The sequence below is a fragment of the Levilactobacillus tujiorum genome (genome assembly GCF_012641185.1).
GTDB classification, from domain to species: domain Bacteria; phylum Bacillota; class Bacilli; order Lactobacillales; family Lactobacillaceae; genus Levilactobacillus; species Levilactobacillus tujiorum.
In genome coordinates this window covers 1-115,343 of sequence record NZ_JAAXLK010000007.1, presented here as the reverse complement: position 1 = coordinate 115,343, position 115,343 = coordinate 1, and the positions used below count along the sequence as shown (strand labels likewise).

Sequence of the window (115,343 nt, the reverse complement as noted above, 5' to 3'; positions counted from 1 at the left end):
GCTAAGTCCGCCGCTAACTTCAATTGACCGATCGTCAGCAATTGGGCCACGCTTTCTGGATAGTCACCGAAGCGATCAATCAGATCTGCTTCAATTTCACTGACTTCATCGTCACTTTCCAGTTGGCGAATCCGCTTGTACATTTCAATCTTTTGTTGCTCATCTTCAATGTAATCGCTAGGCAAGTACGCTTCCACACCCAGTTCAACCGTGGTATCCGTCTTCAGTTGCGACTTCTTTCCTCGCTTCTTAGCAACGGCATCACTCAGCATTTGGGTGTACAGGTCATACCCCACGGAATTAATGAAGCCGTGTTGCTGCTTACCCAAAAGATTACCGGCACCCCGAATAGACAGGTCGCGCATCGCAATCTTGAAGCCGGACCCTAACTCGGTAAAGTCCTTGATGGCTTCCAATCGTTTCTCACTGACCTCGGTCAGCACCTTATTCGGCTTATACGTGAAGTAGGCGTACGCCACCCGATTACTCCGGCCAATGCGTCCCCGCAATTGGTAAAGCTGCGAGAGGCCCATTCGATCAGCATTTTCCACAAACAGCGTGTTGGCATTCGGAATATCAATTCCCGTTTCAATAATGGTCGTCGTGACCAGGACGTCGTAGTCCCCCCGTAGGAAGTCAAACAGCACCCCTTCCAGTTGGGCTTCGGTCATCTTCCCGTGAATGTAGCCGACCCGTGCTTCGGGAACCAACGCCTGAATCTGACTGACCGTCTTTTCGATGTCATCCACCCGATTGTGCAGATAGAAGACTTGCCCGCCCCGCTGCATTTCACGCCGAATCCCATCTTGAATGGCCCCTGCATTCTGTTCCATGACGTAAGTCTGAATGGGGAACCGGTTGGCTGGTGGCGTTTCAATCACTGACAAATCCCGCACCCCCAGCATGGACATGTGAAGCGTCCGGGGGATTGGCGTCGCGGTCAGCGTTAACACGTCGACATTGGCCTTCAGTTGCTTCAACCGTTCCTTGTGTTTAACGCCAAACCGTTGTTCCTCATCGACTAAGACCAAGCCTAAATTCTTAAACTTCACATCCTGTGAAAGTAGCCGGTGGGTCCCCACCACGATATCTAGTTGACCGCTCTCCAGATCGTCAATTGACTGGTGAATTTGCTTCGTCGTTCGGAACCGGGAGAACATTTCGACGTTGATGGGATACCCCTCAAACCGATTGACCATCGTATCGTAGTGTTGTTGCGCCAGAATCGTCGTCGGGACTAAGAAGGCCACTTGTTTTCCGGCTTCGACCGCTTTAAAGGCCGCCCGCAACGCAACTTCCGTCTTACCGTAACCCACATCCCCGACTAGGAGCCGATCCATGGGACGGGGCTTTTCCATATCGTGTTTAACTTCTTCGATCGTCCGCAATTGGTCCGGTGTTTCAGCGTAAGGGAAATCATTCTCGAAGTCCGTCTGCAGACTATCATCCTTAGGAAAAGCAAAGCCCTTTTCGGCAGCCCGCTTCGCGTAAAGGTCGACCAACTCATCGGCAATATCCTCGATCTTGGCCGCCACTTTACTCTTCGTCTTAGCCCACTCCGAGCCCCCCAGTTTATTAATCCGGGGCTTCTTATCTTCAGAAGATACGTATTTTTGAATCAAATTCAACTGGGTCACGGGAATGAAGAGCTGCGCATTATCCTGGTAGTCAATGGTCATGTAGTCTTGGTGAACGCCATCGACCGTCAGTGTCTGCATCCCAATGAACTTCCCAATCCCGTGGTTCACGTGAACAACATAGTCGCCCGGCTTCAAGTCGGTATAACTCTTCAACCGTTCCGCGTTAGCCATAGTCTGCCGCCGCGGCCGCTTCTTCGTCACCTTCTGGAACATTTCCGCTTCAGTAATGATGACTAAGTTCGCCTCAGGTAATTCGAAACCGGTTCGTAGTCGTTCTGGGACGAGTTGCGTCAAGCCAGCTTGTAGATTTGCTTCCTTCGTCAAGACCGCCTGAATCTCAAAATCATCCAAGGTCTCTTCGATTTTAGCCAACCGTTCCTCGTCCTGCACCAGCAAGACAATCGTCTGCTTTTGCTTCCGCCAGCGATCAATCTCCGTCTTCATCACGGGCAGCTGACCAAAGAACTGCTGCATCGCCCGCGTGGCAATATTGGTTACCGCTTGGAACCGCAGATTTCCCATACCCTTCTGGAACAAGGCCAGCATAATTTGAGCATGCCGATCGTGCTTAAGAATTGGTCGGAGTTCGCCACCAAACGTCTGCTGCGCAAAGATTTGGTGATGGGTCAGCTTGTCCGTCGCCCAGTTGGCCTCATCCTCCAAGAGTTGCCGTTCGCTGTCCTGTAAACGCGAATAATCCCCGAACAGCGCCAAGCCATCTTCTGGTAAATAATCCAACAGCTGGTGATGTTCTGGGAATAAATAATCGGCAAACTCCATCAATTGGGGATCCACTGACCCCTTACGTAAGCCGTCAATCAATGGTTTCACTTGATTGGTCAGGGTGGTTGCGGCATCATCGTCTAACTTCGCCACCTGTTTCGCCAGCTCAGCCGTCAGCGTATCCGCTCCAGCAGCCCGTTCGTCGGCCGTCAGAATGAAGTCTGTCGCTGGTAAGATCTCAACTTCATCGACGTTTTCAACACTCCGTTGGGTCGCCGGATCGAAGTACCGCAGTGAATCAATCTCGGTATCAAAGAAGTCCAACCGTACCGGATAATCCGCAGCTAGCGGATAGATATCCACGATCGACCCTCTGACCGCGAAGTCGCCAGGCCCCGCCACCAACTTTTGGTGAGTATAGCCCATGCCAAATAAACGCTGTTGCAGCGCCTCGAGGTCAAACTCTGCTCCGATCTTGACGCTAAACCGCGCCGCCGCAAAGTTTGCCGGTGCCGGTAGAAAGCGTCGTAGCCCTGACAGCGCAGTCACGATGACCACTGGTCGATCACTCTGCAAAGCCCGCAGAGCGTCAATCCGCGAAGACCGATACTCGGGCGAACTCGTCGCAACTTCTGCCGCGAGTAATTCTTCCACGGGGAAATCAAACAGTTCATCTTCGTTCAATAAATTAGCCAGGTCGTCTACCAGTTGCCCGGCGTGATACAGCGTATCCGTCACGTAGACGATTGACCGTTGCTGATCGTGCAGCAGACTCGCAATGAATAGCGTCTCAGCGGAACCGTTGAGGCCGGTCACTAATTGGCGCTGACCGATCCCCAACGTTTGACGGATCGTCGTGTACGCTGAGGTCTGCGTCATAAATGCTTCTAAATTCACGAGATAACTTCCTCTTCTTAGTTGTACTTATTCATCAACTGAGTAAATGCGGTACCCTCTAACCAATCATCCAATGCGGCCACAGCCTTATCCGCAGATTGATTGAATAATGGTTGTTGGTCCGCCGTAAATTTGGTCAAGACGTAATCCACGACTGACATCTTTTGCGGATGCCCTGTCCCCACTCGCAAGCGCTTAAAGTCCTTACTTGAGACGTGGGCGATAATACTCTTGATGCCGTTATGACCACCGGCTGACCCGTGATCACGTAGCCGAATGTGCCCAACCGGCAGATCCATGTCATCGTGCACTACAAAGATATCATCCAGATCAATCTTAAAGTAGTTCATGAGGGGATGAACGGCGCGGCCGGATTCGTTCATGAACGTCGTGGGTTTCACAACTAAGACCTTTTCACCATTCACCACACCAGTGCCATAGCGCGCGTCCATCTTACGCGTAGTTAACTCGATACCGTGTTGCTTGGCAAATTCGTCAACCACCATGAATCCCGTGTTATGCCGTGTGCCATCATACTGTGGTCCAATATTACCCAAACCAACGATCATTTTCATAATTATCAATTTCTCCCTTTGTATTTAATCACTGACTATTCGGGAACACGATTATGATTCCCGTCTATATAATGATGTTTATCTCAACTTGCTGGTAGCGCCGTGCTAATCGTTCCTATCATAGCGGAAGACTGCCCGCACTCACAAGACCTTTTACCCAATATTACGAAAGGTTAAGGCTCTCGAAAGGACCACGGACTAGTATTCCCCATTACGAAAAAGGTCAACGGGCAAATTGGTGGTTCCCCTTAAAGGGTAAGTGAGATACAAAATAGCTGAACGGAAGCCTAGCACTCCGTTCAGCTGGTTCTAATTATCTTCATTATTCTAAATTAACACCTCTGAGTATAGCATATTCCCCCCATCACTGCACCGATTCTGACCCCGGTAAACCGTTTCACTAAAAGAAAGCGCTGTTATCCGAAGTTTTCCAGTCGGGGCGTGGTCGCCGGGTGGTTAACATGTTATACTTACGAGTGGGTATTTCTGCGTACCTTGATGTCAAAAATTTATTAGGAGATGAATGGATTTGACTACTAAAAACCATCAAAAAGTTGTTCTCGTTGGTGACGGGGCCGTTGGCTCTTCATACGCTTACTCAATGATGAACCAAGGTTTAGCTGAAGAATTCGTGATTGTGGATGTTATTAAAGACAGAACTGAAGGAGACGCTTTAGACCTTGAAGATGCTCAAGTCTTCACTGCTCCTAAGAAAGTCTACTCTGGTGACTACTCTGATTGTGCCGACGCTGATGTCGTTGTCATCACTGCTGGTGCCCCACAAAAGCCAGGCGAGACGCGTTTGGACTTGGTTAACAAGAACTTAAAGATCTTGTCTTCAATCGTTAAGCCCGTTGTTGATTCTGGTTTCGATGGTATCTTCGTGGTTGCTGCTAACCCAGTTGACATCTTAACTTACGCTACTTGGAAGTTCTCAGGCTTCCCAAAGGAAAAGGTTATCGGCTCAGGGACTTCTCTGGACACGGCACGTTTACGCGTTGCTTTGGCTAAGAAGTTCAACGTTGACCCACGGAACGTGGACGCCTACATCATGGGTGAACACGGTGACTCCGAATTCGCCGCTTACGACGAAGCTACAATCGGTTCCAAGCCATTGAAGACGATCGCCAAGGAACAAGGCGTGACTGACGATGACTTAGCTAAGATCGAAGACGACACGCGGAACAAGGCTTACGAAATCATCAACAAGAAGGGTGCCACTTTCTACGGTGTTGCCACCTGCTTGATGCGGATTACCAAGGCTATCTTGCGTGACGAAAACGCCGTACTACCTATCGGCGCTGCTTTGAACGGTGAATACGGTTTGGACGATGTCTTCATCGGTACACCAGCCGTTATCAACGGTAGTGGTTTGGCTAGCGTCATTGAAGTTCCATTATCCGATAAGGAAAAGGACTTAATGGCTAAGTCAGCTGCAACTTTGAAGCAAGTTACCAAGGACGGTTTAGCTGCCCTCAAGTAATTCAATCGTTTAAAAATAAAGTCGTCGTTCCTGCGGGAGCGGCGACTTTTTTTGCATAACGAAAATGGAGCCAACGGATTTCTCCATCGACACCAAAAACAGACCATAGAACCCTATTTATGTTGAATATTCTATTGAGAAGGAATGACTCAACTGACAACCAAGTTAAACGTTGCTTCTGCCCGAAATGTACCTCCAGGTAAACAGCTTGACCAACGATATTTGCCACTCTTTTCCTTCACTAGGCTAAAGGCAAGTGATTCGACCTCTAACCAATCTGGCGTTAGATAATACATCGATGCATCTTCCTCATCAGTTCCTGAAAAATCAACCACTAAGCAATCTCTCAGAGTGTCTCCCAACGCACTGGCAAGATCCCAATAGGCATCGAAGCCCTCTTCTGTAACACCTAGTGAGTGAAAGCTACGGACCCGCCCACGATCCTCAATTCTAATTGAGACATCTGACACACTTACTTTATAGCCACTCTGCCGAAAAAAAGCATCACTTATCGTTAGCCAGACATGATAGGTCGTCGTCATTTTTTTATCCATGCACGTCATTAAATATTGACTCTTATCTGTCTGCTCTGACAACATTGTAATACATGCTGGTAGCATCTCAACTTCCGAAATGAAATCCCCCTGCCCCTCGCTTGCTTCTCTGCGTTTCAACTCTTTAGGGATAACTTTCTTAGATAGTATCTGCCAAAAAAAAATCCGATAATCTGCGGTATGGTCTAAACTCACCTTCTACTTGATAATCTGAACAGGGTAATTCTACAACATCTCCCAGTATCCCCCTCGTTCTTCGAACAGTGATGTTACTAATTGTCCCTGTAATAAACACACCCATCCCCCCATTTTTGTTTTTTCTCTATCATACGCCTACTCGCAACCACAGTATCCGACAAAAATCAAAAGATTGACCAAAATTTTTGATTCGTACTTTTTAGCCATCGACCGTCTCCTGTTGCAGCTTTTCTATCCGGATAATTCCCCGTATTGTGGCATGTTTACTGCCACATTTCACGGCATTCTGCCTGCTTACACGCCACCAAGTGGTAGCTTAAATCACCTAAAAATCGCTACTTATCGCCCTTCTTCCTAGCATGCCTCGTCACTGTGCAACCGATTGAACAAGGCTAAATCCTTTTATTGCAACAACCATCGACACCAATAATCTTAAATATTAACATCAGAAAATTTATTTATTAGGAAAGCGCTAACATGTGGGCAACTAGATTGTCATTTAAGGTTGTTTGAAGTAAGCTAGGTTTATGCTAGTACGTGATCGTTAAGGATAACGACTTTCCTTCCACTGGCTTATTTTAGGAGGTCACTACCAATGAAAAAGAAAACCGGCTTCATAATCGGCATCGTGACCGCAATCGTCGCGGTCGGTGCGATTTACGTGGGCCAAGCGTATCATTATTCCTCAGCCAAAGTCTTCTTTAAAGACACGGAAATTGCTGGGGTCAACGTCGGGGGTAGCACCGCCGATCAAGCAGCAACGAAGTTAAAGTCTGCGCTGAAGAATCAACAATTGACGTTGCGCGACGGCAATAAGACCGTTGCCACGTTTAATACGCAAAAAGTTAATTTAAAGGTCACGTCTAAGACGGCCTTAAAGCAACTCATTGCCAAACAAAACGTCTGGTCTTGGCCAGCGCATGTGACGACGGCCACGGCTGACAGCATTGAACTCAATGCCAGCGACGCCAACCAATAAAGCATTAAGACCCTAGCAGCCACTATCGCTGCCAAGGCCAACCAGACCCGGGCTGCGGCCAAGAGCGCCACGTTTACCTACAAGGATGGGCAATACGAGGTCATCAAGGAACAGACCGGGAATCAATTGGATGCTGCCAAGGTGGCTAAGTCCATTACCAACGCCATTGAGAAGGGCGAAACAACGGTCAACGTTTCAAAGGATTATCTTAAACCGGCTGTTACCGTCAAGAGTGCTAGTTTTAAAGCAGCAAAAACCAAAGCTATTGCCATTACGAAGGAAAGTTACGTCTACAAGTTAAGTGGTCACAAGATCACGATTCCCGCCGCCACTTTAGCCAGTTGGTTGACGATGAAAGATGGTAAGCTGACCACTGATAACACGGCCATCAAGCAGTATCTGACGAAGCTCAGCAGTAAGTATGGCACGATCAACAAGACGCGAACCTTTAAGTCAACCAAGCGTGGCACGGTCAAAGTTAAGGCCGGCCTCTATGGTTGGAGCATTAAGGTTAAGTCTGAGACCCCTGCTCTCAGCAAGCTCGTCTTGGCCGGTAAAGGAATGTCGCGGACACCCGTCATTCACGGGAGTGGCTATCACAATAACGGCACCGACATCGGCAAGTCCTACGTGGAAGTCGATAAGGTCAATCAACACATGTGGGTCTACAAGAACGGCAAGTTAGTCGTCTCCACAGCTGTTGTCACCGGCTTACCAACGACAGCTCACCACACGCCAGATGGTGTCTGGGTAATCTGGAGTAAGGAACGGAACACAACTTTACGTGGTAAGAATGACAATGGTTCTAACTACGCTTCCAAAGTTAAGTACTGGATGCCCGTCGATGATACGGGCGTCGGGATTCATGATTCCCCATGGCAACCAGAGTACGGTGGCACGTGGTACAAGAAGCACGGCTCACACGGCTGTGTCAACACGCCACCTTCCAAGATTAAATCAGTTTATGATAATGTCAGCGTTGGAACTCCCGTCATTGTCTTCTAATGAATTTCTAAAAAAGTGCTGTGCCTTCAATTCTTGAAGGTCGGCACTTTTTATTATTTCTTTCATAATCCCTTTCACTTCTCGTTTTGCTTACGAAAAGTTTCTGCAGTTTTCACTAAAAAGAGCTACCAATTTTGAGGGAAACTATGGTATTATTAAAGGAGATTATTAGAAGTTTCTAATTTTTAGGAGGTCACTGTTATGCTGCTAAAATCCCTAGTGAAACCGAAAGAACGTCTCGTTACGGTTCGCGAGGACGTCACCCTGGAACAAGCCCTTAAAGTCTTAGAAGACTCGGGCTATCGGTGTGTGCCGATCCTGGATGAAACCGGACAGATCTTCCGGGGAAATATCTATAAGATGCACATCTATCGCCATAAATCCCGGGGCGGCGACATGCAGCTCCCGGTGACATCACTACTGAAAAATGCCACCAAGTTCATTTCAGTTAACGCCGCCTTCTTTAACGTCTTCTTCTCAATTAAGGATTTACCTTACATTGCCGTGTTAGATGACAAGAACGCCTTCTACGGTATTCTGACGCATACCCGTCTGATGGACATGCTGTCTCAATCCTGGAACGTTAACATCGGCAGTTACGTGATCACGGTGGTTTCTGCCGGTGAACGTGGTGACCTAGCTGGCATGGCGAAGATCATCACCAAGTATACGTCCATCGCCAGTGTTATCAGCCTGGATGCACAGGAAGGTGAATTGGTTCACCGGACCATGTTCACCCTGCCCGCCGAAGTTGATGAAGAAAAGTTGGATCGCATCGTTAAAGCCCTCGAACGCAAGGAATTCCATGTTCCTGAAATCGAAGACCTGCGTCACGAAAGCTAAATCTACCAAAAAGTATCGGCTCACCAGTTCAAGTGGGCCGATTTTTTTATTCGCTAACTGAAGGTTGAAAATCCCAAACTTAACAACCATTGTGGCGGCAAAACCAGGCAACACAGTAATCTCCTCGCCTTACCGGTCGGCAGATATGGGCTGGATCGGTGCGAACACAACTTGAAGCCTCGAAAGAACCGAGTCTACAAGCTTGGTTTTCTACTAAGCCAGTAAGAAGTTCGCTTACTGACTAAGTAGAACGACGCGCCTGAGCCCATATCTGCCGACCTCACGGCTTACACAGCACTCTTAGGCAACTGAGGTAATGGTTGCCACGGTCGTTACCAATAGATAATGAAAATACCAAGTAGCCACGTTTTCTCACATGCTGTTTTGGTAAACCGCAATCGGATTCGAAGGCAGCAATCCCCATCCAGTCCCCCTAACATTGTCATTCAAGAAAAAAGCGCAACAAAAAAGTCCAGAACAAAATTGTCCTGAACTTCACCGCCACTAAGGGCGCTATGTAGTGCGGGTGTTGCTTCGATTCCGCTTTCTCTTCGACTTATCCACCAATCCCACGCTGGTTGCTAACGCAGCATCAACTGCTGCCATCGTTTTGACATCCAAGTGGGTGACCTGATCCTTTAACCGCTGTTTATCGATCGTCCGGATCTGTTCAAGCAAAATGACGGAATCCCGCTCAATACCGGTATGAGCTGCCGAAATCCCTACGTGTGTAGGCATCTTCGGCTTCTCAATCCGCGCAGTGATTGCCGCCACAATTACGGTTGGACTGTAATGGTTTCCCACGTTGTTCTGGATGATCAAGACGGGACGCATGCCGCCTTGCTCCGAACCAACGACTGGTGATAGGTCGGCGAAAAAAACATCACCGCGTTTGACTTCAACACGGGCCATGGGCCGCCATCCCCTATCTACTGTTCATTTTATTTTTTAAGATTGTGTTCTTCGAAACTTTGTAAGCCGCCGTTCAGCTTCCTCTTCACACGGCGTAAATATCCGCGCAATTTCCTGATTAATCCGGGCCATCGCTTGGTATCCGGCAATTAATGCAAGTTTGTCAGCTGCAGATGACCGCAACGGCACCAACGCTTGTCGTTGGACCCGTTTGGAAATGTGTAACCGCAAGTTGGGGCTATTTAATTGCTGTGTACGGGTCATAATTTCCTCCTAGGCTTCTGTATTCATCTCGACTCATATAGTTTACCACGAATATCGGAAGCTGGACACTATAAACCCATACAATTAATTGAGATACCGTCGTGGCAGCCGACTGGTAAAGCCACAAGCAATCTCGTAGTGGATGGTTTCGCAGTACGTCGCAACATCTTGTAGCGTGATTTCAGCGCCGTGGTCTTGCCCCACCAAAGTCACCGTTGTCCCCCGCGAATAGTCATGGGGTAAACGCACCATGATCTGATCCATGCAAACGCGGCCGATAATTTCACAGGCGTGACCATCGACCAACACGTGGAAGCCCTGTAACCGCCGTTCGTAGCCGTCTGCGTAACCAATCGGCACCGTGCCAACCCATTCAGCCTGCTGGGCCGTGTAGGTTGCGCCGTACCCCACAGAGTCTCCCGCCGCAATCTGCTTAGTAAAGACCAACTCACTGGTCAGGCTCATGGCGGGCTGTAAAGCATATGGTGGCTTGATCGCCGTGCCAGACGGATTTAAACCGTAGCCGGAGACTCCGAACCGGACCATATTGTCATTGCACTCAGCATGCCACAGACTAGTCGCGGAATTAGACACGTGAACGTAGCGCGGTCGACGCGGCAAATGATCGGTTAATTCGTGCCACTTAGCCACTTGTTGTTTGAAGTAGTGTTCATCCGGGCTATCAGCGGTTGAAAAATGCGTAAAGATCCCTTCAAAATCTAAACTCTCCTGGTGGGCGTCTACGTATTCAATGGCCGTCGTTAACTCCGGTACCGTACGGAAGCCGATCCGTCCCATCCCCGTATCCAGGGCCAAATGGACGTGTAAGGGCGCCGTAAGGTCCTTTTCCAGGGCCAAATAAGCTTGCGCATCCGCCAACCAATCCGTAGCCGCAACCGTTGCGGAAATATCCTCCGCAGCCATTAATGGCGCATCGGCTGGTGACGTCACCCCTAAAATCAAGATTGGCTCATTGAATCCCGCCGCACGTAATTCCAACGCTTCATCTAAGATTGCCACGCAAAAGCCAGTGGCTCCGGCGTCCTTGGCTGCTTGGGCGACCTGAATGGCCCCATGACCATACCCATTCGCTTTCACAACCATAAATAACTCACAATTCTTATCTAACCGTTCCACTTCTGCATGAATGTTGTGCCGTAACGCAGCGCGATCAATCACCAGTCGCGTAGGACGATGTACCCCAACTACCATGACGCTTACCCTCTTTCTAAAATAACCTGAGTCATGACGACCGTCGCCGTATGTGAAATTGATACGTGCGCGATTCCCGCGAAGGGTTGCTGCAACACGACCGGTTGGCCCGCCGCATTATCCCGAATCTCAATATCTTGAAAACCAACTGCACGACCAATCCCCGTACCCATGGCCTTGCTGTAAGATTCCTTAGCTGACCAGCGCCCGGCAATAAATTCAATCGCCCGCGACCCACTCAACTGTCGATAATCCGTCAGTTCCCCAGGGGTGAGCACCCGCTGTAAGAACTGCGGCTGCTTCGCCACCACGTCGGCAACCCGCGCCAAGTCCGTAATATCAATGCCAGTTCCATAGATCATGACGTCACCTCTCTATAATGTCTAGGTTATATTTTAGCACAGGGTTACCAAATTAACCCCTCCCACTTAATCGGTTAGGGAAAACATAAACTAATCTCAATTTATTTACACCCGCCACAAAAAATCGGTGGTCCCCACCACGACTGGGTAACCACCGATTTCTCAACTTTTCCGCCAAACCAGGCCTACAGTTGAACGGACTCTCTGATCCGTAACTGCGCCGCAATTGGACTACGCGTTGGCATCGCGTCTGCTGGCAAAACTTCGACTTGCCCACCGCGTTGCGACACCACCAACGCAAGATCGTTATACAGATTGTTCTGCCGACTCAGGGCCGTGGCCGTCATCACGTCACCACTCTCCGTTAAGTGCCCCGCTTGAAAAGCATCGTCTTGAATCCACAGCTTCGCGATTTGCCCCTGAACGGCGGCCGTCGCTAAGGCGCCCAAGTCCAGGACGACTTGCTTTTGCTGACGCGCTTTATCATAGGCATCTTGGCGAATCTGGGCCGCCTGCACGTGACGTTGGTCGTTCACGCCGACCATTAACGCCACGAGGGTCTGGTTAGCCGCCGCTAAGTTTGGCGCCTGCACCACCCGTACGTTGGCATCCAAATAAGCATTTTGGGACAGCTTGCGGAAATTCCCCTGATTCTTCGCACTCGCCACCAGAATTAAGGGCACTTGATCCACGTTAGAAAATTGCTGGCTGACGTAAGCATCTACCGCCATAAAATAGTTCCGTTGATCCGCCGATTTGCTGGCATCTAACGTCCCCGTCCCACTGTAATGGGTACTGTCACCAGCGGAGCGTTGCCACCGTCCCCGGTCCCGCAGCTCACTGCCCAAGGCCTTTTCCAACGTATTCGGCGCATCCACGGGGAGGTTCACCAATTCCGGCCGGCCGCTCCGCACTTGCGCAACCTCAAATCCTTGGCTGTCCAGCAACAGCAGATCGTAGTCACTGATCGTATCTCGTGACCGTAAGATGGGCAGGACATTAGGCTGATACGTCACGGTAATTGTGGGGCCGACCGCAGTGTGGAGCCAGTAGTGGTAACTCTCCGTGGCACCAGCCATAATCAATAGGCCACGGGCACTCCCGTTGGTCAACGGGCCGTGCTCATACGGGGCAAATGATTCTTCATAAACTGCCCAGTTACGGTTAGGCGCCACCTCTGCCAGTCGGCGTTTGCCCGCCTTTAACAGGCTATTGAACTGGGTCCGATCAGTTGCAGGGACCCCGGTAATGGGCAGCGTCATGGTCACAAAAGGACCTGGCTTAGTGGCAAGTGCGGCTGCGGCGTGTAAGTCAAAGTAATTGGCCATAATGGTAACCTCCGTGGTTGGTTGACTGAGGGATAATTTTATTCAATAAGTTTTTACATATCGTTTCGATAAGGAGATAATATCATATTCCAAAATATCATGCAACCTAAAATATCTATCCACAAATAAGTTTATGTGACAATTCATTTTGTGAGGTGGTTAAAATGCCCCTCCATCCAGGGTTAGTCGCGATCTATAATTTTAATTCAACCCATGATTTTGCGGTAAGACCGCGCTAGCTCATCGTTTTCACCCAATAAGATCATTCATCAGTTGGTTAGCAAGACTGGCCACTACTTAAGCGTACCCGTCGCCGTCATGGGTTAAAGTCTTTTACACTTTAGACGATTAGCAGCCCGTGTTGCCACCCCATCTGCGCATTTAAAAAAATCAAACCATAAGAAAAAGCAACCCCTGGTCTGCCTAACCAAGCGTTGCTTCCTTCTAATCAATTAACTTATTTTAGTCTTTTTTCCGAATGGTGAAACCGCGGCCACCTTCGGAACGCCGACCACCGTTGTTGCTCCGCCGATTACGATCGTTACCATGACCACGTGAGTCATGACCATGACCGTGACGGTCGCCGCCATTACTACGACGGTCTTGACGATGACGGTATCCGCCACCATTGCCACGACGATTGCCGCCACCATGATGGTAACCGCCACCGCCATGACGCTTACCACCACGCTTAGGCAATGGCCGTTCTGGCGTAATCTTAACGGGTACTTGGTTACTGTTGTCCTTAGTCAAGTCGTTCAAGAGAACGGCAACTAAGTCTTCAGCATCGTATTGGGCCAATAGGCTTTCCGCCGTCTTGGCATACTTTTCAGTATCCGTCTTGTTAATCAGGTCAGCGATCGTTTCCTTAGCTGCGCCTAATTGACTAACCAGTGCTTCTTCATCCGAAGGTGGCTTCAGAGGAAGCATCCGCACCTTGGTCAGCTTTTCGATTTCACGCAAGTAATCCATTTCGTTAGGCGTCACGAAAGTCATGGAAACCCCATGCTTCCCGGCACGGCCAGTCCGGCCGACACGGTGAACATAACTGTCTGGATCTTGTGGAATATCGTAGTTGTACACGTGCGTCACATCATTGATGTCGATCCCACGCGCAGCCACGTCAGTTGCGACCAAGATGTCCAACTTGCCGTGACGGAATTCGTTCATGATTTGTGTCCGGCGCTTCTGCGTCAAGTCACCGTGAATCCCAGCAGCGTTGTAACCACGTGCTTGTAACCCACTGGAGATTTCATCAACCCGGCGTTTCGTCCGAGTGAAGACGATGGTCAAATCAGGGTCTTGAACATCGAAGAACCGCGTCATGATATCGAATTTTTCGAAATCACGAGAACGGACGTAGAATTGATCGATCAGGTCGGTCGTTAATTCCTTCGCTTTAATCTTAACGTGCTTAGGGTCTTGCATGAACTGAACCCCAACCCGCTTGATTTCAGGTGGCATCGTTGCTGAGAAGAGCATCGTTTGACGCTTCTCAGGCAATTGCTTGATGATATCTTCAATGTCATCCAAGAAACCCATGTTTAACATTTCATCGGCTTCATCAAGGACTAACATCTGAACGTGATCCAACTTCAGCGTGTGACGACGGATGTGGTCAAGTAACCGACCAGGCGTCCCCACAACAACTTGTGGATGATTCTTTAAGGATTTGATTTGCCGACGGATGTCAGCACCACCATAAACGACTTGGACGTTTGCCCGTTCGTTACGGCCTAATTTATAAATTTCTTCTTGGGTTTGAATCGCCAGTTCCCGAGTTGGGGAAACAACCAGCGCTTGGACGTTCTCATTGTGCTTATCAATCTTTTCAAGAATTGGTAAGGCAAATGCCGCAGTCTTCCCAGTACCGGTTTGAGCTTGTCCAATCACATCTTGACCAGCCAAAACCATGGGGATTGTCTCGGCTTGAATTGGGGTCGCTTCTTCGTAACCTGCTGTCGTAACAGCCTTCAGTAGGTCTTCAGAAAGACCCAGTTCTTTAAACTTCAAAAATAATTTCCTCCTAATAGGTGCATCGCGCCAGTGCCTCATAAATCTTGAAAAAAATCCGTTTTCCGTGGAACGACTTATGATTGGCTAACGCGGGGTATGTTTGTTTCTCTAAATAAGCAACTAAGCCATCATACAACGGTGAAACAAAATAAGCAACTCCCACGACTTGTGGAAATTGCTTATCTTTTTCATTATTTTTCATTAGAATCCTGTAACGCCGCTAATACTTGCTCCAAATGAATCCCGTGAGATCCCTTTAATAAAATCTGATCCGCACTGGTTAGCTGATCTTGAAGCGCTGATGTAAGCGCTGGCAAGGCATCCGCGGCAAAATGTGTCACTGGCAAATCTGGCTTTTCTTGTGCCAGTCGCTGCTGTAAGGCAACCATGTGCGGCCCCACCAAGTAAACGTGACTGATCTTAGCGGGATCAATCGCGGTGGCCAGCTCCGCGTGCATGGTATCCGCCTGCGCCCCTAATTCCAGCATATCTCCTAACACGACGTACCGCTTACCAGTAACGGGCGTCTGCGAGAAGGCCGCCAGCACTTGTTTAACGGCCGTGGGGTTGGAGTTGTAGACATCGCTTAGAATATCCTCACCCGCGGTGCCCTTAACCCATTCAGCGCGGTTCTCAGTCAAGGTAACCGTACTGAGTGCGCGCTGTGAATTCTCTGGGCGAATCCGGTAAACATTCGCCACTGACAGGGCAGCCAACGCGTTATTCACATTGTACGTGCCAATCATTGGAATGGTAAATGTCTTATCTGGCCAAAGGTTCGTCTTAAAACTCGTGGCCGTGGACGTTCCCGAGATCTCGGTCGCATAGAGATCATCGGTCGCCGCCTGACCAAAGGTATGCTGCCGGAGCTGTAAATCAGCCGTCCGGTCGCGTAACAACGGTTCGTCTCCATTGTAAACCAGGATACCATCTTCACTGAGCCCATGGGTAATCTCCATCTTCGCATCTGCAATCTTATCTCTGGTGCCAAAGAATTCAATGTGGGCTTCCCCAATCATCGTAATCACGGCGATATCCGGTGCAACCAAGTTACTCAAGAAATCAAGCTGACCCGGTCGGTCCATCCCCATTTCAACCACTAACATCTCCGTATTAGGTTCCATGGAAAGAACCGTCATCGGCACCCCAATCTCGTTATTGAAGTTAGCGTGCGTCTTGGTCACATTAAATTGCGTGGCCAAAATGCTGGCGATCATGTCCTTAGTCGTCGTCTTCCCGTTACTCCCGGTGACCGCGACCACCCGCGGATTGATCTTCGTCAGATAATACTGGGCCAACGTTTGCAAAGCCTTCAGTGAATCAGCGACCTGAATCACCGGAAAATCGGCCGGGGCCGTCGCTAAATCGCGGGCCCAGAGTGTCGCAACCGCACCGTGATCGATGGCTGACTGAATAAATTGGTGCCCGTCCTGTTCACCCGTTAGCGGAATAAAGAGTCCTCCCGGCTGGAGGTGCCGACTATCGAAAGCCACACTCGTGACACTGACACTACTCCATTGTTCGAAATCATTGATTGCTCCAACTGCATGAGCAATTTCAGCAAGCTGCATCTTCATGTTTTATACTCCTATGTAACGGGCCGGACGTAACGCCTTGCACCCTAAGTTGATTTCTGAAGAGTCGTCAGCTCCTCAGTTAATGTCGAAAATAAATACTGACCATCATTATACCATGAAATCTGATGGTAAACCTAAAAGTCACCAGAAATTACCAGCCAGGCGCCCGCTCGCACGACGTCCCACAGCCAAACACGTAAAAGTAAGAGAGGTCTGAGACCAGCGTCTCAGACCTCTCTTTGCTCCGGATGTGCTTAGCCGGAAGCACGGACCAAAACCAATCACTCATCGTTGGCCCGCTCTTTTTAAATTCTTTCAGATTAAGTCCTTCACATCGCTGAATACCTGATTATCGTGAATCTGCAATGCCCATTCACGCGTGGTGAGGTCATAGCTTAGACTCGCCACCTCACGCGAATCAGCATAAACTTCTTCCTGTGAGTACCAGGTGTTCTGCCGCTCTGGATGCGTAATTGCCCGCACCGGGATCACATAAATCCGGTGCCGCTCTACTAATTGATCAAACGCAATAATCAATCCATCCAACAAGCCTTGGATGAGTTGGATTAAAATCTCATGGGGGATATCACTGATCGCTAACGGCCGGGCAAAAACCCACCGATTGTTGTGCATCGCCCGTAAATGACGTTTAATGCTCACTTCCAAGACGTGATCGAAGTCCGGTAAATGACGATAATACGTCTTAAAGAAGCCGTCACGTAGCGTTAAGTAAGCATACTCATTTTGTAATTTAGCATAAAACGGCGTCCGAATATGCGTCTCCATGTGGGCCAGATACAGTAGCTCTGCAATTTCGCCAGGTAAGAGGTAGTCCAGATCATCACCGTGCACGTAATCCAACCACTTCACGGCATGCTCATGCTTAGCCAGTAAGTAGCGCCGGATTTGGGTCTGCCCCGTGATGGTCTGCAAGCGCGTGTGGGGATTAATCTCCACGTCACTGCCCGATTCATCATTCAACAAAAGCAACTGATTGGGTATCGCTGGGATACCGTTTAAAAAATCAGCTGGTGATATTCCCAACGAATAAATCATATTCGTCACGGGCTCTAAACTTAAATACACAAAATTTCCGCGCATATTCTTACACTCTTTCCCCTAGTCTCATCGTTAATTGTACTACGAAACTGGTGTGAAAACCGCTACTTATTTCACATTTTTTCGAGGCGGGCAATTCGGTCAGCGATTGGGGGATGCGTCGCAAATAAATCCCCTAGTCGATGTTTGTTTTTAAAGGGATCGCCAATATACAAGGCCGAACTGTTGGGGTCCGCAGCTTCCATCGGTTCACTGTCATCAATCTTACGCAACGCATTAATCAACCCTTGCGGATTACGCGTCAGCTCAACGCTAGAGGCATCCGCCAAATATTCGCGATTACGCGACAATGCCATTTGGGCAATGCTAGCAGCTAGCGGGGCCAGAATGATCAAGACGATCGAAATAACTAAGGCAATGGCATTGCCCGCAGAATCACGGTCGTCATCACGCCGGCGACCTCCACCCCACCATAACCAGTTGCTGGCAAAGTTCACCAGCATCCCGATGGCAGCGGAAAGAGCCAACGCGATCGTCTGTAGTCGAATATCATAATTGCGAACGTGCGAGATCTCATGGCCAATGACGCCCTCGAGTTCTTCACGGTTTAGTCGTTGTAAGATGCCGGTTGTCACTGCTACCGCCGACTTTTCGGGACTGTTGCCCGTGGCGAAAGCGTTAGGACTGGGATCATCAATAATGAAGACCCGCGGCATCGGCACCTTGCCGACTAATGCCATATCTTCAATCATGTGCCAGAGCTGTGGTGCCTGACTGACATCCGTGATTTCCCTGGCGTGGTTCATACTCATGACCACGTTCGTCGACTGACTAATCATAATCAACATATAAACCAGGGCCACGACAAAGGCGATCACCGCGCCCGACTGCCAGTTACTCCAGAAAAGATAGCCTAATGCTGCACCAATGACTAAGACGAGCAGGCCAAAGCCAAACATGACGTAACCCGTTCGCCGTTTGTTCATGGCTATTTGGTCATATAACATCTGATCGCCTACTTATCGGATTGATTAAAATCATCAAAATTAACTTTAGGAGTCGTCTTCTCCTCTTCAGGAACTTGCAAGTACTCGTTTTCCTGAAAATGATGGATTTTGGCGACAATGTTACTTGGGAAAGACTGAATCTTAACCGTCAAGTTAGCAACAGAACTGTTATACAACTGCCGTGAATAAGCAATCTTGTTCTCCGTATTGGTCAGTTCTTCCATTAACTCTTTGAACTGGGTGTTGGCTTTCAGATCTGGATAATTTTCGGACAACGCGAACAACGACCGTAACGTCGTCGACAATTCGTTGGACACCGCCATCGTTTGTTGATGGTCATCGGCTGGGATTGCGGTCAACTGATTACGCAATTCCACAACCTTTTTCAACGTTCCTTGCTCGTAGTTAGCGTACCCTTTCGTCGTAGAGACCAGGTTAGGAATCAAATCATTTCGCCGCTTGAGCTGAACGTCAATCTGACTCCAAGATTCTTGGACGTACGTCCGGGTTTTAATCAGGCCGTTGTACGCACTCACGTACCAAATGACCAAGATTGCTAACACGATAATCAAGATAATCCAAGGCATTACTATCACTCCTTCTCAATTTTTCTGGTACACTCATCATAACAAAAGGTAAAACCAGACTCCAATAAGTAACCCTGGCTTAACCAATAATTAGGAGGTTTCCCATGCAACACGTGCTCTTTGTTTGCCTAGGTAACATTTGTCGATCGCCAATGGCTGAGGCTATCTTTAACGACCTACTGGAACAACGCCACCTAACGGATCAGTTCGCCGTTGCCTCAGTTGCCACTAGCCCCGAAGAAGAGGGCAATCATCCCCATCCCGGCGCGCTTAAAGCCATGCGTGCCCACGGATTAGATGCGAGCCAACATCGTTCACGGCCAATCACTGCGGAAGATTTCGACTGGGCCGATACCATTATCACGATGGATCACGCTAACGTCGCCAACCTACAACGTATGGCGCCTAGCGCGGCAGATGCGGCTAAGGTCAAGCTGTGCCTCGACATTCTGCCTGGTCGCGAGGGCGAGGCCATCGACGATCCTTGGTACACTCACAAATTTGAATTGACTTACCAGGAACTGGCAGCCGCTCTGCCCGCCTGGTTAGATCAGCTAGCTTAACGTACATCTCACGTTGCCGGCCACGAAATTAACGTTTCGTGGCGGTGACGTGTTTTTTATTAGGGGGCATCATGCAAGGTCCACGTAATGCTGCCAGCATAGTCACCGGCGATTGCGCTCGCCCCGACTTGGAGAAACAGGTCGTTAATGGTGGCGCTATAATTACTCGTCCTGACCCAGCCACTCTTATGGCTAACCAACGTTTGCGCCTCATCCGGCATCAGGTATTTAGTCTCTCTTCCCTTCGCATAAACGAGCTGGCCAATCAATGGGCGTTGATCTGCTCGGACCATTGGCGTTGCCATAGCGGTAACGTGCCAGCCAGCCCCATTTCTTCTGGTGTCGTCAACGGTAAGCCTAATCGGTCGTTGAGCCGGCAAACGCTGCAGATGCCCCCGTAACTGACCCTTAAATTTAACCTGATCGGTCACCGACTTCAATAAGAGATGGCCGCGATAAACCATGATGGCGACCTTATTAGACATATGTTGCCGCGTATCCGTTACCCAAACCGTCAACTCGCTGGCATCGGCCGTAAAGAGCTGGGCCTCTAGTTGCTCATTAACCACTCCCAATGGTCGTTGAACGTCTAAGGTGCGTGTACGGACTTCTCGACCATTTACGGCGGCATGCACCATCAAATCATCATTCGTCGTGTCTTCGTTTTCAAGGACCGCAACTTGACCAGCAATGTTGACCTGCCCATCCCGCTCAATCATTTGGGTCAATGGGTTGGTCAGGTGTAGCGTTAAGAACTTAAGGGCCTCCACCTGGAATCCTGGTGCGGTGGCCTCAGCGACTGCCTCGGTCCCATTGAAGCTACTAGTGGTTGCTGGAACCTGGGCGTTCCCCGCAGCCACCTTACCGATCAGTGAAATTTTCACCTGATTGTAGGATTTAGAAAATGTCTGATTAAGCTTCTTAACCAGCCTGGTCGTCGTCAATTCCTGACGCGTTAAGGTTTCCGATGCCTGAGCACCACCGCCATAGGCAATCGTGCCACTCTGATACTGAATGTGCTGTGGGAGCTTTAAATTGGCAATCACTTCATGCCAATCGGCCTTACCGTCCCGATAGTCCACGGTATACGTTAGCTTCACTTGGTCACGCTCTCTCACCGTATCGCCTTCATGAACGACCTTTTGTTGCGATAAGTTGACCAACTCTGCTTGTGCAGAAACGTCTACCAAATCCGGAATCTGATCAAACACAACTAAATTGTTTTCGTAGTTTGCCCCCGTCGCACCAGTAAATCCCCAGCGCGTCGTATGGGGATGATCAGCATCCGTCAGTCTACGCTTATCCAAGATGACGTGGCGCACCGTTCCGCGCTGGGGCACTCCTGTGACTGCGTTGCGATCATTGAAGCCATAAGTCAAATCTCCCAATCGCTTGTTGCCATTATGTTCCGGTCTATAACGAATCGTCAGATGGTGCCAATTTCCATCTGATAGGAAGTTAAAGTTCTCCCCAACGATGAGCCCACTATGTTCCAACGAAATATAAGAGCGCTTCTCACCCGATGTTTTGGAACTATAGGACCAACTTCTCTTATACGAATCCGGCTCTCCCGGGTAGTTGGCAGCAATGTGCGGGAAGCGAATGGACCCGCTCCCACCAATCCGGTCAAAGGAATCCCCCCAGCCCTTCAAGTCTTCAAATAGATGACTCGTGTTCAGATGCGTATCGAACTCTAATGCCCAGCTGCGCTGAATGGCGCTGCTGGCGACGGTCTCCAAGACCTTCTTATCACTAAGTAAATTATCGTGCTCGTAATTGTAGCCCCGATCAAACCCCCATGTGCCCAAATTCTCACCTTGATGGACCCAAGCCGGCATTGACGTTACCGCTTGAATTCCCCGTGGATCATTTTGCAAGACAAATGCCATCCCATCACCAGCGGTATTGTTGTGTTGATTTTCCTCGTCGGTAGCGTCACTGCCACGATTGCCAAAGTATAACCACATGGAGATCACTTGCTCATGATCGAGATCAAACGGATTGTTTTCCGTCGACCAGATACTCCCCATTTGGTGACTATTGTCCGTTAATTTGACGACTTGAGTCGCCGCGGTCTGAGCATTCGTCGCATCCACAACCTGCGCATGATTATTTTCGGCAGTTCCCGCTTCAAAATATTTAGCTAGGGTAATTCCCTGTGGCGCCTTACTCAAGGCCACATTTAAATCAGTATCAGCTTGAACCGTTAGTACCCGATCAAGTAGCATAACTCCCAGCATTAGTCCACTCAGCCACAGTAAGATGACTTTTCCAATCACGCGCTTTCTCTCCCCCAGATTAGATAGCTGCCAATTACAAAGCATCGTCAGCTATCTAATCAACCCTTTTCATAACATCACTTATAGTAGTGAATGTTTAATAATAACAGTATCGACTATACGATTAGATTAGTATACCACATCAACCACCTAATTGGGCGATAAAACTTGATATAATAGTATTTGTAGGGAGATATGCCTCATATTTATATCACACTTTTAGCGGATAAATGTATCTTTCTTCCGTCCTTTTTGCTAAAATAATGAGTAAGCGAAAAGCCAGCCGACCCACCTGATCGACTGGCTTTAAAATTTTATTCAGTTGCTGGTGCATTCGTGAAGCTCCACGTGATTGTTCCCCCGTAGAGCGCCGGCAAATCATGACTACCACCGATGGCATTTCCTTGAACATCTAGTAGGAGCCCCGTGTTAGCACTCCAATTCTTAGAGATATCCGTCACCGCACTATCACCAGTCGTTGTCGCTGACTCTATTTTGGCAAATCCTGCTGTCAAATTAGCGACACCATCGTCGTTTTTATAGATCAGCGATGCCGGTAAGATACTTCTAAACCGTGAGGCAAATGTCGTTGATTTGGCATAAAGGGTCCAATCGTGACCACTGCCCCGCGTATCACTGACCGAAACCTTAAAATCATCGCTAGGTTGAATGAGCTGTTCATGCCCCGTCAACGTGGTTGGCCTAAAGGTAGCCCCCGTCGGAACGGACAAATCCAACGATCCAGATTTTACCGTAATCGTATAAGTTAATTTATCAGAAATCCGTCCAGCACCATCTTCAGCATACAATTGTAGCGTATTCGTCTGTCCCGACTGTAGCTTTTCTTGAGGGACACTGTACGAAACTGCACCGGCCGGGTCCGTGGTCTTTAACGGTATGATTGGCTGTGGATCACCGTTGATCACGGGATGAAGGACTGTCTGACTATTGTCAACGGTACTCTTATCGTCATAGCTGAGCTGCGCCGTGACCGGCACGTCATCTTTAGCACCCACAGTTGCCTCACCGGTCTGACTGTCACCCGTCCAAGTCATGTGAAATGCACTCGATTTAGACGGTGCGGTCACCGTAAAGTCTGGCGTTCTGGCATCCGTAATGGCATTGGCACCAATGAATTTATTGGTTAATTGCCCGGTACTGCCGACTTTAGCATCCCCATTCAGCGTAATCGTTGCGGTCGGATTCTCCTTCGACAAGGCCTCAACTGGCAGGGTAACCTCGCCAGACTGAAGGTCCGTTTTGCTCAACTGCGTCACCGGCAAACTGTGGTCACCATACGTGATAGTTCCACCGGTATAATCGATATTGGCGGGTAAGTTCAAATGAGCCTGAATATCTTTCCAATTCTGGCTACCACCCGTATAAGCTAAATTATAATTTAAGCGCAGGCTATGACCAGCGCCCACCGACGTACCACTCGTGACGGCACGCTGCGTCGTTTCATCCTTGATATCAGCGGTTGCTGTCGCGTTCACGATACCGGGAACTTGTTCGAAAACAACGGCGTTAGGTTCATATCTAGTTCCAGTAGATCCAGTGAACCCCCAGCGCACCTTGCCCGTATTCCCAGGATCAATCGCTTTCTTAGGAACGCTAACTGTTCGTGACTGTGGATTCGGTAATGGATCGCCGGTTTTAGGATCCTTATCGTCATAAATATAAGTCATTGTCTGATCAGCCGCATGCCATTTTAGCGTAACATGATGCCATTTCCCATCAACCATCCAACCGGCAGAACCCGCGTAGATCGGCTGGGTATGGTTCATCGTTGCATAGTAGCCGTTCGAAGTCGCGTGCATCGTGTAGGTTGCTGGATTGCTGGGAAATCCTGACGCAATGTGGGCATAGGGTGCCGCCAAGTTAGGGTCATCATCAAAAGAACTACTTAGGCCCGGTGCGGCGCTACCTGAAATTTTATTAGAATACGTATCAAATTCCAACGCCCAACTGTTCTGAATGGCTCGCTCCGCTACATCACTGGCTTGGCCCTTAGTCTTATCCTGATCCGATCCCCAAACGCCAAGTGTCTCACCACCCAACGGTTTCCCCGCGCTGTTCGTTGAACTAGCGCCAAGGTTGCGACCGTCATTTTGAAGAACAAAGGCCATCCCGTCTCCAGAACTACTATTGCGGTCACCAAAGTTCATCCACATGGAAGCCGTTGCGTCAGAGTCCAAACTCATCGCTGACGAATCATTGGTCCAAACCGTCCCCAATTGACTCGCTTTATCCGTTAACTGAACCGCCTGATTTTCCCCAAATGGCGTATTCGCCAAAACTGCCGAATTATTAGCAACTGTTCCCAACGAAAAGTAGTCGTTCACCGACACTCCCTGTGGTGCTGCATCTAAGGCTTGCTTAATTGGCGGATCAAAAATGCTCGCCTGTGCCGTTAGACTTTTTCCCCAAATCATTAATCCTAACCCAATGACCATCACACTAAAAAATAGCGTTCTTATCTTCAAAATCTACCCACTCCTTCGCAAACCAAAGGACCTATCACCTAGTCGTGATCGTCCTCTGTACTTAGTCTGAACAACGTTCCCCAACGCTATCCTCTATGTAAACCACAAGAAAGTTAACTTTACTAACAATGCTAAGTATATGATCTGCACGGTTATTTCCCAGCACGCTACCGGTCCTTGCCAAGATACCGACTCCCCTATACTGGTTCCCCTATTAATCAAATTCATTATATTCGGTTAGCCCATCAAATTCAATACCATTGCTAAAATTGATTTATTACAATAATTCGAGGCGGCAATCAATTGCACGAATACTTTATATAACTGGTATTGGCTAATTTTATCTCAGCGCTCTCCCACCATTGTTTATCAGGCTATAACTTTGTAACCAATCATGAATTCTTATGAATAAGTATGCACAAGGACGTATATCATCGTCACACAATTATTATTCAGTAACGTCCATTTACCGGGCAATATATTAAGCACAAAAAAAGTCGGACCCCTAGTTTCTGAGTCCGACCACGTATCTTCTTCAATTATTGCGGTGCGTTGTTCAGCGTCCAGGTCACCTTACCTGAGTAAGTGCCCTCGACGGCGCCACCATTAACCTGTAAATGCAACCCGGAATTGGCATTCCAGCCGTTAGCAACATCGACTGTCGACCCGTCTCCCGTAGTCGAATGTGTGACCACGTTGATCGCATCAGCCGATAAGGTTTCATCCCCATTGCCCGTCCGATACTGTAACTGTCCGTCCAATTTCTGACCATCCTCGGTCGTAAACGGGGTCGTGCTGGCTTGCAGCGTCCACTGATGGCCGGCAGACCGCGTATCGTTAATATCGATTTGCCAATCATCGGCTGGTAAGACATCTTGTGTCGTCCCAATCAACGCTGTGGGCTTAAAGGTACTTTCTGCCGAAACCTTACCAAAATCCAGCGTCCCAACAGTAATCTGAAAGGTAATATCGTTAGACACATCGCCATATTTATTAGTAGCATACATCGTTAGTGTATTTTCCCCTGGCTTCAAATCACTTGCCGCAACTGTATAAGTAAAGCTCCCGCCATTATCATTAACCGTATCCAAGTCCTGACCATTTAACGTAGGATGTAATACAACGTTTTTATCTGGAAAGAGGCTAGTAGTGATTAACGATGTCAGCCCTGAGACCTCGACATCCTCATTTTGATCAGCCGTAAGGATCTGATTAGAAGTTGACAACAACAGCGATGTCTTTAACTTGTTAACTGCAAATCCATTGAGGCTCGCCGAGGCAATCGCGTTGCTTCCATAGAAATTCCCTTCTGAACTAGGCACCGTCGTCTCCGTACTGCTTGCGGTCGCGTATATCGAAACCGTCGCAACTGGTTTGCTGATAGTCAGCGACTGTGCAAGCTTTGCGTCAATCGTTTGATTCGTCATGCCACTCACATCAAAGGTCGAACTGGTCCCATCACTATACGTAATGGTCCCTTTAGTTGGTGTTACACCCGTTGGTACCTTTACGTGAGCACGAATATTTGTCCAAGGGGCACTCCCAGAATTGTAATTAAGTTTGTAATCTAGGCGCAACCGATCATTCGTATTAGCGCTGCCGTCACTTGCAATCACTTTATTCTGGGTAAGATCATTCACTGTCCCCGTAGCACTACTATCAACCAGTCCTGGAATCTGCTCAAAGGTGACCAGGTTATCTTCTGAATTTTGTCCAGTTGAACCGGTAAAGCCCCACAACGCGGTAGTCTTACCGCCAAGATCACTGGTTGAAATTTTTTGTGACTTCGTCTTACCAGTCTGTGGCGCACCAGTCGCTGGATCCTTATCATCAAAAGTGTACGTCATTGTGCTCGTGGTAGCGTCCCAATTCAAACTCAGGTGATGCCAAGCACCATTAGATAAGAAGCTAGAGTCATCACCTGATATAGCATTACCCACATTCTGCATGGTCGTCGCATAGTAATATTGGATAGCATTATTAACTATGACTCCGGCTGGCTTCCGGCCATAGGTATCCTTTTTTGCCGGAAAATCCGCCATAACGTGAGGGTGAGAAAGCCCTAAATCAAAGTCAGATTCCTGATCATAAAACGTGGTGTAATCTTGTTTGTTGACAAATGTATCGAATTCTAGCGCCCAACTATTTTGAATCGCCTGGCTCGCGATCTTGGAAGAACCACCAGTTTCCGAAGTATAATCGTCAGGATATCCCCAGACCCCCATGGTTTCACCACTAGCTGGGTTCCCGTTCTTATCTACCGCAATCGCTTTAGTCCCCCGCTCATCATTCTGTAGAACAAAGGCCATGCCGTCACCGGCTTTATCGCCCTTATCGCCAAAATACATCCACATGGAAGCCTTCTCATTTTTGGATAGATCAAACGCCATGGCATCTTTGGCCCAAATTGATCCCTTTTGATTAGTCCCATTAGTCAGTTGAACCGCTTGAGTCCCTAAAGTATTCGGATTCGTAGAGTCTTGAATCTTCGCTGAATTAACACCCTTAAAATCACCGATTTTAAAGTAATCACTCAACGGCAATCCCTGTGGCATGCTCTGTTGAGCCGAAGCGAGGTTGTCGGCGTCAATTTTGGCATTTGCATCAGAAGCAGCATCGGCATGGCCGATCAACCCAGTGCCCATAAACAGGGTGCCAATCGCAACAAGTATCCCTAGTAAACTTGTTTTAAATTTCATGAATCACCCGGCTCCTTTCCTAAAAGTCTAAAATATGCTCCACTTCTAGTATAGGTTACCAGTGTGACATACCAATGATTTAAGCTCGCCATAGTTAAGTGAGCTACATAACCGGCTGCACCTTTTATTACTAGGGTTACTCGTTCTTATGTACATCCTTGTACACCACATTCATCTAACTGGGCAATCAGTATTTTGCCTAACACTAAAACAAGCAGGTGGCAGCCATTTTCACGACCACTACCTGCTTGTCTCTTCTACTTCACTAAGCTTAATCGGGGGAAACGGAATTGACGACCGACCAGTCGATCGTTCCCTCATAATTTCCTTCAACTGCATTATCATTAATTTTCAAGCGAATACCCGTATCAGCCGTCCAATCCTGAGCGACATTGGTTGTTGTCGCTGTTTCATCGCTTGGCGAGGTCCCACTTGCAATCAATTCAGAGGCCGAATTGTTCAGCTCCGTCGTTTTTCCAGCCGCATCGGTATAAGTCAGCGACCCGTCCAGCGGCGTTTTAACCGCTACGTTATCGCCATCGGCAAACATCCCGGTTGTTTTCGCCGTGACCTGCCACTCGCTTCCCTTAACCAGCGAATCATCAACATCCAATTCCCAATCATTATCTCGCTTAATCATATGACTCTGCCCATCACCAGTCAGAACCGTGGGTTTAAAGGTCATATTCCCACTGGTGTGACCAAAGCCAACCGTGCCAGCAGTCACGGTCCGGTTAACCGTGGTGGACGTCACTTCATCTGAACCAGACCCATAGGTGGCATAGAAGCTGATGGTATTGGCTCCCGGATGTAATTTGTCATTAGGAATCTCATAACTGAAGTAATCCAAACTAGGCGACATTTCCGTCGCGTAAATGTCCATTAGATTTTCCGGACTCTGCGCCACGCCATTAATCGACGGATGAATCGTAATAGCCTCCATCGACACGCTTAGCGGATTTTGTGGGACTGCGACGCCGACTACCCGAGCCGCTTCTTTACTGCCATAATTGACCTTCAGTCGACCCTTATCGCCAAAAGTGTCCACGGCTAGTTTGGCGTTAACCTTAGGCGTAATTGAAAAGGCGGGCGTTTTCGCTGACGAAGCCGCATTAATTCCTGTGAAGTAACTCGTCTGTTCTAACTGCGGGGTCCCTTTTAAGTCTGAGGTCAGATCCTTGGCCTTGCCGTATAACGTAATGGTTGCGTGCTGGGTGCCACTCATGGTCAAGCCACCATTAGCCAGTGAGACTGGCAGTGACTGCGACGTACCATCCGCATTCGTGGTCAGTTTTGAGAGATCAACTTTGTTATCATTACTATCGGTATAGCTCGCATCTGGATACGTGATCGTCCCTGATGAGAGCGCCAACCCACTGGGAATATTCAGATTAGCATTAACTGACTTCCAGTCTTCATCCCCGTCGGTCCGGCCAAAGGTATAAGTCAACTTGACATCGGTTCCACCAGGAATTGAGTCGGCTTGCTTGGACCCACTCCCTACCGTCACGTACTCATCAGGATGATTCATATCAATCTTAGCCATTAAACTAGCGGTAGCTTCGGTCTGCGCTTGACCGGGAAGCTGGTCAAAGATCACATAGTTATTTTCGGTAGCATCACCAGTGGAGCCCGTGAAGCCCCAGCGAACTTTGGATTGGCCGTCTGCTAAGTTAAATTTAGCGGGATCAATCGGTACCGTAGCATAGTCGGTCGATGGTTGTGGCAGGCCTGTGTTAGGATTCTTGTCATTGTACGTATACGTCATCGACCCCTTATCGCCAGCAGTAGTTGGTGGCGTATATTGAATCGTAATATGATGCCAATTTCGATCGGAGAGCTTGCTACTGCCAGTGGGGCCTTCATCCAAGAAGCCTTCGTGTTTCATGGTGTAGTAATAGTACGGACCATACCCATTTTTCCCATACGCATAGGGCACCTTGGTCTCTGAGTAAGTACTACTCTCCCCCGGATAATTCGACGCAATGTGCGTATCCTTGATGGGCGTCTGGTTAGCCGGTGAATTCCCATCACCATTGACATCAAAGGAAGTGGGACTTCCGGCAAACGACCACTCTGAGATCGGATTGTTGTCAAAAATGCCGTACGCCGGTTGATCAGGAATCGTGACGTTCGGGAAAGTATCAAATTCAAGCGCCCAACTGTTCTTAATCGCCGTATCGGCCAGATTAGTCTTTGAAAAGTCTGAGTTTTGTACCCCCCAGACCCCCATTGACTCTCCAGGCCCTGAGTAAACGTTGGTTCCACCATTTTGTAAAACAAAGGCCATCCCATCACCAACGCTGGTACTGCCTTCACCGCTGGCATAGATCCACATTGACGCCGTTTCACTTTGATTTAGGTCAAATGACTGTTGCTTGGACCAGATGGACCCCCAGCTTTGCTTCGATCCCGCTTTAGAAATCTGAATAGCACTATTCTTCGAGCCACCCGGACTCCCGGCATCTACCAAATGTGCTGAGTTAGTCCCACTCGCCGTAGAGACCGAATTATCAATCGTGAAATAATTTGAGGCCGTGCCACTCCCTAAATAAACTCCTTGTGGCGCCCCCTTCAGTGCAGCCGCACCAGTATCAAAAGCGGCATGCGCATTAATTTCCGCACTGCTCCATAGGCCTAGTCCTGCTATGGCCAGTGCTACCGTTGTTTTTAGTAACCCTTTCTTTGTGATTCGCAATCTCATAACCCCCAAACTGGTTTCCGCCAGGTTTTACTCGATTCTCAACTTTAGTGACTAATACCAATGACACGATGGTCTAAGTGAGAAATTATCACCAGTTACGCGGCCATCAAGACTCGCTGCAAAAAAGGCAGCATTGCATTTTCATCGCGCTGCGGTGAGGTGATCAAGGTCATCTGTAACTACTATTAGCCATTTTAATTAATTAAGTTAACTTTTTATCTTCACTTATAGTATATCACGTACGTTAACTAATTAAAGGTGTAATATTCGTAGGCGTCGTCATTTCCCGCCACCTCATCCTCGGGACTTTACCGCGTATAACACCGGGCAATTGGGAGAACAAAAAAGCCGATGAAAAACTCGTAAAATTACGAATCTTTCATCGGCTATATCTAGCATGATTGACTATTTATGAAGTTGAGACTGAATTAACAAAGGACCAATCAATAGTGCCCTCATAATTACCCTCAACGGCATTCCCATTAATTCTCAAGCGAATACCCGTATCGTCTTTCCAGTCGGCCGCAATATTAGTAGACGTATCCTCACCAGTCGACGTTCCACTCGCAATTACCGGCGAGTCCGAATCATTTAGCGTGGTTTCGTTGCCTGCCGCATCCGTGTAAATCAGTGAACCATCAAGCGGCGTGTTTACGGCTACATTATCCGTATCAGCAAACATTCCGGCTGTCTTAGCCGTAACCTGCCAGGGACTATCCTTAGTTAACGAGTCATCAACATCTAGGCTCCAGTCATCAGCCCGATTAATCACTTGGCTCTGCCCATTACCAGTCAGGAGTGTCGGTTCAAACGTGATATTCCCGCTAGTATGACCAAAACCGACCGTGCCGGCAGTAACTGTGGCATTGACCGTGGTTGATGTGAGCTTCCCCGAAGTGGAGTCACAGGTGGCATAAAAACTGATTGTGTTGTCCCCTGGCTGCAGCTTGTCATTATCAATCTTATAATCGAAATAGTATTGGCTTGCATAGAATAGAGGGTTAGTCGAGTGGATATCGCTTTCCTTCACTGGATCCTGTGAAACACCGTTAATGGAAGGGTGAATCGTAATTTCACTAGCAGGTATACGAACACCAGCAGAATTAACTGTATCTTCACTAGAAATTGCCGTTCCAGTGACCACAGCCTGATCAGATCCACCATAGTTCACTTTTAAGACCCCATAGTCTTTAGCAACATCCATAGCCAATTTATCATTAACCTTAGGCGTAATCGTGAAATTAGGCGTCTTCGCAGAGGATGTCGCATTGCTCCCCGTGAAGTAGCTGGTTTCAGCATTCTGGGAAACCCCCGTCGAATCAGTCGCTATATTCTTAGCGGTCCCAGTCAACGTGATAGTAGCATGCTGCGTGCCACTCATGGTCAAACCATCACCCGCTAGAGACACCGGCAGTGATTGAGATGACCCGTCTGAACTAGTAGTCAACTTCGATAAATCAACCTTATTGTCATTGCTATCCTTGTAACTGGCGTCTGGATAATCGATGGTCCCCGAGGTGATATCTAAACCACTAGGAATCGTTAAATTGGCATTGACCGACTTCCAGTCTTCATCCCCGTCTGTCCGACCAAAAGTGTAAGTTAACTTAACTGCTTTTCCACCAGAAACGGCGTCACCATCCTTCACTTCAGTATAGTCACCGCCATCTTGTGCTTCCAACTTGGCTGATGCTTCCGTCTGCGCTTGACCAGGAAGTTGGTCGAAGACAACTAAATTGTTTTCACTAGCTGCTTTACCAGTAGATCCTGTGAAGCCCCAGCGAACCTTGGACTGGCCTGAGGACAGGTTAAATTTACTGAGATCAATCGGTACCGTTGCGTAATCATTCGAGTCAATCGGTAATCCTGTATCCGGGTCCTTGTCGTTGTAGGTGTAAGTCATGGAACCCTCACCACCCACCGTTGTTGGCGGTGTATAGTCAATTGTAATATGATGCCAACGATGATCTGACAAATTACCACTCCCAGTGGCCCCCTCATCTAAGAAGCCCTCATGTTTCATAGTGTAGTAATAGTAATTTCCCACCCAAGGCTGAACCGAGTAATTCAACTTTTTATTTCCGTTTGCATAGTCAGAAGTTTCCGTGTAAGTTCCACTATCGCCTGGATAATTAGAGGCAATGTGTGTGTCATCAATTGCCGTCTGCGTACTTGCCGTATCTCCATTCACATCGAAGGTACTAGGATTTTGATCTGAAAAATCCCAAGTCGGTATCGGCGACAAATGCAACGGATCAATTAAACTATACCTAGGCTGTGTCGGGATCCCACCCTTACCATTTGCATACGTATCAAACTCCAATGCCCAACTATTTTGAATAGCGGTGCTAGCCACATCTGTCTTCGCAAACAGGCTGTCTGGGACACCCCAGACCCCCATGGATTCACCAGGACCAGAATAGACATCCGTGCCACCATTCTGAAGAACAAAGGCCATTCCGTCTCCCACGTCGGCCGTGTTTTCACCACTGGCATAGATCCACATGGAGGCCGTTTCTGGCTTATTTAGATCAAATGACTGTTGTTTTGACCAGATGGACCCCCAAGAATCCATTTCCCCAGCCTTAGAGATTTGAATCGCACTGTTATTAGTTCCGGCTGGACTACCGGCATCCACTAAACTAGCTGCATTGGTTCCGGAAGCCGTAGAAACCGTGTTATCAATTGTAAAATAATCGGAGTTCGTGCCACTACCGAGATAGATCCCTTGAGGCGCACCCTCCAAAGCCTTAGCCCCTGTATTAAAGACGGTTGACTTAGCACTAGCCAGATCACCACCTTCCCATAGTCCTAGCCCGACCACGGTAAGTGCCGTTACCACACTTAATAATCCCTTCTTAACAGTTTTCAACCTCATAACCCCCTCATCCGGTTTACGCCGGATTTCTGTAGATCCTCAACTTTTTAAATTTACTGATGCGAAAGTCCCACTGTACGAATATAAGTTGAACTTACTTATAACGCCCGACAATCGGTAGTTTTCTAAATATTTAACTACCCTAATAAATATAGTATACCATCACCCGATTGAAATGATAAGAGAAATTATATAATAATAACATTGTGGTACAAGCATTCTGTAATTGCTGATATGACAGTCATCAAGTCCATTATTCATTTGCTGATTTGCTGGTCTTGCCATTAGATTGGAATTATCTTTCAATTACAAAATCACCCACAAGAGAATCCATGTGCAATAAATTTATACGTAGGGAGCCAACCCCATTATCCAACCTCCTTTCGAGTTCTGAAAATAGATTTTATCAGCACCCCGTTACTTGAGCCGTAACTATTTAGTGGATTAGTTCTAACCGACCGTCTCACAAAAAGCAGCCAGACCAAGGCCACTCGGAACAAACATCTTTCAACTCATCAACATTTCCACTGGCACGACGCCAAAAAATCACCCCGTTTTTTCATCAGGGTGATTTTTTGCCAGAACTATTTAACTGAATTAACAAAAGACCAATTGATCGTCCCAGAGTATGTTCCCTCAACCGCACCGCTATTGACCTTCAGCCGAATGCCGCTGTTAGTCGTCCAATCACTGGCAATATTGGTGGTGGTATCCGTCCCGTCAGAGGTTCCGCTTGCAATGATGGGCGAATCGCTACTGTTCAACGTGGTCACGTTCCCGGTCGAATCCGTATAGATCAACGCACCGTCCAACGGTGTTCCAGTTGCTACACCGTTCAAATACATCCCAGTCGTATTGGCAGTGACCTGCCAAGTACTGTCTTTGGTTTGACTATCGTCCACATCCAAGCGCCAATCGCCCGAGCGATTAATGATCGTGCTACCACTTCCTGACAAGGTCGTCGGCTCAAATGTCAGATCCCCACTGGTATCCCCAAAGCCAACGGTACCAGCAGTAACTGTTGTCGAAACCGTTGACGATCTTGCCCCCGCCGAATCGGTCGCATAGAAACTAACCGTGTTATCACCCGCTGTCAATTTATCATTAGCAATCGGATAGTTAAAACCATATTTGACGCCAGTCGTAATGTCGTCAAGATTGACAGCATCCTGCTCAACGCCATTGATTGTCGGATGAATGGTAATATCCGAGTTGCTAACGGTACTGTCTGAGGCTACCGCAACACCAACTACGCTTGCAGCCTGTGTTCCCCCTGCATTAACCTTCAGCGTACTGCTATCTTCATCCAGCGCCACTGATAAGTCCGGTTTCGTAATCGTAAAGCTAGGTGTCTTAGCCGCAGAGGTCGCATTACTCCCAACAAAGTAGCTTGTTTGGGCGGCCTCACTCACACTACCGCTAGACGCTACATTCTTCACTTTTCCATACAAAGTAACCGTTGCTTTCTGCGTGCCACTTAAGGTTAAGCCATCATCCGCAAGGGGAACTGCAAGTGTTTGTCCATCTCCGGAGGAACTCGGTGCCACAATTTTAGAGACATCCACCTTATTGTCATTACTATCAGTATAACTTGAATCTGGATAGCTAATCGATCCTGAAGTGATATCAATATCATCAGGTATTTTCAGCTCTCCATTGACCGCCTTCCAGTTGCTATCCCCACCGGTCCGTTCAAGCTGATAAGTCAGCTTCACATCGGTATCTCCAGAGACAGAATCACCATCATTTAAAGTGTTCGTGTACTCTCCTGAGCTGTCCTTTGCCGTAATCGTGGCAGACGCCTTAGTCTGCGCCTCACCTGGGATCTGATCAAATATGACTAAATTATTTTCGGAGTAAGTCCCGGTTGATCCGGTAAAACCCCAGCGAACCTTAGTCTGTCCCGAAGATAAATTAAACTGACTTAAATCAATCGGTACCGTTGCAGAATCAGATGATGACTGAGGCAAGCCCGTATCAGGATTTTTATCATTGTAAGTATAGGTCATCGACCCCTTACCACCTGAAGTTGTCGGTGGCGTGTACGTTACCGTAATGTGGTGCCACCGATGATCAGATAGATTTCCACTGCCGCCAGTAGGCCCTTCATCTAGCAGCCCTTCATGCTGTAAGTTGTAGTAATAAAAAGTGCCACTTCCACTAATCATATTTCCTGTTAAAGGACTCTTGATCTTCCCGTTCCCAACCACACTTGTTCCGGTGTAAGTATCCGTAGCCCCGGGATAATTTGAGGCAATATGGGTGTCCGTAATTTGCGATTGACTAGACGGCGTATCCGCTGGGCCATTGACATCAAACGATGATGGATTGTTATTCGCAAAATCATAAGAACTGTTAGTCCACCCAATCAATGTGCCTAAATATGTTCCACGTTTGAAAATATCATCGTTAGGAAAAGTATCAAATTCTAGTGCCCAACTATTTTGAATCGCGGAACTAGCTGGATTGGTGTTATTAAAGTACTGATTGGCAATGCCCCAAACACCCATCGACTCACCTGAGCCAGAATAGGCATCCGTTCCGCCATTTTGAAGAACAAAAGCCATCCCATCTCCGACGTTACTAGCATTTTCACCGCTAGCATAGATCCACATCGAGGCTGTCTCGCTCTTGTCCAAATCGAAAGACTCATCGGTCGACCAGATGGCTCCCCAACTGTCCGACACGCCTGCCTTAGAAATCTGAATCGCAGAATTTCCAACGCCTGTTGGGCTTCCCGCACTAACCAGTGAAGCCGAATTATCACCGGTAGCTGAATCCACATTTTTATCAATTGTAAAGTAGTTTGAAGCGAGTCCATTCTGAAGATCAACGCCTTGTGGTGCACCTGCCAAAGCCTTGTCCCCCGTCGAAAAAACGGTTGAATTTGCCTGAGCTGGCTCAGTCGACCAAACGCCTAATCCAGCTATAGACAACGCTAAAACACCCAACAAATTCTTCTTAATATGCATCAACATCCCCCCTAGTCTGGATGTCAGTCAAATCTTTCGCTTTGCCTCAACCTTACCGTTCCTTTTTGAACAATTTTTCTATCATATATGGCCAATACTCACTAAAAAAAGGCTTCACGACCGAGTTCGTATTGTTTTAGTAAATAGAGTATATCATTATATTATCAATATGATAGGGGCCGTGCAATACACTTCCCATTAATTTTAAGATTGCTTTAAGTTTCATAAATCAAAGGTATTAAGGGGTATTATAATCATGATTTCATCACTTAGTTTCGATTGATTTCGATTGGTAAGCCCAGGAAAACTGTTACACTTCTTAAAACGTGTAACTTCGTAGTTTTAGCGACCATTAGCTGTTCATTTTACAACTAACATTTGACTATCCCTTATGTCAGTTAATGAGAATGTCAATCGGAACAATAACTTTCAACGCCTAAATCGTCAGCCCCTAATAGCTAATCGTATTCAAACATGGCTATTTTTTGGAAGAGCTTACCAATATCTTGCTTCTCCACAATAAAAACCTCACCAATCTATTTGATGAGGTCACCATACCGTGAATTTACCGCTGAATAGAGACGGTTAGTGATTAGCTGCTTGTCTATAGCACGGCAAAAAGTCCCTCCGTCATTGCCAGATGAATGATACTATTTCATCCGACAACCACGAAGGGATCATAATGCCCAAAAGGTTGACACTGAAATTCTATTCAGTTACAGGGGCATTTTCAAACGTCCAATACACATACGTCGAATAGGAGCCACTGATAGCACCCGCGTTGGTCTCAAGCTGAATACCATGCGTGCTATCCCAGCCACTCGTCACATTGACTTCATCACTATCAGAATCATCGGTATGCGTGGCGATTACCGCCGCTCCTGCCGTCAGGCTCTGCTGATCACCGTTAGCTCCTTCATACACAATGTCACCATCCAGCAAGCCAGCAGTCGAGCTGGAAACAGGATCGGCTTTAGCAGTCAAAGTCCACGTACTACCAGCCCCTCGAGTATCCTTAACCCGAACATCCCAGTTACTGTCAGCTGGAAAACTCATGGCAGAACCTGTTAAATTCTTAGGATGGTCAACGTTGAATGTCCCCGTTGGATTAACCATTAGGTCTAGGGTTCCATCTTTTAACGTAATCGTATATCCGACATCATTAGCTGAATTAATGCCATTTTTATCCGTCGCATACATCACGAACTGATTCCCATCAGTCAGACCAGAGATGATGCTGGAAGCAGGAATCGTGTAGCTGAACTTACCAGCGGCGTCACTATCACTCAAGGTCTTCGTTGGCAAATTGACCCCGTTCATTTGCGGGTGCAACGTAATATCGCTGTTTGCCGCAGCCGTGCTGCCTGGTCCATACGTAATCTGACCGGTCAAGGTAACATCTTTAGCCTCAGTTAACTTTTGACTTCCTGTGAGTCCATCGGCGGCAATATTATCACCGGTAAGCGCCATCGTCATTGACCCATTAACTTTCTTCACATTGAACGCACTCACAGTCGTGTGCATCAGCGCATTCGAGCCTTCAAACGAACTGTGAGTTTCATTGACAGTCGTCGTATCGTTGTCACCCGCAACAGCCACACCATTAAGCGTAATATCAGCAGTCGCATTCGGTGCGGTGCTGCCATCCTGCTCATTATTAAGGTTCTCAAGAGATTTACTCAAAGTTTGCCCTGTCGAACTACTCGTATCCAAATCACTAATGGTGTCGGTATCCCCATTAGCATACTTGATGGTGGCGTTCTTAAACACAATATTCGTCGGCAAATTCAATTTGGCAACAATGTCTTTCCAAGATTCGCGACCACTAGTGTATTTCAAATTGTAATTCAGTGACAGCCGATCCCCACTGTTTACAGTGTCCGAGGGATCATCAATAACTTTGTCAGACTGAGAAGTATCGGTCAAAGTGGCCGTCGCGTTCCCATTTACCAGACCAGGCACTTGATCAAAGACCACAATGTTATTTTCAATTGCGGTCGTCGAACTTCCAGTGGAACCCACGAATCCCCATCTAACTAAACCATCGGCGCCAACGTCCAAATCATCGGCAGGGTTAATCTTCACAGTTTCGGTATATGTCTTCGACGCGGAATCCGTTGATGACGTTGCCGTTGTCGCTTCTTCACCGGACCGGGGAACCTGGTCATTGTAGCTGTAAGTCATCTCATCCTTTGAACTGTCCCAGTGCATGGTCACGTGTCGCCACCAACCAGCATCTAAGAACGTAAACATACTCGTACCCGTACCAGGCGTAATTTTTCCAAGATGATTCATTGAAGGATAATAATAATTCGTGGTCGTTGTCGTCGTGGTTGGATTATACCAGGGACCGCTGGTGGTAGACGTTGTTTCTGAGGCTTTGTGACTCTTATAGGTCTCAGATTTCCCAGGAAAATTCGATGCAATATGCTGCTGCCCTTCCGTATCCCAGTCAAAGGCCGAAACTGGCCCCTGTTTCAACCGACTCACCGCATTAGCGTCCGTAGTCTTTGATGAGATGTCTTGGTTGGCAACCGTATCAAATTCCACTGCCCAACTATTTTGAATGGCAAGCTTGGCGATGGCAGTCGTATCCAATGGCTGGGTCATATCCGTCCGAGCGTCGGTTCCCCAGACTCCCATTGACTGACCACCAGCCGGCGTCCCATCCGCATTCTTGGCGATGGCATTCACACCATTGGAATCATTCTGCAGGACAAAGGCCATTCCATCACCAGCGCTACCTGTTTTTCGGCCATCCCCAAAATACATCCACATTGAGGCGGTCTGATCCTCATTCAAATTCATGCGTGCATCATCACTAGCCCAGATTACGCCGGTTTGATTGGCCCCCGTGGTGAGGTTAACTGCCTGACCATCGCCGAAATCCGTTGAACTAATCTTAGCGGCGCTTCCACTGACACTATTCGTACTAAAATAATCGCCGATTGTAACTCCCTTGGGTGCGGTTTGCAGGATTTTATCGTTTGTCATCTTGGCTTGTACCGTCAATGACTGTCCTCCCCATACCAGTCCAGTCACAACTGTCAATATGCCCAATAAAATTGATCTCGTCTTCACGTTGATTTCTCCTCCTTCATCGGGAAGTCCGCAACTAATAGTCATTGTTGCTTTGTTAGCGATGCCTGACATTTATAATTTTATACAACCGGTCGTTACAATCTACATCGATAATTAACTGAACAATCGATGTCAAACACAAGAATCTCCCCCACTGCGCAACCGATTGAAATCATATTTTGTTCACAATGAATATCATTATTAAAAAAAGCCGACGCCCATTGATTAATTTTACTATGAATTAAATTCATTATAATCTGTTTACGATTAAAACTCAACCGTAAAGTCGCCTTTGTGGGCAAGTTAATCGTTTTACATGCAGGGTCATAAGCCTGTACTTTTCTTTACCCATTCTTTGAATTCTGTCCCAAATTCATGCAAAGCTAAGTGCCATTCAGAACGTCTTATTGAAGAGAAGTACAATTTCTATCTTCAAATTCATTTAAAAAAATAAAACCGGCACTACCATCAATTGAACGAGAATGTTCAATCGACTGTAGTGCCGGTTTTTGAATTTATTTATTCACCTTGTTCCTCATCGTCGTTCTTCTTCCGGTTCTTCATCAACAAGTAGATGATGATTGCCAGTAACAGCACAATAATGATTCCGCCGGCAACGAACCACCAGAAGTAATTCTTCTGCGGCGTATTGATCCGGTTCTTCAAGGAGTTAATGTCCTTTTGACTAATCGTGAAGTTCTTGGTGAACTGCCAGTGGTAGCCACCCTTGGCGTAAGCGTCCAGCTTCAACGTGTAGTCGCCAGCCTCTAACTGCTTATCACCCCAAGGAATGGAATAGTTAAAGTTCGTGTTAGGCGCCATCGCCATATTTTCCTTAGTCTGTGACAAGACTGTCTTGGAACTGCCCTGCTTCGTGACTTTGGAAACCACCTTCAACGCCTTCATCAAACCTGGTCGTGGATTTTGCAAGTTCGCTTGAATCTGATTCAAACCACTAATCTGACCAGCCTTAACTGTGTGCAGGCGCATGTCGGGGGCAACGTCAACGCCACTCTCGCGGAGACGAATCCCCACAACATAAGCGAAGGCATTGCTAATCGTGACCCCGTTCTTCTTACTGTTTCCTTGATCCTTCTTCAGTTCCTTGACGTAAATTCCGCCGAGGATCATGCCGTCAATCTTCTTGGCTGGCATCTTGTAGTCAACGGAGACCTTCTTACCGCTCCGGGCCTTGACCGTCACCTTCTGCGTGTCGTTCTTGCCGAAGACGTCCTTGATCCCAACTTTTAAGGAGCTATCTAGTTTAGGATTGGCCTGACTATAATCAATCACCCCATTGGTGTTGGTCATCGCCTGATTGACCCCTACTTGAAATTGTTTGTCCGACTTGCTTGAGTTATGAATAACAATCGTGAGTTTTTGTTGTTGATTAGGCTTCACACGCAATGCAAAATACGTGACCTGCTTATCATCCTGGTTCTTCGGAGTAATCGTACTGACCGAGTACCCAACGCTTTCTGCCTTCGCAGTCTTAGTCTGCTGCATCCAGCCAAACGCCACTAGTAACGTCCCTAGCGTTACCAACACTTTCAACCAACGTTTCATGATTAATCCAGCCTCCATCATGTTTTGTAAACCGTTTTCTTCATTGTAACAAAGAATGCGGTAGCTGTCGCTACCGCATTCTTAATTTAATATTTAAGGTATTTTCGCTACTTCAATAAAATTATTCGGTTGAATTAAGCTTGCGTTGAAGGGGTGTTAGCAATCGTCCAAGTTAAGTTAGACGTGTAAGTCCCTTGAGTGTTACCGGCGGCAATGTCTAAGTTCGTATCTTTCGTCAACCGGTTCATCCAAGTCCCAACACCGTTACCATTAGTGGCAGACAGAATTGTGGCAGAAGGACCGCCGGCCGTCACTGAAGGCGTAGCTGCAACAGCTGGTTTAGTCGTAGCATCACTGTTACCAGAAGCAACAGCACCCTTAAAGTTAATCACTGCACCTAACAAATCAGCTTTGTCACCAGTCGTCTTAGTGAAGTTAGCAGCTTGCACTGAAACAGTCCAACCGTCATCAGTACCAGGGTTGTTAACAGCAACGTCACCGTCTTTAACAGCTGCCTTGACTGTTGAATCCAGATTTGTGGAGGTTAAACTCGTTGAAGTAGCATTAGTCGTCAATGAAGTAGCAGCAATTGATTGAGCACCACCAGTGATCGTAGTCCCCTTAGTTGCATCACCAAATACCAAATCAGGCGCAGCGATCAATTGAACAGCACCGGCATGAGGACCATCTGGATCAGTAGTCCCTGCAGTCAACCCAACAGTAGCCGTCGTGCTTTGACTATCCGTATCTGCGGCATTAGCCGTTACGCCAGAAACTCCAATGAAACCAGCAGCAAGTGCAACAGTAGCAATTAATTGTAAAGCAGTTTTCTTAGTCATGATATTATCTCCCTCAACTTTGTTTGATTAGTTACTCTTCTAAAACTTCTTGCTCAAATCCGCGACTCTATTTATGAACCTGCCCCAACTAGAGGCGTTTCGTTGAACCATCTGATGAACTCATCTGATTACATAAGTTATAGTAGCACGTTTTTTGAGTTCTGTCCACAATTAACCATGTGTGAGGACGATTGTTTTTCGGATGACCATTTAATAGGCTATTTTTATTTTTATAGGTTAGACTAATTACAGTTAAAAATCCTATTATATAGGCGTTTGTGGCAACGCTTTTTGTCATGAACAGTTTGTAATTTTAGTTTCCATCCACAACTTTCCCTCTAAATAATCGCAATTTCAGTTTTAGTTCATACCTTGTTTGCTCACTCCCCGTTTTAGTTGATCTTTTGAACTAACTTTTCAGATGCCTAGTCTACCGGCATTCTCCGGCAACTCGCCACTGATTGCCCTTACAAAATTTCACAAGCCAAAAAAATTGCAAAAAAAATAACATTTTTTGTTTTTACGCAAAAAATGTCGAAATTTCTTTAATTTTTGTTGTTAAACCCACTGTGGAACCCTTTTTGCACCGCCAGCGGGGCATCCTTGTAGGCCATCTGCTTGTCATACGTCCCACGAATCATCAGTCGATTGGCGCCAGTGGCATCACAGGTAATCAACGTCACCAGTTTCTGCTTGGTCTGATCCACAACTTTAACATCCGTTGCTGGAATGAACTTACGCACGCTCACCGTATAGACGAAAACGGTCTTGGCATTCGTCAGGTAAATCTTCTGACCCACCCGCGTCTTCCAATACAGCGGACTAAATAAAATCGTCTGCGACGTCATATGGTGGCCAGCCAGTGGATAATTGCCTTGTCCCATCTTTTGATCCGGTCGCATCGTCCCCGCGGTCAACGCCAGCACCTCGTTGCTGACGCCTTTGGCAATCGGCAAATGAATCTTGGACTGCGGCATGTAGATTTCTCCCACCACGTGAATATTCGCCGTGTTCCAGCGGGCATTAGCCACCGTTGAGAAATCCAACGACTTGACCTTGCTAAAATCATACGATGCCTTTTTCTTCTCATTCTTCTGAACCGACTTCTTCGAGATCTGCGGTTGATAGGAAGAAATCAGCCAATTCTTGATCTGTTCGTTGAAGATTAACCCTAGCGAAATAATGATCAGGATCACAAAAATCGTGGACCAAAACCATCGCCACCGACGCTTGGGTTGCTTTTTATCTGCCATACTTATCTCACTCCCCCTGTCGCTCGTCCTCTGCAAGCAAATTTTACCCCAATTACTGATAAAAACAAAGTAAAGGCCACTTATTGGGCCACCTGCCCGCTCAAAATGACGATGCCCACCAGTCATTTAGCGTACAGAAAGGGCCTGAGACTTTTGCCTCAGGCCCTGCTAGTTCACAATTTAAAGAATGATGGCACGAAAATCGCTATCAGCGCTTAGTGGTAAAGATCATCAATTAGCCAGTAATAGTTGCTAGCCCTACGTAGCCGCGAGTGAGTCAAATTTGAGCTCAGCCGCGGGATTTACCAAGTGATTTGCTTGGTAACTGGCGTCTTTGAGACGTGTTTTTCGGCTCAAAGCGAGGTTCGAGACCGTTCTGTGGCTCGAGCCGTCCTCCCCACAGCGTTCCAGCTCAAAGCTTGACGAACGGTAAGGTGGCAGTCTGATCCACGTTGCTACTCTGCAAACATCAAAGCGCGAAACACCGCGCTATATCAGTTAATTTCTGCTTTCAACTACTAGTTAATCCTCATCTGGATCAAAACCAGCGGTCAAGCGGCGTTTCGTGTTCCCGCGCTTAATTTCTTGCGTTACCGCCATTTGTGCTGCCAGATTAAGGAAATTAAACGTATCGTCAAAGTTAGGATTAAAGAGCATATCCACAAAGGCCAGGTCATCAATCGTATTGCGATTCTGAATCGCAATCGACACGGCATTGGCCGACTGGGCAACTTCGTGTTTACTAAAGAGCTGAATCCCTAACACCCGCCGATCGTCCCGATCATAGACCAGGTTAATCAGCAGTTTATCCGTCGTTGGCATATACGCTGGCCGCCAAGTGCCTTCAAAAGTCACGCTGTCAGCATTTAAGCCGGACTTCTTGGCATGCCGCAACGTGAGCCCGGAAGACGCCAGCGTCCGTCCAAAAATGTTGATGGCCGAGGTCGCCTGCGTTCCCAAGTACCGTTGAATATTACCGAAGACATTAATGCCGGCGAGCAGCCCCTGCCGCACCGCATTGGTGGCTAGCGGTGTATAGGCTGGTTCCCCAGTCGGGTTAAAGTTCACGACGCTGGCATCCCCGCACGCGAAGATATCCGGATCGGAAGACTGGATGTAATCATTAATGATAATTGCGCCATGACGGTCCATCTTGACCTGTCCTCGCAGCAATTCCGTGTTCGGAACGAATCCCGTGCTGACGATTGCGACATCTGCCCGGTACGTCTGATCGTTCGTCTCAATAGCCAGTCCTTTTTCATCCTGAGCAAACGACGTCACCCGACTGTTGAGCACGACCTCAACGCCCTGATCACGAAGAATGTTGACAACCTTGTCAGACAAGTTCTGGTCGATGTAGTGATCCATTAAGATATCCTGCGATTGAATCAGTACGACATCGTGACCGGTTCGGGCGTAGCTTTCGGCTAGCTCCGTCCCGATATAACCCCCACCAATAATCGCGATACGGTTGTGATCCTTAGCCGCCTGATACACCGCCTTGGCTTGTTCATAGTTCTTACACAGCAAGACCATGTCCTCATCAATTCCAAAAATCGGTGGCACATTGACCGTCGAGCCGGTCGCCATGATGAGCTTGTCATAACTATCCGTGATCAATGCACCTGAATCCATATCAACCACGTCAACCGTCTTGGCCTTTGCATCAATTTTAATGACGTTGTGCCGCGTCAAAACGTTGGCGCCCAGCTGGGTCAGCTCTTCCGGCGACGAGTAAAACATATCTTCCAAATGCTTCACTTGACCATCTAAGAATAATGAAATTCCCGTCGATAAGAACGAGACATTCGTGTGCCGCTCATAAATCGTGACCTCCGTCTCTGGATGATCCCGTAAAATTTGAATCGCGGCATTGGTCCCCGCATGAGTGCTGCCAACAATAATGACCTTCATCATAGTTCCCCCTTGTAGTCTGTCACACATAAAGTTTTCGTCAGGTGCCTTCTGAAGAATACACCCAAGCTGGGCAACGATTCCGGCCCATTGTTGAATTCAGTTAATCTCAAAAGACCTGTCCCGACCATAACTAACCAGTAGCTGATCGACCGTCCAATGGTTGGAAGACCAGTTAAATATTAACAGGCAAGTTAACCCTCACCCGCGGCATATCGGTCTCGAGACAGGTTATTAGTTCTGCTAATGTATTTTCTACCAATTAACCGAATTTGTCAAAGCAAATACCCCATTAATTGTTTAAAACCTAAAGCTAGCCGGTTCACTCGTCGGGAGACTGCCACCGAAACATCGGCGAGATTCACCCAACTGCTAGCTTGTGTGCACCCTCACTCGCCTGTTTGAGGCGCTGAGCCGCCATCCGAGTCAAAACCACACCCCGTGGTCATCAGTGGATCCTGACAAATTTTAAGCAAACAAAAACCGGCGACAGTTAACAACTGCCACCGGCGACAAATCATATTTATTATAATTAGTCGTTGGATAAACCGTATTTCTTGTTGAACCGGTCCACAGCACCATCGGCTTGAGTAAACTTTTGCTTACCAGTGTAGAATGGGTGTGAATCTGAAGAAATTTCGACACGGATCAATGGGTAAGTGTTGCCATCTTCCCATTCGACCGTTTCGTCTGAGGTTGCCGTTGAACCAGACAAGAACTGGAAGCCAGTACTTGAGTCTTGGAAGACAACTTCATGGTAATCTGGATGAATTCCTTGCTTCATAATGTAATACGCTCCTTTGCCCTGGTCCATTGACTGGGCCAGAGATTGATTTAATCGTCAACCGTTGAATTATACCATGAAACCCGTATACGAGCAATGCCTAATCTTGGCCGTTTTCTACCAAGCTTTCCTTACTCACGATTTCCACGTCGGCATTCAGCGCCGTCAACTTGTCAACGATGCGGTCATAACCCCGCAAAATATTATCTGCTGCTTCAATTTCGGTGTCGCCATCAGCCATTAACCCAGCAATCACCAGCGCGGCCCCGGCCCGAATTTCACCGGCCTGAACCTGATTGCCACTGAGGTCATCACTCGGATCAACCACAATCATGTCGTCCTCTGACCGAATGTTGGCGCCCATCTTCCGCAGTTCTGCAATGTGCATAATCCGTTTGGGATAGATGGTATCAATCACGACGCTGCTACCATTTGCCCGGAACAATAACGGCGTTAACGGCTGTTGTAGGTCCGTCGCAAACCCGGGAAACGGCATCGTCTTAATCCGAATTGGCTTCAGGTTCTCCGCATGAGGCACGTAAATGCTGTCCTCGTTAATTTCCAGCGGAACGCCCATCTCAATCATCTTCGCCGTGAAGGCCTCCAGATGTTCTGGAATGACGTTTTTAATGACAACGCCATCACCCATCGCCGCTGCCATTGACAGGTAGGTCCCGGCTTCAATCCGATCAGGAATAATGGTATGCGTGTTCATCGCCCGCAACGTTGGCACCCCTTCGATCCGAATCACGTCGGTCCCGGCACCCCGGATGTGTGCCCCCATGTTATTCAGGAAAGTCGCCACATCAATGATTTCAGGCTCCTTAGCGGCATTTTCAATCACCGTCGTGCCCGTGGCCTTAACTGCGGCCAAGATTGAATTGATCGTTGCACCCACCGAAACGACATCTAAAAAGACCCGTGCGCCGTGTAAGCCTTCCGGACCAGTCGTGATCCGCACGGTCCCATTATCTTCTTCAACCGCTGCGCCCAGGGCTTCAAATGCCTTAATGTGCTGATCGATCGGCCGGGGACCAATGTTATCGCCACCTGGAAAGCTCAGCGTGGCCCGTTGGAACCGCCCCAACAAGGACCCCATAAAATAGTAAGATGCGCGCAAACTCTTAATTGCCTTACTAGGTAACGGTGCTTCGACAATTTCGGTAGGATCAATCGTTAAGACCCCGTCCTCAAACGTCGAATGCACGTTCATTGATTTTAGAATTAACATTAAATTGTGCACGTCAAGGATATCCGGAACCATATCAAAACGAACCGGAGTATCGGCTAAAATTGCTGCCGGAATTAAAGCTACTGTGCTGTTTTTGGCGCCACCGATCGTCACTTCTCCAGAAAGACGACGGCCACCGTGAATTATCATTTTTTTCATTATGAAGCTATCCTCACTTAATAATCTTCCATATTAATTCCATACAGTCAGATACCATGATAAATAATGCCGGGCAAAAAGACAACACTTTCCCGGGATTCTGGCTAAAATGTAATATTAGCCCACTACCAGACCTCGTCACGTAGGCTATCAAGGTTCTTCGCTAGAATGGTATCGATAATGATTTGTGTCAGTTGTCGTGGTGTCTCGGGCATGCCGTCCTTGACCCACTTCTTTAAAATGTTCTGTAACCCAGCGCCAATATAGGCCCCTTGATAATCTTCAATCATTGGTGGTTGGGGTCGCACGTTAGCCATTAACGCCTGAGTGCGTTCTAACAGCTGCGTTTTCCCCTCAACAAATACCAAATTACTTAACTTCTTATCTTCATAAAATGCCGTTAACAGATGTTCTAAGGCCTGTCGCGGTGTTGCCCCCTGCAACGGATGCAACGACTGGACAAAGGCCTTCTCGATGCTCTCGACGCAATCGTACACGTCCGTATAATACCGATAGAACGTGGTTCGATTGACATCTGCCTGTGCACAGACCGCCGTTACTGAAATTTCGTTAATCGGTTTACTCTCCAATAGTGATAACACGGTTTCCTGGATCACTCGCTGCGTATACTGAGCCCGTCGATTATTTTTCACACCAACCATAGATTTCACTCCTAGTACTCGCCAAGCAGTGGTCGCGGCCGTCGATAGCCTGACTAACAAACAATTTATAAGCGACTTTACGTGCGCTCGGGCCTAACTTCCTGTAAAGTTAAAACCGGTCAACACGCACCTTGAATTAAGTAGTGTCCCTAATTTCCGTTGCCACAAGTCATTTTATCAAGACTATTTTCTAACCAAACCGTTTACCCGTCACGCACTTCCCTCGGGTTTGGTCAGTGATGTGGCTTAACTAACTTTGGTTATTTAAGGCCCACTTAGCGTCATCACCCAGAGATTTGCGCAACAATTATCGAAAAACTGTTGTTTTCACAACAGTTCAGCTTACATTGGCGGTTGCTAATTAAATAATTTATTTTTATGATGTAAGACACGGTGTTGCATTAATGTCTAGTTTATCAGAAAAACACCGCGAACAACAGCCAAATCCAAAAAATGAAAGGATTATTTTCAATGCTGGAACTTAAACATATCAAAAAATACTATTACGTGGGAGACTCCGTAACCAAGGCGCTAGATGACGTTTCCGTTGCCTTCCGTTCCCAAGAGTTTGTCGCAATTCTGGGGCCTAGTGGCTCTGGTAAGACGACGATGCTCAACGGGATCGGTGGCTTAGACATCTACGATTCTGGTGACCTGGCAATCGAAGGCCGTTCCACGAAGGACTTCTCCGCCGCTGACTGGGATGCCTACCGGAATAACTCGGTTGGCTTCATTTTCCAAAGTTACAACATCATCAGCCACCTCAGCATTCTCGACAACGTTGAAATGGGGATGACCCTGAGTGGGGTCTCCGGCGCCGAAAAGAAGGAAAAGGCCCTCAAAGCCTTGGACCGCGTCGGCTTGACCGATCACATCAATAAGAAGCCTAACCAACTGTCCGGTGGGCAATTGCAACGGGTCGCCATCGCCCGGGCCATCGCCAACGAACCCGAAATTCTGCTGTGTGACGAGCCAACTGGGGCCTTGGATACCGGGACCAGCGAGGAAATCATGCAGCTGATCAAGGAGCTTTCCGCTGAACGACTCGTCATCATGGTGACGCATAACCCGGATTTGGCCCACGAATACGCTGACCGCATCATTGAATTTGCCGACGGAAGAATTCAGCACGACTCCGACCCTTACGATGGGCACACCGATGCCGCTCAGTTCCAACTCAAGAAGACCAAGATGACCTTCTGGACTGCGTTGAAGTTATCCTTTAACAACATCCGGACTAAGAAGGGCCGCACCGCGTTGACGGCTTTTGCCTCCAGTATCGGGATCATCGGGATTGCGATCGTCTTAGCCCTCTCCAACGGTTTTCAAACTCAGATCAACAAGACGCAGGCCAATACGTTGGCGCAGTTTCCGATTACCATTTCACAAACGGCCCAGGACACGTCGACTACCGGTCCGCGAAACAATAAGAAGACGACTAAGTCAACCAAAGTTGTCGCCAAGGTCAGCGATGCCGATAAGTCGGTTCACCAGAACAAGATTACCAAGAGTTACTTAAAATATGTTAAAAACATTAACGGTAACTTAAGCAAGAACATCACCTACACTTACGCCACGGGAATGAACCTCTTACGGCAAACTAACGGCAAGACCAAGACGGTCTCCTTCTCTAACGCCGACAGCAATGCTAACAGCGGCAGTGCGATGTCCGCAGCAATGGCCAGTTCAACTGGTGTTGGCGGTTCCGTCTACCCAAGCGTGAGTGACGGCGGCAGTGATTTCTTGAAGAAACACTACAAGGTAATTGCCGGGAGCTACCCTAAGAGCGCCAACGACGTGATCTTATTGGTCGATCGTGATAATTCGACTAACATCAACGCTCTGAAGAACCTCAACTTTGACGTTAAGAACAATCAGAAGTTGAATTACAACCAGATTGTCGGTACAAAACTTAAAGTGGTCAACAACAATGACTACTACCAAAGCCTACCTACTGGTAATTACGTGCCTAACAAGGCCACTAACAGCCTCTACAACAATCGGCACAATACGACAATCAAAATCGCTGGTATCTTACGGGTCAAGTCCAAGTCCTCTGAAAATGTACTGTCACCCGGTATTATTTACAGCGACAAACTGACTCAAAATGTGATTAAAGCTAACCAAAACTCTGACATTGTGAAGGCCCAAAAGAAAGCCGACAGCAATGTGATGACTGGTCAAACAGTTAATAAGGATACCAAGACTAGCTTAGTCAGCTACCTCGGGGGTTCGACGACACCATCCGGTATTCTGATCTACCCTAACACCTTTAAGAACAAGGATAAGGTGCTGCACTACTTGGATAAGTACAACCATGGTAAGAAGAAAGCCGACAAGGTGATCTACACCGATATGGCCGGAACGGTCTCCGATTTGACCGGTGGGTTGATGAGTGCCATCACCTACGTTCTGGTCGCCTTTGCCGGTATCTCCTTAGTCACGAGTATGATTATGATTGCGATTATCACTTACACGTCCGTCCTCGAACGGACCAAGGAAATTGGGATTTTGAAGGCCTTAGGTGCCCGGAAGAAAGATATCACCCGGGTGTTTGATGCCGAAACCTTTATCCTCGGTGTAGGTTCTGGGGTCTTAGGAGTTGTCATTGCTTGGCTCCTGACGTTCCCAATCAACGTCGTTCTCAAGAGCATCACCGATCTGAGCAATGTGGCCCACCTGAATCCTGTCCACGGGATCGTCCTGATTATCATCAGTACCGTCCTGACGATGCTGGGTGGTCACGTTCCAGCCCGGATGGCGGCTAAGAAGGACGCCGCTACGGCACTGCGTTCAGAATAGTTCACGGCACTCTTCTCTAAGGCTAAATAAAACGTCGCGCAAATCGAAATTGATTTGCGCGACGTTTTTAATTTACAGTAAAACATTGAAAGGTAGGCGAAACCATCCTCTGCAGCAGGCAGACATTCCGCCTGCCCTCCTCCGATTACGCTAGTCTTTGAACAGCAAATTACTAAAAAGATGACGCATTCGGATCTAATCAAGGATAATTGACATCCACAATGTAGCCGTAAGTGAGTCAAATTTGAGCTCAGCCGTGGGATTTACCAAGTGATTCTCTTGGTAAATGGCGTCTTTGAGACGTGTTTTTCGGCTCAAAGCGAGGTTCGAGACCGCTCTGTGGCTCGAGCCGTCCTCCCCACAGCGATCCAGCTCAAATTTGACGAACGGTAAGGCAGCAGCTTCCTGCTATTCAGCTTGGTTAATGGCGCCTGCGATGTCATCTTGCGAAAAATCATGTTCGCGATAAGCCGCATCGTCGACGGGCAAGTGCTGTTCTAACGTTGAGAACGTCTGCACTTGAACTTCCCCCGTGACAGTACCGAAACCAAGGAGATGCCCCCCAAAGTCATGTTCCACTGACAAGAAGTGATCGTGGTAACCGCCCACTGCGGCCCCATTAAATAGCTGCGGTGAGTAGTACCCCAACAGAGTTCCCTCCACTTCTTGACGATCGAAGACACTTTGTTGCTTGGCAGTCTCAGCTAAGGACTTGAACGGCCGGCCCGACTTGGCCACTGCCCGCGTCTTAACGGCCGTAAAGGTTCCCTTCACTAAGATAGAAAAGAACGTGTTTGCATCGTGAGTCAACCCCAAGACCTGAGCATGAAGCTCCTCCTGCGTTGCATTTTCCACCGTCATCAGTGGCCGGTACGCCGCAAAATGACTGTTGGCAAATGGCAACGTGAAATCATCCGGCACCACGTTAACCTCACCACGACTGTTCACCTGATACGGTTTGCCATCCAGAATAATTAATTCACCATCGAGGCCTTCGCCCGTTCCGATACCGGTATCGCCGTGGGCTAACAATTCCTTCATGGTTAACGTACCCGTCAACAAGCCCGGAACCAGTAAGGCCAAGGTTCCGTGTTGATACAAGGTTGTTTCGTTCATATCATTACTCCCTTTAGCTTAAAACATCTTTCAACAATAATGATTTTAGTTTTAAATTGTCGCGATAGTCAACCGGAATCTGAACCACCACTGGGCCTTCAGTCTGGAAGGCCTGATCCAGCGTGCTAGCCAAATCAGCCGCATGATCAACGCGTAAGCCCGTGGCGCCAAAGCTTTCGGCATACTTAACGTAGTCAACGGGACCAAAACTAACCCCGGCTTCGCGCCCATACTTAGCGATTTCTTGGAACTTCACCATGTCGTAGGCCCCATCGTCCCAGATTAATTGGACAATTGGCAATTTCAACCGCACCGCCGTTTCCAACTCTTGACTGGAGAACAGGAAGCCGCCATCACCGGCAACCGAGACAATCGGCTGACCAGGACGTTCTAACGCGGCCGCAATAGCCCACGGAAAGGCGACACCCAAAGTCTGCATCCCATTACTGAACAGCAAGTGGCGTGGCTGGTAGCTTCGGAAATACCGGGCCATCCAGATGTAAAAACTACCGACGTCCACGCTGACAGTTGTCTCATCGTTAACCTTGTTCTGTAAAGCTTGGATGATTGCCAACGGATGGATACCGTGCTCGTCATCGGCAGCTGGCGCTTCGGCTTGCGCAGCTAAAGTCTTACCCGACTTGGCGAGTTCGGCCTGAACGTCTTCGGCGAGTGACCAGTCAGCCGGTAATTTCTGCACAATTGCCCGCAGCGTCTTCGCGATATCGGCATGCACGACCATTTCTGGTTGATAATCCGTCGTAATTTCGGGAACCACGCTGTCCAAACTGATAACGTCTCCCGCCCGATCCGCATTCCAAATCCGTGCTTCGTATTCCACGGGATCATAGCCGACGGTGATGACCAGGTCACTTTGCTTCAGCAGATTATCGCCAACTTGGTTTCGGAACAAGCCCACGCGGCCAAAGTAATTGCTGACCAAGTCGCGTGACACCACCCCGGCTCCCTGGAAAGTCTCAACGACAGGAATTGCCGCGTGTTGTAAGAGTTCACGGATGGCCGCCGTCACATCGCTGGCAGAGGCCCGCATGCCGGCTAAAATCACCGGTAACTTAGCGTGTTGAATCTTCTCCACAATGGCGTCAATCGTGGCGGCATCCGCCACGCCTTGGTCAACCGTTGGCACCGCTTGGATTTCTGGCCGATCCACATCACCGTTTAACACATTTTGTGGCAAGGAAATGAAGGTGGCCCCAGCCTTAGGCGCAACCGCCGTCTGATAGGCGTTAGCAAAGGCTTCGGACAGGCTATTGGCGTTTTGTACTTCAACGCTCGACTTAGTCGCCGAACTCAGTAGCTCTTTACTGGGAATACTCTGATGGGTCAACCGACCAATATCATCTTGGGGAACCTGTCCCCCCAAGGCAACGACGGGATCGCCCTCGGCTGTGGCGGTGATCAAACTCGTCGTCAAATTCGAGACTCCGGGGCCAGAAGTCGTGGCCACAACGCCCGGTTTACCAGTGATCCGGCCAATCCCCGAAGCAATCAGCGCCGCGTTCTGTTCGTGCCGCGTCACAATCAGCTTAGGTGCGCGCGGATCTTTGCTGTACTCGATCCCCTCAAATAGTTGATCGACCTTAGCTCCTGGAATACCAAAAACATATTTAATGCCTTGATTAATCATGCTTTGAATCAGTGCTTGCGCACCAGTTTTCGTATCTGTCACCGTTATCCCGCCTTTAAAATGAATTTTGTCGTGTTGACAAGTCAACTTAGATTCATCATAATGGCATTAAGTTGTTTTGTCAACATAGAACGTTTCGGGGAAAGGAGTCACCCATGAAAGATCTCGGTTATCTCGCGCAGGACATTTCCATCCTGCATCGAAAATACTATAAGGATACGCGTGATCAGTTCGCCAAACTAGGGCTAAACCCTACGGCCGCCTGCGTTTTGCTGACGGTTCACGAACATCCCGCCATTAACCAGAATCAGGTCGCGAAGACGCTGGTCATCGACAAGGGACTGACCACGCGCGAAGTCAACAAGATTCTCGGCCTCGGTTACCTGACTAAGACGGCCGGCACCGGTAAGACCCAGCTACTCACGCTGACAACTGCCGGGGAAGATGTGGTCAATCAGGTGCAGACGATTCGGCGGAGTTGGTGGCAGGCCCGGTTCGATCAGACGGGTATCAATGCTGATAGTCCCCTGATTCCAGCGATTGAAGCGGCGGTAGCGAACATCATTGACATGGACTAATCACGACCGTCAGGCAAGGTAATTCGATCAGCACCACCCAACGACAAAAAAGTCATATCGGTAGCTCTGCAAAGGGAGCGCTACTGATATGACTTTTACTTTTTTATTTATTTGAAAGTCGAAAAACCAAAAATCTTTGCCAGAACTTCAGCAGTATCGTTCCAGCCCATATCTGCTGACCGGTAAGGCGCAATGAGCCACCAAGTTGCCTAGTCCTTAACTTCCTTGCTGGCTGCCGCGATAAAGTCACGGAACAAGCCTTCTGGACGGTTAGGACGTGACAGGAATTCTGGGTGGTATTGTGAGGCCACGAAGAACTTCTTTTCTGGCAATTCAATCACTTCGACCAGATGATCGTCAGGAGAAGTCCCAGAGAAGACCAGCCCCTTAGCCGCCATTTCTGCCCGGTATTGGTTATTGAATTCGTAACGGTGACGGTGACGTTCTTGAACCATCGCCTGGTTATCGTATGCCGCAGCGGCCTTACTACCTGGCTTCAGCTTGCAAGGGTATAGCCCTAGTCGTTGCGTGCCACCCATTTCATGGACATCCGTTTGATCGGCCATCAAGTCAATAATCTTGTGGCTCGTCTCAGGATCCATTTCCGTTGAGTTAGCATCCTTGTAGCCCAAGATATCCCGAGCAAATTCGATGCTGGCAACCTGCATCCCCAGGCAAATCCCCAGGAATGGGACGTCTTGTTCCCGCGCATACTTGATGGCCGTGATCATGCCTTCGATCCCCCGATCACCGAAACCACCAGGAACGATGATCCCGTCGGCGGCACCTAATACATCTGCCACATTATCTTCCGTGATCTTCTCGGCATCAATCATATCCAAATCAATCTTAGCATCTACGGGGTAGCCGGCGTGTTGTAAGGCTTCCGCCACGGAAATGTAGGCATCGTGTAAGCCCACGTATTTACCAACCAAGGCAATCTTGATGGTCCGCTTCAAGTTCTGCATGTGATCGACCATCTTCGACCACTTCGCCATGTCTGCCTTAGGTGCGTTAACCTTGAAATGATCCAGCACGATCTGGTCTAAGCCCTGTTCTTGTAATCGTAATGGAATGGAATAAATCGTCGGCACGTCCATCGATTCAATGACCGCGGATGGTTGCACGTCACAGAATAACGCAATCTTTTGCCGCATGTCATCGGTAATGTGATTTTCTGTCCGCACCACCAAAATGTTCGGTTGAATCCCAATGCTCCGCAGTTCACGTACAGAGTGTTGCGTAGGCTTGGTCTTCATTTCGTGGGCCGCATGGAGCGTAGGAACCAACGTCGTGTGAATGTATACGACATTTTCGTCGCCCACTTCCGACTTCATCTGCCGAATGGCTTCCAGGAATGGTTGCGATTCAATATCCCCAACGGTCCCGCCGATTTCGGTAATGACAAAATCAGCACCTAACGTCTTGCCGGCGCGCATGATTTTTTCTTTAATCATGCCGGTAATATGTGGGATCACTTGCACAGTTGCTCCCAGATAATCGCCACGCCGTTCTTTTTCCAAAACTTCTGAATAAATCTTACCAGTCGTCACGTTTGAGTACTTGTTCAGATTGTTATCGATGAAACGTTCGTAATGACCTAAGTCCAAATCCGTTTCGGTCCCGTCGTCGGTCACGAACACTTCCCCGTGTTGATACGGGTTCATCGTGCCGGGATCCACGTTAATGTACGGATCGAATTTCTGAATGGTTACGTTTAAACCACGGTTCTTTAACAGCCGTCCTAGGGAAGCAGCAACGATTCCCTTACCTAGTGATGAAACTACGCCGCCAGTCACAAAAATATATTTGGTCATGTGCAAACTCCTTGTAAGATTATTTAGGGTTTTAAAACTATAAAAAAGCTCCCTATTCATTCGAATAGGGAGCGACTTCACCGTTCAGTTGTCCTCACTACAAGTAGTAAGGAGCCCAAAAAATATAGTACCTGTTTTTTGACTGAAGGTCAAGCGAACGTTAGAAATTTATTTCTGATCGCTGTCGTCATCTTCATCATCGTCTTCTTCGTCGTCATCGGCGGAAAAGTCGAGATTGTCAGTATCATCATCGGGTGCTTCCATTTGTGAAAGCTGATCTTCGATACCTTCTGGGATGTCTTCTGTATCGTCTTCTTCATCATCGTTGTCGATGCCCAGCCCGGTCTGTAACTTACCGAGATCTGGACCTGACCCAGTCGCACTATCGTCATCGTCGTCATCATTGGCAGCGTAGGCGGTCGTGTCATCATCATCTTCTGGATCATCGTCATCGTAATCGATCACGTCATCGTCATCGGTCGTGTCAGCCAAGAAGGCATTAACCTTCTTGCGCTTCTTACGCTTAGGTTGATCTTCATCTTCCTCAGCGTGAACCGTTGCTTCATCGATGGATTCAAACGGATACCAAGTTCGCAGTCCCCAAAGGTTATCACCCAGAGAAATGAAACTACCATCGACATTTAAATCCGTATAGAATTGGGACAGCCGGTCACGAACTTCAGCATCGCTGTCGCCTAAATAAGCTTGGACGGCGTTCGCTAAGTCAGCAAATGCCATGACATCGCCGTGTTGCGACAAGATAGCATGCGCAACTTCGATCATTGATAATTCCTTTTTATTCTGGCCCTCAAAGACTTTTAATTCCAAACTGGTGCACGTCCTTTCCACAGTCTACGAAATATGATACTCGCTTATGCCGTAAATTGCAATCTAATCTTATAGTTCCCGACTAATTCTTCACCAGCATAGAGCAAATAATCAATCTTAACGTTTCCACTAAACGGCCGTTCCTTGAAACTGGTCTCCAAATATGGCGTGACCGTTTCAATCGGCATAATCCCGTAAGGCGTGTTATACCGGGCCGTTACGCGTTTTCCACTGATGAAGTGCAACCGCAATTCCGCTTCGGCGTTGCGCGTCAGGTGAACTTCACCCTCCGGTGTAAACTTCATCGTCACTGGCGTCTTTTCTCCCGTGTCATCATCAGGTTCTAGGTAACGTAAATATAAGTTATCGCCCATTTGGACAAGCTGACCATCAACATCTAATTGGTAATCAGAAACATCATCATTTTGTTTGATATGGGTCTCTAGGTGAATCATGACGGGCACCCCCGCTGATAATTGATCCATCTGCACACTTCCCTTCCGTGAATTGTCTGGATTAATTATAGTTCATTTTTCGGGGAAAACCTACCTTTTGTGTTTCAAGGATAAGCTTACGTGGACAATTTACCCGGTCTATCTAAACCCTGCGAGCACGGCCAAGGACGATTAGTGCTATTAGTCCGGGGCTGAAGGCAAATTGTGGCTTTGATCTCGACTCCTTTTCAAATTGAAAACCACGCCAAGCCCAAATTACCACGGGATAATTGGTCCAGACCATGACGCCGCCCCAGTTTTCTAGTATAATGGTGACATTGAAACCATTACACGAAAGCAGGTGAGGTAATGGACTCGTTAACATTACCAACCGATAGTATTCAGGTGGTGAGCACGCCCATCCCAAGCGACCAGAAAAATCAGGCATTTGGTTATACCAATGCGCTACTGGATCTAGTTCCGGTTCTCAAACAACCGATCTTACATTTCTGGACGATGGCCCCCACCGTGATTATGGGGTTAAAGGATAAACGACTGCCGCAGCTATCGGCGGCTATCAGGGCCGTCAGCCATGCTGGCTATGACGTTGTCTTGCGCAATTCCGGGGGACTCGCCGTTGTCGCTGACGGGGGCGTCCTTAACGTCTCGCTCTTTGCGCCACTGGCGACGCCCGCCCTCAGCGTTGAAGCGGCCTATGCGCAAATGACCCAATTAGTCACTGCCGCCTGGCCCGAGCTCGACCTCAAACACTACGAAATTACCCGGTCCTATTGCCCCGGCGATTATGACCTCAGCGTCGATGGCTTGAAGATTGCGGGCATTGCACAACGCCGGAGTCCCCAAGCGTTAGTGACGATGCTGTACCTCAGCGTCACCGGCGACCAAGCACTACGGGGAAATCTTGTCCGTGACTTCTACCGGGCAGGACTGGGCGATCACACCAACGACTGGCAATTCCCCGACGTTGATCCGGCGGTCATGACGACTACGGCTGCTCTCCTCAATCAGCCGCTCACCGTTGCCGACGCAGAGCAACGTTTCCTGACGGCCTGTTCTACAGCTGGGCTACGCATTGGTCGGGGAAAATTGGCCGCCATGATGGCCGCCCCCCGATTTAAAACGAGTTTAGAGCGCGCCACTGCGCAGATGGCCAAGCGCCAACCCCGCTTAACCACCCACTAGTCTTTGTTAAAAATATTCTGTAAGGAGGAATCACTGTGAGCTATGCAACCGCACGACTGCCCCGGGAAAAAGTCTTTCGGGACCCCGTCCACAACTATATTTACGTTCAGCACCAGGTTATTTTAGATCTGATCAACACCCGCGAGTTTCAGCGGCTTCGACGCATTAAACAGCTAGGCACCGCCTCACTGATCTTCCACGGCGCGGAACACTCCCGGTTCACCCATTCACTAGGAGTCTACGAAGTCACCCGCCGAATTTGCGACAATTTCCAGCGCAACTATCCGACTAAAATACCTGGCGATGGCGGTTGGGATGACCATGAGCGGTTGACTGCCCTGTGTGCCGCCCTCCTCCATGACATCGGCCACGGTCCTTACTCCCACACCTTTGAACACATCTTTCACACGGATCACGAGGCCATCACCGCCGAAATCCTGACATCGCCCAAAACAGAGGTCAATCAGATCTTGCGGCGTGTCAGCCCGACCTTCCCCCAGGAGGTTGCCAGCGTGATTCAAAAGACCTACCCGAATCCTCAAGTGGTGCAGATGATCTCCAGTCAAATTGACGCCGACCGCATGGACTATCTCCTCCGGGACGCCTACTTCACTGGAACCGAGTACGGCACATTTGATCTGACCCGGATTCTGCGGGTTATGCGGCCTTATAAAGACGGCATTGCCTTTGCGATGAACGGGATGCATGCCGTTGAGGACTACATCGTCAGTCGCTTCCAGATGTATCAACAGGTCTACTTCCATCCGGTATCCCGAGCTATGGAAGTCATTCTGGACCATTTACTCGGTCGCGCCAACGAACTGTATCAGGCCGGTAAGAGTGACGAAAGTTTCATTCCCCACCTGTTACTGCCCTTCTTTAACCATCAATTTGACTTAGAAGACTACCTGAATCTCGATGACGGGGTGCTGACCACCTACTTCACCCACTGGCGGCAATCCCCCGACGAAATCTTGGCGGATCTGGCCCACCGCTTCTTGGACCGCAAGCCTCTCAAGAGTGTGATCTTTGACGAAACAACGCAGGACCAACTGCCACATCTGCGGGACATGATCAGCTCGGTCGGCTTTAACACCGACTACTACACGGCCACCGATAACAGTTACGATTTGCCCTACGATGACGCCTACGATCCTAAAGTCACCCATCCCCTCACCCAGATCGAGCTCCAAGAACCCGATGGCAGTCTCCGGGAGCTCTCAACGGTGTCTGATCTCGTCAACGCCATTCGCGGCAAATTCACGGGTGACCAACGCTTCTTCTTTCCTAAGGAAATGTTGAATCCGGGCGACGATACCCCCGAGATCTTCCAACCGATTTTCGATGAATTCAGCAGCTACATTCACAACGACCAGTTGGTTGACCTAAAGGACACTGATTAAATTGACTATCAAGGTAATCGCGGTGGATATTGACGGCACCTTGCTCAATCCCCGCAATGAATTAACCGCCGCCACCATCACCGCTATTCACGCAGCCCAAGCGGCCGGGATCAAAATCGTCTTGTGTACCGGTCGCCCGCTATCCGGGGTGCAACCCTACCTGGAGGCCCTCGGACTAGCCGCTGATCCACAGCAATACGTCATCACCTACAATGGCTCCTTAGCGCAGACGACGACTGGCCGCATTTTAGCCCAGCAAACGTTGACTTACGCGGACTACGTGGATCTTGAGGCTTTTGCCCGTCAGGCTCAGGTTCACTTTCACGTCGTCACCCCTAAGCATTTGTACACGGCTAACCGCGATATTAGCCGTTACACGGTCAAAGAAAGCCAACTGGTCCATTTACCGCTCCGCTTCTGTGAAGCCACGGAGATGCCCTCTCAGCTGGTGATGCCGACCGCTGTTTTCATCGACGAGGTGGCTAAAATTGATGCCCTGCATTTGCCCACCAGATTGGCGCAACGCTTTTACGTCGTAAGAACTGATCCTCACTTTATCGAGGTCATGCATCCCCAGACCAACAAAGGTCACGCACTCCGTCAACTGGCGCAGTATCTACACGTCCCACTCACCGCTGTGATGGCACTGGGCGACCAGGACAACGATTTACCAATGATCACGACCGCCGGACTGGGTGTCGCCATGGGAAACGCTAACGACCGCGTCAAAGCGATTGCCGACGTGACGACGCTCACCAATGCCGCTGATGGCGTGGCGGCGGCCATTTATAAATACGCATTGAACCCAGATTTAGCATAACAAAGGAGAATTGATAACAACATGACAATTAAGATGATTGCGATTGATATTGACGGTACCCTACTTAACGAGAAGAATGAATTGGCCCAGGCGACGATCGACGCTGTCCAAGCAGCCAAAGCTCAAGGCATCAAGGTTGTCCTATGTACTGGCCGCCCATTAACTGGGGTTCAGCCTTACTTGGACGCCCTCGGCATCAGTGGTGACGAGCAATACGCCATCACCTACAACGGCTCGGTCTCGCAAACGGTATCCGGCAAAATGATGACCAACCACTCCCTGAGCTTCGACGATTACATCGACCTTGAAGCCCTATCCCGGAAGTTACAAATTCACTTCCAAATCGAAACGCCGGATTACATCTACACGGCCAACAAGGATATCAGCGGTTACACCATCTTTGAAAGCAACTTAGTCCGGATGTTGATCCGCTACCGCGAAGTTGGCGAAATGGACCGCAACCTGACGATTTCGAAGGCTATGTTCGTGGATGATCCTGACATTATCAACCGCGTCAACAAGGAGATCCCCCAAGAGATCCGTGACCGTTACTACGTCGTTCAAAGCACGCCATTCTTCATCGAAGTCATGAACAAGAAGGCCAGCAAAGGAAACACGCTGGGCGAACTGGCTGCCAAACTAGGCTTCACTGCCGATGAAGTCATGGCTCTGGGTGACCAAGGTAACGACCTAACCATGATCCAATACGCTGGTCTGGGTGTGGCCATGGGCAATGCCATTGACGAAATCAAGGACGCCGCCCAAGCGGTAACGCTGACGAACGCCGAAGATGGTGTGGCCGCGGCTATTCGTAAGTACGCTTTAAAGTAAGTTCAATATAGCTATTTGTTGGAGTCCGGGGGATAGTTCCCGGGCTTTTTTCATACTCAATTGACACCACTTATAGAACTAACTGCCCACTGGCGTATATTTGATTACGTCCCTCCGACGATACAAAAAGGGTCTGAGAACGACATCTCAGACCCTTTGACCATACTTGTTTAATTCTTGACAGCCCACAACTCATAGCTCGCCATCCACGGGCCGGTCCACCAACCGTTAATCCCTAGCCGGCGCACCCTAACGATTCGACAATCCAATTGCTCTAGCGTCTGCTGGTACTCGTGGCGGTGATGGCCGGTATCGACAATGAGCAAGGCACCCTGTGACTTCAATACCCGCGTTGCTTCCCGCAATGCCTGCTTTCGTTGTGCCGCTGGCTTAATATTGTGCAGGGCAAAGCTGGTGGTCACCAAATCATACTTCTCTGCCGTCAATGGCAGGTCGGTCATGTCCGCCGTCACCAGGCTAGTGCGATCAGACACGCCCCAGACTTTTAAATTAGCCCGCGTGACCGCTAGCGAGTTCTTTGACTGGTCGCGCGAACGCCACAGATCAACGCCTGTCACGGTTCCCGGCAACGTCAATCGTTGGGCCACTTGGTTCAAAACCGCCCCGTGGCCGCACCCTAAATCCAAGGCTTGGCTGTCGGGGTCCACCCCAACATCATCCAATAGTTTCTGCCAAATGTGTTGCTTACCAATCAACGACGTGCGCAGAAATACCAATCCCGCGATGATACACAGGAGTCCGACTAAAATAATCCCCATCCGTCCTTGATCTGGTTTGGTAAATGCCGCATTGACCAGAAATACCAATCCGACCAATTCATAACTGATGGGTACCGCTGGTGCATCAATCCCCGTTTTCACTTTTGCCATCATGTCCACTCCCCCTAAACTGCTAAAATAGCGTCAAAATAACCCCTGCCACGATATAAATTGCGCCAGCCAACAGGCCAAAGCGCGCGCCCCCATTCACCACAATCGGCGAATTCTTCACGCTGGCAACGTGCCGCACGCCAACCTTCTCACCAGGCAAAGGATCTTGCCCTTTCTTCCGGCGGTGCCGCCACCCCGTGAATAGATGCCCTTTGGCTAACACGCAGATTAAGCCAAAAACGATCAGGGCCAACCCGACCATAAACAGCAAATTACCGATGACCATCAGCGGCTGTCCCAGGATGCGCATGGCTAATCCGACCAGTAGACCACCAGCTACCCAGCCTGTGGTCCATCTCTGCCAACTCTTCATTGTCTAAACTCCCTTCACTTCTCGCTGGTTAGTCTACTCAGTCGACCGGCAGTCTACACTTGCTCTAATCGTAACCACATCCACTAGATTAGGCCACAAACACTACCGAGTTCATCTGTTATCCTGACTTAACAACCACCGATGAAAAATTTTCGCTTACTTGATCAAATTATTATTTAAAACTAAAGGTTGGATGATACATCCCGCCTTACCGTTCGCCAAATTTGGGCTGGAACGCTGTGGGCAGGACGGTCAGAGCCACAAACCGGTCTCTGACCTCGCTTTGAGCCGAGAAACACGTCTCAAAGACGCCATTTACCAAGAAAATCACTTGGTAAATCCCACGGCTGAGCCCAAATTTGACTCACTCACGGCTACCTAGAAGCTATCAATACCATTGCCTAAGCACTGACGCTCATACGGCTTAAGCCATTTTACCATTCCAAGACTACCTTAACCGGAGGAGGGCAGAAATGGAGCCAGCTGTGTCGACGGTGTTAGCCGATTCTCGGCTTACAGTGTGGGACGCGTTTGGAAACTGACGATTCTGTCAGGTTTCAAACCGAGCCGGAGGACCGCTCCCCAGGCCGCAGGCGGTCCCCACAGCAGGTGGAATCTCTGCCAGCCGCAGGTGAGTGGTTAGCAGACCTTTCAGGCTGTGGTCCTATCTGATAAGCGTATTGGTTCTTCCAACCTTTGTGGAGAAAAGAAAAACTTGAGCCAACGCCCTGCGCCGCTCAAGTTTTTTTGATCTCAATTTATTGTTCGTGACTCCGGAAACGGTTCTTGAACAATGGGCTGACCGGCCGGTTTTCATTGATCCGCTTGATGGCTTGACCAATCAGGGGACCAACTGAAATTTGTTGAACCTTTTCAATCTGCTTATCAGCAGTCAATTGAATGGAATCCGTTACCACTAACTTCTTAATTGGTGACTTCTTAATCCGTTCAATCGCTGGACCAGACAGCACCGGATGCGTACAGCTAGCGTAGACTTCCTTGGCACCAGCGTCCATCAACGCTTGTGACCCCAAGGTGATCGTTCCTGCCGTATCAATCATGTCATCAATCATGATGCAGCGCTTGCCCTTAACGTCCCCGATAATATTCATGATCTCGGCCACGTTAGCCCGTGGGCGACGCTTGTCGATAATTGCGATCGGTGCTTTCAAGAATTCAGCCAAGGCCCGCGCACGGGTCACCCCACCATGGTCAGGTGAAACCACCACAGCATCTTCATCCAAATGATTGGTCAAGAAGTAGTCGGCCAACAGTGGTGCCCCCATTAAGTGATCAACGGGCACATCAAAGAATCCTTGGATCTGAGCAGCATGCAGGTCTAAGGCCAGTACCCGGGTAACCCCAGCCGTTTGGAGCATGTTTGCTACCAACTTGGCTGTAATTGGTTCCCGTGACCGCGCCTTGCGATCTTGTCGTGCATAACCGTAGTACGGAATGACCACGTTGATGGTGGCCGCACTCGCACGCCGTAAGGCATCAATCATGATCAACAATTCCATTAAATTGTCGTTGACGGGAGCCGACGTTGATTGAATCACGTAAACGTGGCTTCCCCGGACACTCTGTTCGATGTTAATGCGAATTTCGCCGTCACTGAACCGGTCCACCGAAGTTTTCCCTAATTCAACACCAACCTCGTTAGCAATTTTTTGTGCCAACGGCTTGTTGGAGTTTAACGCAAAAATCTTTAGTTTAGGGTCAAAATATTGCGTAGCCATAATTTCCTCCAATAGCAGATAGTCTGCCAGAATTTACTACAATAATTTTATGCTATCGGGTCTCGAAACACAAGACCTTCACCTTAATCTTCACCACGATAAGGGAGTTTCTGGTAATAATTGGGTTTGTTAGTCTGACGTTGCCGCGCAATGGCCATATCAAACTTGTTGACAGCGTCGGTAATCGTTGAGCCGGCCGCAATAAAGCTGTGATCCGCTACCGTCAACGGCGCCACTAAGTTCGAGTTAGAGCCGATAAAGGCATCGTCACCAACCGTCGTCTCGTGCTTGTTTTTGCCGTCGTAATTCACAAAGACCACACCACAGCCAACGTTAATATTCTTGCCTAACTTGGCATTGCCCACATACGTCAAATGACCGACCTTGGTGCCTTCACCAATCGTGGCCTTCTTGACTTCCACAAAGTTACCCAAGTGTACCTTAGGCCCAATGTGAGATTCTGGCCGCAGATGACTGTTAGGGCCAATGTTAGATCCACTAGCCATATCGGAATCTTCCAATAATGAAGACGTCACCGTGACGTGATCTGCCAGCGTGGCATTCCGCAATTCGGAGTGCGCGCCAATGTAGCAGTCATCACCAATTACCGTGTGGCTTTTCAACAGAACACCTGGTTCAATGATTGTGTCGGCCCCAATCTTCACGTCAGCATCAATGTACGTGGTTTCGGGATCAACTAATGTCACCCCGTCACGCATGTGCTGTTCGTTAATCCGTTGGCGCATAATCTTCGTGGCATTCGCCAAGGCGACCCGGTCGTTAACGCCCATGGATTCGTCGAAATCAGCCATCTTGTAGGCCGCTACGATGTCTCCTTGGTGCTTCAAGATTTCAATCACGTCGGTCAGGTAGTATTCCCCCTGCGCATTGTCATTGGAGGTCTGGTGCAGCGCTGCGAACAACTTTTTATTGTCGAAGACGTAAACCCCAGTATTGATTTCATGAATTTCTTGTTCTTCGGAGCTGGCATCCTTTTGTTCCACAATCTTCTCCACGATACCAATATTGTTCCGCACAATCCGTCCGTAACCGGTTGGGTCTGGCGCCACGGAAGTTAAAATGGTGGCTGCAGCATGCTTGGCTTCGTGGTAGGCGAACAGATCATCAAAGGTTTCCGCCTGAAATAACGGCGTATCCCCACTCACAATCAGGGTCGTGCCTTCTTCATCTTTCAGGATAGGTTCCGCTTGTAAGACCGCATCCCCAGTCCCCAATTGCTTCGCTTGCAGAGCATATTGGGTCCGATCACCCAACGTTGCTTTGACCTCATCGGCACCATAACCCACGATGGTAACCACTTTATCCATGTTGGTCTTTTCCACTTGCGTTAAGACGTGGTCTACCATGGCCTTGCCACAAACGCGATGTAAAACTTTGTACAACTTTGACTTCATCCGCGTGCCCTTGCCGGCTGCGAGGATAATCGTATTTCTAGTGCTCATACCGATATCTCCTAATTTAATGAATTGTGGTCATCGCCAAAGATTTGGGTCAGGTAATTGCCTGGGGCCACTCGAATTTGTTCATCCGAGGTTTGGATCTTCAGTAATGACGTGTACTTGCTGACCGTGCGTTGCCCATCAAAGTCACCTTCGGCAAAGACCGCTACGCCGGCAAGTTGTGAATCGAATTCGTCCACGAGTGAGCGCAGACCACCAACGGTGCCGCCACCCTTCATGTAATCATCCACGATCAGAACTCGTGAATTAGGCTTAACACTTCGTTTGGACAGCGCCATCCGTTCGATTCGTTTAGTCGATCCAGAGACGTAGTTCACACTAACCGTCGAGCCTTCCGTAATCTGTGAATCGTGCCGGACAATCACAAACGGCACATTCAGGTAGTTGGCCACGCTCTGCGCCAACGGAATCCCTTTCGTCGCCACCGTTACGACCACATCAACGGATTGATTCAAATACTGGGTTGCCAGAATCCGGCCAATTTGGCGTAACGCTGCTGGCCGGCCTAAAATATCTGACATGTAGACGTAGCCTCCGGGGAGATACCGGTCGGCTTCAGACAATTCAGTAATCATTTCATCTACAAATTGTTCGGCTTCTTCTCTTAAAATGTAAGGGATAAAGCGGGCCCCACCAGCGGCGCCAGGTACGGTCTCCAGCAGACCGGTACCGCGTGCTTGGAAGGTCCGTTTCAGAATCGTCAAATCTTCACTGATGGACGACTTGGCCGACTCATACCGCGCAGCAAAAAATGTCAAAGACACTAATTGGTGCGGCCGTTCTAATAAATACCGGGTCATGTCGACTAACCGGTCACTTCTTCTGACTTTCAACCTCTTCACCTCAACTATTTCTTTAGAGTTAATTGTAAGCCCAATTTTAGCATAAATGTTCGTGTTTTTCGTTACATTTCGGTTAGAATTAAGATTTTTTTGGCATTTTTCGCAAAATGAAAGCGGGCAGCGAGTACAACTCGTTCTGAAAACTAGTAGTTGTGGGCCTCAACTATCGTTTTCCCGGTTATTCGCCACTACACGGCAACTGCCATCCAACCCGCTCTTAGCCTACCGTTTTCACCAGCCGGACTCAACTCATAACCCTCCATACAGCACAAAAAGGTCGTGAATCATCAACGATCCACGACCTTATGATTATCTATGGTAATGACGGTCCGCCTTACCGTTCGCCAACTTTGGGCTGGAACGCTGTGGGGAGGACGGCCAGAGCCATAGGACGGTCTCTGACCTCGCTTTGAGCCGAGAAACCCGTCTCAAAGACGCCATTTACCAAGAAAGTCACTTGGTAAATCCCACGGCTGAGCCCAAATTTGACTCACTCACGGCTACATTGATCGTCTAACTAAATGTCGTCAGAACAGCCATCACAAGTCTAATTGCTTGGAACAGTAATGGCACAACCGGAGGAGGCCAATGATGGAGGCAGCTGTGTCGACGCTGTAGCCCGAGGTTTCTCACTCGGGTTACAGCGTGGGACGTGTTTGGAGACTGACGATTCTTGTCAGGCTTCAAACCGAGCCGGAGGACCGCTTCTCAGGCCGCAGGCGGTCCCCACAGCAGCCGGAATCGTTGGCAGCCGCAGGTTGTACGAAGCGCTACCGATGATTTTCACCACAACTTATTCGGCTGTTTGTAGGCGTTGCCAGCCTAGGGCGATGAAGTAGAACACCGCCTCGATGGCTGCGATGAAGAAGGATACCGGGAAGTTTGAGATGTAACTCATCACGAGGCCGCTCCAGACACCGATGAGGGCCAACGCAATCGCTAAGATCATCATGCCCCCAACCGTGTGGGCGAAGTACTTCGCCGTGGCCGCCGGTAAGGTCAATAGGATGAAAATCAATAATGACCCGACAATCTGTGCAGCGACACTCACACTTAAAGCGAGTAATACCAAGAAAGTAATCGAAAGAACGTTGGTCCACAGTCCCTTAACCCGGGCGCCGGTGTGGTCGAATGAGTCAAACTTCAAGAACCGGTAAATCGCAAAGATCACGACGAGGACCAGTAACGACAGCCACAGCATCTGCTGGACGTCGCTCGCACTGATACCAATCACACTCCCAAATAGAATGCTCGTGGCATAACTGGCATTCTTATTGGCCAATGACAGGAACAGAATCCCTAGTCCAATGAACAGTGCTGAGATCGCACTCGTCGCAGCTTCACGACGCTCAGAACGGGCCGACAGTTGACCGACAATGACCGAACTCACGACCGTAAATAAGAGCATCCCGTTCAAGGGCGCCCAGCCAGCAAACACCCCAAAGGCCGCACCGGAAAATCCGATTTCGGAGAGCGTATGGGTGAGAAAAGACATGTTTCTGGCAATCACGAAAACGCCCATAATGCCGCAAATAATGGCGATGATCGTGCCGGCCGCAAAGGCGTTGCGCATAAATTCATAACTAAACATTTTCGCCCTCCCACACCTTTTCTGTTGTTAACTTTTCAATTGGTCCTTGCTCGACCTTTCCCGGCGTCAGCATGAGATAGTGTTGCGTATATTTCTGCGCCATGGGAATATCATGCGTGACGAACAGAACGGTCAGTTGTAGGCGCTGATTCAGCTCCGCGACCAAGTCTAGCAATTCCGTCTTCGTCACAGGGTCCAGACTCGCCGTGGATTCATCCAAGATCAGCAAATTGGGAGCCTCCACTAAGGCTTGCGCCAAGTAGGCCTTCTGTTTTTCACCACCAGACGCCTGACCAATCGGCCGTTGCGCCAACTGCTTAAGACCCGTTTGTGCCAAAATTTTAGTGACCTTAGCCCGTTCTTTAGCCGACAGCCACGGTAACTTCCAGCCCGTCAAATTCAGGCCCACAAAGTCCTTAATCGTCAGTGGGTAATCCGCATCAATATTTCTAAATTGAGGAACGTAGCCAATGGTTACCTCGTTTTGATTCGGCAAATACGTGATCTTCCCGTGAGTGGGCCGCAACTGATGAAGGATTGTCCGCATCAGCGTCGTCTTACCTACCCCGTTCTTCCCGATGACGCTCCAGACTTCTCCCTGACGAATCGTCAGATTGAGGTCCTCGAACACGGGATGATTGGGAAAAGTCACCCCGAGATGTTCTAATTTTAAAATGGGTGCACTTTCCATTACGACTGGCCCTCCTTCGCTTGAATCCGCTGAACCTGTTGATATTGTTTCAACATCCACGTGCGATACGTTTGATGTACCGGCATCGTCTCCGTTACCTTGACGACCGGAATGTGATACTGCTTAGCTAAGTTCACCATCGCCGTTACGTTCTTACTCGTATTCTGAGTATTCTCAACGAAGAAGGCAATTCGGCGGTGCTTAATCTGATCCTGTAATTGGGTAATATCTGCCGGGGTTGGATCGCTGTCTTCTTCAATCGACTGGGCAAAATGCCGGTCACTCACACGATACCCCATTGCCTTAAGCGCCAGATCAAACACGGGCTCACTCACGGCAACCTGCTGATGGCGACTGCCCTTCGATAAGCGTTGGGCCATTTGGGGAAGCACCGCGAGCTGGCGTTCGTACGCTGCCCCGCGCCGTTTAAAATCAGCCGCGTGCTGCGGTTCTAGCTTGCTAAATTGGGTCACTAACTGACGCGTTACTTTCGTCATCGTGGTGGGATCAGTCCACAGATGGGGATTATCCCCCGTCTGCTCATTCATCAGATCACCAATGATCAGTTTCTTCGTGTCACCAGCCTGATTAGCCGCAACCACCCGATCCATCCAGCTATCGTAACCCAGCCCATTCTCTACAACGACGTCAGCCTTAGCCACCAGCTTAGCCGTCTTGATATCCGGCTCATAACTTTCAGCATCAATGCTGGGACTGTTGATGACCGTGGTCACCTGACCCCGGTCCCCGAGAATCGCCTTGGCGGCTTCACCGTAGAATCCTAGCGTCGCCACCACGCGGATCTGATCGTTGGCATGCTTAGTGGTGGTCGCTGCCCCACAGCCACTGAGGGTCACACCCACCACTAAAACGGCCAGCACCGCTAAGACGCGATGCCACCAACTATCCTTTGCACGCTTCACTCAAGTCATCCCATTTCTCTGCCAAATATGTAAACAGTAATGATTACCGTTTAATATGTTACCAGATAATGAAAACTTGTCAACTAACCTTTAGACTTCCTTAATGGAGATATTTTTTCAAGAAATCCGCCACGAGTTGATCGTACTTCGCCGGATCAGCCGCCCTGGTTGCAATGTGGGCAGCTTCGGGGTCCCGATACTTCTCCTTAGGTCCCGCCGCAGCCCGGTACAACACGTCAAGGTTCTCGACCGGAACCGTCTGATCATTGGCTCCCTGAATCAGGAGTAGTGGCAGATTGGTGCGACGTAACTGGCCGGCAATATCACCATCGGATAGCCGGTAGCCCTCTGCCAAGCGAGAATACTGATCGGCAATGGGCACAATCGGGTAAATCGGCAAATGATATTTATGTCGAATCCGGAACTGAGCTTCCGCTAAGACCGAGGCATAGCCCGAATCGGCAACGACCGCCTTCACGTTGTGTGGCAGATCCTCACCGGCCGTCGCCATGACCGTAGCGGCCCCCATGGAAATCCCCATCAGAACGATCTCACAGTCATCCCCGTACTCAGCGATGACCTGGTTAATCCAGCCCACGTAGTCTAACCGATCCGGCCAGCCGTAACCAATGGTATGCCCCTCACTATCGCCGTGCGCACGCGCATCCGGCAAGAGGACGTGGTAGCCCCAGTCATAGAAGACCCGGGCGTAGGGAATCATCTGCTCGCGGGCATGACCTAGTCCGTGTGCCAAGATTGCAATACGCTTGGTCGGCTGCGCTGCCGGGAGCAAGCTCGCCCGCAGAATCAGTCCGTCCAGACTTGTTTGCGTCCATTCAATCGGATTGTGACGCAGATACCAGGCATTGTCATCCGCCGTATTTTCCGCAATAGCCCGCTGCTTAGTCTTGGCTCGGTTCCGACTAAAAGACTTGGTGGCCGCCTGGTAGACGACCGCGGCACCACCTAAGATACTCAGTGCACTTACCGCCGCAACGGCCGTTGACCCTGTCACAATTTTTTGCCAAGTTTTCATCACTAACTACCCCATTTCGTCTTGATCGCTACTACTCTCACTGTACCCAAATTCAGCAGTGAGTGCCACTATTTGATTAGTTGTCAGACCGTCTTAAAGGTACGGTTTCAACGCCTGCTTGCCCGTTTCATCCAGCCTGAATTTGGTCAAGGGACGCCCACTCCCCTGGTAGACGATTTGCGACGAAAGAAAGCCAATCGTGGCTAAAAAGTCGATGTACTTCTTGGTAGACACGCGCGACAGCCCCGTCTTGTCCGCCACGTCCTGATTGGAGAAATCGGCCTCCAGCGCCTGGAGTGCGGTCACGATACGTTGTAACGAAAGCTTCGTTAGTCCCTTAGGCAGCGCCTTAGTCTGGGCGGTTTGGGGCGCCGCGACACCGCCTCCCTGAAAGAGACTATCCAAGTCCTGCTGCGAGACCGTGTGCTTATCGTCCACCACCTGTAACCGGGTAAACTTCATCATTGCCTGTTCAAACCGCGCAAAGGTAAATGGCTTAATCAGAAAATCTAAGACGCCGTAGTTGACCGCCTCTTTTAAGGTTTGCTGGTCGTTAGCCGCCGTCATCATGATGACTTGGGGATGTAATTGCCGCTTGAGGAGTGCCGCCAAGAATTCCGTCCCACTTAGTTGTGGTAGATACATATCCAGTAAGATCAATTCGTACTGTGCCAGGTCTGGAAGAGCTAGTGCCGCGACCGCACTCTCACATTCGACAATCGTGACCGTCTGAAAAGCCGCGATGCGTTCCAAAAACTTATGGTTGATCATCCGAACCATGGGGTCATCTTCAATTATTAATATCTTCATCTCAACGCTTCCTTTGTTTCCACGACTGCCGTTATTCGAGTGCCGACTGGCTGATTATCCGCCAGCGTCAACGTTCCACGGAGTCGACTGACGGCTGCCTGAATAATCCCCATCCCATACCCGCGGTGCTCTCCCTTTGTAGAAAAGCCTTGGGTAAACATCTGCTGGCGTACTGATTCTGAAATGCCGTCCCCCGTGTCCTGAACCACAATTTTTAAATGGTCGGCCGTTTGACTCAACGTCAGGCTAATCACGCTCTGAGCATCGGGCTGTTTAATCGCATCGCGGGCATTATCCAGTAAATTCGAGACGATCCGCAGCAATAAGACTTCCACCTGACCGTCAAAGTTGGCCTGGGGCACCCGGCTATCAGCCGTTACTTTAAACGCTATGCCCTGCTCCTTAGCTTCCTTACTCTTACCTAAAATCAAGCCCACCATGGCGGGCCACTTGATCTTATCCGTGACGTAGCCCAGGTCTTGATGATAGCTATCGGTAATCTGCCCCACGAACTCGAGTGCCCGGGGGTATTCCTCCAGTTCCAGCAAGCCGTTGATCACTTGCAATTGATTCATAAATTCATGCGTCTGGCCCCGTAATGAGGAAACGTAGTGTTCGGTCCCGGCCAGCTTGTTGATCAAGCCGGTAATCTCGGACATATCCCGAATCAGGCACACCTGTCCCTGCCGTTTTCCCCGCACCCAGAGGTCATTGGTTGAGATCAGCAATTGCTTATCCAGGTAGGTCACCTCGATGCCGCCGGTGGTCGCCTGCGACACAGCGGCACCCATAAACAACAGGTCCCGTAAGGTCGACGGCAGTGGTTGTCCCACGACTAAGTCCTGTTGAAACAACGTCTGGGCCGTCTGGTTGGTAGAGATAATTAACCCCCGTCGATTGATCGCCACTACCCCTTCCGGCAAGGCATCGTCGACCAGAGTTTGTTGGGCGGTGCGCTCCGCAATCTCACTGGGGGACATTCCCAGCAGCAGGTAGCGCAGGTACATTCCTAACAGGACGGATAGGCCGAGTCCCACCAAGAGGCCTATCATCCCACCGATTAAGATTGGCCGCGTCTGGCGCTGCAACTGCTGATTTAAGTTCTTAGCGGTCACCCCGACACAGACGATGCCGATCACTTTGCCGTGGTCGTAGACGGGCTGAAAGACGCGATATTCGGGGCCTAGAACGCCCGCTCGCTGTGAGTAGTGCGTCTGTCCCTTCAACGCGGGCTGGGGGTCTTGTAGCGACGAGAAATGGCGACCGACGTCTTTGTCCAGGGGATGGGATAGCCGAATCAAGTCGTGGTTTAAAACAACAATGAAATCAACGTCGTCTCGCTTCACCAGGGGTTTGATATAGGTCTGCAGGTTAGTCGTGGCCCCGCCATTAGAGGCGCGAATCACCTGCTTAACCTGAGACATTTTGGCTGTCGATTTCGCCACCTTCAGAATCCGTGTCTGCATTGCCTGCTTGCTCGCCGCCACCGTATCCTGATGAATCAAAACGGCGGTGGTCACCACTGCCACACCAATTGTGCAGGTCATCACGGCAATCACGATGACCCAGAACGGTAGGCGCTTTTTAAGAACCTTCATCATCACCACTCCTCGTACTTCTCACTAAATATACCCGAATCTCATCAATGGGCGCAACCATTTACTCAACTGAACGTAGCTGTTAGTTGAATTGGCTATGCGTAACGGCCTCAGCAGGGTCAAGGATAACCATCTGGTGATAAACTCTCAACCATGCTCAAACAGGCTTAGAGTCGCTCCCCGTAAGGAACGTTCCTAAGCCTGTTTAACCCTATTCTACTAAAAGTACCGGCCGTGAAGGTGGTGTTAGCTGGTCTGCGAATGATCAGCTAGTTTAACCATCTGAAGCAACAGCGACCATTCAACACAACAATAGTTGATAACATCAATATAGCCGTGAGTGAGCCAAATTTGGACTCAGCCGTGGGATTTACCAAGTGATCTTCTTGGTAAATGGCGACTTGAAGACGGAATTTTCGGCTTCAAGCGAGGGTCGAGACCGCTCTTTGGCTCGAGCCGTCCTCCCCACAGCGTCCCGGTCCAAATTTGGCGAACGGTAAGGCGGTGGCCTTCACTCCGGTAATCTTTAAACACTAGTCAATTAGTGTTACTTCGCGTGAATGGCGTTCTTCGTGGCTCCCGTGGTCAAGATGTCATGGAAGTTATCGTAGCTGATGCTGATCATATCCTGCAGTGCGGGCTCCGTGTAAGACCCCACGTGTGGCGTAATCAAGACTCGCGGATTGGCGCGAACCAAGTCGCGGACTTGCTGGTTGGGAATATCATCCACACTAGCAAATTGCTTGCCTAGGATATTGACCTCATCCACCACTACGTCGGCGCCATAGCCATCCAGATGACCATCTGCCAAGCCTTTTAAAATGGCTGGAATGTTGGCCAACTCGCCACGTGCCGTGTTGATCAAGACGGCCCCCTGCTTCATTTGCGAAACAAATTGGTCATCGATCAAGTCTTCATTCTTTCCTGGGAAATAAGGAACGTGAACAGACACGATGTCGCTTTGCTTGAGTAAGTCTGGCAAGTCCATCATTTCGGCCAATTCCTTAGCAGCATCCGAAGGGTATGGGTCGTAAGCCACCACTTTGGCGCCCAATGCCTTGTATAACTTGGCTTCAGTATAGCCGATCCGGCCAATACCCACGATGCCGACCGTCGCCGTATGAATTTCTTTACTGAACATAGCTGGTGAAATGGTAAAGTCGGCCTGCCGCGTTTGGCTGATACCCAAGTTGACGTGACGGAACAGGTTCATCCCCAACGTAAAGGCCAATTCCGCAACCGCATACGGTGAGTAACCCGGTACGCGCGCCATTTCAATCCCTAAGTCGGCCGCCGCTTGCAAATCCATGTGGTTAAACCCAACGGAACGCGTGAAGACGTACTTGATGCCCCAGCTCGCAAACTTTTCTAGGTTTTGCCGATCAGCTAAGCAGTTACCCCGCACGAGCACCGCGTCTGCCCCCTTTGAGGCTTCGGCATTGTCATGCGTTAACAGATCTTCCACATAGGTCATATCAAAACCGTACTTATTCAGATCATCAAAGTAAGGCCGCTCAATGGGCCGAACACCGTAGGACGTAATTTTTACCATTTCAAAAGCACTCCTTTTCTAGTTAATATCGCGATTAATTAAAGATTCCCAGGCCGCTGATCACTTGTAAAATAGCGATCCAAATCGGCATCATCACCACGGCACAGATGGTCGAAATAAATGAAGCATTCGAAGACATCACGGCTTCTCTGTCGAAACTAATGGCATAAGCCGAAGCCACGGCAGCCGTTGGAGTAGCCATCATCACGACGACAGTCGCCACGGCCGTAAAGCTCAATGGCAGAATGTGCGTGATGCTGAGGAGCCATAAAATAACCAAGTTCAACAGTGGCACGATGATGACCTTATTCAAGGCGTAGTACCAAGGCGTCTTGTCTTCCGCGGCCGTCTTAAAGGAAATTGAGCCTAACGTCACACCAATTGCCAACCAAGCCAGTGGTGAGGACAAGTTTGCCAAATAAGTTAACGGTTTGTACAGCCACAGGGCGGTCTGATCGATTCGGTAAAAGGCCACCGTGGTCAGCCCGGTTTGTTGTACCCCGTTGATGGCCGCGTGAACGGTCACCTGTGGAACCAGGTGCTGCCCTAACCACATGAACAACCCTAAGAAGGTCGCAATCACGATGGGGTTGGCAAACATCTTTTTCACGTTCTTTGCTTCCATCTTTAAGCCGGACATCTTGATGTAGGCGTAAGAGTAAAGGAAGATCCGGTAACCAATATTGAAGATAGAACTGTACATAACCCCTTTAGCACCATACACGGCCCCAACAATTGGAATTCCGAAGAACGTAGTCGAACCAAAGGTCGTTAAGATAGCTAAAACTTCACGTTCTCCCTTAACATACCGCTGATACATAAATGGCGTAACGAAGATCAAAAGAATATAAATCACAATTCCCCAGATCAGTACGCCCATTCCTTGCTTGAAAGCCTCGTCATTCATGGGTTGCATGAATGAATTGAAGGCCAGGGCCGGAATAGCCACGGTAAGGGCAACCTTGGTCAATACTTTCCCAAAGTTTTCGCCGAAAGTTCCCCGTCGCCGTAAGAAGAAGCCCAAAAGAATAATAAAAATAGTAGAAGTGATGGAACTAATAATTGCTGCATTTGTGAACGTCGATTCAACTGCTTTAAGCACGCTCATCCTTGTCGCCTCCGTGATTAATCTATTTGATAAATCAATCATAGCGGCTACTTGCTCACTAATATACATAGCGAAAGTTATGTAATTAATGTAAGTTTTGTAAGTGGCATTGCTGCCAGTGATTTGGTGCACATAATGGCCTCTTGCCGTCTTTAAACTTTGGATCGGACTAAGCTTAAATCCTTGGCTGAATGAAAAAGGCCTCACCCATCAACTCACGACCGGTGAGACCTTCAATCCGTTAACTATCGCACCAGTATCCGTACGGCACCTTCAACTGGCTTATCTCCATTTTCCAAGTAAAACTGACGCGCGGCTCCAATCAAGTTAGCATCGTTATGAAACTTGCAGGCCTGAATGTCTGCCGTTAACGGGGCGCCATGTCGCGTCAATAAGCGTTGAACCCGCTGCTGAACGTCGTCGACAAATCCCGGTCGTTCCGAGATGCCACCCCCGATCAACAGGCGCTGCGGATTCAAACTCACGACTAAGTTAAAGGCCGCCCGGCTCAAGTAAGTTAACATATCGTGAATGCACCGCTGTGCCAGCGCATCCCCTTTCGCCGCAGCCTGATAAACCTCGCGAGCGGAGACAGAGTGGGGCCGCCGCGCCAAGCGCTGATACCGCTGGGACATCCGCACGGGACTCGCCAGTTCACTGAGCGTCTCACCCCGATCATTCATGACTTGATAGCCCAACTCGCCAGTAAAGTTCTGCTTGCCCGTTACCAACTGGCCATTCATCACAATTGCCCCACCGATACCGGTGCCAATCACCAGTAACGCAGCGTCCGTGACGTCTGCCGCATTGCCCTGCCAGACCTCAGCCAGAGCCGCACAGTTGGCATCGTTTTGAATGCTCACCGGCAACCCAAGTGCCGCTTGCAAGGTCGCCTTAATGGGAAAATCATTGAGATAATCCACGGCGCTCGTCCCAGAGATTCTGCCGGCCACCGTATCCACACTGCCTGGCAGGCTGATCGCCACCCCCACAAACGGGAGCTGCAAGCGCGCCTTCAACTCTACAATGGCGGCTAAGAGGTCTGACCGATTGTCTGGTGTTTTAAAGCGATCTTTATGGAGCAACTGTTGGTGTAACCACACCCCATATTTGACGGTGGTTCCGCCAATATCAATCACTAAGAGGGGCTCAGGATTTACTCTCATCTTTTTCACCTACTGTCTGATTAAGCTCGGCACCATTCGTGGCAATCACGTGCTGGTACCAGTAGAAAGAATCCTTACGATAACGGGCGAGACTGCCACTGCCATCGTCGTTGCGGTCAACGTAAATGAAGCCGTACCGCTTCGACAATTGCCCCGTGCTAGCGGAAACAATGTCGATCGCACTCCAAGGCGTGTACCCCATCACCTCGACGCCATCCTCAGTCATCGCCAATTCCATCTGTTCAATGTGTTCCCGCAGATAGTCAATCCGATATTGGTCATGCACTTCATGGTCGGCGGTTAAATGGTCAATCGCACCGATACCATTTTCCACCACGAACAATGGCAGATGATAACGATCATTCATCCAGTTCAAGGCATACCGCAGGCCCTCAGGATCGACTTGCCAGCCCCAATCGGACTGCGGCACGAACTGGTTCGTCACCAAGTCCTGCGACTCGTTGTAAGAAAATTGGTCATCTTCATGGTCGTTCGCTTGAGTCGCAAAGGACATGTAGTAACTAAAGCCCAGATAATCCACCGTCCCCTTCTTCAGGTTCGCCAAGTCAGCGGGCGTGATATCCAGATCATACTTTTTAGCTTGAAAGTAGTGGGTTAACCAACTCGGATACTGGCCCTCTACTTGCACGTCTGAGAACCAGAAGCGTGACTGCATGGCCCGCTGCGACTTGAAAACATCGCGTGGATTGTCCGTCGCCGGATAAACGGGCGTAAATGCCACCATTGCGCCCACTTGGAAATCCGGATTGATACTGTGCGCAATCTGAACGGCTAAGGCACTGGCAACCACCTCGTAGTGGGCCGCTTGATACATCACTGCCTCGGCATTTTCGCCCGGCTTCACCTGAAACCCGGAGTTAGTGAATAACGTGAACTCACGATCATAGTTTGTTTGATTGTTGATTTCATTAAAGGTCAACCAGTACTTCACATTGTCACGGTAACGGGTGAAGACGGCCCGCGCAAACCGGGTAAAGAAGGTGATCGTCTGCCGACTACGGAAGCCCCCGTAAGCCGTCACTAAATGATAAGGCATTTCAAAATGTGACAGCGTAACGACTGGTTCAATGCCATACTTGTGGCATTCATCGAAGAGACGGTCGTAAAAGGCTAGCCCCGCTTCATTCGGCTCCAGTTCATCCCCCTGCGGAAAGATTCGTGACCAGGCAATCGACGTGCGAAAACTCTTAAAGCCCATTTCGGCAAAAAGCTTCACATCTTCTGGGTAACGATGATAAAAGTCCACCGCCTCATGGTTAGGATAAAATTCACCGGGTTGCACCCCCTGCGTAATCTTCCGTTCATCATGCGTCCCGGCTGCCGTCATGACGTCGGCTACGCTAAGCCCTTTACCGTCAACGTTATAGGCCCCTTCTACTTGGTGGGCAGCTACGGCGCCACCCCATAAAAATCCTGCTGGCAAAGTTCTACTTGTCACTATAAATTCCTCCTTGTAATTCCTATCTCTAACGTTTCTGCACTACTCACTGATACAACTAAAAGTAAACATCCTGGATGACCTCCGCCTTACCGTTCGCCAAATTTGAGCTGGAACGCTGTGGGGAGGACGGTCTAAGCCACAGAGCGGTCTTAGACCTCGCTTTGAGCCGAAAAGTTCACGTCTCAAAGCCGCCATTTACCAAGAAAGTCACTTGGTAAATCCCACGGCTGAGCTCAAATTTGGCTCACTCGCGGCTGCATAGCAGTTATCAACCATCATTGGTTAAATGCTGACGAACCAAATGATTAATTTTGTCTGTCATGCAAAGACTAGCTTAACCGGAGGAGGGCAGAGATGGAGCCAGCCGTGTCGACGGTGTTAGCCGAGAATCGGCTTACAGCGTGGGACGTGTTTGGAGACTGACGGTCTTGGTCAGTCTTCGAACCGAGCCGGAGGACCGCTTCTCAGGCCGCAGGCGGTCCCCACAGCAGGCGGAATCTCTGCCAGCCGCAGGTGATGGTTTCGCCTTGTTTATCTTTAAGCATATGGTAAAGATGGATTTTGGCGAACGGTAAGGCGGCAACGTCCGTTCTTTAAATGACAAAGCGCGGGCCATGCAGCCTCGTGAGCTGTACGACCCGCACTTTGGTGTAACTTAGTGGTGAAAAATCAAGCGTGTGCTTGGCATGTCCAACACCTGATGAATGACCAACGACGCGCCACCCAACAAGGTCGCATACTTCACATCTTTAGACATGACTAACGGTGGTACTAGCGGCATAAAGCTCAATTTCATCTGGATATTCTTCAGGATTTCCGGGAGCTGATCAATCAGCGGTGAATTGAAGAAGACCATCTGGGGATCATACGCAGCGATTAAATCACTGGTCACAATTGCCAAGTGGTAACAGAAATCCTCAATCAGGTCAACGATAACGGCGTCTCCCTGATCGGCGGCTGCGACCAATTCAGCTAACGTGTAGTGATCAACTGCTTTCAACCGCGCGGCCTTTCTTAATAACGCGGCTTCCGACCACTCGTGATCAAAGTTAGGCAGTTTCGCCAGTCGTTGGCGGGGCTTGCCCGCACCCTGAATCATGATTTGGCCGATCTCACCCGCGCGGCCGTAATTTCCCCGGTAGAGTTGTTTGTTCACGATAATCCCGGCACCAATTCCTTCGTGAATGCTGACGGAAACGATGCTTTGCAGTTCCTGCTTACTAAAATCCTGTTCAAATACCGCCGATAAATTGGCTTCATTCTCAACAATTACCGGCACGTGATAGCGTTGTTTGAAGTAGCCCACCAGATCGAAATCACCAAAATCCACGAACGGTGACGTGACCACTTCGTTCTGGTAAACACTTCCAAAGATCGCGATCGAAATGGCCTGTAACCCATTGTCCACTTCGAATTCTGGCAGTTGTGCGATCATATCGTCCATTTTGGCCACAATCTCATCAACCGTGGGGTGTTGCAACGGACTCTCGCTGTATTCCAGCGCCCGACCGTCCAACTGGGTGACCAGCATTTCCAAAATGACCCCAGAAATGCTGAAATTAATCACATAACCATACGTCGCGTTGAAGGCCACCAACTCTGCTCGACGACCGCTGCCTGGCTTGGCCGCAGCCTCGCCCTGACTGGATACCAATTTTCGTTCCGTGAATCGGCCCACGATATCGGACACCGTGACCTTATTCAAACCTAACAACTTAGAAATTTCATTTCGCGAAATCGGTCCATGATTCACAATCGTCTGTAAAACCGAGTGTTCATTGTGGTCGCGCATCACGTCTTTGTTAATGATCATGCCAGTCACTCACTTTATCGTTTATTCACCGTCTTTGGCATCTTCTGCATTTTCACGAGCGTGCTTTTCTGCCAAATCACTTTGCATCTTCTTTTCAATCCCATCAACATGGTAGAACATCAAAGCAATTCCAGAAAGGGCAAACCCTAACAGTGGTACCCAAATATAGTTCAATTCAATCCCGTGTAAGGCACCGGCAGTTTGCGTTTGGTTGGCGACGTAACCCGTTGCGGATAAAATCCAACCGGTGATAACCCCACCAATACCCATACCTAACTTGGCACTGAAACTGGAGAATGACGTAACGATCCCTTCGGCACGGACACCGTTCTTCCATTCACCATAATCCACAGCGTCGGCCAGCATAACGGCGATTAAACCAGATACATAACCAGTTCCTAAGTAACCAACAATCGTAGCGACAATAATCATTGGTACGCTCAGGTTGTTAGCGCCTAAGCTCAACAGCAATTGACCAACAACGGCCAAAATCATTCCGGCTAACATCGTGTTCCGCTTACCAATCAGCTTGGAGGTCCATGGCGTCAAGACCACGGCAACCAAAGCAACGATTTGTAAACTCAATACGAATGAAGCCAACGTTGCATCGTGCATGTTGTACTTGAAGAAGTAAACCGTAACTTGTGAACGCGTCTGCATCCCCATCCAGTAGATGAAGTTGATGAAGATGATAATAGCCCATGGCCAGTTGCGCTTCAAAGCTCTCAGAGATTCTTTAATTGGAATAGAACGACGAGAACTCTTCGTTTGAACCCGTTCAGTCGTGTTCTTAAAGACAAATCCGAAAATCACAACTACGATAATCCCGACAATTAAAGCCCAGATGAACCAGCCACGCGCGCTCGTCGTTGAGCCGTGACCGAAGAAGGCAACCATGGTTAACGTGATCCCAGTAATAATCGTGGCACCAGCAGTTCCCATGAATTGCCGAATCGTGGACAACGTGACCCGTTCTTGGGGGTTACTCGTCAATGATGGCAAGATCGAGGTAATTGGAATGTTAACGGCCGAGTACAGCACATCCACCCCAATATAGGTGATGTATGCCCAAACCAACTTCCAAGTTAAACTCATGCTTGGCGTGGTGAAGACCAGTACACAGAAGACCGCAAATGGAATTGAGAACCATAACCAGTACGGTCGGCTCTTCCCCCACTTAGTATGCGTGTGGTCAATCATAATTCCCCAGAATGGGCCATCAAAAGCATCGACAATCCGTGCTACCAAGAACAGCGTCCCAACAGCAGCGGCACTAAGACCAAAAGTATCGGTGTAGAAAATCATTAAGTATGTCCCAACCATTTGGAAGGACAGGTTGCAAGCAAAATCACTAAAACTATAGGCGATTCGTTCGTTCCACGGCACCATATTTTTCTCGGAGACCGCGACTTTAGGAGCATTTTCACTCATAAGTACACACCTCTATAATTTATGAATCGAATAATGAAATTTGAGTTAATTGCAAAAACGTCGACGTTTAAGGAAATTCAATTTTCAATGCATAGCATACTGTAACCGCTTTCATTTGTCAATACCACTTTCGTAAATATCTCCTTTACTTGATTCCCTTAGTCCCTCTAATGGCTGTACCTCTAATATGGAACAGACTCGCTGGCTCCTCATTAAATTTAATGGCTGATTAAACTCAATCTTTTGTTAAGTTAGCTACCGATAAATCACAATTATCCAGCAATTCGCCGCCACTTCGGCACCGCACTCACCATTTTTTATAAAAATATTTTTCTTTAGTCGGCGTTCGCCCCTAACAGCTATGTATGGCCCTTTCTTATCACTTTTAAGCCTATTTTGCGTCTATTGTAAGCGTTGACATTCTGAATTTTGCAACGTACACTGTGAGTGTCGATTAAGAAAATTCAACTTTCTAAAAAATTAGAGGGGTGTTTATCCATGAAGTTTACGAATGGTTACTGGCTAAACCGGCCACAATACCAAATTGAATCACCACGTGAAGTCTTCGACTATCAGAAGACGGATCGCCAATTAACGTTGTATGCACCATTTAAGTTCATCAACGAACGGGGTGACGAACTTAACTTGGGGATGAGTACAATTAACCTAACCTCACCTATTGAAGGTGTGATTGGGGTTAAGCTCACCCACTTTGATCAAGATACCAAGGGGCCTTCTTACCACATCAATGATCAAAAACCAAACGTTGCGATCACCACTGGCGATAAGGAATTAACCTTTAAGTCAGGTGAATTAACTGCCCGCATTCCATTCAAGCAGGCCTTCCAATTAGACTTTTTACACAACGATCATTTACTAACCCAGTCGTTGGATAAGGCGCAAGGTGTGATTCACGATAAGTCAACCAACAAAGACTACATGCGTGAACAACTCAACGTGGGCGTTGACGACAAAGTCTATGGCTTAGGTGAACGCTTCGGTAACTTCATTAAGAACGGTCAAGAAGTCCGCATCGATAACCAAGATGGTGGGACAGCTTCCGAACAATCTTACAAGAACATTCCATTCTACTTAACGGACGCTGGCTATGGGGTCTTCGTTGACCAACCACAACCCGTTGACTTTGAAATTACTTCTGAAAACGTTGACCGGGTTCAATTTAGTACCGAAGGTCAATCCTTACAGTACTACGTGATCTACGGCCCTACCCCACAAGAAATTCTGCACCGTTACGCCGAGTTAACTGGTCAAATGCAATTGCCACCTGCTTGGTCCTTCGGGCTGTGGCTGACGACTTCCTTCACCACGGATTACAGTGAAGAAACCGTCTTGAAGTTTATCGACGGCATGAAAGAACATCACATTCCACTAGATGTCTTCCATTTCGACTGCTTCTGGCAAAAGGGCTTCGAATGGTCCAACATGGAATGGGATCGCGACGAATTCCCAGATCCAGAAGGTCTGATTAAGAAGATTCATGACCGCGGTATCAAGGTCTGTGTCTGGATTAATCCATACATCGCCCAAAAGGGGAAGATGTTTGAAGAAGGCAAGAAGAATGGCTACTTCGTCAAGCGCGAAGATGGCAACATCTGGCAATGGGACCTCTGGCAAGCCGGCAACGCCTTTGTCGACTTCACCAACCCTGCCGCCGTTAAGTGGTACAAGGGCAAACTGCAAGCCTTACTCGATATGGGTGTGGATTGCTTCAAGACTGACTTCGGTGAACGGATTCCCGTTGACGATGCCGTCTTCTTTGATGGCTCCGATCCTAAGCGCGAACACAACTACTACACGTTGCAATACAACGAAGCTGTCTTCGACACGATTGCTGAAAATAAGGGCAAGGATGAAGCTGTGGTCTTCGCTCGCTCCGCAACTGTCGGTTCACAAAAGTTCCCTGTTCACTGGGGTGGCGACGCCTTGTCAACCTTCAAGAACATGTCTGACACCTTACACGGTGGCCTGTCCTTCCTGAGTTCTGGGTTTGCCTTCTGGAGCCACGATATTGGTGGTTTCGAGGATGGTCCCGATACACCAACGCCAGATCTGTACAAACGTTGGACGCAATTCGGCCTGTTATCCTCACACAGTCGTTACCACGGCAGCAATGTTTACCGGGTGCCATGGAACTTCGATGATGAAGCCGTAGAAAACAGCCGGAAGTTTGTTAACTTGAAACTGTCACTGATGCCTTACCTGTACACCCAAGCAGCACATGACACTGCCTACGGTAACCCATTAATGCGGCCAATGTGGTTCGAATTCCAGGATGATTTGACCACCCACTCACTGGACAACCAATACATGTTCGGGAGTCGGCTGTTAGTTGCCCCTGTCTTCAACCACGAAGGCCACGTCAACCTCTACCTGCCTGCTGGCAAGTGGACCAGCATCATTGACGACAACGAATTCTATGATATCAAAGACGGCAAGTGGTTGAGTCTAAACTACGACGAATTAAGCCTGCCTGTCTTGGCTCGTGACAACACGATCCTGTTACGGAATCCTAAGGCCGTTCACGCTGATTATGACTTCACCAAGGATTTGGATATCCATCTGTACGATATGCATGAAGGCACGACCAGCACGACCGTTGTTGATCAAAAGGGCCACGACGCCGGCAAGGTTACTGTCGACCGTCATGGTAACGAACTGAAGGTCAGCACTACTGGTTTGACTGGCACAGCAACCGTATTCGTTCATGAGAACGGCGCGGTCACTAAAGCCACTTTAACTGGCGACAACACGACCATCACTCTGTAATGATCATTAAATTTTAAACGTTATCGGAAATCCCTGCATTACCAGCGAACTGCGAGTCGTTGGTTGTGTAGGGATTTTTATTGTCGGCTGTTGCTCGCAGTGAAGGTTCCCCTCCATGGTCCAAATTAGCCACTAGTGTCTGCCCATACAATAAACGAATCAAACTCGCCTGAGTCATCGGCAAGTTCAATGCCGCCTGCATTTCCGCTACCAATTGCGGACTAACCCGCCGTCTTTCATTTTCCACACTGTTCACCTCACCTAGCTATCATGCCGGTTTTTCAACGACAATACCAGCCAGACGTCTTACAAATTTAGTTATACAAAAAGCGCGTTAAATCAACGTTTCAGCTGACTTAACGCGCTATTTTCATCTTCTTTTGGTATGTGGAAACCAGCCGCCTTACCGTTCGCCAAATTTGAGCTGGAATGCTGTGGGGAGGACGGCTAGAGCCAAAGGACGGTCTCTAGCCTCGCTTTAAGCCGAAGAACACGTCTTAAAGCCGCCATTTACCAAGAGAACCACTTGGTAAATCCCACGGCTGAGCTCAAATTTGGCTCACTCACGGCTACACGGAAGTTATCAACTATCACTGGTTAAACACCAACACTCCAGATATTTAAACCGATTTGTCATTCAAAGACTAGCTTAACTGGAGGCTGGCAGAGGTGGAGTCAGCTATGTCGACGGTGTTAGCCGATTCTCGGCTTACAGCGTGGGACGCGTTTGGAAACTGACGCTTCCTTGTCAGGTTTCAAACCGAGCCGGAGGACCGCTTCTCAGGCCGCAGGTGGTCCCCATAGCAGGCGAAATCTCTACCAGCTGCAGGTGACCCCCTTTACTTGATAATCTGGTGAACTCGCGCCTGTAACTCCGGCACCACGTCTTCCTTAAACCATGGATGCTGGTTCATCCAACCGTAATTCAACGGGGACGGATGCACCAACGGGAAATAATCCGGTAAGTAGTCCGCGTAATGTTCAACGGTCGCCGTCAATGTCTTTTCTCGTTTAGGCAAATAATACTTCTGCGCATACTGGCCAATCAGCAAAGTCAGTTTAATCTTGGGCATCAAGTCCAGCAATGGCGCATGCCATTTATCCGCAAAGCCCTTACGTGGTGGTAGATCACCGCCATGGACGTGTTTTCCCGGGTAATAAAAGTCTAGCGGCAACACCGCTAACTTCCCTGAATGATAAAACTGGTCCTTGGTGACCCCCATCCAATCCCGCAACCGATTGCCACTCGCATCATCCCAAAAGGTCATCGACGCTTGTGCACTGCGGCTCGGCGCCTGACTCACCAACAGAATCTCAGCATTTTCATCCACGTGATATAGCGGCTGAATCCCCTGTTGCGTGAACGCCGCATTCTGCGGATCATCCTGAATGGCTTGAAAAATCTCCTGTGTTTTACTCATCGTTTACCTTCTTCACTGACTACGGCAATGGCCGCACTAAATACACTTCCCGACAGAAGCCCTTCATCCCATTAAAGACGCGTTGAGCACGCGACTGTTTACTACACAAGCCGAAGACGGTCGGCCCCGTCCCACTCATTTGTGCCGCGTCGGCCCCAAACCGCATGAGTTGCTGCTTCAGCTGGGTAATCTCTGGATAGCGGTGCGCGGTCAGGGGTTCCAACACGTTGCCCATCACCGCACACATCTCTTCAATGTCCTGATCACGGACTGCACGCAGCAAGCCATCGATATCGGGATGGGCCAATTCATCGTAACGAATCTGCTGTAAAATGCTGGGCGTTGAGACGCTCACCTTGGGCTTAGCCAATACCACCCAAGCCGCCGGCAACTTCGACAAGGGGGTAATCCGTTCTCCTCGTCCCCGCACGTGCGCCGTCCGGCCGTAGACACAGTACGGGACGTCAGAATCAATCTGTAGCCCCAATTCCGCCAGCTCTTGCCACGTTAGACCCAGTTGCCACAATTGATTCAGTCCCCGCAAAACGGCGGCTGCATCGGACGAGCCGCCACCTAATCCGGCGGCCACTGGAATATTCTTTTTAATACGAATATTGACCCCCTCACCCACGTTAAACTTGGTTTGGAGTAAATGCGCAGCCTGATAAGCTAAGTTGCGCTGATCGTTCGGCAAAAAGCCACTGTCCGAGGCCACTCGGATGCGTTTGTGCTTCGTTAACGTTTGAATTTCAACATAGTCCGCTAAGTCCACGGACGTCATGACCATGTTCCACTCTTCCGCACCATCCTGGTGATGGTAAGGGGTGTCAAGTCCAAGATTTATCTTAGCAGGCGCCTTTTCAATCAGTTGCATGAACTCACCTTAATTCCAGATAGGTCACTGCCTACCGTTCTCGTGAATCTGATTAAGCCTATTATACTATGGTTGTGCTGAAAATAAAAAGGGTTCTCCAAACCCTTATCAACTCTTAATTGACAAGGTCTGGCGAATCCTTTTATGTAATTTAAGATAAAATAAAAAGGCCAGATTGGCCCAATTATTTATTCATCAAAGTCAACTTCGATGTTTTTCGTTAAAATGTCGGTATAGCTGTATGAAACCCGTTCAAACGAATTCTCGTCCTGGTCCAAATCCACAACGAAAACAGCTGGATAGGTTTCCCGAAGAATTCCATGCCGCTCTGTCGTCTTCTTACGCCCGGCCTGTGCGATCACCATTAACTTTTCGCCAATGCGATCGTCCAGTTTATTCTTAATGTTCGCTAAACTTGTTGGCATGCACTTCACCTCTGTGAAACATGATACCATGGTTTCACAAAAAACGCAAATTATACCACACTAGCCTTTAATCCGCAAGAATCCGCGATTGAAAAGGGTTACATAAGTCCTTCATTGTGAAAAGCGTTGGTTAATTCGATAAAATTTATTAAAGTTAAGCGTTCTGGTCGCAGCTGCCGAGAGATTTCAACATCATTTAAGACGGTTTCAATCCGTTCCCGCACTTCCGGCTGCTTGCCGAAGATCCCTTGCAGATTGTTCCACAGTGTCTTCCGGCGATGAGCGAAGCAGCCCTTAACAAATCGAAAAAGGGCTTGGTCTTCGTACGGTTTTACCGGTAGTGGTTCTCGTGGGGACAGGCGGATAATCGCCGAATCAACGTTAGGCTGTGGAATAAATGCCGTCCGCGGCACGTCAAAGGCAACCTCCACGTGGGCCCGGTACTGCATGACGACTGATAACGAACCGTAAGCCTTCTCGCCCGGCTTGGCAACCAAGCGATCTGCGACTTCACTCTGCATCATCACCACAATCTCGTCAAAATCGACCCCACTCTGCAGCACGCCCATTAGGATCGGCGTGGTAATGTAGTATGGCAAGTTAGCGACAATTTTAACGGGATGGCCCGGCTCAAATTCATCCTTGATGACGGCCGGCAAATTCGCCTTCAGAATATCTTGGTTAATCACCTTGATATTATCGTAATCCATTAACGTCTCGTCCAGCACTGGCAACAGATTTTCGTCAATTTCGAAAGCCACCACTTTACGTGCGCGCTTCGCAATCTGCTCCGTCAGCGCTCCAATCCCCGGACCAATTTCAATGACGTTATCATTTTCCGTCACGTCACCTGCGGCCACAATGTTCCGCAAAATATTCAGGTCTGACAGGAAGTTCTGGCCCAAGCTCTTCTTGGCGACTAACTTGTAGCGCGTCAGGATGGCTTTGGTTCTGGCTGGCGATCCGATTTCAGGTACACTATTTTTCATGGGAATCCTCCTTTTGACGAATCTGTTGCAAAGCCGCGGCAAAATCCGCGGGTTGAATCCCGAACATCCGCAGGCGTTTTTCCAATTGCTTACCATTGACGTAACCAATCTGCAGGAGCTCACCGAGTTGCTCGCGCCGTTCCTTGGCCCCGGGACCACCAATCAAGCCGGCAACTATCAAGTCCTCATGGGTAATCAGCGTTGGTGCCGCCGGTGCTTCCGTATACACGTGATCCAAGGCCGCCCGAATGGCCGCTGGCGTGGCGTGCTCAACACCTAGTGAGCCGCCCGCCTTGTCCGGCCGTCCCTGCGCCTTAGGCAAGAAGGCGTGTTTGGCGTTTGGCACAGCTTCCGCGACAATCTTGCGAATTTTCTCGCCCGAGAAGTCTGGATCGGTGAAAATAATCACGCCCCGTTGATCGGCCAACTTTTCAATCAAGGCCAGCGTGTCCTCATCAATCGCCGAGCCCCGGGTCTCAATAGTATCCGCGTTAACGGCGCGGTTAATCGCCTTGGTATCATCTTTGCCCTCGACCACGAGGACCTCTTTAATCTTTTTCATTAATCTGATAAAACTCCTCTGCGTTGTGGTAGGTGGCAGCCGCAATCTCTTCCGGCGTCGTCGACCGCTCCTTAGCAATCGCCTCAACCGTATACCGGGTGAAGCCAGGTTGATTCTGCTCGCCACGATGTGGTTCCGGTGTCAGGTAAGGCGCATCCGTCTCAACCATCATCACGTCCAGCGGGGTTGCCCGAACGGCATCATGAACTTCATGAGCGTTCTTGAAGCTAGCGACGCCCGAATATGAAATGTGCATGCCCAAATCCAAAAATTTCTTAAGCCACTCCGGATCGCCGTTGAAACTGTGCATCACGCCACCAACCTCGCTGACGCCGCCTTCCTTGAGAATCCGGTACGTATCTTCGAAGGCGTCGCGGTTGTGGATGGCGACGGGTTTACCGACTTCTTTAGCGATCGCCAATTGACGGGCAAACACCCGGCGTTGCACATCCTGTGGCGAACTATCCCAATGATAGTCCAGCCCAATCTCGCCCAGCGCAACGACTTGCTCGTCAGCTAACTGCTCCTCCAGGACCTTTTCAGCAGCGGCATCGTAGTTCTTCGCATCTTCTGGATGCCAACCAACTGCCGCATACAGTTGGGGATATTGGTGGGCTAACTTAATGGCATCGGCGTTCAACTGCGTGTTGGACCCGATATTGACCATTTTAACCACGCCCAAGTCCGCGGCTTGTTTGAGGTACCGTGGCACTTCTTTAATAAATTCTGCGCTGTTTAAATGAGTATGTGAATCAAAGATTTTCATCATGATCCTCCTTATTTCTACGACACTAAATAAAACGTGGGCTGCTGTGCTTGCTGTCCCGTGACTATCCGCAAGAAAAAGTTATCCCCATGTGGACAACTTTTTCTATTCAGTCACTATCCACAGCAAAAAGGACCTAAAAAGCCAGTCTCGGTGATCTACCGCCATTATCGCAGACCTTATCAACAATTTCACCCACAATTCAGTGAATTATCAACTGTCTTATCCACTTAGTCACCGTTCGCACCCACTTATCCACCCTAGGGCACGACCAATCATTTTATTATGCACCGGTGGATAAGTGCTTAAGTGGATAACTTGAGTTTCCTCGCGCACAGCCTATGGATACGACTGTGCCAGCCACGCCCCAGAACACTGCGTCAGCCGTGAGTGAACCAAATTTGGACTCAGCCGCGGGATTTACCAAGTGTTTTTCTTGGTCAATGGCGCCTTTGAGACGACATAGCCGAAATGTGTTCCATCAGGCAGCTGGTTGCGTTTAACCCCGCTAGACTAAAAATCCAGAATCAGGATTTTCAATCTAGCGACGTTAATACTCGCCAGCTAACCGCCTGATTCCACACTCTTTTTCCGTTAGAGTTAAGAAAACGTGGGTTGGCGTCTCATCGACCCGCCGCCCACGTTCCTAGTACGCTTTATTCTACTGAAGAACCGTTAACCAGTTCGTTTGGTACTGTAATTAATTGGACCTTGCCAGCATGTTCTGCGGACAGCAACATCCCTTGGCTCACTTGACCACGCATCTTCCGTGGCTTCAAGTTAGCGACAATGACAACCTTCTTACCTACCAATGACTGTGGTTCTGGATACCATTGGGCAATTCCGGACAGAATCTGCCGGTTGCCTTGATCGCCAGCATCCAACTGGAACTTCAGCAACTTGTCGGCACCCTCAACATGATCGACGGCCTTCACTTCAGCCACCCGTAATTCGATCTTTTCAAACTTATCAAAACGGATTTCGGGCTTATTCAGCGTCAAATCAGTTGCTGGTTCGGCCTGTGCCGCTTCCTGTTGGGCTTGCGCCTTAGCAGCCATGGCGGCCCGACCCTTCGTCTTTTCAGACTTCGTCATCTGGCCTTGGATGAAGTCAACTTCTTCCTTCACATCAATCCGTGGGAAGATTGGCGTTCCCTTAGCAACGACCTGTTTACCAGCTGGTAAATCAGCCAACTTTAAGTCGACCATATCAAGCGTGGCCGGGTCCAACCCTAATTGCGTAAAGATTTCCTTAGGCGCATGCGTCATCACTGGACTAATCAGTGTGGCGATCACCCGCAAGCTGGCTGCCAAGTGTGCCATAACAGCTGCTAGTTCAGTTGCTTTACTGTCGTCCTTGGCTAATTTCCAAGGTTCCGTTTCGTCGATGTACTTGTTGGTCCGGGAGACTAACTTCCAGATTTCAGACAAGGCATCCGCAAAGTGCATTTGATCCATCAGATCGTGGTAGTGCGCAATCACCGTTTCAGAAGTGGCTTCCAAATCGGCGTCAAATGCCGTCACACCAGCATTGAATTCAGGCAACTTGCCCGCTTCATACTTGTTAATCATGGCAATGGTCCGGTTCAACAAGTTCCCCAGGTCATTCGCCAAATCATAGTTCAACCGATCAACGAAGTCTTCAGGCGTAAAGGTCCCATCGTTACCATAAGGCATGGCGCGCATCAGGTAGTACCGCAGGGCATCGAGGCCGTAACGATCAACCAAGGTTTCAGGGTAAATAACGTTCCCCTTCGACTTGGACATCTTACCGTCGCGCATCAACAACCAGCCGTGGGCAAATAATTCGTCCGGCATTTCGAGGCCCAACGCGTGGAGCACAATTGGCCAATAGATGGAGTGGAAACGGACAATTTCTTTCCCAACCATTTGCACGTTAGCTGGCCAGAACTTCTTGAACAAGCTTTCATCGTCGCTCGTGTAACCCAGCGCCGTGATATAGTTCAACAGCGCATCAATCCACACGTAGACCACGTGCTTAGGGTCGCTCTTCACGGGCACACCCCAAGTAAAGGTCGTCCGGGAAACGGCTAAGTCTTCCAGCCCTGGCTTGATGAAGTTATTGATCATTTCGGTCATCCGGGATTCCGGTTGAATGAAGTGGGGGTGACTGTGGTAGAAGTCTAGCAACCAGTCCGCATACTTACTCATCTTAAAGAAGTATGACTGTTCCTTAACTAGGGAAACTTCGTGACCAGAAGGGGCCTTCCCACCAATGACCTTACCGTTGTCATCATGGTAGACTTCCGCCAGCTGCGTTTCGGTGAAGTATTCCTCATCATCTTCGGAATACCAACCTTCGTATTCGCCTAAGTAGATGTCCCCTTGCTTTAAGAGGCGCTCGAAGACTTCTTGAACCGCCGCAACGTGTTCTTTATCGGTCGTCCGAATAAACTTGTCGTTGGAAATTTCCAACGTCTTCCAGAGTTGCTTGATGCCATCAGCCATGCCATCAACGTACTCTTGTGGTGACTGGCCTTGTGCCTTGGCCTTATCTTCGATCTTGAGACCGTGTTCGTCAGTCCCGGTTAGGAAAAAGACGTCGTACCCGTTGCTCCGCTTGTAACGGGCCACCGTGTCACACGCAATCGTGGTGTATGAATTACCGATGTGTAACCGCCCGGATGGGTAGTAGATCGGCGTTGTAATGTAAAAAGTTGGTTTGTCTGCCATAAAATAAAAGCCTTCCCTCGCTCTAAATTGTTCCATTATTTTCAGGTTAATTTTCAGTTTAAATTCTAATCCAGTATAGCATAAACCCCGGTTGAGCCATAGCGGTTCCCGGGGATTTTAATGCGACAAATATTGCCGTCTGACGCGCGGCCGGTCCACCCACGCAACCGTGGCCGTGTCACTTAAAACAGATCCAATTGTTGCGGCGCTAGATTATCCCACTGCAAGCCCAGAATCTGTTGCAGCCGTAAGGCGTTCGGGGCGGCATCTCTACCTGAATTATTGTTAAAGATCACGCAAACATTCGTCGCTTGTGCGGCCAACCGCTGAACCATCGCCGCAATCTCCTGCAGCTCTTCTTCGCTGTATTTATACAGCGTACGGGTCTTCCGCCAATCTGCCCCCTGATTGAACCAGCCCTGGGTGTTGCGACCATGCAAGCGAACCATTGCTAGGTCCGGGGTCGTCACGGTCTCAACCAATGGAATCCCATCGTTCAGGTTGTGGGGCTCATCGGTGGTCACGTTCGTAAATTTCAATGAGGCCAGATACGCCATGACGTCCGTCGTCATCCCCGCATCGTCAAACCAGCTGGGACTCCGAAACTCAACCGCCACGGGCAGTCGTCCCATTTGAACCCGAATATCCCGCAGATACTGAATATTCGCCGTCGTCCGATTGAAGTAAGGCGGAAACTGAAAGAGGACCGTTTGCAACTGACGATGTTGGACAAGTGGCGCTATCGCTTCCTTGAATTGATCAAAGGCCGCCGTCCGCTCTTCAGTCGTGGCTGGCGTTTGCCGCTGATCGTGTTGGGTCATCACCTGATTGGCTTTCAGAATATACTGAAAGCCCTCTGGCACTGCCGCCTGCCACTTAGCAACCGTCGTCTGACGGGGAATGCCATAAAATGGCGTATCCAACTCCACTACTGGCAAGTTCCCCGCATACTCATTCAGCGTCACGGGGCGGTCCTCACCGCCGATTAACGCCGGATGCTCCGTCCACGTTGTCAGCCCAATCGTAATCACGTTCTCACCTCTTACTTCAAGTTCTCAAATCGTTTAATCAAATTCACTTCTGGTGCTGTCAATTGCCCCGTCAGCTGGCTAATCAATCGTTTGCCAGCCACGCGGTCATTATAACGGATACCCGTCACACAGATATCAATTAGGGCAAACATGACCGTCACCAAGATCGCCTCACGCCGATTAAAGGTCGCATTAAAGAGTGTCACCAACTGACCGCTAAACGCCAGCTGAATGATACTGTAGACCAACAACGTATCGGGCACCAACTGCAAAATATTCAACCATCGCAGTCGCAATACGACTTTTTTCAATTGCGCAATGACTTCTCGATGACTCATCATCTCACCTCAGACCCGCAACGCGGCAAAAAATTCAGTGGCATCAGCTTGAACCATGTCGTAATCGAAGCCTAGATTTAACTTTTCTTGATTGACCACGACGACCTTCGCCTGTTGATTACGGTAGTCTAGCAATCCAGCGAACGGGTAAACCCGCATCGACGTGCCGACAATCACCACTAGATCCGCCTGGCTCATCGCCCCCACGGCTCGTTGAACGTTGGTCGTATTGAGCCCTTCGTCGTAAAGGACGACATCCGGCCGTAACCAACCACCGTCCGCTTCGTGATACGGTGATTTCAAATAATCGTGCCAATCTACTTTCGTGCCGCAAACTTGGCAATACACCTGATAGAGGTTGCCGTGAAACTCCACTAGGTGGCGGGTATCCGCAACATTATAGAGATTATCAATGTTTTGGGTAATGACCGTGGCCCGATTCTCACGGGTCAGGGCCGCTTGTTTCTCGTGAATGACATTGGGTTTGGCATCTGGATAGTACAGGTTCTGCTTCACGTAGTCATAAAAGACTTCCGGTTCCTGCACCAAACAGCTGTGACTCAGATAGTATTCGGCATTCCGATGCCCGGTATACAAGCCGTTTTTCGACCGGTAATCCGGAATCCCCGAGGGTGTCGACACCCCGGCTCCGGTTAAGAATACAATGTGCTGAGCTTGATCAAAGGTTGCTTGTAAGCTCGCTTCCATCCCCATCATCCTTTCTTGTGACGATCGTTACATTTTTTCAGGACGCACAACCGCGTCCGGCTTTACAGAACCCCCGCCAACTACCGCAGGATGTAAGGCATCTTGAGTTGGTCAAAGAGTTCTTGCACCGTCAGATCGTAAATCTTAGTGAAGTAATCTGGCGTGTCATCCTTCGGTGCTGGTGAAGGGAGCACGAAGGCGTTCTGCTCATCTGTCCGGTTAAACCCGACGTAAGCCCGCCGTTGACTGTTCTTTTCGTGCATATCTGAATGATACAGTTCAAAGACCTGCCGTACCTTCAAGCCCAGTTGGCGTTTCGACATAACACTGGTCAACGTGGTGAACTCCGTGTTGTGTAGGCCGGGCAACTGCCAAGCTTCGAGTTGTTCGTCAAAGGCCTTAAACAACTTCACGACGTTCCGCCGCAGCGTAAACGGTGAGTCAACGGGCTTAGCCGTAATCACGGCGTAGAGCTTCTTCGCAGCGGCCAAGCTGATCGGATAATCCCGCTCGAAATCTGCCATGACCTTCTCGTTGTCTAGCCCGAAGAAGACTAAGGCATCCAACAACGTCAAGGTCCGCAGCGTCATCTCGTCGTCAACTGGATCGGGTTCTGGCTTAATCGTCGCCTTAACACCGGCGAGATATAGGTCCTCAATTTCTGGGGTAATCAGGCCATGCTTTTTCTGTTCGCTGACCACGACGAAGTGACTCACGATATCATAGAGTTCCGTTCCCATGATCATTAGCTGTTCATCTAACTTGGGTTGTCCCGTGGTCAATGAGAAGAAGACCTGAGGGAACCCGGAAAGAATCATCAACAAGTGGAGAAGTTCATGCGAAGCCGTATAGTTAGGCGCCGTCAAGTCAGCCACTTGGATAGCAATGTCCTTGCCCATTTGCATCTGTTGGGCTTGGTCATGCCGCACGTAGCCAGCTTGAAGTTCACCGATGAATTGGACTTCGACTTTACCGGGATAAATGGCGTTGACCTGGTTCAAAAGCCCCTGGACCGCCTCGTTTAGTTGCACATCTTTTGCTTTCAGCATGTCATCTGTCACCTATTTCTTTAAATTTACTTCACGTACGGCCAACAAGGCGGCTTTCGCCTGCGCCGTAGTCGGTTGGGTCACACCACGTAGACGACCCACGACCGCCGGGACTTCCCCCGGGGTGGCGCCCACGGATAGTGCGAGTGATTTTAATTGTAATTGCATGTGGCCGTGTTGAATGCCTTCCGTGACCAGTGCCCGCAAGGCGGCTAAATTCTGAGCCAGCCCGACGGCCGCCGTAACCCCCATCAGCTCGCGCGCCGAGGTAATTTGCGCAATCTGTTGGTTAATGACGACTAGCGGAAAGACCCGCGTTGCGCCACCCACAAAGCCCAAGGCCAGCGGTAACGTCAACTCACCGTGTAACTCATCATCTTTGAGCCACCAGTGGCTTAGGCTCTGGTAGCTGCCGTGACGGCTAGCATACGCGTGCGCCCCGCTTTCCACGGCCCGCCAATCGTTGCCCATTGCCAGCACGACGGCATCGACGCCGTTCATAATCCCCTTATTGTGGGTCACCGCGCGATACGGATCGTGCTCGGCAAAGTCGCTAGCATCGCAAATGCGTTGCGCGACCGTCCGGCCATCGATTGTTTTGGTTGCCAATTGGTCAACTGGCACCGCTACATCAGCGGTCACCAGACTATGCGTGGCGTAATTGCTGAGGATGCTCATCAACACGTTAACCGTGAGGTGTTCCTTCAAATAATTAGCCACGGCCTCACAGATCGTGTTCACCAGGTTAGCGCCCATCGCCTCACCGACGTCGATGAACAGATCCAACGACATCCAGTGTGGCGGAATGCACCGAATCCGCAACGATCGGGCACCACCACCGTGCCCCAACAAGGACGGATGGACTGCATTGGCCACCTTCAAGATCTCATCTTGATGCGCCGTTAACCAGGCCTTAACGCCCGTACGATCGGGGACGTGACTCAACACGATCTGGCCCATCACTTCGCGGCGTTCGACCGTCGTCGTGATGCCTTGTTCGCTTGTCAGGAGACGCCCGCCGTTACTCGCAGCGGCGATCACTGAGGGTTCTTCAGTCACCATGGGTACAGCCATCGTTTTGCCGTTAACGCGGAGATGGACGGCCACCCCCTCGGGCAACCCATACGTCGTCAAATAATTTTCAATCAAGTCTGCATCAGCGGTCCGCTGTCTGGCGGCAATTTTAGCTAATTGCTGAATCGTTAAATGACTTTCTTGTGCCAACAAGTCGCGCCGGGCCCCATAGGGCAACCGGTAAAATGGTGTTTGGGCCATAAGACATTCCCCCCTAGCGTTGACTGAGATATTCGGAAATAATGCCTTCACGCACGCCGCTCTCAGAAAAAACGACGCGGTCGGAATCCAACATCTGAAGAAGCGTTACCAATGGTAACATCCCACCGATAATAATATCGGCCCGGTCTAATTCTAGCCCGGAGATACGTTTACGTTCGGCCAACGGTACCCGTAATAGGCGTTCGAAGGTCTTCATGACCTGTTCCGTCGTCAGCCGGTAGCCGTGGATATTCTCGACGTGGAGGATCTTTTGCTGTTGCCGATTCATCCGGGCCAGTGTGCGATTCGCCCCACCAAGCAGAACCAGCGGCAAGTGTTTGGCGTCATTTAACCACCAAATATCCCGCAAACGCTCGCGTAAAAAGACTTGCGCCGAGAACAGATCGACCGCCCGCACGCGGTCATCCAGCCGAAATTGTTCCGATAAGTTCACCGCGCCAAACGGCACACTGATGAGATTAGCATCGCGGCCATCCTTAACGTGAACCAACTCACAACTTGCACCACCGGTATCCAGCAACAAGCAATCCCTTACTTTCAGACGGTTCACGGCACCGAGATAGTCATAATAGGCTTCCTGATCGCCAGAAAGGACCTCTAAGTCAATATCCGTCGCCGCGGCGACCCGCTCTAAAAACTCATCGCGATTGCGCGCTTGGCGGACTGCCGCCGTCGCAATTCCCCGCACGACTAGATTGGGTAATTGCTCATAGTACGGTCGAAATGATTTGAGTGCACTGATCGTTCGGTCCATAGCCTTAGGTTGAAGAATCTTCTCGGGGCCCATCCCCTCTGACAAGCGACTATCCACTTTAACCCGATTGACCTCACGATAGGTGCCGTCCTCATGTAACTCATTGACGGCCATCCGCACCGAATTTGATCCCAGATCAACAATGGCTAAGTTTTGCATAGATTCTCCCCCGTTCCAGTCTATCCGAAGTAGTCGATTCCGATAGCGTGCCGAACTTCATGCAACGTTTGGGCCGCTACCTGATTAGCTTTTTCACTACCTTGCTTTAAGATATCGTAAACGGCATCCTCGTTGGCTGCGTACTGTTCGCGACGTTCGCGAATTGGTTGTAATTTAGCCTGAAGGACCTCGTTTAAGTACCGCTTAATTTTAACATCACCGAGCCCACCGTGCTGGTATTGTGCTTTCAATTCTGCGACGTGCGCTGTATCATCCGCAAAAATATCAAGGTAGGTAAAGACCGTGTTGCCTTCAATATGGCCCGGATCTTCGATGTGAACGTGCTCTGGATCGGTGTACATCGACATCACTTTCTTCTGCACGGCATCGGCACTGTCGCCCAAGTAAATAGCGTTATCCAAGGATTTACTCATCTTGGCATTGCCGTCTAATCCTGGAATCCGACCTTGACCCTTAGGTGGGAAGTAGCCCTCTGGTTCGACCAGAATTTCCTGTTGATAGATATTGTTAAAACTCCGAACAATCTCCCGAGTTTGTTCCAACATCGGTTCTTGGTCTTCACCGACAGGCACCGTGTCCGCCTTAAACGCCGTGATATCAGCGGCTTGACTGACTGGGTAAATGAAGAACCCAGCAGGCACACTTTCACCAAACGCCTTTTGTTTGATTTCTGACTTAACGGTCGGGTTACGGTTCAACCGTGATACGCTGACCAAGTTCAAGTAGGCCATCGTCAGTTCGTTTAAGGCTGGAATCTGCGACTGAACCAGAATCGTCGACTTGGCAGGATCAATTCCCACGGCCAAGTAGTCCAAGGCCACTTGGAGCAGACTGTGTCGAATCTTCTCTGGATCACGGGCGTTGTCCGTCAGCGCCTGCATATCCGCAATCATAATGTACGTCTCGTAGTCGCCGGTATTCTGTAAAGCCACCCGGTTCTTCAACGACCCAACGTAATGTCCAATATGCAATTTACCAGTTGGTCGGTCACCTGTTAATATAACGTGTTTTTTAGTCATCAATGTTCTTCCTTTCTGAAAAAGCGCCCCATTGGAGTTCAACCCCAATAGGACGCTAACTGCGCGGTACCACCTAAATTGCGACCACTATGATCGCCACTCTTGTCGTTAACGGGACCCCGCGATAATTAATTATCGATTGAATGTTTGTATACGACCCACTTGGGCACCAAAACCGTTTCAGCACGGGCGGTTTCTCTCTAGAATCGGCCTACTATCATCGTATATCCATGTTCTTATTTTAGAGGTTTTCCACTAGAAAGTAAACTGTCTTGTCGGACAAAGATCTTTATGGTAGAAATAATCATTTTTCTACATTTTTAGCCCCCCACCTTACCCCTCATGAGTATCCCGCTCATCTGGGGCATTGTTCCCAGCGACATCTCGGCCGGATTGATTGACAGCGGGCCGAAAAATGACTAGACTTGTTAAGCAATTTAGCCTATCCAAAGGAGGCGGTCATTTTGACCACCAGCGAACAAGCACAGGAACAACAGCGCGTTGACCGCGTGGCTGACCAGATTGGCGAACGAATCGCGAAGACCACTGCCGACTACACCGCTGCGCATCAAGAATTACGCAACGTGTTAAAGAACTACAGTGAAAACACCTCGGTCAACTGGTTTGAAGTCGATGACCGAATTGAAACCAGTGCCGAACTGCAACAGCAACGGGCATTGGTCTCCCGGCTAACGGAAAATCAAAACATTATTCAGGACCAAATTGATACCTTCAAAGAATTACAGAAATCACCCTATTTTGGCCGAATCGACATCCAAGATCCGGACGATGACACGCCCGAATCCCTTTATATTGGGACCGCTTCGTTTGTCGACGAGGACCAAAACTTTCTGGTCTACGACTGGCGGGCGCCCATCTCCAGTATTTACTACAACGGTGTGCTGGGAAAGGTTGCGTACAACACCCCTGCCGGCGAGCAAGAGACCGAGCTCTTAAAGAAACGACAATTTTTAATCCAGAACGGGCAGATTGAAAACATGTTCGATACCAACGAGACCGTTGGTGATGAGATGCTTCAGCACGCCCTGGGTGAGCAAAACGACGCCACCATGCAAAATATCGTCGCCACCATTCAGCGTGAACAGAACGATATCATCCGCGATACCAAGAGTGACCTGCTCGTGGTTCAGGGAGTGGCTGGCTCCGGTAAGACCTCGGCCATTCTCCAACGGATTGCCTTTCTGCTTTACCACAGTCGGCGGGATCTGGAAGCTGACCAGATCGTCCTCTTCTCGCCCAACCGCCTCTTCAGTCACTACATCAGCGACGTGCTCCCTAGCCTGGGGGAACGAAATATGCGGCAGGTAACCCTGGCAGAATTTCTCACCCAACGCTTCCAAGGACTGAACGTCCAGACGCAATTTGAACGCTACGAAGCCGATCAACAACAGCCCGTTAACCACCATCTCCGCGACTTTCGCGAGAGTGCGGCGATGATGACCGCGATTCGCAACTACTGTCAGGCTTGCTCTGCTAGCGATCTCAAATTTACCGACATTCGTTTTGATGGCCGCGTCTTCTTCAGCAAGGAAGAAATCCGTGATATCTATGCGCAATTTCCTACTGCGGCGGCACCGGCTGATCGTTTTCTTCGCACCAAGAATGAGCTGGAAAAACGACTGAAACACCGGGTGGCTGAAGAAGCCAAGGCCGACTGGGTTCGCGATGAAATCGACCAACTCAACGATGAAGACTATCACAATTGGTTGGGGGCGAACCATCTCGGTGAATTTGAACAGCTCGATGATGAGATCAACTTCATCGCCAAGCAGATTGTTCGTAAGCGACTCCGGTCAGTTGACGACGCCATTTACAACGGCTACTTTCTAGATGCCTATAGCCAATACACGGCGTTTCTCAACCACTGCCCCCTGCCTGCAACCATCTCGCCGGCAGAATGGCAAACGACCATCGCCGCCTACCAACACGACATCGAATTTCACCGACTCGCTTTAACCGACGCGGCACCACTGCTCTATTTGCGTGACTTGCTCATCGGTGGCGGGGCCAACCACCGGATGCAACACCTCTTCGTCGATGAAATGCAGGACTACTCCATGGCGCAACTCATTTACCTGCAGCATGCCTTTCCTCGGGCCAAGCTCACGCTGTTAGGGGATAGCGAACAGGCCCTCTTCAAGGCCGTTGAGTCGCCGGAATCCATCCTGAAGAAATTAGACGCAGCGTTAAACGTTAAACGTTCCCGTCTGATTACGTTGCGCCGCTCCTATCGGTCAACTTACCCCATCACGACCTTTGCCAAGGCGCTCTTACCCGATGGCGACCAGATCGAAGCCTTCAACCGTCCCGGCGACTTGCCGCGGGTAGTCATTCGCTACGACGAAGCAGCCGCATTCAAGGCCTTGGCTAACGAATTGACAACGGAACTGGCAACCAATGGGACCGTGGCCATTCTCACCAAGAGCACGGCCGAGGCTAAGCACGTCTACCAAGAGCTACACGGTCAATTCGACCTGACGCGACTGACGGACACCGACCGCTCCTTGCCGAAGGGCATCGTGGTTCTGCCCATCTACTTAGCCAAGGGATTGGAATTCGACAGCGTCATTGCCTACAACGTCTCGGCGGAAAACTATCCCAATGAGCAACTGACTGGGACCCTCTACACCATTGCGTCACGGGCCATGCACCACCTGACCCTGCTGAGCATTGGTGCCGTCTCGCCACTGATTGCTTCGGGCAACATCCCCCAAGCAGATTTAACGATTGAACATGAATTTCAAAGCTAAGCCATTTTCAATTTGATAATAACCGTTAAGCGGAACCGACCAGTCATTCTGGTTGGCCCCGCTTTTTTTGGTTTTCAGCCACAGTTATGAAGGTCAATATCTCAAAAAGTGTATACTAAGAATTAGCAATACAGAAAAGATGGCTTAACCATTCTATCCCTTGAACAGTAAGGCCCACCAAGGAGGCATTTTCTAATGATACCCAGCCCATCCAAGTTCATGCTTTTCATTGAAGGCTTGTTCACATTCTTACTTTTAGGCATACCGCTACTGCTCGTTTTCTCTGGCAGCATCGGGGTGGCCCTGCACGATGTCTTCCACCCAGATGATCTCGTTTGGCTTGGGCTAGGCCTTCTCGCTCTCGTCACTTTTTTCGCCGTTCCTATTTTCTTGTGGAAATACTATCAGCTAGGCTGGCAACAATTGACGCGCCACCAACGTATTTTTACCGTTCTGTATAGCGTTGCCCTGCTCGTTGGCTTATTAATCTGGTGGGTCATCACGACCCAGATCCCCAGCAGTTGGCTGACTTGGCTAGCGCCCTTAGGCTAGTGCCATCAACGCGCTCGGTTCAGCCCCTTTACTTAACCAAACCATTACGTTTAATTGTCGCTAGCCCAGTACGCGTTTTACTCTAATCACCAAAATCAACTGTGATTTGGAGTGAATGTGATGTTACTACCAAAATACTTTCAATCAAAACTAAGCTATTTTAAATGGGCTAACGGGCTGTTGCTAATTCTGAGTTGGCTCATCCAAGTTTTCCGCGTGACATTAGGCCCCATTCAGCCATTGCGAACACTGTGGGTCTTACTTTTATTTTCATTTGCCTACGCTATTATTCTGGACCTGCCCTACGTGTTGAAGTCTCATCTTGAAGCGCCGCGATTATTACAAATCAGCCTCGATTGTCAGGTCGTCTTCTGTCTTTACGTCCTCATCCTGCTCCTGTTTCCTCAGGCACTGGACACCGCTTACCTCGACAATTCGCAAGCGGGCTTAGGTATCGCTTTCTCCTTGTTAGGCGTCCCCATGCCCTACATTCGGCCCAACGGTCTCTACGGTATTCGGCTGCCGTGGACTAAGAATTCCACTGAGATCTGGGAGAAGACGAATATCTTAGGTGCGCGTCTGCTTCTGGCCATTGGTGTCGTCAGTCTCCTAGTCGGCTCCGTTCAGGCCAAGTGGTTCCTGATGTCCCTGATGATCGGCGTCATTATCCTCTGCGCAGCAACGACCGCCTACGCCCACCACTTGGCCCAGCCATGACCCCAACAGCGGCTGTCACTTTTTCCAAAACAAAACACCAGTCAAAAATCCCACCGGACCTAACCAAAACGTTAGCTCCGATGGGATTCTTTAATGATTCTGCTCAATTCACACCGTTAAATTAGGTTAAATTGGCCGCACTCCGGTTGCCAGGGATTCCGCCTGCTGTGGGGACGCTTCAGACTGGAAGAACACCAGTCTTCTCGCTCGATTTGAAGCCATGAAACCCACGTGTCTTCAAAGTCGCCCGTGCTGTAAAGCTGGCGGAAAGAATCGCCAGCTAACACCACTTTCACGGCCGGCTCCATCCCTGTCCTCCTCCGGCTCTGATTGTGTTCTGCCAAAACAGATAGTTTGAAAGCGTGGCCACTTAGTATTTTCGGTTCAATGAATCACGACTATAGCAGTCGTGATCCCTCAGTCGCCTAAGACACACTGTGTCAGCCGTGAGGTCGGCAGATATGGGCTCAGGCGCGTCGTCCTACTTAGCCAGTAAGTGATCTTCTTACTGACTTAGCAGAAAACCAAGCTTGGAGACTCGGTACTTTCGAGGCTTCAAGTTGCGTTCGCACCGTTCCAGCCCATATCTGCTGACCGGTAAGGCGCAAGGACCACCAAGTTGCCCAGTTTTAATGCTACGGATGTTGCTAGACCTATATGGTCGGTATCAGATTCCTATCAACCTAAAAAATAGCTGGCGTCTTCATCGTGGGGAAGGTCGTCTTACGCCCATAATTAGCGTAGCCCTTGTAGAAGTGAATGTGCTTCTTCTGCAGCTTAATCTTGTACGTCATCCGCTGACCATCGAACTGAACCCGACTGCCCTTCGGCGAATACTGTACGCCAGACAGCCGATAAACACCGTGACCCAGTGCTTGATAACGCAATTTTTTCAGGCCGTAACCGGGTAGGCGATAGTAGCGTTTACTGGTGGCATCAAGGCCAAAGAGATTCCCCGTGCTCTTGGTCTTGCTGTATGTAATATAAGCCTTATTATTCCCCCGGCCGTTATAGAACCAGGTATGTCGCAGCGCCTTGGGTGTTCCACTATGCCAGGTAGCGGCCTGCGCCGACGTCAGATCCGTCGCCGCTAATCCCAAGGTCAACGCCGCCAAGCCAATCAAGAAATAGGGTTTTGTCATAGGTACTTCCTCCTCTAAAATGTCAGGGTGACTGGTATGCCTACTTGACCATACGCGCACCCGCCGCAGAAAGCAACTGACTTTGGAGCGGCAACACGGGTTGACTACCGCTTATCGCCGGTCTAACAGCTATTCCGCATTTGCCGTGACTGCCTTGGGCATCCGCTTCAACGCTTGTTTCAGCAATAACGGTGCCAGCACGGTGGCCAGGACAATCACCAAGATCATCGCCGAGTAACTCGCATTTCCCAGCAACCCCGCTTGGTGACCAATCTGTGCCGTGATTAATCCCATCTCCCCGCGGGCAATCATCCCCGTGCCGATGACACTACTACTAATCTTATCGAAGCCACACCAGTGAGCTCCCAGGCCACAACCTAAGAACTTGGTTAGGCAAGCTAGAATGGTCAAAATCACAATAATCCCCATATTTTCTGCCATATGATCCAGTGTCATATTGAGCCCAACACTCACAAAGAATACGGGAATGAAGATCGAATTTCCTAGCGGTTCCACGTGATCGGCTAAAACGGCGCGGTAAGGCGTGTGCGCCACGGCGATACCGGCAAAGAAGGCCCCGATGGCCCCACTGAGACCCACGATATCCGCTATCCAGGCCATACCCAGACAGATGACCATGGACATGATGGTGACACTGGAAGCCATGACTAAGCGCTCACTCAGATGCATGAGGTATGGCGCCACCCATTTCACTAAAATATACGTACCGCCAAAGAAAGCGACTTGTTCAATCAGCACCACGGCTAAGTTGGGTTGGCTACCCGCCGCTTTAATGCCTTGGCTTGCCAATAAACTAATCATCAACGACAACAGAATCACGCCGATAATGTCATCGGCAACCGCTGCCCCCAAGATGGTGGCCCCTTCCCGGGTTGAAAGTGCATGGAATTCCTTCAGCACCGCCACCGAGATAGACACGGAGGTCGCCGAAAAAATCACGCCAATAAAGAGGGACTCCAGGGCACTGAACCCCCACCACCAGGAAGCCAACCCCATCAACGTGATGGGCAAGATGACTCCCAGCGTAGCCACGACAATCGCCGGCCGCAGGTACTTCATCAACAGGTCAAGGTTGCTCTCCAAACCGCCAAGAAACATGAGGATGACGACCCCAATATCAGCAAATAAATTAACGAGACTATTCAGTTGAACCCAATCTAAAATAGCGGGACCGATCAAGATACCAATCAGAAGTTCCCCGATCACAGCGGGGACTCCCAGCCGGTTGGCAAAGTTGCCGGCCAACGTGGTCAACACCAGAATTAAACATAACGTTCCTAAAAAAGCCACGCGCAGTCCTCCTTATGAAAAATCAATTAAGCTCTATCATACGCCATTTACTGACAACACAAAAGGGGGATTTTCCCGTCTGATAATGTCTCGGTCCGGGCAAGTCCAGTCAATTTAGAACTCCGAATCTTAGAAAATATATCTAATGTTAATTAATTGAAGAAGAGGTGGTATTAAGGCCCAACAATTAGTGTTACAATTTGACTACGATTGCAATTACAAGTTGACTTAACTAACTCAAATTCGGAAATGAAGTGAGATGCTTCAATGAAACACGCCTATCGTCCACCACACCATAAGATTCACATCAGTCGGCTGATTAAGCTCCTGCACAACCGGCATGTTCTCGCCGGACTACTCATCTTTTGTCTGGCCCTTGCCAGCCTACTCACGGTGCAAGCCCACCGCAAACGTGCCGGACTGAACTCAGATGCAGCACAGCCAGCGACGGCTAAACAGGTGGCCACACGCCAACGCCACGTCAAACGGCAACTGCACCACTATTTCCAAAAAATATCGGCTGACGGGACGACCAGCGTTAGCTTTTACAACCTCGGACCGGTGGCCGGGAGCACTGCCGCCAAGTCCCCCACTGCGCGGCGTTTCTACCAGGCTGGCACGCTCGCAACTTCGGCCAATGCCCACACGCCGGTGATCTCTGCCAGTACCTATAAGCTTTACATAGCGGCCTATCTGTTCCAGCAACACGCAGCTGGTCTGTACACCTGGACGCCGACTGCGGAAGCGGGCTTCCACCGGATGATCGTCAACAGCGCCAACGATTTCGCCGAAGACACCATCGACACTTACGGCCCCGTTACCTTGGATAACTTTTTGACCAGCCAGCACTACTACTCACCGGCCTTCATCAGTGGCGAGGCCGCCGTCACGACCGCCGATAGCCTCACGCGTGTCTTGAAGGATCTGGCGACGCAGAAAGGACCCTTCCGCCACGCTAAGGACCAACAGCAATTACTGGCCCTGATGCGCACCCAAGTCTATCGTACGGGGATTCCGGCTGGGGCTGCGGCGACGCAAAAGGGAACGGTCGTGGCTGACAAAGTCGGTTTTCTGGCCGATACGAATAACGATGCTGCCATTGTAACTTTGCCGAACGGCGAACGCTACATTCTTGTGATCATGACCCACGGCCACGAACAGAACGGCTTCAGTGGTTTCCCCCGCATCGCTAAAATCACGACTCACGTTCAAAGGCTCGTTTACGATCCCGCGATCGTGAAGAGTCTCAACTAGCAGAAAAAGGACCACTTAGGTTGGACGGGAGTGAGAAGTAGCTTACCCCTTTGCCACACGCAAAAAATCAGGACGCATGAGAAATTTCCCGCAACTGAGGAATTCTCATGCGTCCTTTTTCATAGCTTGATTTTACTGAATCAAGACTGACCTTTGCCCTTGTTCGGTGACTATCCTAAACCTCTCGTCCCTCTTCTTTTTTGGGAATTACCGCCCTATAGTGACCTTATCAGCTAGTCATACAACCGACTATGGGAGATTGATAATCATGCAAAATACACCCTTCGCTATCTGGATCAAACATCTCTTTCATATTAAAACGGGATTGGCATCCCCCCTCCTTCAGGAAGCCAATCAGGTAGGCGCGAATGCCTTTCTTTATTTATACGTGTACTTGCTCTGTACCAGTCTGCTCTTCGCGATCCTCACGCCGTGGATGAGCAAGTCTAACTTGATTCAACTCATTTTGCTCACTAATTTTATCGTAACCATCCTGATTAGTACCCTCTACGTGAAAGAATCGCTATTCTTAATTGGCCTAAAAAAACTTGCCAGCCTTCCCACGTTGAAGGAATTGTTCTCAATCATGATCAAACAGGCCCTTTTTTTCTACTTTATGATGGCCTTCCTAGACTTGTCCACGCAGCAACGCTCCTTTTACCATGCCCTCACGAGCCCCCGATTGTTGATAGGTAGCCTAATCTTTGGGATCGCGTTTACCATCCAGCCCGGCATCGAGATGTTCAAGAACCGTCGGCCATAATGTTAGTTTTTAATAGCTTTTATTACACCTATTAGTAAGCAATACGCATCCGCTCATGTTAAGCATGGACGGGTGCGTATTTAGTTAACTCTCAAAATTGTCATTAATAAAGCTTCCCGATATACTGGATAATCAATCACCTTAAACTAAATCGCAAAAAATGTCCGCACTAGCATACAATCATCCCAATCCAAATGGAATTAATCTACGCTTACGTCACCTTCAAAACATTACTGGCATTGATTGGCCTTAGAAAGCTAATTTTCCAATTTTAACTATCACAACAAGAAATTCGTACTAATTATATTCTCATGATTCAGTTCAACGATTTTCTAGTGAAGATTTCGGCAACTATTACTGCCATATTAATATTTAGTAGCACAACAATTCTATTGCCTCATCTCCAGAAAAGTATATAATTCTATTTACGGGGGTTTCTAATGGTTTTCTAATCATCAGGAAGCGAGGGACACTATCAATCATTACTCTACCAGGAAAGAAGTTGGGGAACTTGTCAAGAATTTTACATCCTACACTTAACAGATTATTTCATATCGGACTTTTTGATTTTTACGTACTAATTGCTGTCGGTGTTTGTACAATTATCGAAGTACCTAGTCACATTTTACTTATTTTATGGGAATTGCTTGGTTTTACCTTTGTCTTATCAGCGCTAATTACGCTAAGTGGCATTTTCTTTGCCAAACTTTATAAAGAATTTGAAGCAATTTCAATCTTTATCTTACAAGCAGGTCTGGCTCTTCTCATCTTAAACGCAGTCTTATAAAATCACGCTATCATCAATAGTTCTAATAGAAGCGCCCGTGGCCTGTCGACTACGGGCGCTTCTTAAATTCATCGTAACTCTCAAAATACGCCACCACCAAATCCACCGACGCCACCAGAGCCGCCGCCAATGAAGCTGCCCGAATGACCAGCGACACTGGCGTTGGCTGGCGCACTCGCCATCACGGAACTGGTAACGCCGACGCCAATCATCCCCGCCAACGGTTGATTGAAGTGGCCGCCAAAATAGAGCGGATAGGCCGCCGCTAAGGCTGTATTGACCTGGTTCTGACCAAAATCAATCACCAACTGATCCGTCGCCTGCTTGGTCAGTCCAAACGCCGTGGCGTAAGGCAAAATCTGTTCCCATAGTATCAAATCACCCAGTTTAGCCGTATTGAAATGACCAATATCTTTAAGCATCTGCCGAAATCCGCGCAACTCATTCGCCGCTTGTAATCCCCGCGCATTGTAATAGGTCACCTTAGTGTGCCGCCAGAGGTAGCCCCAAATTAATCCCAATAGTAATCCACTCAGCACTAACGTTTTGAGCAACAACGTCTGACTAATCACGAGCGCAAAGAGCAGCCAAACGGCCACCGCCCCGGTCAACCCCAAAGCTGCCCACCACAGCCGTTGATGATAGGTGATATTCGTGGCGTCCTGATAGTCCTTAGCCGCCGCATTGATCCCGTCTTGCCATTCTTGAAACCATTGTCCGACGGCACCGTGCTCGTCTGTCTGACTGAACGCCTCTAATTCAGCCATTGTGAAGCTATCGTGCTGCCCTAATTCGGTAAAGGCGTGCTGCAGAAAAGCATTTGTCACCGCTCCCATCTTGGTGATTCGTACCGTCGCCGCCTCCGGAACAATCGTAATCTCATGTCGACTCGCCGCAGCCATAATATCTCCCGTGAGCGCATCCGTACTTGGCCACCGCATATCCGCCAAAGACTCGGCCAATCCCGGTGACACTTGCGGCAACTCAAAGAAATGGTGCAACGGTTCCGGCTGCTGGTACCGATTCGCGGGGTGCCGGTTTAGCCACCACCCCGCGCTCACCAGCAACACCACGATCACGGCCGCAATTCCCCAATAACCAATGAATTGACGCATTTTCCGCTGTCGTTGCTGCGCTTGGCTAGCTGCCGCCAATTTGGCCTCTTGCCGTTGCACCAGTTGCTTACGCGGCTGACGACTCCGGTTAGGATTGGTTGCTGTGACCCACGTTGGAAATAACATCCGACTACTAATGGCGCTGTTGGCGGGATTCGTCGCAATGGTCATCGTTACCCGTCCCGCCTGACTATTCACTTGGGTGACGCCCAACGTTGATCCGTGAGTCCACGCTTGAAGGCCAGTGACGTGGTGCGCTGGCAATTGCACCCTGAGCCGCACCTTTTGCAACGGAACCGCCCACTGATCGTTGACAATCTGCCAATTTAACTCAGCGGTATCCCGATAATTCTTGACCAGGCCGCGCAGCCGATAGTGGTAGGTCACGCGCAACTGATCCCCCACGACAACGCGTTGCTGGACCTTCACTTTGAGCATCCGCTGGGTCGTCGTCAACTGGTAAGTTCGTGGCGCCCGATTATCCGCAGCTCGGACCATTACCTCCGGACCATGATTTAAGCGGAGCGTGACCCCTTTTAACTGGACTTTTTGCAGTTCCTTGCGACCCACGGTGTTATACACCCCAGCTTCGTCCTGATTAAAATGATACGTCATGGTTTCCGTCACGTCGGCATCGCCATCCCGTAAGATATTGGCGGTCACCCGTAACGGTTGCAGCGTATAGGGAGCGGCTGCGTTAGCGTTAGTCTGACCAACTAGGCTCAACCCTAACGCCACCAAGCTCAGCATCCCCCACTTTACCCATCGTCTCTTCATCAGCCACTCCCTCCAATCTTTTAGGTGTATCATAACGCCCCGATTTCCGTAATGATTGGTAGGACTTTTGAGCGGTGATGGTTAGTTAAGTGGCTTCCACCACATGCCTTTCATCAACGATATAAAAAATGCCGAGACTCTCTGGCCTCAGCATTCTTCATCTTTCTATTTTGTGAGGCCAGTCATCATTCAGTGCGATCACCAATTTTTTTGTTAGCCGTACTAAACTGGCCGTTAGTGAGGACAAAGCGGGTCGTTAAATTGTGCCGCTGAATACCAACCACTTTGAGCTGCGCACCGCGTTTATCTTAGGCCTATTATATCTATTTAACCACGCTAGATATTATGGACTTGTTCTCCCCCAAATCTAGCCGTAAACTAGACCGTAACTTTAAGGAGGTTTTCAAGCATGGAGATTGAAACTTTTTGGCAGGATTTCAAAAACCGTCACCCCGAGATTAAGACCAACCACCATGATACTTATGCCATGGGCGGCACTGATGAAAATGCCACGATCTTGGCCCATCTCATTGCGCGGGGAATCAAGACCGCAACCACCTCTGCCGTCGACCTATACGGTCCCGACGAACCGCTTCCTTTTGTTGGCGAATACAACGTTATTCTCGATGGTCACGATCAACCCATCTGTGTGACCCAAACTAAAGTCGTCGAAACCATTCCATTTAATCAGGTCAGTGCTGAGCACGCCTACCATGAGGGCGAAGATGATCGCACATTAGCCAGTTGGCGGCGGGAACATCGCGCTTTTTTTCAGGCGGCCTACCAGCAAGAAGGGCAATCGTTTACCGAAGAAATTCCGTGCTGCTGTGAAGTTTTTGAACGAATCGACTAAAAATACCATCCCGCGGGGTGGTATTTTTAATTGGCCGCATTGCTCAGCAAATAAGGCCAGCTGTTCTTCTAATTAAAGTACGTCAAATCTGAAGCTAGAGTTGGATAAGCCGTAATCATCTGACTAATATCGGCACTGCTCATCCGATGCATAATCACAAAGTCCAGATAATTAATCACTTGTTCGGCCTCACTGCTCAAGACCGCGGCACCGACGATCCGCTTAGTCGCCTGGTCAACGACCACTTTAATCCGAGCGTGTGGATCTTGAATCCGCCGATAACTATACCAGCCGGTCAAATCCAAGTCATTGACCTGGTACTGCTCCGGATGCTGAGCCGCTTCTGTCGTGGTTACCCCCAACTGGGCCAGCTGCGTCTTCCCATAAACGACTGATGGGATCACCGGATACTCAATCGCTGGTGAATCACAAGTCGTCAGCGTTTCCGTCAAATACCGGCCTTCAAAACCGGCCACCGGCGTTAACTTTGGCTGCGGTCGGTCAACAACATCCCCTAGCGCAAAGATATGGGGATTGGTCGTCTGCAGATTTCCGTTCACTGTAATCCCGTGAGCGGTCGTGGCCACGTTGACGCGGTCAAGGTGCAGATCAGCAACAACTGGTTGGCGCCCAGCCGTCGCAAAGACCATCCCGGTCGTCCAGCTATTGCCATCGGCCGTCGTGACCTTAAACTGGTCATCGGCTGGGGCAACCGTGGTGATCTCCGTATTTAACTGCACATCGACGCCCTCCGCCTTTAATCGGCGCAAGAGGTCTTTGACCAGATCACCATCAAAAGCCCGCAGCGGTCGATCGCTGTGATGAACCAAATGGACTTGGCTGCCCGCAGCGTTGGCAATCGCCGCCAATTCAACGCCGACGTAGCCAGCACCCATCAGCGTAATATCAGCCGGCAAGTGGTCTAAATCCAGGAATTCATTACTGGTATTGAGCCATTCAGCACCATCAATTGCGGGAATCCGTGGCGCTTGACCAGTCGCAATAATCCAGTTGGCAGAATTCAATTGATCTTGGCCCACCGTCAAGGTTCCATCATCGTTAAACGTCGCCGTGCCATGGAAGGTCGCAATCTTAGCGGCTGCTAGCCCATCGTGCGTGCCGCCAGGGATTTGCTCCGTATAGGCGCGTTTAGTCGCCATCAATGCTGGCCAGTCAATCTGTGGCACACTGGTCAAGCCGTGTTCTTGCAAAGCTTCAGCGTGCCCCTGAGTCTCCACGGCAGCCATTAAGATCTTCTTGGGATCACAGCCCCGGTTGGGACAGGTTCCACCCCAAAGATCCTTTTCAACCACCGCAACGTTCAGTCCCCGTGCGTGCAGGCCATACGCAGCAGCTAAGCCGCCCGGGCCACCACCAATCACTACAATATCGAATTCTTGCATCTATTTGAACCTTCCCTTCTTGAAAGTCCTATGATTATCGGCCTAAAACACTCACTGTCCAATTGAGTGAGTCACTTAATCGTCAATTCGTCTTGCATAGCCGTTCCAATCATCAATCCTAAGGTTAATTTTAGCACGGAACCCCAATTTTCCCGTCTAATTTGCTTATTGGCCTAACCAACGGCAATCAATTATTTTGTGCTAAAATAACTTCTAGTAACAGCTAAAGGGGGAACACCATGACTTTCTATACTTACAGCTATCTCACCACGCAGCATAGCTCTTGGCAATACGTGCGGATTGGCGTATTAATTGCGTTATTAATCGTCTTTATCGGACTATTCGTCTACTATCTCCGGCATCAGTGGAACGTTAAATATAAGGATTTAAGTATCATCACGGCAACCGTATTATTTCTGGTCCTTGGACTACAGATTAATAGCCTCGTCTCACTTCAGTCTTCCTCTAAACAAACGGGAGAAATCACCGCGACCATCCAGCAAGTCGCTAAGCAATTAAAAGTTAAGCCGGCTAAAATCAGTATCAACGCCACTTCTATCGGCAGTGATCTTTTAGTAAAGTCCCCTAAGGGCTACTACCGTCTCGTTTACAGCTCGGATGGTGCGACATTTGTTTTGGAAGCAGTGACGTTGGAGAGTCCGCAGGTCAAGCTGGTAAAGGAGTAGCCTATGTTTATCTATTCAGATGTTTTTATTAAATTAGTCGTTGGTTTCCTATTTATGACCGTTCTGATTAACTTCTCCGGTAAGGGGAATTTAGCACCCACGTCGGCGATTGATCAAGTCCAGAACTACGTCTTAGGGGGGATTGTCGGCGGTGTGATCTACAATTCAGCGGTCACCCTCCTGCAGTTTGTCCTCGTGCTGTTGATCTGGTCGCTCCTGATTCTAGTCACCCGTTATCTCAAAATTCATATTCGGGTGATCGGCAAATTTATTGATGGTGGCCCCATCACGATTGTTCGTAACGGCAAATTATTGGTGCACAATTGCCTAAAGGCCAACCTCTCTGCTAAAGAAATTGATTTTAAACTACGAACGGCCGGCGTCTATCAGCTTGACGACGTGAAACGCGCTATCGTTGAACAGAATGGGAGTCTCACGGTGCTCCGGCAGGGCGACGGTTCCATTCGCTATCCCATTATCGTCGACGGTCAGATTGATCAAGACGTCCTAGAGCTCATGGACCACGACGAAGACTGGTTACTCGCCCAATTGGCCCAACACGGCATTAAAAATATTCGCGACGTTTATATGGCTAAGTACGAAAACCATCAGTTTGAAATCACCCGTTACGATGAAGACTGATCCCATTATTGATTTATCAAGTTATCTTTTAGTGGTACGCTTAGGGTAGAAATCTCGAGGGGGACGCCCACATGCCTGCAGACCGCTTACTAGAGAAATGGCAGATTTACAATCGACAGCTTCAGTGTATTGGTACCCGCCGCCGTGAGGAGACCTTAGCTCCCGGTGAATATCACTTGGTCGTCAACGCATTTATCTTCAACGCTGCCGGCCAAGTGCTGCTACAGCAACGTTCGCCAGACAAGCTGTATTTCCCGAGTTACTGGGATTCATCAGTTGGTGGCTCAGTTCAAGCTGGCGAAAACATTGAGACCGCTATGCACCGGGAAATGTTAGAGGAGATTGGTTGGCAGGTTCCCGTTAAAGCCGCCGATAACTATTTAATTGCCCCGCACTCTCATTGGATAAGTGCGTGGTTTGCTTTTCAAACGACCCGCACGGCCGATCAATTTACCATTCAGCACGCTGAGTTGCAACGGGTGGCCTTTTTCACGCGTGCAGAGGCTCACGCTCATCTGCAGCAGATTGGCTTCGATCCCTACACCCTCGCACTGGATCGGGCATGGGGTCACTTACAACATAAATAATCGCAAGCTAAAAAGGAACTCTGACAGCATTGTCAGAGTTCCTTTTTGAGTAGCTGAGCTGCTCCCCAGCAACCCAACTATTTATATATACCGGCTAAACGTGATATTAACTCAACAATTGAGCTTTGTCATGACCACTTTTCCCCTCGCCGGTACGTTATTCTCGTGTTGCCCTAGTCAGATTACACACTACTCTTTGACCATAACAATGGTCTGCTTATCAACGTTTTATATCATACCAGGTTGTGTTTAAAAAGAAAACCGTTTTCCGTCAGATCAGCATAACTAATCTTTGTCCCATCGAATATTGCTTCAAATTGTTTCACTTTTTTCACCAAGTCGGCACTTCTTTGACTATCTAGTCGTTACGTTTGCGGAACAGCCGTCCCATCCCAAGAACGACGGCACCTAATAAAGCGCCCAGCCAAGAAATCTTAGATTGTTTTTCGTTGGTTTGTGGCAAGTCATTCACGCTGTCAGGATCCTCATCAGCTGAAGTATCCATTTCCAACGGCCGTGTCACGCCTTGATCTTGGAGATCTGCATAACTTCCGCCAGCAAAGTAATCATTTTCAATTTCAGCATCTTGACCTGATGTATGTCCGGCTGAAACCGTGCCTACCGTTCCGGTCGTATCAGGATCCTCATCATCGGTTGTAACGGTGTTACCGTCTGGCTGCGTACCAGGATTGGTTGAACCAGCTTCCGAACCGGTATCGGCATCGCTTGTGCTACTATCACTACCGGCATCGTCTAAGCCAGTCCCCAGACCACTGTCGGAGCCGTCGGAGTCACTGGTGTTACCGTCAGAACCTTCAGCATCTGAATCACCCGTGTTACTATATGATCCTTCTGAGTCTGAATTGTCTGCATCACTACCCGACCCTTCAAAATCAGAGTCACCGTTATTACTTCCAGAATCAGAATCACCAGTACTGCTATCGGAACCGTCAGATCCAGTATCATCAGTAGCACCATCGCCCTCAGCACCAGGAACACTAGCATTTGTTCCACCGTTTGTATCAGGCGTTTCACCAGTTTGATCTACCACTGGATCTTCTACAGACGACGCTTCTGCTCCATTTCTAGTCCCTTGGTCAGCAACAGATTGACTCTCTACACTTGAAGTTACCGCTTTAGCTGGCGCTTGTTCTGTTCTCAATGCGTTGGCTTGGGCTAGCGCTGGGCGTTCTGAAAAAACTCCTGTTCCAACCAATGCAGCAGCTGCTGTAAACCAAAGGCTCGTTCTTACGTTCAGGGTCATCTCTTCTCCTCCAGATTTCTTATCCTGTCTGTTGTATCTATCGATAGTCAATATACTATCAAATTAACTACAAGAAGAGAACTAAAATTTGAAAGCGCAATCATAAAATAAACCACTACCTACTAGTAGTGATTAATTCACAAGTAAACTTTGATTTACCGGCGTTTATAAAACAAGCGTATTTATAAGTAACCGATTTTGTCCCACCAGTTTTCGCTTTTTATGCTTAACACGTTACACTCGCTTTCCAACGTTCCAATTCTCTAACAAAAAACCTGGAGAGTGCTAGCCCTACCAGGTCATTCAAAATCATTCAGATTCGTGATAAGCCGCTTATTGGATTTGAACCAACGACCTCTTCCTTACCATGGAAACGCTCTACCTTCTGAGCTAAAGCGGCATACTATCATTATCGCCGATTATCGAAATAATGACAATAAAAAAAGAACCCAATCACTGGGTTCTTTCGTTCGCGTGGCAACGTCCTATCCTCGCAGGGGGCGATCCCCCAACTACTATCGGCGTGCTAAAGCTTAACTTCCGTGTTCGG

The 115,343-nt window shown here is 49.2% G+C and carries 91 protein-coding genes, 1 tRNA gene and 1 pseudogene (1 of these 93 running past the window's edge); 22 read left to right on the top strand and 71 right to left on the bottom strand.

The features are described 5' to 3' along the window. Both mfd and pth read right to left on the bottom strand, forming a co-directional pair. On the bottom strand, window positions 1-3,260 hold the 5' portion of the coding sequence (gene mfd, locus HF569_RS05090) for a transcription-repair coupling factor (RefSeq protein ID WP_168901569.1). Its footprint begins 274 nt before the window's first position; 3,260 of the gene's 3,534 nt are visible here — the first part of the coding sequence; its start codon is at window positions 3,258-3,260; the stop codon falls past the left edge of the window. Between the two features lie 17 nt (window positions 3,261-3,277). Further along, window positions 3,278-3,835: an aminoacyl-tRNA hydrolase gene (gene pth / locus HF569_RS05085; protein WP_168850387.1), complete on the bottom strand. Its 558-nt coding sequence runs from the start codon at window positions 3,833-3,835 to the stop codon at window positions 3,278-3,280. Window positions 3,836-4,358: 523 nt separating this feature from the next. Here pth and HF569_RS05080 point away from each other — a divergent pair. Beyond that, window positions 4,359-5,318: an L-lactate dehydrogenase gene (locus HF569_RS05080; protein ID WP_168850386.1), complete on the top strand. Its 960-nt coding sequence runs from the start codon at window positions 4,359-4,361 to the stop codon at window positions 5,316-5,318. A gap of 149 nt (window positions 5,319-5,467) precedes the next feature. On the opposite strand, the gene HF569_RS05075 is transcribed toward HF569_RS05080, so the two are convergent. Further along, a complete protein-coding gene (locus HF569_RS05075) occupies window positions 5,468-6,067 on the bottom strand; it encodes a hypothetical protein (protein WP_168901568.1) in 600 nt (199 codons plus the stop codon). 598 nt (window positions 6,068-6,665) lie between these two features. On the opposite strand from HF569_RS05075, the gene HF569_RS12395 reads away from it, so the two are divergent. The 3 genes from HF569_RS12395 (at window position 6,666) to cbpA (ending at window position 8,897) form a co-directional block, all read left to right on the top strand. Continuing rightward, the gene (locus HF569_RS12395) at window positions 6,666-7,049 is read left to right on the top strand and encodes a hypothetical protein (protein ID WP_232842566.1); all 384 of its coding nucleotides are present in this window, start codon (window positions 6,666-6,668) and stop codon (window positions 7,047-7,049) included. Between the two features lie 3 nt (window positions 7,050-7,052). Next, the gene (locus HF569_RS12385; protein WP_332870962.1) at window positions 7,053-8,054 is read left to right on the top strand and encodes a L,D-transpeptidase family protein; all 1,002 of its coding nucleotides are present in this window, start codon (window positions 7,053-7,055) and stop codon (window positions 8,052-8,054) included. A 201-nt stretch (window positions 8,055-8,255) separates the two neighbouring features. Continuing rightward, window positions 8,256-8,897, top strand: a complete 642-nt coding sequence (gene cbpA, locus HF569_RS05065) for a cyclic di-AMP binding protein CbpA (RefSeq protein ID WP_057732787.1) — start codon at window positions 8,256-8,258, stop codon at window positions 8,895-8,897. A 513-nt stretch (window positions 8,898-9,410) separates the two neighbouring features. On the opposite strand, the gene HF569_RS05060 is transcribed toward cbpA, so the two are convergent. The 10 genes from HF569_RS05060 to HF569_RS05015 all read right to left on the bottom strand — a co-directional run bounded on the left by HF569_RS05060 (window position 9,411) and on the right by HF569_RS05015 (window position 19,221). Further along, on the bottom strand, window positions 9,411-9,809 hold the full coding sequence (locus HF569_RS05060; protein ID WP_168850664.1) for a type II toxin-antitoxin system PemK/MazF family toxin: 399 nt from the start codon (window positions 9,807-9,809) through the stop codon (window positions 9,411-9,413). 36 nt (window positions 9,810-9,845) lie between these two features. Continuing rightward, a complete protein-coding gene (locus tag HF569_RS05055) occupies window positions 9,846-10,073 on the bottom strand; it encodes a hypothetical protein (protein WP_168901567.1) in 228 nt (75 codons plus the stop codon). A gap of 84 nt (window positions 10,074-10,157) precedes the next feature. After that, a complete protein-coding gene (gene alr / locus HF569_RS05050; protein WP_168901566.1) occupies window positions 10,158-11,285 on the bottom strand; it encodes an alanine racemase in 1,128 nt (375 codons plus the stop codon). Window positions 11,286-11,290: 5 nt separating this feature from the next. Then, window positions 11,291-11,647, bottom strand: coding sequence for a holo-ACP synthase (gene acpS, locus HF569_RS05045; protein ID WP_168850661.1), 357 nt, complete (start codon window positions 11,645-11,647; stop codon window positions 11,291-11,293). Window positions 11,648-11,832: 185 nt separating this feature from the next. Further along, window positions 11,833-12,975, bottom strand: coding sequence for a baeRF6 domain-containing protein (locus tag HF569_RS05040; protein WP_168901565.1), 1,143 nt, complete (start codon window positions 12,973-12,975; stop codon window positions 11,833-11,835). 462 nt (window positions 12,976-13,437) lie between these two features. Next, on the bottom strand, window positions 13,438-14,988 hold the full coding sequence (locus HF569_RS05035) for a DEAD/DEAH box helicase (RefSeq protein ID WP_168901564.1): 1,551 nt from the start codon (window positions 14,986-14,988) through the stop codon (window positions 13,438-13,440). A gap of 194 nt (window positions 14,989-15,182) precedes the next feature. Further along, window positions 15,183-16,568 carry a UDP-N-acetylmuramoyl-tripeptide--D-alanyl-D-alanine ligase gene (locus HF569_RS05030; RefSeq protein WP_168901563.1) on the bottom strand — a complete coding sequence of 462 codons (1,386 nt, stop codon included), beginning with the start codon at window positions 16,566-16,568 and terminating at the stop codon, window positions 15,183-15,185. Between the two features lie 315 nt (window positions 16,569-16,883). Continuing rightward, on the bottom strand, window positions 16,884-17,669 hold the full coding sequence (locus HF569_RS05025; protein ID WP_168850540.1) for a hypothetical protein: 786 nt from the start codon (window positions 17,667-17,669) through the stop codon (window positions 16,884-16,886). Window positions 17,670-17,740: 71 nt separating this feature from the next. Then, the gene (gene htpX, locus HF569_RS05020) at window positions 17,741-18,634 is read right to left on the bottom strand and encodes a zinc metalloprotease HtpX (RefSeq protein ID WP_168901562.1); all 894 of its coding nucleotides are present in this window, start codon (window positions 18,632-18,634) and stop codon (window positions 17,741-17,743) included. A gap of 8 nt (window positions 18,635-18,642) precedes the next feature. Further along, window positions 18,643-19,221 (bottom strand): LemA family protein, encoded by a 579-nt coding sequence (locus HF569_RS05015; RefSeq protein WP_168901561.1) that lies wholly within the window; start codon window positions 19,219-19,221, stop codon window positions 18,643-18,645. A gap of 104 nt (window positions 19,222-19,325) precedes the next feature. Here HF569_RS05015 and HF569_RS05010 point away from each other — a divergent pair, with 104 nt between their 5' ends. After that, a complete protein-coding gene (locus HF569_RS05010; protein WP_168850537.1) occupies window positions 19,326-19,784 on the top strand; it encodes a low molecular weight protein-tyrosine-phosphatase in 459 nt (152 codons plus the stop codon). A 59-nt stretch (window positions 19,785-19,843) separates the two neighbouring features. Here the strand turns inward: HF569_RS05010 and HF569_RS05005 are convergent, their stop codons facing one another. From HF569_RS05005 to HF569_RS04940, 14 genes are all read right to left on the bottom strand, one after another. Further along, window positions 19,844-22,063, bottom strand: a complete 2,220-nt coding sequence (locus HF569_RS05005) for an L-type lectin family protein (protein WP_168901560.1) — start codon at window positions 22,061-22,063, stop codon at window positions 19,844-19,846. 314 nt (window positions 22,064-22,377) lie between these two features. Further along, entirely contained in the window at window positions 22,378-24,549 is a 2,172-nt protein-coding gene (locus HF569_RS05000) for a lectin-like domain-containing protein (RefSeq protein WP_168901559.1), read from the bottom strand. A gap of 539 nt (window positions 24,550-25,088) precedes the next feature. Beyond that, window positions 25,089-27,248 (bottom strand): lectin-like domain-containing protein, encoded by a 2,160-nt coding sequence (locus HF569_RS04995; protein ID WP_168901558.1) that lies wholly within the window; start codon window positions 27,246-27,248, stop codon window positions 25,089-25,091. 271 nt (window positions 27,249-27,519) lie between these two features. Continuing rightward, window positions 27,520-29,946, bottom strand: a complete 2,427-nt coding sequence (locus tag HF569_RS04990; protein ID WP_168901557.1) for an L-type lectin family protein — start codon at window positions 29,944-29,946, stop codon at window positions 27,520-27,522. A 415-nt stretch (window positions 29,947-30,361) separates the two neighbouring features. Then, window positions 30,362-32,824: an L-type lectin family protein gene (locus HF569_RS04985; protein ID WP_168901556.1), complete on the bottom strand. Its 2,463-nt coding sequence runs from the start codon at window positions 32,822-32,824 to the stop codon at window positions 30,362-30,364. 590 nt (window positions 32,825-33,414) lie between these two features. Continuing rightward, window positions 33,415-35,802, bottom strand: a complete 2,388-nt coding sequence (locus tag HF569_RS04980; protein ID WP_168901555.1) for an L-type lectin family protein — start codon at window positions 35,800-35,802, stop codon at window positions 33,415-33,417. A gap of 708 nt (window positions 35,803-36,510) precedes the next feature. After that, entirely contained in the window at window positions 36,511-38,883 is a 2,373-nt protein-coding gene (locus tag HF569_RS04975) for an L-type lectin family protein (protein ID WP_168901554.1), read from the bottom strand. A 519-nt stretch (window positions 38,884-39,402) separates the two neighbouring features. Beyond that, window positions 39,403-40,449, bottom strand: a complete 1,047-nt coding sequence (locus HF569_RS04970; protein ID WP_232842565.1) for a DUF916 and DUF3324 domain-containing protein — start codon at window positions 40,447-40,449, stop codon at window positions 39,403-39,405. Window positions 40,450-40,583: 134 nt separating this feature from the next. Then, window positions 40,584-41,288 carry a WxL domain-containing protein gene (locus tag HF569_RS04965; RefSeq protein ID WP_168901553.1) on the bottom strand — a complete coding sequence of 235 codons (705 nt, stop codon included), beginning with the start codon at window positions 41,286-41,288 and terminating at the stop codon, window positions 40,584-40,586. 545 nt (window positions 41,289-41,833) lie between these two features. Next, complete coding sequence (locus HF569_RS04960) at window positions 41,834-42,541, bottom strand: class A sortase (protein WP_168850329.1); 708 nt, start codon at window positions 42,539-42,541, stop codon at window positions 41,834-41,836. A 522-nt stretch (window positions 42,542-43,063) separates the two neighbouring features. Further along, window positions 43,064-44,455, bottom strand: coding sequence for an FAD-dependent oxidoreductase (locus tag HF569_RS04955; protein WP_168901552.1), 1,392 nt, complete (start codon window positions 44,453-44,455; stop codon window positions 43,064-43,066). A gap of 532 nt (window positions 44,456-44,987) precedes the next feature. Next, a complete protein-coding gene (locus HF569_RS04950) occupies window positions 44,988-45,239 on the bottom strand; it encodes a type B 50S ribosomal protein L31 (RefSeq protein ID WP_168850327.1) in 252 nt (83 codons plus the stop codon). A gap of 100 nt (window positions 45,240-45,339) precedes the next feature. Continuing rightward, window positions 45,340-46,629, bottom strand: a complete 1,290-nt coding sequence (locus HF569_RS04945) for a UDP-N-acetylglucosamine 1-carboxyvinyltransferase (protein ID WP_168901551.1) — start codon at window positions 46,627-46,629, stop codon at window positions 45,340-45,342. Window positions 46,630-46,754: 125 nt separating this feature from the next. Then, window positions 46,755-47,291 (bottom strand): TetR/AcrR family transcriptional regulator, encoded by a 537-nt coding sequence (locus tag HF569_RS04940; RefSeq protein ID WP_168901550.1) that lies wholly within the window; start codon window positions 47,289-47,291, stop codon window positions 46,755-46,757. A 471-nt stretch (window positions 47,292-47,762) separates the two neighbouring features. Here HF569_RS04940 and HF569_RS04935 point away from each other — a divergent pair, with 471 nt between their 5' ends. Next, window positions 47,763-50,093, top strand: coding sequence for an ABC transporter ATP-binding protein/permease (locus tag HF569_RS04935; protein ID WP_168901549.1), 2,331 nt, complete (start codon window positions 47,763-47,765; stop codon window positions 50,091-50,093). A gap of 408 nt (window positions 50,094-50,501) precedes the next feature. Here the strand turns inward: HF569_RS04935 and budA are convergent, their stop codons facing one another. Both budA and alsS read right to left on the bottom strand, forming a co-directional pair. Beyond that, window positions 50,502-51,209, bottom strand: a complete 708-nt coding sequence (budA, locus tag HF569_RS04930) for an acetolactate decarboxylase (protein WP_168901548.1) — start codon at window positions 51,207-51,209, stop codon at window positions 50,502-50,504. Window positions 51,210-51,222: 13 nt separating this feature from the next. After that, window positions 51,223-52,899 carry an acetolactate synthase AlsS gene (gene alsS, locus HF569_RS04925; protein ID WP_168901547.1) on the bottom strand — a complete coding sequence of 559 codons (1,677 nt, stop codon included), beginning with the start codon at window positions 52,897-52,899 and terminating at the stop codon, window positions 51,223-51,225. Between the two features lie 113 nt (window positions 52,900-53,012). Between alsS and HF569_RS04920 the strand changes: the two genes are divergently transcribed. Next, window positions 53,013-53,435, top strand: a complete 423-nt coding sequence (locus HF569_RS04920) for a MarR family winged helix-turn-helix transcriptional regulator (RefSeq protein WP_168850260.1) — start codon at window positions 53,013-53,015, stop codon at window positions 53,433-53,435. 209 nt (window positions 53,436-53,644) lie between these two features. Here the strand turns inward: HF569_RS04920 and HF569_RS04915 are convergent, their stop codons facing one another. From HF569_RS04915 to HF569_RS04905, 3 genes are all read right to left on the bottom strand, one after another. After that, window positions 53,645-55,252 (bottom strand): CTP synthase, encoded by a 1,608-nt coding sequence (locus tag HF569_RS04915; RefSeq protein ID WP_168901546.1) that lies wholly within the window; start codon window positions 55,250-55,252, stop codon window positions 53,645-53,647. A 168-nt stretch (window positions 55,253-55,420) separates the two neighbouring features. Further along, window positions 55,421-56,080 carry a DNA-directed RNA polymerase subunit delta gene (gene rpoE / locus HF569_RS04910; RefSeq protein ID WP_168850258.1) on the bottom strand — a complete coding sequence of 220 codons (660 nt, stop codon included), beginning with the start codon at window positions 56,078-56,080 and terminating at the stop codon, window positions 55,421-55,423. Window positions 56,081-56,124: 44 nt separating this feature from the next. Continuing rightward, window positions 56,125-56,565, bottom strand: a complete 441-nt coding sequence (locus HF569_RS04905; RefSeq protein ID WP_168850257.1) for a DUF1934 domain-containing protein — start codon at window positions 56,563-56,565, stop codon at window positions 56,125-56,127. A 318-nt stretch (window positions 56,566-56,883) separates the two neighbouring features. On the opposite strand from HF569_RS04905, the gene HF569_RS04900 reads away from it, so the two are divergent. Genes HF569_RS04900 through yidA (HF569_RS04885) form a run of 4 tightly spaced genes read left to right on the top strand, consistent with a single transcriptional unit; the run spans window position 56,884 to window position 60,771 of the window. Beyond that, complete coding sequence (locus tag HF569_RS04900) at window positions 56,884-57,717, top strand: lipoate--protein ligase family protein (protein WP_168901545.1); 834 nt, start codon at window positions 56,884-56,886, stop codon at window positions 57,715-57,717. Between the two features lie 35 nt (window positions 57,718-57,752). Then, window positions 57,753-59,120, top strand: coding sequence for an HD domain-containing protein (locus HF569_RS04895; RefSeq protein ID WP_168901544.1), 1,368 nt, complete (start codon window positions 57,753-57,755; stop codon window positions 59,118-59,120). Window position 59,121: 1 nt separating this feature from the next. After that, window positions 59,122-59,940 (top strand): sugar-phosphatase, encoded by an 819-nt coding sequence (yidA, locus tag HF569_RS04890; RefSeq protein WP_168901543.1) that lies wholly within the window; start codon window positions 59,122-59,124, stop codon window positions 59,938-59,940. Window positions 59,941-59,961: 21 nt separating this feature from the next. Beyond that, entirely contained in the window at window positions 59,962-60,771 is an 810-nt protein-coding gene (gene yidA / locus HF569_RS04885; RefSeq protein WP_168901542.1) for a sugar-phosphatase, read from the top strand. Between the two features lie 170 nt (window positions 60,772-60,941). Here yidA (HF569_RS04885) and HF569_RS04880 read toward each other — a convergent pair whose 3' ends face one another. The 17 genes from HF569_RS04880 to HF569_RS04800 all read right to left on the bottom strand — a co-directional run bounded on the left by HF569_RS04880 (window position 60,942) and on the right by HF569_RS04800 (window position 81,277). After that, window positions 60,942-61,664 (bottom strand): class I SAM-dependent methyltransferase, encoded by a 723-nt coding sequence (locus tag HF569_RS04880; RefSeq protein WP_168901540.1) that lies wholly within the window; start codon window positions 61,662-61,664, stop codon window positions 60,942-60,944. Between the two features lie 19 nt (window positions 61,665-61,683). Further along, window positions 61,684-62,034 carry a DUF3899 domain-containing protein gene (locus HF569_RS04875; protein ID WP_168850251.1) on the bottom strand — a complete coding sequence of 117 codons (351 nt, stop codon included), beginning with the start codon at window positions 62,032-62,034 and terminating at the stop codon, window positions 61,684-61,686. A 758-nt stretch (window positions 62,035-62,792) separates the two neighbouring features. Beyond that, entirely contained in the window at window positions 62,793-63,773 is a 981-nt protein-coding gene (locus HF569_RS04870; RefSeq protein WP_168850250.1) for a ribose-phosphate diphosphokinase, read from the bottom strand. A gap of 83 nt (window positions 63,774-63,856) precedes the next feature. Next, complete coding sequence (gene glmU / locus HF569_RS04865) at window positions 63,857-65,236, bottom strand: bifunctional UDP-N-acetylglucosamine diphosphorylase/glucosamine-1-phosphate N-acetyltransferase GlmU (protein ID WP_168901538.1); 1,380 nt, start codon at window positions 65,234-65,236, stop codon at window positions 63,857-63,859. A gap of 11 nt (window positions 65,237-65,247) precedes the next feature. Then, on the bottom strand, window positions 65,248-66,087 hold the full coding sequence (gene purR / locus HF569_RS04860; protein ID WP_168901537.1) for a pur operon repressor: 840 nt from the start codon (window positions 66,085-66,087) through the stop codon (window positions 65,248-65,250). A gap of 802 nt (window positions 66,088-66,889) precedes the next feature. Beyond that, window positions 66,890-67,687 (bottom strand): metal ABC transporter permease, encoded by a 798-nt coding sequence (locus HF569_RS04855; RefSeq protein ID WP_168901536.1) that lies wholly within the window; start codon window positions 67,685-67,687, stop codon window positions 66,890-66,892. Next, entirely contained in the window at window positions 67,680-68,378 is a 699-nt protein-coding gene (locus tag HF569_RS04850; protein ID WP_168901535.1) for a metal ABC transporter ATP-binding protein, read from the bottom strand. The genes HF569_RS04855 and HF569_RS04850 overlap by 8 nt, the downstream gene beginning before the upstream one ends. Next, a complete protein-coding gene (locus tag HF569_RS04845) occupies window positions 68,378-69,301 on the bottom strand; it encodes a metal ABC transporter solute-binding protein, Zn/Mn family (protein WP_332870961.1) in 924 nt (307 codons plus the stop codon). The genes HF569_RS04850 and HF569_RS04845 overlap by 1 nt, the downstream gene beginning before the upstream one ends. A 100-nt stretch (window positions 69,302-69,401) precedes the next feature. After that, on the bottom strand, window positions 69,402-70,337 hold the full coding sequence (locus HF569_RS04840) for an alpha/beta hydrolase (RefSeq protein WP_168901534.1): 936 nt from the start codon (window positions 70,335-70,337) through the stop codon (window positions 69,402-69,404). A gap of 93 nt (window positions 70,338-70,430) precedes the next feature. Further along, window positions 70,431-71,147: a response regulator gene (locus HF569_RS04835; RefSeq protein WP_168901533.1), complete on the bottom strand. Its 717-nt coding sequence runs from the start codon at window positions 71,145-71,147 to the stop codon at window positions 70,431-70,433. Continuing rightward, window positions 71,144-72,745 (bottom strand): ATP-binding protein, encoded by a 1,602-nt coding sequence (locus HF569_RS04830; RefSeq protein WP_168901532.1) that lies wholly within the window; start codon window positions 72,743-72,745, stop codon window positions 71,144-71,146. The genes HF569_RS04835 and HF569_RS04830 overlap by 4 nt, the downstream gene beginning before the upstream one ends. Window positions 72,746-73,292: 547 nt before the next feature. Further along, a complete protein-coding gene (locus tag HF569_RS04825; RefSeq protein WP_168901531.1) occupies window positions 73,293-74,297 on the bottom strand; it encodes a 2-hydroxyacid dehydrogenase in 1,005 nt (334 codons plus the stop codon). Window positions 74,298-74,331: 34 nt separating this feature from the next. Next, on the bottom strand, window positions 74,332-75,405 hold the full coding sequence (locus HF569_RS04820) for an AEC family transporter (protein WP_168901530.1): 1,074 nt from the start codon (window positions 75,403-75,405) through the stop codon (window positions 74,332-74,334). Between the two features lie 245 nt (window positions 75,406-75,650). After that, window positions 75,651-76,571 carry an ROK family protein gene (locus tag HF569_RS04815; RefSeq protein WP_168901529.1) on the bottom strand — a complete coding sequence of 307 codons (921 nt, stop codon included), beginning with the start codon at window positions 76,569-76,571 and terminating at the stop codon, window positions 75,651-75,653. Further along, window positions 76,555-78,030, bottom strand: a complete 1,476-nt coding sequence (locus tag HF569_RS04810; protein ID WP_168901528.1) for a 6-phospho-beta-glucosidase — start codon at window positions 78,028-78,030, stop codon at window positions 76,555-76,557. The genes HF569_RS04815 and HF569_RS04810 overlap by 17 nt, the downstream gene beginning before the upstream one ends. 658 nt (window positions 78,031-78,688) lie before the next feature. Continuing rightward, window positions 78,689-79,846 carry an ROK family transcriptional regulator gene (locus HF569_RS04805; protein WP_168901527.1) on the bottom strand — a complete coding sequence of 386 codons (1,158 nt, stop codon included), beginning with the start codon at window positions 79,844-79,846 and terminating at the stop codon, window positions 78,689-78,691. A 21-nt stretch (window positions 79,847-79,867) separates the two neighbouring features. Next, on the bottom strand, window positions 79,868-81,277 hold the full coding sequence (locus HF569_RS04800) for an MFS transporter (RefSeq protein WP_168850241.1): 1,410 nt from the start codon (window positions 81,275-81,277) through the stop codon (window positions 79,868-79,870). A 498-nt stretch (window positions 81,278-81,775) separates the two neighbouring features. On the opposite strand from HF569_RS04800, the gene yicI reads away from it, so the two are divergent. Then, a complete protein-coding gene (gene yicI, locus HF569_RS04795) occupies window positions 81,776-84,064 on the top strand; it encodes an alpha-xylosidase (RefSeq protein ID WP_168901526.1) in 2,289 nt (762 codons plus the stop codon). Between the two features lie 13 nt (window positions 84,065-84,077). Here yicI and HF569_RS04790 read toward each other — a convergent pair whose 3' ends face one another. From HF569_RS04790 to trpS, 15 genes are all read right to left on the bottom strand, one after another. Then, window positions 84,078-84,311: a hypothetical protein gene (locus HF569_RS04790; RefSeq protein WP_168901525.1), complete on the bottom strand. Its 234-nt coding sequence runs from the start codon at window positions 84,309-84,311 to the stop codon at window positions 84,078-84,080. A 592-nt stretch (window positions 84,312-84,903) separates the two neighbouring features. Next, on the bottom strand, window positions 84,904-85,485 hold the full coding sequence (locus HF569_RS04785) for a uracil-DNA glycosylase family protein (protein ID WP_168901524.1): 582 nt from the start codon (window positions 85,483-85,485) through the stop codon (window positions 84,904-84,906). A 19-nt stretch (window positions 85,486-85,504) separates the two neighbouring features. Continuing rightward, window positions 85,505-86,359: a 4-(cytidine 5'-diphospho)-2-C-methyl-D-erythritol kinase gene (gene ispE / locus HF569_RS04780; protein ID WP_168850237.1), complete on the bottom strand. Its 855-nt coding sequence runs from the start codon at window positions 86,357-86,359 to the stop codon at window positions 85,505-85,507. Between the two features lie 188 nt (window positions 86,360-86,547). Further along, window positions 86,548-86,784 carry a Veg family protein gene (locus tag HF569_RS04775; protein ID WP_011667243.1) on the bottom strand — a complete coding sequence of 79 codons (237 nt, stop codon included), beginning with the start codon at window positions 86,782-86,784 and terminating at the stop codon, window positions 86,548-86,550. Between the two features lie 98 nt (window positions 86,785-86,882). Next, window positions 86,883-87,773 (bottom strand): 16S rRNA (adenine(1518)-N(6)/adenine(1519)-N(6))-dimethyltransferase RsmA, encoded by an 891-nt coding sequence (rsmA, locus tag HF569_RS04770; protein ID WP_168901523.1) that lies wholly within the window; start codon window positions 87,771-87,773, stop codon window positions 86,883-86,885. Further along, window positions 87,763-88,335, bottom strand: a complete 573-nt coding sequence (gene rnmV, locus HF569_RS04765) for a ribonuclease M5 (protein ID WP_168901522.1) — start codon at window positions 88,333-88,335, stop codon at window positions 87,763-87,765. The genes rsmA and rnmV overlap by 11 nt, the downstream gene beginning before the upstream one ends. Further along, window positions 88,322-89,101, bottom strand: coding sequence for a TatD family hydrolase (locus HF569_RS04760; protein ID WP_168850230.1), 780 nt, complete (start codon window positions 89,099-89,101; stop codon window positions 88,322-88,324). Before HF569_RS04760 ends, rnmV begins: the two co-directional genes overlap by 14 nt. Before the next feature lie 656 nt (window positions 89,102-89,757). Then, on the bottom strand, window positions 89,758-91,794 hold the full coding sequence (gene metG / locus HF569_RS04755) for a methionine--tRNA ligase (protein ID WP_168901521.1): 2,037 nt from the start codon (window positions 91,792-91,794) through the stop codon (window positions 89,758-89,760). Window positions 91,795-91,976: 182 nt separating this feature from the next. Continuing rightward, window positions 91,977-92,825 (bottom strand): DUF72 domain-containing protein, encoded by an 849-nt coding sequence (locus HF569_RS04750; protein WP_168901520.1) that lies wholly within the window; start codon window positions 92,823-92,825, stop codon window positions 91,977-91,979. Window positions 92,826-92,836: 11 nt separating this feature from the next. Next, on the bottom strand, window positions 92,837-93,163 hold the full coding sequence (locus HF569_RS04745) for a hypothetical protein (protein ID WP_168850227.1): 327 nt from the start codon (window positions 93,161-93,163) through the stop codon (window positions 92,837-92,839). 9 nt (window positions 93,164-93,172) lie between these two features. After that, window positions 93,173-93,871 (bottom strand): NAD-dependent protein deacylase, encoded by a 699-nt coding sequence (locus HF569_RS04740; protein WP_168901519.1) that lies wholly within the window; start codon window positions 93,869-93,871, stop codon window positions 93,173-93,175. 80 nt (window positions 93,872-93,951) lie between these two features. Further along, a complete protein-coding gene (locus HF569_RS04735) occupies window positions 93,952-94,917 on the bottom strand; it encodes an IpaB/EvcA family protein (protein ID WP_211089629.1) in 966 nt (321 codons plus the stop codon). A gap of 15 nt (window positions 94,918-94,932) precedes the next feature. After that, window positions 94,933-96,195 (bottom strand): hydroxymethylglutaryl-CoA reductase, degradative, encoded by a 1,263-nt coding sequence (locus tag HF569_RS04730; RefSeq protein ID WP_168901517.1) that lies wholly within the window; start codon window positions 96,193-96,195, stop codon window positions 94,933-94,935. Between the two features lie 13 nt (window positions 96,196-96,208). Continuing rightward, window positions 96,209-97,129, bottom strand: a complete 921-nt coding sequence (locus HF569_RS04725; protein ID WP_168850223.1) for a Ppx/GppA family phosphatase — start codon at window positions 97,127-97,129, stop codon at window positions 96,209-96,211. 20 nt (window positions 97,130-97,149) lie between these two features. Beyond that, entirely contained in the window at window positions 97,150-98,169 is a 1,020-nt protein-coding gene (trpS, locus tag HF569_RS04720) for a tryptophan--tRNA ligase (protein WP_168850222.1), read from the bottom strand. A gap of 464 nt (window positions 98,170-98,633) precedes the next feature. Between trpS and helD the strand changes: the two genes are divergently transcribed. From helD to HF569_RS04705, 3 genes are all read left to right on the top strand, one after another. Then, complete coding sequence (gene helD / locus HF569_RS04715) at window positions 98,634-100,940, top strand: RNA polymerase recycling motor HelD (protein WP_168901516.1); 2,307 nt, start codon at window positions 98,634-98,636, stop codon at window positions 100,938-100,940. Window positions 100,941-101,135: 195 nt separating this feature from the next. Beyond that, entirely contained in the window at window positions 101,136-101,492 is a 357-nt protein-coding gene (locus tag HF569_RS04710; protein ID WP_168901515.1) for a hypothetical protein, read from the top strand. Window positions 101,493-101,612: 120 nt separating this feature from the next. Continuing rightward, entirely contained in the window at window positions 101,613-102,209 is a 597-nt protein-coding gene (locus tag HF569_RS04705; protein WP_168901514.1) for an SdpI family protein, read from the top strand. A 683-nt stretch (window positions 102,210-102,892) separates the two neighbouring features. On the opposite strand, the gene HF569_RS04700 is transcribed toward HF569_RS04705, so the two are convergent. Beyond that, window positions 102,893-103,351: a hypothetical protein gene (locus HF569_RS04700; RefSeq protein ID WP_168901513.1), complete on the bottom strand. Its 459-nt coding sequence runs from the start codon at window positions 103,349-103,351 to the stop codon at window positions 102,893-102,895. 129 nt (window positions 103,352-103,480) lie between these two features. Continuing rightward, window positions 103,481-104,662, bottom strand: coding sequence for a cation:proton antiporter (locus HF569_RS04695; RefSeq protein ID WP_168901512.1), 1,182 nt, complete (start codon window positions 104,660-104,662; stop codon window positions 103,481-103,483). A gap of 267 nt (window positions 104,663-104,929) precedes the next feature. Here HF569_RS04695 and HF569_RS04690 point away from each other — a divergent pair, with 267 nt between their 5' ends. The 3 genes from HF569_RS04690 to HF569_RS04680 all read left to right on the top strand — a co-directional run bounded on the left by HF569_RS04690 (window position 104,930) and on the right by HF569_RS04680 (window position 107,466). Beyond that, the gene (locus HF569_RS04690; protein WP_168901511.1) at window positions 104,930-105,916 is read left to right on the top strand and encodes a serine hydrolase; all 987 of its coding nucleotides are present in this window, start codon (window positions 104,930-104,932) and stop codon (window positions 105,914-105,916) included. Window positions 105,917-106,184: 268 nt separating this feature from the next. Then, window positions 106,185-106,679, top strand: a complete 495-nt coding sequence (locus HF569_RS04685; protein ID WP_168901510.1) for a DUF3278 domain-containing protein — start codon at window positions 106,185-106,187, stop codon at window positions 106,677-106,679. Window positions 106,680-107,190: 511 nt separating this feature from the next. Next, window positions 107,191-107,466, top strand: a complete 276-nt coding sequence (locus HF569_RS04680; protein WP_168901509.1) for a hypothetical protein — start codon at window positions 107,191-107,193, stop codon at window positions 107,464-107,466. Between the two features lie 80 nt (window positions 107,467-107,546). On the opposite strand, the gene HF569_RS04675 is transcribed toward HF569_RS04680, so the two are convergent. Further along, window positions 107,547-109,358, bottom strand: coding sequence for a DUF2207 domain-containing protein (locus HF569_RS04675; RefSeq protein WP_168901508.1), 1,812 nt, complete (start codon window positions 109,356-109,358; stop codon window positions 107,547-107,549). Window positions 109,359-109,543: 185 nt separating this feature from the next. Then, window positions 109,544-109,651 (bottom strand): annotated as a pseudogene (locus tag HF569_RS12685) (DUF5776 domain-containing protein); the annotation flags it as partial. 116 nt (window positions 109,652-109,767) lie between these two features. Between HF569_RS12685 and HF569_RS04670 the strand changes: the two are divergent. Next, window positions 109,768-110,211 carry an ASCH domain-containing protein gene (locus tag HF569_RS04670; RefSeq protein ID WP_168901507.1) on the top strand — a complete coding sequence of 148 codons (444 nt, stop codon included), beginning with the start codon at window positions 109,768-109,770 and terminating at the stop codon, window positions 110,209-110,211. 68 nt (window positions 110,212-110,279) lie between these two features. On the opposite strand, the gene HF569_RS04665 is transcribed toward HF569_RS04670, so the two are convergent. Continuing rightward, on the bottom strand, window positions 110,280-111,614 hold the full coding sequence (locus tag HF569_RS04665) for a dihydrolipoyl dehydrogenase family protein (protein WP_168901506.1): 1,335 nt from the start codon (window positions 111,612-111,614) through the stop codon (window positions 110,280-110,282). Between the two features lie 239 nt (window positions 111,615-111,853). Here HF569_RS04665 and HF569_RS04660 point away from each other — a divergent pair, with 239 nt between their 5' ends. The 3 genes from HF569_RS04660 (at window position 111,854) to HF569_RS04650 (ending at window position 113,529) form a co-directional block, all read left to right on the top strand. Next, a complete protein-coding gene (locus tag HF569_RS04660) occupies window positions 111,854-112,300 on the top strand; it encodes a DUF3290 domain-containing protein (protein WP_168901505.1) in 447 nt (148 codons plus the stop codon). A gap of 3 nt (window positions 112,301-112,303) precedes the next feature. Then, window positions 112,304-112,942, top strand: a complete 639-nt coding sequence (locus HF569_RS04655) for a DUF421 domain-containing protein (protein WP_168901504.1) — start codon at window positions 112,304-112,306, stop codon at window positions 112,940-112,942. A 71-nt stretch (window positions 112,943-113,013) separates the two neighbouring features. Next, on the top strand, window positions 113,014-113,529 hold the full coding sequence (locus tag HF569_RS04650) for an NUDIX hydrolase (protein ID WP_168901503.1): 516 nt from the start codon (window positions 113,014-113,016) through the stop codon (window positions 113,527-113,529). Between the two features lie 358 nt (window positions 113,530-113,887). Here HF569_RS04650 and HF569_RS04645 read toward each other — a convergent pair whose 3' ends face one another. Together HF569_RS04645 and HF569_RS04640 are read right to left on the bottom strand one after the other, a co-directional pair. Next, window positions 113,888-114,793 carry an LPXTG cell wall anchor domain-containing protein gene (locus HF569_RS04645; RefSeq protein WP_168901502.1) on the bottom strand — a complete coding sequence of 302 codons (906 nt, stop codon included), beginning with the start codon at window positions 114,791-114,793 and terminating at the stop codon, window positions 113,888-113,890. 327 nt (window positions 114,794-115,120) lie between these two features. Beyond that, window positions 115,121-115,193: transfer RNA gene (locus HF569_RS04640), tRNA-Thr, on the bottom strand. Between the last annotated feature and the right edge of the window lie 150 nt (window positions 115,194-115,343).

Coding starts and splice junctions, on each gene's coding strand:
- HF569_RS04730 (WP_168901517.1), bottom strand. CDS start 96,195: ATGGCCCAAACACCATTTTACCGGTTGCCCTATGGGGCCCGGCGCGAC.
- HF569_RS04785 (WP_168901524.1), bottom strand. CDS start 85,485: ATGAGTAAAACACAGGAGATTTTTCAAGCCATTCAGGATGATCCGCAG.
- HF569_RS04825 (WP_168901531.1), bottom strand. CDS start 74,297: ATGGTAAAAATTACGTCCTACGGTGTTCGGCCCATTGAGCGGCCTTAC.
- HF569_RS04980 (WP_168901555.1), bottom strand. CDS start 35,802: ATGCATATTAAGAAGAATTTGTTGGGTGTTTTAGCGTTGTCTATAGCT.
- HF569_RS04805 (WP_168901527.1), bottom strand. CDS start 79,846: ATGATCATTAACAAAGACGTGATGCGCGACCACAATGAACACTCGGTT.
- pth (WP_168850387.1), bottom strand. CDS start 3,835: ATGAAAATGATCGTTGGTTTGGGTAATATTGGACCACAGTATGATGGC.
- HF569_RS05015 (WP_168901561.1), bottom strand. CDS start 19,221: ATGCCTTGGATTATCTTGATTATCGTGTTAGCAATCTTGGTCATTTGG.
- HF569_RS04655 (WP_168901504.1), top strand. CDS start 112,304: ATGTTTATCTATTCAGATGTTTTTATTAAATTAGTCGTTGGTTTCCTA.
- HF569_RS04920 (WP_168850260.1), top strand. CDS start 53,013: ATGAAAGATCTCGGTTATCTCGCGCAGGACATTTCCATCCTGCATCGA.
- HF569_RS04650 (WP_168901503.1), top strand. CDS start 113,014: ATGCCTGCAGACCGCTTACTAGAGAAATGGCAGATTTACAATCGACAG.
- HF569_RS04935 (WP_168901549.1), top strand. CDS start 47,763: ATGCTGGAACTTAAACATATCAAAAAATACTATTACGTGGGAGACTCC.
- HF569_RS04760 (WP_168850230.1), bottom strand. CDS start 89,101: ATGAAAATCTTTGATTCACATACTCATTTAAACAGCGCAGAATTTATT.
- HF569_RS04970 (WP_232842565.1), bottom strand. CDS start 40,449: ATGAAACGTTGGTTGAAAGTGTTGGTAACGCTAGGGACGTTACTAGTG.
- HF569_RS04740 (WP_168901519.1), bottom strand. CDS start 93,871: ATGGAAGCGAGCTTACAAGCAACCTTTGATCAAGCTCAGCACATTGTA.
- cbpA (WP_057732787.1), top strand. CDS start 8,256: ATGCTGCTAAAATCCCTAGTGAAACCGAAAGAACGTCTCGTTACGGTT.
- HF569_RS04915 (WP_168901546.1), bottom strand. CDS start 55,252: ATGACCAAATATATTTTTGTGACTGGCGGCGTAGTTTCATCACTAGGT.
- HF569_RS04835 (WP_168901533.1), bottom strand. CDS start 71,147: ATGAAGATATTAATAATTGAAGATGACCCCATGGTTCGGATGATCAAC.
- HF569_RS04800 (WP_168850241.1), bottom strand. CDS start 81,277: ATGAGTGAAAATGCTCCTAAAGTCGCGGTCTCCGAGAAAAATATGGTG.
- HF569_RS04870 (WP_168850250.1), bottom strand. CDS start 63,773: ATGGCTACGCAATATTTTGACCCTAAACTAAAGATTTTTGCGTTAAAC.
- yidA (WP_168901542.1), top strand. CDS start 59,962: ATGACAATTAAGATGATTGCGATTGATATTGACGGTACCCTACTTAAC.
- rsmA (WP_168901523.1), bottom strand. CDS start 87,773: ATGAAAAATAGTGTACCTGAAATCGGATCGCCAGCCAGAACCAAAGCC.
- HF569_RS04705 (WP_168901514.1), top strand. CDS start 101,613: ATGTTACTACCAAAATACTTTCAATCAAAACTAAGCTATTTTAAATGG.
- htpX (WP_168901562.1), bottom strand. CDS start 18,634: ATGTTATATGACCAAATAGCCATGAACAAACGGCGAACGGGTTACGTC.
- alr (WP_168901566.1), bottom strand. CDS start 11,285: ATGGTAGTTGGGGTACATCGTCCTACGCGACTGGTGATTGATCGCGCT.
- HF569_RS04725 (WP_168850223.1), bottom strand. CDS start 97,129: ATGCAAAACTTAGCCATTGTTGATCTGGGATCAAATTCGGTGCGGATG.
- HF569_RS04900 (WP_168901545.1), top strand. CDS start 56,884: ATGGACTCGTTAACATTACCAACCGATAGTATTCAGGTGGTGAGCACG.
- HF569_RS04960 (WP_168850329.1), bottom strand. CDS start 42,541: ATGGCAGATAAAAAGCAACCCAAGCGTCGGTGGCGATGGTTTTGGTCC.
- HF569_RS04685 (WP_168901510.1), top strand. CDS start 106,185: ATGCAAAATACACCCTTCGCTATCTGGATCAAACATCTCTTTCATATT.
- HF569_RS04905 (WP_168850257.1), bottom strand. CDS start 56,565: ATGGATCAATTATCAGCGGGGGTGCCCGTCATGATTCACCTAGAGACC.
- HF569_RS04815 (WP_168901529.1), bottom strand. CDS start 76,571: ATGAGAGTAAATCCTGAGCCCCTCTTAGTGATTGATATTGGCGGAACC.
- ispE (WP_168850237.1), bottom strand. CDS start 86,359: ATGCAACTGATTGAAAAGGCGCCTGCTAAGATAAATCTTGGACTTGAC.
- HF569_RS04950 (WP_168850327.1), bottom strand. CDS start 45,239: ATGAAGCAAGGAATTCATCCAGATTACCATGAAGTTGTCTTCCAAGAC.
- HF569_RS12395 (WP_232842566.1), top strand. CDS start 6,666: ATGAAAAAGAAAACCGGCTTCATAATCGGCATCGTGACCGCAATCGTC.
- HF569_RS04645 (WP_168901502.1), bottom strand. CDS start 114,793: ATGACCCTGAACGTAAGAACGAGCCTTTGGTTTACAGCAGCTGCTGCA.
- HF569_RS04880 (WP_168901540.1), bottom strand. CDS start 61,664: ATGATGGCAAAAGTGAAAACGGGGATTGATGCACCAGCGGTACCCATC.
- HF569_RS04745 (WP_168850227.1), bottom strand. CDS start 93,163: ATGAGTCATCGAGAAGTCATTGCGCAATTGAAAAAAGTCGTATTGCGA.
- HF569_RS04665 (WP_168901506.1), bottom strand. CDS start 111,614: ATGCAAGAATTCGATATTGTAGTGATTGGTGGTGGCCCGGGCGGCTTA.
- HF569_RS04855 (WP_168901536.1), bottom strand. CDS start 67,687: ATGTTTAGTTATGAATTTATGCGCAACGCCTTTGCGGCCGGCACGATC.
- HF569_RS04850 (WP_168901535.1), bottom strand. CDS start 68,378: ATGGAAAGTGCACCCATTTTAAAATTAGAACATCTCGGGGTGACTTTT.
- HF569_RS04875 (WP_168850251.1), bottom strand. CDS start 62,034: ATGAAGAGTTGGCAGAGATGGACCACAGGCTGGGTAGCTGGTGGTCTA.
- HF569_RS04995 (WP_168901558.1), bottom strand. CDS start 27,248: ATGAAATTTAAAACAAGTTTACTAGGGATACTTGTTGCGATTGGCACC.
- glmU (WP_168901538.1), bottom strand. CDS start 65,236: ATGAGCACTAGAAATACGATTATCCTCGCAGCCGGCAAGGGCACGCGG.
- metG (WP_168901521.1), bottom strand. CDS start 91,794: ATGGCAGACAAACCAACTTTTTACATTACAACGCCGATCTACTACCCA.
- budA (WP_168901548.1), bottom strand. CDS start 51,209: ATGAACGAAACAACCTTGTATCAACACGGAACCTTGGCCTTACTGGTT.
- HF569_RS04840 (WP_168901534.1), bottom strand. CDS start 70,337: ATGAAAACTTGGCAAAAAATTGTGACAGGGTCAACGGCCGTTGCGGCG.
- HF569_RS04775 (WP_011667243.1), bottom strand. CDS start 86,784: ATGCCAACAAGTTTAGCGAACATTAAGAATAAACTGGACGATCGCATT.
- HF569_RS05040 (WP_168901565.1), bottom strand. CDS start 12,975: ATGGCCAATTACTTTGACTTACACGCCGCAGCCGCACTTGCCACTAAG.
- HF569_RS04710 (WP_168901515.1), top strand. CDS start 101,136: ATGATACCCAGCCCATCCAAGTTCATGCTTTTCATTGAAGGCTTGTTC.
- HF569_RS04670 (WP_168901507.1), top strand. CDS start 109,768: ATGGAGATTGAAACTTTTTGGCAGGATTTCAAAAACCGTCACCCCGAG.
- HF569_RS04820 (WP_168901530.1), bottom strand. CDS start 75,405: ATGAGCGTGCTTAAAGCAGTTGAATCGACGTTCACAAATGCAGCAATT.
- HF569_RS04660 (WP_168901505.1), top strand. CDS start 111,854: ATGACTTTCTATACTTACAGCTATCTCACCACGCAGCATAGCTCTTGG.
- HF569_RS05010 (WP_168850537.1), top strand. CDS start 19,326: ATGCAACACGTGCTCTTTGTTTGCCTAGGTAACATTTGTCGATCGCCA.
- HF569_RS04690 (WP_168901511.1), top strand. CDS start 104,930: ATGAAACACGCCTATCGTCCACCACACCATAAGATTCACATCAGTCGG.
- HF569_RS05025 (WP_168850540.1), bottom strand. CDS start 17,669: ATGCGCGGAAATTTTGTGTATTTAAGTTTAGAGCCCGTGACGAATATG.
- HF569_RS05030 (WP_168901563.1), bottom strand. CDS start 16,568: ATGAAGATGCAGCTTGCTGAAATTGCTCATGCAGTTGGAGCAATCAAT.
- yicI (WP_168901526.1), top strand. CDS start 81,776: ATGAAGTTTACGAATGGTTACTGGCTAAACCGGCCACAATACCAAATT.
- HF569_RS04955 (WP_168901552.1), bottom strand. CDS start 44,455: ATGAAGGTCATTATTGTTGGCAGCACTCATGCGGGGACCAATGCCGCG.
- HF569_RS04940 (WP_168901550.1), bottom strand. CDS start 47,291: ATGGTTGGTGTGAAAAATAATCGACGGGCTCAGTATACGCAGCGAGTG.
- acpS (WP_168850661.1), bottom strand. CDS start 11,647: ATGATCTATGGAACTGGCATTGATATTACGGACTTGGCGCGGGTTGCC.
- HF569_RS05055 (WP_168901567.1), bottom strand. CDS start 10,073: ATGACCCGTACACAGCAATTAAATAGCCCCAACTTGCGGTTACACATT.
- HF569_RS04675 (WP_168901508.1), bottom strand. CDS start 109,358: ATGAAGAGACGATGGGTAAAGTGGGGGATGCTGAGCTTGGTGGCGTTA.
- rnmV (WP_168901522.1), bottom strand. CDS start 88,335: ATGAAAAAGATTAAAGAGGTCCTCGTGGTCGAGGGCAAAGATGATACC.
- trpS (WP_168850222.1), bottom strand. CDS start 98,169: ATGACTAAAAAACACGTTATATTAACAGGTGACCGACCAACTGGTAAA.
- HF569_RS04965 (WP_168901553.1), bottom strand. CDS start 41,288: ATGACTAAGAAAACTGCTTTACAATTAATTGCTACTGTTGCACTTGCT.
- HF569_RS05060 (WP_168850664.1), bottom strand. CDS start 9,809: ATGGCCCGTGTTGAAGTCAAACGCGGTGATGTTTTTTTCGCCGACCTA.
- HF569_RS04945 (WP_168901551.1), bottom strand. CDS start 46,629: ATGAAAAAAATGATAATTCACGGTGGCCGTCGTCTTTCTGGAGAAGTG.
- HF569_RS04700 (WP_168901513.1), bottom strand. CDS start 103,351: ATGACAAAACCCTATTTCTTGATTGGCTTGGCGGCGTTGACCTTGGGA.
- HF569_RS04830 (WP_168901532.1), bottom strand. CDS start 72,745: ATGAAGGTTCTTAAAAAGCGCCTACCGTTCTGGGTCATCGTGATTGCC.
- HF569_RS05080 (WP_168850386.1), top strand. CDS start 4,359: ATGGATTTGACTACTAAAAACCATCAAAAAGTTGTTCTCGTTGGTGAC.